The following is a 114,987-nucleotide window of genomic DNA, read 5'->3' on the forward strand; positions in this document are numbered from 1 at the left end:
AGTGGCCTTGCTCCTGCAATGCAATGGCCAGCGCCAGGTTGGATGGGCCGAAGCCGATGCCGATGAGATTATGGATGTGCATGATGTGTGTCCTGTTATTCCTGTTAATCGGTTTGGGGAACCGGCGTTGTACGGTCTTGCACCCATGACGATCCGCGCGCCAAAGTGTTTAGCATCCAGCGCGTTTTAAATAAACGCCGCACTGAAACGTCAGGTGGGTGAGCGAACTTCGAAAGGGCGGGACATGTTGAGGCGGTTGAAATTCGGGTTGATGGCGATGCTGGCGTGCGCCGCCGCCCAGGCGGGCAATATCGAAATCCGGCGCACGGCCGATGGCATCCCGCATATCAAGGCTGCCAGCTGGCGTGACCTGGGCCACGGCTATGGGTATGTGCAGGCAGAGGACGCACTGTGCACCATGAGCGAAGCCTTCACCACGTTCAAAGGCCGGCGCAGCCTGCACTGGGGCGCGGCCAACCGTCCAGCGCATGAGTCCATGATGGGCCGGTCCAGCAATCTGGAAATGGATATATTCTTTGCCGGCTTCCTGACGCCGGAGCTGATCCAGCAATACCGGCAGGAGCAGCCTGCGGATCTGCAAGCGCTGGTAGATGGTTTTGCATCGGGCTTTAACCGCTATGTCAAGCTGGCACGCAAGCAGGGTAAAGTCGCTTGCGCGCATGAACCCTGGGTGGTGGAGATCACCGCTGACGATATTTACCGCCGCATGTATGCAGCGACGCTCAGTGCTGGCTACGCGCGCTTTATTCCTGCCATTGTCAACGCGGCGCCACCGGGCGCGAACAAGCAGGCGGACAGCACGGAGCAGCCGTCCCTGCGCGAACTGCTGGCGCAAACCATTGGCAATCAGCCTGGCATCGGCAGCAATGCGATTGCGCTGGGTGGGGATGTCAGTGGCAAGACGGAGCCAGTCCTGTTTGGCAATCCGCACTGGTTCTGGCGTGGGCCAGACCGGTTTTACCAGGCGCACCTGACTATTCCTGGCAAGCTGAATGTGGCAGGTGTTTCCTTCCTTGGCGTGCCGGTTGTGATGCTCGGTTTTAATGACCATGTGGCGTGGAGCCATACAGTGTCGGAAGCACGGCGTTTTGGCTTGTTCGATCTGACCCTGTCCGGCGCTACCAGCTATCGCGTCGATCAGCAGGCGGTGGCGATGCAAACGCGTACAGTCACCATTCCTCTGCGGGCGGCGGACGGCAAGGGGAGCAGTGTCAATCGCACTCTGTATTTCAGCCAGTTCGGCCCCGTGGTTGACCTGGGTGCGCGCGCGCCGCAGCTGGCGTGGAGCGAACAGAAGGCCCTGGCGATGCGCGACATCAACGGAGAAAACTTCCGCGCCTTTCGCACCTTCTTCTACTGGAACCAGGCGCGCTCGCTGGATGAATTTGTGGCGATTCAAAAGCGCGAGGCCAGTATTCCATGGGTGAACACGATCGCCATTGGGCGTGACGATGCGCGCGTCTGGTATGGCGATATCGGCGCGGTGCCGAACGCCCCGGATGATCTTCGCGCCCGTTGCGCCACGCCGGTATCGACGGCATTTGCCGGCCTCGATGCCAGTACACCGGTGCTGGATGGCAGCCGGGGCGAATGTAATTGGCTGAACGACAGCAGCGCGGCCCAGGCGGGCGCCATGCCTGCTGCACGCCTGCCAGGCCTGTTCCGCAGCGACTATGTAGCGAATATGAACGACAGCTATTGGCTGACCAATCCAGCGCAGCCGCTGGAGGGCTATGAACGCCTGCTGGGCGGCGAGCGCGAAGAGCCTTCGCTGCGCAGCAAGGCCGGTCACCGCATCGCTGCCGGCTTGCTGGCGCGTGCGCCGTTGGCGCCGGCCGATGTGATGCATAGCCTGGGCGAGCAGGGACTGGACGCCCGCTCGCTGGCGGCGCAGCAGTACAAGCAGCCGTTGTTGCAGGCGATTTGCCAGCGTGGCGAAGTGGAGGTGACCCGCGATACTGAAACACGCAAGACCTTCGACACCGTTCGCAAGGTGCCGCTGGCTGAAGCGTGCGCGGTGTTGCGCGCCTGGCCGGATAGCGCCAACGCCCAGGACCGTGGTGCGCTGTTGTGGGAGCAGTTCTGGGCGCGCGTGGAGCGCATACCGGATGAGGAGCGCTTCAGCGTTCCTTTTGATCCCGCGCGTCCGCTCGAAACACCAGCGCAAATCCGCGCCGACGATGCGCGCATGGCACAGAGCCTGGGTGCAGCCGTCCTGGCCATGCAGGCAGCGGGACAGCCGCTCGACGCACCCCTTGGCCGGGACCTGTTTGCGGGTGAAGGCAAGGACCATGTGGCCTTGTACGGCGGCTGTCATCAGGGCGGCTACTTCACGGTGGCCTGCCGGCCATTGGGCAGCAAGGGGTTGACCGAGGATTTCATCGGCAACAGCTATTTGCAGCTGGTGCGCTTCAACGAGCGGGGCGCAGTCGCGGAAACCCTGCTGGCACATGGCCAGAGCGAAACCGGACTGGATAACGTGACGCGTAACACCGGCCTGCAGGACTATGCCGCCAAGCGTTGGCGCACCTTCCCCTTCCACGATGCGGAGGTGCGCGCCGCCACCGTCTCGCGTACCGTACTTACACCGTAACCAAGGATATATATGCTGCGTTTTTTGATTCAACAATCGCGGGGCCTGCTGCTGGCCGCCGCCGCCGGCAGTGTGGCGCACGGTATTTGCGGCGTTGCGTTGATCGCCCTGATCAGCGAAGCGCTGAGTGCCAGTCCCGAGGCGCGTTCCGGCATGGCGGGCACTTTCGCCTTGCTGGCCCTGGGCTTGATGCTGACCCATATCGTCGCCTCCGTGCTGTTTGAGCGTCTGAGCCAGCACGCGCATGCGGAGCTGCGGCGCTATGTGAGCGGGCGAGTGATCGCCGCCGACTACCGCAACCTGGAGTCGATCGGTTCAGCGCGGGTGCAATCGGCCCTGTCGGAGCATAGCGCCAATGTGGCGGCGTTTTTTGTGACCTTCCCGGCGATTCTGAGCAATGCCGTGGTGGTGCTGGGCTGCCTGGTGTATATGCTGCTGCTGTCGTGGAAAATCTTCCTGTTTGCGGTGGCGTTGATCGGCCTGGGCTCCTTCGGCTATCACCTCGCCAACCTGCGCGCGATTCGCCATCTTAACCGTGGTGCGGAAGAACAGGATCGCTTGTTCGGCCATTTCCGCTCCCTGACCGACGGCGCCAAGGAATTGCGCCTGCATTTCGGCAAGCGCAAGGTGTTCCGCGAGCAGGTGCTGGGTGCCTCGATCGAAACGGTGCGCAGCGAACGTGCGCTGGGCATGTCGATTTTTGTGATTTCGGCCAGCTGGGCGAACTTCCTGATTTATGCATTCATCGGCCTGGTGCTGTTTGTGCTGTTGGGGGACGCATCAAACCAGACCCGCATCATGACCGGCTTTGCACTGGTATTCGTGTACATGGTCACGCCGCTGGAGGTGCTGCTGCTGAATATACCGCGCGCCAATCTGGCCAAGGCCTCGGCCACGCGCATCGATGAAATTACGGCCGGCATGAGCGACTCGGAGCAGGCTGTCAGCAGCGCCCAGGCCCAGCCACTGCAGCAGCTCGTGCTCGATCACGTTGAGCATCGCTATTATCACGAGCAGAGTGATGATTTCTTCGCCCTGGGACCGGTCAGTTTTACTTTTAAACCGGGAGAGGTGGTGTTTCTGGTCGGCGGCAACGGCAGTGGCAAGACTACGCTGGCCAAGCTGCTGGTCGGTCTGTATCCGCCGGAACGCGGCCAGATAGTCCTGAATAACCAGGGTGTCGATGACGCCAGCCGCGATCAGTATCGCCAGTTATTCAGCACGGTATTTTCTGACTTCCACCTGTTTGATCGCCTGCTGCACGGTGGCGAGGCTGGCGCCGACCTGGATGCACGGGGCAATCGCCTGATCGAGCGTCTGCATCTGCAGCACAAGGTACAGGTGCGCAATGGCGCGTTCACCACACAGGCCTTGTCGCAAGGGCAGCGCAAGCGCCTGGCGCTGGTCGTGGCCTGTCTGGAGAATCGCCCATTCCTGGTGTTTGATGAATGGGCTGCGGACCAGGACCCGGTCTTCAAGAATGTGTTCTATCTTGAAGTGCTGGCGGAGCTGAAGGCGCAAGGCAAGACTATTCTGGTGATCTCGCATGATGACCGCTACTTCCACGTGGCAGACCGCCTGATACGCATGGAAAACGGTCAGCTCAGCGAGGACACCGTGCCGCAACGTCCAGCGCAGGCGGCATGACTTCAGCACCACTGACTTTGCTTTGCCTGCCGAATGCCGGCGGCAGCGCCGCCATGTATCACCGATGGAAACGCCTGCTGCCGGACTGGCTGACGGTGCTGCCGATGGAGCTGCCAGGGCGCGGCCATCTTGGCAGCCAGCCGCTCGTATCAGATTACGACGCCATGGTGACGCAGCTGGCTAGTGATTATCTCGCGCTGCCGCCCGGACGTTACGCACTGTTTGGTCATAGCATGGGCGGCCTGCTGGCGCATGGACTGGCACAGCGTCTCAGCCAATCGGTTGCGGGCAGGGCGCCTTGTGCGCTGCTGGTGTCTGCGTCGGCCGCGCCAACCTGCCGCAATCCGGTCATCGGTGATCTGCATGATGGTGCGCTGATTGCCGAAATGCGCAAACAGGGCGGCACACCGGAAGAAGCGTTTGCCAGCGAAGAGTTGATGCAGATGGTGTTGCCCGTGATGCGGGCGGACTATCAGGTCTGCGCCAGCTTCCAGCATGATGCGCGGCGCCAGCCGCTGGCGCTGCCGCTGCATGTGTTTGCAGGCCGGAGTGACCATAATACGCCGCAGCAGATGGCGGCCTGGCGCCATGAAACGCAGGCCAGTTTCAGCCTGCACTGGTTCGACGGCGGCCATTTTTATTTGCGGGACGCTCCGCAGGAGGCGCGGCTGATGCACGCCATTGAACGTCTACTGCATACGAACAGGATCGAGCGGACAAGCCCCGCAATAGCCCTGGCCGGGCAGGAGATGGTATAGGCAGCATTGGCTGTGCAGTGTAACCAGGCCGTCTGCAGCGGCCTGTTCGCCGGGCTTGGGTGAGGCGCGCTTGCGGCGCATATGCAGCGGATTTTCTTCGCCGCGCCATTGGGCATGATCCAGCAGTTGCGCGCGGTCGCTGTTTACGGCGCCAGCATGGGGGGCGTCGAAACGCAGCATCGCGTCGAACAGGAACGTCAGCCAACGCACCGTGTTCCCCCACATGATCTTCTGTGCCAGTCCGGACTGGCGGTTCAACTCAACGAATAGCGGGGTCAAATGGCCGCGCAATAGTGTATCGTAGCGCTGTACCGCGTTTGTGCCAGGCAGTGACTCGCCCAGCTCGCGAATGTGGAATCCTGCCACCTCGCCATGAGGCGCCAGGCTCACGGCCATTTCACTAGCGGGAAAGCGATGATGCAGCAACGTGGCCGCCGCAACAAGCGGCGGCAGCAAGGCGGCCAGATAGCGGTTACTCCAGGCCGAGGCGGCAGGGCGTAGGTCGTGTACGCCGAAATTGTCAGCGGCTGCGCTTAGCTGGGCTGTGAGCAAATCCGGCTCGGCCAGCAACTGCGCCAGCGGTATGGCGGTTGCTGGAAATGTGGGCGCGTGAGACAGCGACTCGCCGTAGCTGCGCATGTCACCCTGGAACAGGGGTTCAAGTAATGGGATCATGCCGGATAGACGAATGAGGCGGGCAGAAATTTGAAAACAGCATCAACCTTCGGCAGCGAGCATATGCAGCTACGCCTGCATTCCGCAGCCGGTGACTGCAATGTGCAGATGCTGCGCTATGACCTGGCTGCGTTTGATCCGTCGGTATTCGCTGATGCTGCTATTGTCATGCCGGTTTCGATCCAGCGCAGCGTAAAAAAGCGTCAGGCGGAATTCTTCTTTGGCCGGCTGGCTGCTGCGCTGGCGCTGCGGGAGCAGGGATATGCTGCCGTCGAAGTCGGGATAGGCGCCATGAGAGAGCCGATTTTCCCGGCCGCCGTGAGAGGGACGATTACTCATACAAATAGAGTTGCGGCGGCGGCGGTGTTGCCAGCGTATCGCTGCCGTGGCCTGGGAATCGATATCGAGCAGGCGATTGCGCCTGACACCATCCACAGCGTCGAGCAACTGGTGCTGCAACCTGCGGAGCATGCCGTGCTGGCTGCTGTGAATGAGCTGGCATATCCGCTGGTCCTGGCGCTGGTCTTTTCCGCCAAGGAGAGTTTCTACAAGGCGCTCGCGCAGACCGTTGGCCGGGTGTTTGATTTTTCGGCCTTGCGCTTGCTGTCCGTCGATCTTTCAGCGCAGCGCCTGCATTTTGTGACGGAAGAGATGCTCTGCGCTGACTGGCCTCGCGGCCGGCCATGTGAAATCGGCTTTCATCGGCTGGCTGCTGGTGAGGTGCTGACCATCTTTAGCTGGTAGACGGGATTTTGACGGCGGCCTTGCCCGCGCCCAGCCATACGGCGCCAAATGCCAGGCTGCTGCCCAATGTGATGTACACCATCGGTGCCGCACTGCCGTCGGACAGGCGGCTGGTGAGCAGGCTGCATATCGCCGTCAGCGCCATCTGTATGAAGAAGAACAGGCCGGACGCCGAACCGGTGATGCTGGCATAAGGCTGCAGCACGCGGAACTGGCATGCCGGAATGGCGACGCCTACCGACAGCATGATGACGATGAATGGCAGGACGATGGCGGTTATCGAATCCGGGAAGAGCGTCGTTGCGCTCATCAGCATGACGGCTCCCGCGATGTTCAGCAGGACGGCGCCGGAGATCAGGCGATCTGCCGGATGGCTGGCGGACAGGCGCCGGAAACCATGAGAGCCGCCGACGTATCCGGTGACAGTCAAGCCAAATACCAGGGCGTAACCGGTGGCCGACAGGTGCATGGTCCTTTGCAGGAGCATTGACGATTCGGCGACAAACGGGAAATAGGTGCAGTAGACAAAGCTGATCGCCAACGCATAGCGCAAAAAATAGCGATCGCTGAGCAAACGACGGTAGGTGCTCAGGATATTGGCCGAGTCTTGGACAGGGCGGGTTTCAGGCAGCAGTAACCCGGTCATGGCGAGCGACACGGTGGCCAGCAATCCCAGTCCGACGAAGACCCAGCGCCACCCGAGTGCGGCGTCGATCAGGCTACCGGCCAGCGGAGCGACAATGGGTGAAAGCGCCATGCCCATGGAGATTCTGCTCAGCATGGCGGCCTGCGTGCGCTGGTCAAACTGGTCGCGCACGATCACGCGTCCGGCCACAGTGCCGCTGCAGCCGCCCAGGGCCTGGAACATCCTGGCGATGATGATGGTCCCGGCACTGCAGGCCGTTGCGCAGACCAGTGTGGCAAACAGATATAACAGGGTGCCCCATAGGAGTACCGGCCTGCGGCCGATGCGGTCGCACAGCGGGCCGCAGACCAGCATGGAAACCGCGTAACCGGCCATGTACAAGGTCAGTGTGAGCTGTAGCTGTGCGTCGGATGCATGCAGTGCATCTGCCATGGCGGGAAGCGATGGCAGGTAGGCGTCAATGGTCAGGCGGGGAAGACAGACAACGAGCAGCAGGAGGATGGTCCAGGTTCGTGGATGAAGATTTTTTGCGGACATGCCGATGCGTGGAGGGTTGGGTATTTTGCAAGTCTAGTGTCGCTATGGTCTAATGCCCAGTACCGTTTGACAGATTAATCATTGGACCACTATGGCACGAGGAAAGGCGGAACTTGCGCTGGACTTGCCGCGACCTACGGCATTGCAGGCATGTTCTGAAGAGGAGGGCAGCAAGCAGGATATCGTCTACACGGCGTTGCGCGACGCTATTCTGGGCCGTTTGATTGCTGCCGGCGGCCGCCTGCCGTCCAGCCGGGCGCTGGCCGAGCGCTGGGGACTGTCGCGCGGGACGGTGGAAATTGTGTATGACAGGTTAAGCGCGGAAGCTTATGTGACGCGCATGCCTGGTTCCGGCACCCGTGTCAGCGCCGTTGTGCCGGACCGCTATATGATGCCGGCCGGCCTGGCGCCAGTTCCGCATTGCGCCGAGCAGGATGAGATCTATAAGACTGAGGAGGTGAGCGTGCGGGCGGGACGGGCGTTCGTGGCCCGGCTGGCCGATCCGGCGCTGTTCCCGATATCTTCATGGTCGCGGCATCTCGCCAGCGCTATCCATGGCGCACATGCTGACGTGCTGTCGGACGCCGATCCGCAGGGGCTGTTGACGTTGCGGACCCAGATCGCGGCTTACTTGCGCAGCTATCGGGGCATAGACTGCGATGCTGATGATATCGTCGTCCTGACCGGCATACGCCATGCGCTTGACCTGCTTGCACGTAGCGTGCTGCGCGCGGGAGACAAGGTCTGTGTCGAAGATCCTGGCTACGCTGCGGCGACGCAGATTTTTACCGAGGCTGGTGCGCAGGTGGTTCCCGTACCCGTAGATAGCGAGGGCCTGCAATGCGATCAACTGGACCATCACACCGATGCGCGGCTTGTGTATGTCACGCCTGCGCACCAGTCGCCAACCGGCGTCACGATGCCGGTCACACGCCGGCTGGCGTTGCTGGACTGGGCCGGCACCAGCGGCGCCTGGATTATCGAAGATGACTATGACAGTGAGTTTAACTATCTCACTGCGCCGTTGGCGGCGCTGAAGTCGCTCGATCATGGCGACCGGGTGGTCTACTGCGGCAGCTTTAACAAGACGCTGTTTGCGGGGCTGCGGGTCGGCTATGCGATCGTGCCCCGGCAGCTGAAACCACGTTTGCTGAAGCTGTGGCAAACCACGGGCCGTTCGGTTGGCGTGACGGAGCAACTGGCGCTGGCCGCCTGGCTCAAGGATGGCGGATTCATTCGCCACTTGCGGACATCCCGCCGCGCCTACCAGGAGCGCCGCGATGCGATTCTGGCGACGCTGGCGTCCCATGCGCCGGGACGCTACACGATAAGCGGGCAGCATGCAGGGTTCCACTTCGTTCTGTGGCTACCCGAGGGGACGGACGAAGCCGGATTTTGCGCGCGCGCCGCGGCTGCGGGCCTTAGCCTGCAAGGGCTGCGCAGCCTATGCCGGGATACCGTGTCCGCTCCCGCTGTCATCATCGGTTATGCCGCACTGACGATGGCCCAGGCCCGCTATGGCGCACGCCTACTGGCAGATTTGCTGACCGGCTGATTCCATACTCCTGGTTGTGACACAAATGCTTGAAGCACTATTTATGCGTCTTTTGAACAGGAATAGTATTCACGCATAGACCCCACGGGGGTGTCACGAAAGGAATGGTATGGCGAACATTGGCATTATTGGATCGGGCAATATCGGTGCGGCGTTGACCCGTTTATTTACCAGGGCAGGGCATCAGGTGGCGGTGGCCAATTCACGCGGGCCGGCGTCCTTGCAGGCGTTGGCAAGCGAGACTGGCGCACGCGCAGCGACGGTGGTGGACGCAGTGCGCGGTGCGGACGTTGTCGTCGTCACCGTGCCGATGGCGGCGGTCAGCACGCTGCCGAAAGACCTGTTGCAGAATGCGGCGGCGGATCTGGTGGTGATCGACACCAGCAATTACTACCCACAGCAGCGCGATGGCCTGATTGCTGGCGTCGAGGCGGGGATGACCGAGAGCGGCTGGGTTGAGAAGCAGCTGGGACGTCCGGTCATCAAGGTCTTCAACAGCATCATCGCGCAGCATTTGCTGGACAGGGCACGGCCACAGACGGATAGTGGCCGGGTCGCACTGGCGGTGGCCGGCGACAGCGCCCCAGCGAAAACGCTGGTGATGCAACTGGTGGACGACATCGGCTTTGATCCGGTGGATGCGGGCACGATGGATGAGTCATGGCGCCAGCAACCGGGCACACCGGGCTATCTCAAGGACTACGACATCGCCGGCGTGCGCCTTGCGCTGGCGGAAGCGACGCCGCAACGCAAGCCTGAATGGCGCGCTACGCCGAACAGCCCAGGCACATTCGAGTCCCCAGCCTGAGCACGTCGTTGATCTGCGCTTCGTCCATGCAGCGATCAAAAACGGCTATTCATGTGCCAGAACGATCCAGGCATGTGCGAGGAATGGGATGCGAACGAGGGCGGCAACAAGGTGATTGCCGTCGGCACCCAGTCTGTGCGGCTGATTGAGCCGCCGCCGGTTGGCGAGATGACCCGGCCGGTGCTGCATGGCGTCTCGCTGGTACAAGTCGATAGCGATGATTACGACGAAGCGCGCGATATCTGGCGTGACGCAAACGATGCGCCGGCCCGTCAGATACTTGGCCAGATCAGGCTTCGCTCCACTGCCGCAGCAGATTGTGGTAGTGGCCAGTGAGGCCGACGGTCTCCTCGCAATCGCCCAGGCGCGCACGCAGGGCCTGGATGTTGCGGTCCAAATCGAGCAGCATGCTGCGGCGGCCATCGTCACGCACCATGCTCTGCGTCCAGAAGAAGGAACACACGCGTGCACCACGCGTCACAGGTTCGACGCGGTGAATGCTGGTTGAGGGATAGACGATCAGGTCACCCGCAGGCAGTTTGACTTCATGCGTGCCGTAAGTGTCTTCGACGATCAGCTCACCGCCGTCATATTCGTCGGGATCGGTCAGGAACAGGGTAGAGGAGACGTCGGTGCGCAGCCACTGCCCACCCGGATACACCCGGCGCATGGAGCCATCGACGTGGTTGCCGTAATGTCCGCCATCGGCGTAGCTGTTGAACAGCGGCGGGCAGGTGCGCTGCGGTAGCGCTGCCGAAAAGAACAGCGGGCTGCGCGCCAGTGCATCCAGCACGGTCTGACCCAGCTCTTTCGCCAATGGCGAGTGTTCCGGCAACTGGCGGTTGCGCTTTACTTGCGCGCCCTGATCGCCGACGGACTCGCGGCCATCCACCCAGTTGGCGGCATTCAGCTGACTGCGCATGTTGGCCACTTGTTCGGGTGTCAGAAGACCTGGTATGTGTAACATCATTTTTGTATTTCTCCGTGTATGAATTTGTTGGCCAGCGAGGTAGCGCTTATTGGTTCGCTGAAGTAGTAGCCTTGTGCCAGATCGCAGCGCAGCTCACGCAGGAAATCGCGCTGCTGCACCGTCTCCACGCCTTCCGCCACCACCGTCAGGCCCATGCTGTGCGCCAGGGCGATGACTGCGCCGGCAATGGCCGCGTCGTCGGTGTCCGCCGGAATGTCGCAGACGAAAGAGCGGTCTATTTTCAGCGCGTGTATGGGGAAGCGCTTCAGATAGGAGAGGCTGGAATAGCCAGTGCCGAAATCGTCTATCGCCAACTGCACGCCCATGTCGCTCAGGCGCTGCAGGGTTTGCGCTGCACTGTCCGGCCGCTCCATCAGCACCGTCTCCGTGATCTCCAGCTCAAGATAGCTGGCGGGGCAACCGGTATCCGCGAGCACGCGTGCCACCATGGCGTCCAGTCCATGCTGGCGGAACTGGCGTGCCGACAGGTTGACGGCGACCCGCACATCCGCCAACCCCGCGCGATGCCAGGCCACCTGCTGCGCACAGGCGGTACGCAACACCCATTCGCCGATCGACACGATCAGCCCCGTTTCTTCGGCGATCGCAATAAAGGCATCGGGCATCACCAGCCGCTGGCCATTAGGTTGCCAGCGCAGCAGCGCTTCTGCGCCAATCACCTTGCCGCTGGCGAGGTCGATCTGTGGCTGATACATCAGTTGCAGCTCGCCCCGTTCTACCGCGTGCCGCAGGCCGCTCTCCAGCGTCAACCGGTCCAGCGTGCGGGCGTTCATCTCTTCGCAATAGAACTGGTAATTGCCGCGCCCCAGGGCTTTGGCCTGGTACATGGCGGCGTCGGCATTCTTGAGCAGGGTCTTGCCATCGGCGCCGTCGCGTGGATAGAGGCTGATGCCGATGCTGCATGCGGGCGCCAGTTCGTGGCCCTGTATCAGCATGGGTTCAAACAGCGCACACAGGATTTTCTGCGCCAGTGCAGCGGCCACCAGTTCGTGCGGAAGATCGGCCAATAGCACCACGAATTCATCACCACCCAGCCGGGCGACGGTATCGGCATCGCGGACCGACTGCTTGAGGCGGCGGCCGACTTCAATCACTACGCGGTCGCCGGCATCGTGGCCAAGGCTGTCGTTGATGGTCTTGAAGCGGTCCAGGTCGAGGAACAGCATGGCCACCAGGGCGCCGCTGCGCCGTGCCTGGGCGATGGCCTGCGAGACGCGGTCCAGCAGCAAGGTGCGGTTGGCTAGGCCGGTGAGCGCGTCATGGCGGGCCAGGTGCATCAGCTCTTCTTCGAACTGCTTACGTTGCGAGATGTCTTCGAGTACGGCGACCAGCGTGCCGGGCTGCATGGCCGTCACGGTGGCCTTGACCCACACCAGCCGTCCGTCCTTGCAGCGGTAGCGCTTTTCGCGCGCCGAGGTTTGCAGGTCGCCATTGGCCAGCGCTTGCAGCAGCGGCGCGTCTATCTGCCAGTCTTCCGGCGAGATCAGGTCGGGTACGCGCATGGCCAGCATTTCGTCCTCGTCGTAGCCGAGAATATCGAGCAGCTTGCGGTTGACGCGCAACCAGCGGCCGTCTGCTGTCACCTGCGCCAGACCCACGGCGGCTTGTCCAAAGGCCGCGCGGAAGCGTGCTTCGCTGGCCCGCAATTGCTGGCGGCCCGCCTGGATATAGGTGTCCAGCGCCAGGCCCATATCAAAGCTGACCACCTTCATCAAGGCATTGTAGGTAGAGAGGAACTGCGCAGGGCGGTCGCGCAGGATGTCGTGCAGCACCGGCGCCAGGTCGCCCAGATATTTGCGATAGGCGCCGATGTACCACACCGGTTCCAGGCCGATGCGCTGGTGCGCCAGCCCGACGCGCAGCCGGTGGCGCACGTAGTCGCTACCATACTCGCCGGCTGTCAGCGTCTGGAAGTAAGCGCCCTGCAGATGATGCAAGCGGTCCAGCACCACCGGATCGCTGAGTAAGGCCTGCAGTACCGGTATCTCCAGCAGGTGCCGGTAGAAGGCGGCGATGACGGCCGGCAGCCGTGGTTGCAGCAGCGGATGGATGTGGCGCAACAGGGCCACATCGTCCGCTGTCAACTCGAGATAATGCAATCGCTGCTGGATCTCGTCCTCGCCGGGCATCATGTCCGCGACGGTCTGGTCCACTTCGCGAGTGTCTCCCTGCATGCCTCGTATCCTGTAGTAAGGCCGGCGTGCGGGATGCGCGCCGTACGCCAACCACCAGTCTAGCGTGCATACAGCGGCAAAAAAATGCTCTAGATCAAGTCAAGTCGATGGCCAATTCAGTTCGAAGGCCGTACCGCCCAGCGGCGATGAGCGGCAGATGGCCATGCCGCCATGCGCCAGGGCGATGGCTTTGACCACGGCCAGACCGAGGCCGCTCCCGCCGGTTTCACTGCGCATGGACTGGTCGCCGCGCTGGAAGGCATCGAACACATTGCGCGCCAGTGCGGCATCGATGCCGGGACCCTGGTCCTCGACGCACAGCCGGCATACGTCGTCGGCCACCGAGACGCTGACCCGCAAGATGCCCGGTGTGGCATGCTTGCGCGCGTTCTCCAGCAATGCCAGCAACGCCTGGCGTATCCGCATCGGATCGCAGAACACGGGTTCACGGCACAGTTGCAGCTGGAGCTGAAATCCCGCCGCCTGCAGCAGCGGCTCGGCCAGTTGGACCACGCTGCTCACTTCCTCTGCCAGATCGGCGCTGAGCCGCTGGAGCGGCAGGTGGCCGCTTTCCGCCAGCGCGACAGTGCGCAAGTCTTCGATCAGCCGGCCCAGGCCCTCGACCTGGGTGAGCAGGCTTTGGAACTGGCTCTGCTCCGGAGCGAACACGCCCTCGGTAATACCTTGCAACCGGCCCCGCAGGATCGTGACGGGGGTGCGCAGTTCGTGGGCGATGGCGGCGTTCCAGAACGCGCGGTGCTGCGCCATGTCCTGCAGGCGCGCGGCCATCTGGTTGAAATCGTCCACCAGCTGTGCGGTTTCGCCCATCGCGTGTTCGTCGCTGGTGGCGCGTGCGGCCAGATTGCCCTGGGCGACCTGGCGCAGGCTCTCCGCCACCGAATTCAGTGGCGCCAGGATGCGCCGCGACAGTTTGCCGGCCGCCAGTACGGCGATCGCCAGCGACAGCAGTGTGGTGACGACCAGCCAGATGGTTTCTTCCTTGGTCGGCCAAATGTCCATCGGGTCGGACTGGAACTCGGGTGAATAGCGCAGCAGCCACGCGTACAGCGCGTAAGAACTGATCTGCACCAGCAAAATGATACCCAGCGCGACCAGCGCCATCGACATGGAGATTTGCCGGCTGATGCCCGCATTAAGCTTCATGCACCGCTCCCCAGGCGGTACCCGACGCCGCGTACCGCTTCCAGCAGGCCGCTGATGCCCGCTGCTTCGACTTTCTTGCGCAGTTTGCTGAGATGGCTGTCCACCGTGCGTTCCAGCGTTTCGCCTTCGGGCAGGCAGGCTGCCAGCAATTCGGCGCGGCTGAAGACGCGCTTGGGCGCGCGCGCCATGTGCGCCAGCAGGCGGAATTCGGTCAGCGTCAGTGCCAGTACCTGGCGCGGCGTATTGTCGATACAGACGGCGGCCTCGTAGTGATCGAGGTCGATTTCGATGCCCTCGACGCGCAGCAGCTTGTGCGCCGGCGTGCTGGCGCCGGCGGTGCGGCGCAGCACGGCCTGGGTGCGCGCCACCACCTCGGCGGGATTGAACGGCTTGACCACATAATCGTCGGCGCCGATGCGCAGGCCCATCAGCTTGTCGAGATCCTGGTCCATGGCGGTCAACATGATGACTGCGGTGTTGCCGCGCTGGCGGATCTGCGACAGCACGGACCAGCCGTCCAGCTGCGGCATCTGCACGTCCAGCAGCACCAGGTCCGGTTTCAGCATATCGTGCATTTCCAGCGCGCGGCGGCCGTCCGGCGCGTGCGCGACGCGCAGGCCCGCACGGGACAGGTAGGCCATCAGGATCTGGGCGATCTCCGATTCATCCTCTGCCACCAGCACCAGCGCCTGCAGGTCCGAGTCGCCGCTGGCGCCCGGCATTTCAGTATTCATGCTCATATCGTCATGATACTGCATCAGCTGACGCCCCCACCCAGCGCCTTGTAGAGGGCGATGGCGGACTTGAACTGGTCGCGGCGCAGGTCCAGCAGCGTGCTTTGGGCGCCGTAGGACTGGCGCTGTGCATCCAGCAGTTCCAGGCGGCTGTCCTGGCCGGCGCCGTAACGCAGCTTGGACAGGCGCTCGCGCAGCGCGGCGGCATCCACCACGCGCTGCTGGGCGACGATCTGGTGCTGGTAGGTTTCGTTGCTGGCCAGCGCATCGTTCACTTCGCGGAAGGCGGTCTGTATGGCTTTCTCATACTGCACCACTGCGATGGAATCGCGTACCTTGGCCAATTGCAGTTCGGCGCGCAGCTGGCCGCCATGGAAGATCGGCTGGCTGATTTGCGGCGCGAACGACCAGCTGCGGTTGCCGCTTCTGAACAGCCCACCCATTTCGGCGCTGCTGAAGCCCATGGTGGCGGTCAGCGAAATCCTTGGGAAGAAGGCCGCGCGTGCCGCGCCGATTTCGGCATTGGCCGCAACCAGGCCTTGCTCCGCCTGCATAATGTCCGGACGGCGCACCAGCAGATCGGATGGCAGGCCTGCGGGCAGGGCGGTCATTACCGGCTGCTGTGCCAGCGGTACGCCTTGCGGCAGGCTGGCTGGCATTGGCGCGCCGATCAACAGCTCCAGATTGTTGCGCGCGAGGCGCAGCGCGCGTTCGCGGGCATGCATGTCCGCTTCGGCAGTCGCCACCTGGCCGGCGGCTTGCGCCACGTCGATGCCGCCGCGCTGTTGCGCGCGGTGCAGTCGCTGGGTGATATCCAGCGCAACGCGCCAGTCTGCCAGCGTGCTCTGGGTCAGCAGCATCTGTTCTTCGGCAAGGCGCTGTTCGAGGTAGGCATCCGCGACTGCGGCGATGAGCGCCAGGCGCGCGGCGCGTTGTCCTTCCACCGACGCCAGATAGCGCGCCATGGCGGCATCCGACAGCGAGCGCAAACGGCCGAACAGATCCAGTTCAAAAGCGTTGATGGCCAGTCCGGCACTGCTTTGCTTCTGTATCGCACCTGCCGGCGCTTCCGGCGAGGAGGCACGCTGGCGCGTGCCGCCGGCGGTGGCATCCAGTGCCGGGTAGCGGCTGGCGTCCTGGATCTGGTACTGCGCCTGCACGGCGGCCACGTTCAGCGTGGCTTCGCGCAGGTCACGGTTGTTTTCCAGCGCCAGTTCCACCAGGTGCTGCAAGGCCGGATCGGTCAGCATCTGGCGCCAGCCCAGATCTGCAGCGTTGCCTGGCTGCGCTGCGCTGCTGGCGTAGCTGCTTGACACTGGCAGCGCAGGCTTGACCAGCGGGGGATTCATCGAACACGCCGACAGCAGCGCCAGCGTGACGGAAATACTCATTACTCGCATGGTGTGCATCGTTCTGCTCCTTTACCCAAACGCATACGGCCCAGGCGTTCCGCACCGCCGACGACGAGTACAAAGAACACCGGTACAAAGAAAATCGCAAATACGGTTGCCGCCACCATGCCGCCAAACACACCCGTGCCAATCGCGTGCTGGGTCTCGGCGCTGGCGCCGGTTGCTATCATCAGCGGCACCACACCCAGTGTGAAGGCGAGGGACGTCATCAGGATAGGGCGCAGTCGCAGGCGTGCTGCTTCAATCGCCGCTTCCACCAGGCCCTTGCCTTCGGCGTGCAGCTGTTTGGCGTATTCCACGATCAGGATGGCGTTCTTGGCTGACAGGCCGATAATCGTGATCATGCCGACCTTGAAGAACACGTCGTTCGGCATTTCACGCAGGATTACGGCTGCCAGCGCTCCGAACAGACCCAGAGGTACGACCAGCATCACCGACAGCGGAATCGACCAGCTTTCATACAGCGCCGCCAGTACCAGGAATACCACCAGCATCGACAAAGCCATCAGCATGGGCGCCTGTGCGGCCGAGGCTTTCTCCTGCAGCGACTGACCGGTCCAGGCGACGGCAAAGCCTTGCGGCAGCTGCTTGACCAGACGTTCCATCTCGTCCATGGCGGCGCCACTGGAGACGCCTTCCGCAGGGCCGCCGCTGATACGCGCGGCCAGATAACCGTCGTAACGCACCAGCTGCAGCGGGGTTTGTTCCCACACCGGACGCACGATCTCGCCCATGGCGACCATGCCGCCCGCGTTGTTGCGGATGCGCAGGGTGAGCACATCGTCCAGTTGCATGCGCGCGCTGGCATCGGCTTGCACGATCACCTGCTGCATACGGCCCGCGTTCGGGAAGTCGTTCACATAGGTCGAGCCGGTGGCGCTGGCCAGCATGTCGCTGACGGCGCTGAACGGTACGCCCAATGCTTCGGCCTTGCGGCGGTCGATCTCCAGCCGGATGCTGGAACCGGGCGGCAAACCTTCCGGGTACACGCCGGTCAGCAGTTTGCTCTTGGCGGCCAATGCCAGCAACTGATCCTGCGCTGCCTGCAGCGCAGCGATGCCTTTGTTGCCGCGGTCCTGCAGACGCAGGGAGAAGCCGGAGGAATTACCCAGTTCTTCAATCGCGGGCGGCATCACGCTCATAATCATGCCTTCGCGGGCGCTGGCCATGGCAGCTTGCGCCAGTTCGACTTCATGTGCGGCGGTGGCACCGTTGCGGTCTTTCCAGTCTTTCAGCATGGTGAAGGCCAGGCCGGCATTCGGGCCGGAGCCCGAGAAGCTGAAACCGATCAGCGACTGGTTGACGTCCACGCCCGGCCGGCTGGCGACGTGCTTTTCATACTGCCGGATGACGTCCAGCGTACGCTCCATGGTGGCATCCGACGGTAACTGGAACGACGTCATGAAATAACCCTGGTCTTCTTCCGGCAGGAAGGAAGAAGGCAGCAAGATAAAGCCCGCAACCACGCACGATACCAGCGCGGCGTACACCGCCATCACACGGCCGCCGCGTTTCAGCAGAGAGGTGGTGCGTGCCGTATAGCTGGCGGTCAGGCTGTCGAATTTGCGGTCGAACCAGGCGAAGAAGCCTTTCTTCTTGTGGTCTTCTTCACTGATAGGACGCAGCAGCGTGGCGCACAGGGCTGGTGTCAACGTCAGTGCCAGGAAGGCCGAGAACAGGATCGATACCGCCATGGCCACCGTGAACTGGCGATAGATCACGCCGACGGAGCCGGAGGCCAGCGCCATCGGAATGAACACGGCCGTCAGCACCACGGTAATGCCGATCACCGCGCCGCTGATCTCGCGCATGGCGCGGGAGGTGGCTTCGCGTGGCGACAGCTTCTCGGTCGCCATCAGGCGCTCCACCGCCTCGACCACCACGATGGCATCGTCAACGATGATACCGATGGCCAGCACCATGCCGAACATGGTCAGCACGTTGATCGAATATCCCGCCACCGCCATTACCGCAAAAGTGCCCAGCAGCGCGATAGGCGCCACAATCGCCGGAATCAGCGTGTAACGGACTTTTTGCAGGAACAGGTACATCACCAGGAACACCAGCACCATGGCTTCAACCAGCGTGCTGACCACTTTTTCAATCGACACCTTGACGAATGGCGCGGTATCGAACGGGATGGTGTACTCCATCCCCGTCGGCATGGCTTTTGCCAGTTCGTCCATGCGGGCACGGATGGCGGCGGCGGTCTTCACTGCGTTGGCGCCGGGCGACATCGCAATCGAGGCGCCGGAGGTGTTTTTGCCGTTTTCACGCGCCTTGAAGGTGTAGTCGCGCGCGCCCAGTTCGACGCGGGCGACATCGCCCAGCGTGACAGTGGAACCGTCGCGTTCCGCGCGCAGCACGACGGCTGCGAATTCCTGCGGTGTGCGCAGCTGGCCCTGCACCGTCAGTGGTGTCGTGACCATCTGGCCCGAAACGGAAGGCGTATCGCCCACGCGACCCGGGGCGATCTGCACGTTCTGCTGGGCGATGGCGTTGGTCACGTCGCCCATGGAGATGTTGTGGGCGACCAGCTTGGCCGGATCGACCCACACCCGCATGGCGCGTTCGGCGCCAAACAGCTGTACACGGCCGACACCGGGCACGCGGCGCAGTTCTTCCACCACATTGCGGGCCAGATAGTCGCCCAGTTCCTCTTCGTTGTGACCGCGTGTGGAGTTCAGGCTGATAATCATCAGGAAGCTCGAGGAGGCCGATTCCACGCTCAAGCCATTCTGGCGCACCGCCTGCGGCAGGCGCGGTTCGATGGCTTTCAGGCGGTTCTGCACATCGACCTGCGCCATTTCGGGATTGGTGCCAGGCTTGAAGGTGGCGCTGACCGAAGCTGAACCCGAAGTATCGGTGGACGACTCGAAGTAAAGCAGATTCTTCACGCCGGACAGTTCGCGTTCGATCAGGCCGACCACCGCATCATTCATGGTCTGCGGCGAGGCGCCCGGATACACCGCGCTGATGGAAACGCTAGGCGGCGCCACCGACGGGTAACGTGCGATTGGCAGATTGGGCAGGGCAATCAGGCCAAACAGCACAATGAATATCGCCACGACCCACGCGAAGATGGGGCGGCGGATGAAAAACTGTGACATGGTGTTTCCTTATTGTTGGGCTGCGGCGCCCGGCGCTGCGGACAGCTGGGCCGGAGCCTTCCACGCTTTTGGTGCGGTGGCGATGCCGGGTTGCAGGCGCTCGTGGCCTTCCACTACCAGCATGTCGCCGCGCTTCAGTCCTTCGCGCACCACATATTGATGGCTGATGACTTCACCGACGATGATCTGGCGCTGGGCTGCCTTGTTGGATTTGTCCAGCACCCAGGCGACGGCATGGCCATCCGGCGCGCGTTGCACGGCCTGCTGCGGCACCAGGATTTCATCCGATGCCGTGCTGCGGGCGATGCGCGCGCGCACAAACATCCCGGGCAGCAGCGTGCGGTCGGCGTTGTCCACCTGGATGCGGATGGTGGCGTCGCCCGTGCCGGCATCCACGTTCAGGTCCGAGAACAGCACGCGGGCCTCGGCGCTGTATGCCTGGCCGTCGGCGCTGAGGATGGTGGCATGCTGGCCAGCGGGCGCGCGCGCCTTGAGGGAGGCCAGCATGGATGCCGGTTGGCGGACGTCCACGTACACCTTGTCGATTTGCAGAATCCGCGCCATCGGGTTGGCGTCGGACTGGCCAACCAAGGCGCCTTCGGAGACCAGTTCGGGTCCGATGCGGCCGGAGATTGGCGCCTGTACCGTGGCGAAAGCCAGGTCCAGGCGACGGCGTTCCAGCGTCGCGCGTGCCTGCGCGACGTTGGCGGCAGCCAGGTCGCGGTCGGAGACGGCGTCGTCGTAGGCCTGCTGGCTGATGGCGTCCGCATCGATCAGTGGGCGCAGGCGTTCGGCCTGGCGTTTGGTGCGGGCCAGCGTGGCTTCGGCGTGCTGCAAGGCAGCGGCTGCGGTGTCGAATTCCGCCTTCAGCGGCGCGGGATTCAACTGGAACAGCGGCTGGCCGGCCTTGACTTCGGCGCCTTGCTCAAACAGGCGGCGCAGCACAATGCCGCCCACCTGCGGACGAATATCGGCGGTACGGAAGGCCGCCACACGGCCTGGCAGGTCGTCGCTGAGCGTCACTTCCGCCGCTTTGATTGACAACACGGTGACCGCTGGCGGCGGCGTTTCTTCGGCTTTATGCGGCTCACCGTTGCAGGCGGCCAGGGTCAGTACGGCCGCAAGCAGAGGCCAGGTCTTGAAATTCATAGTCGTTCCCACGAGCTTACAAAACCTGAAGCTTACTTAGTACTCTTGCAGGTTTTGTGTGGGAAGTGTGGAGATTTTATGGAGAAGGCGGAATTACAGCGCCTTGCTGCACATCTGGAACTCAGGATCGTCCTCGTAAGGACGGATCTCGAACTCCAGGCTGGCCATGAGCTTCAGCATGCCACGATTCTTGCGCAGCACGAGGCCGACGATTTCCGTCAGGCCGCGGTCGCGGGCGACGTTCATAATCTCCAGCATCAGACGCGTACCCAGGCCCTGGCCCGAGAACCTGTCGTCAACCAGCAGCGAGAATTCGCAGCTGCTGCGGTCAGGGTTGGCGATGTAGCGCGATACGCCGATGATGCTTTCGGTTTCCGTGAAGCTGCCGTCATCATCGGCAGTGCGGGTGGTCAGCACGGCGACCAGCGCCATTTCGCGGTCATAATCGATGAGCGAGTAACGCGCCAGCATCTGCGCCGACAGCTCGCGCAGCGAGGATGCAAAGCGGTTGTAGCGCGACTGCTCCGACAGGCCGCGTACCAGCGCTTGCAGCATTTCGGCATCGGTGGGCTGCACCGGACGCAGCGTGTATTCGCCACCGCCGCGCATGGGCCATATGCTGGCGTAGCTGGCCGGGTAAGGCATGATGGCCAGCTGGTCGTAGCGCTGGGCGGAAGGCGGCGCCGCGCCGACCACCACGCGTGCGTCCACCGCCAGCACGCCGCGCTGGTCGACGATCAGGGGATTGATGTCCAGCTCGCGCAGTTGCGGCAGTTCGCACACCATTTCCGAGACGCGCAGCAGGATGTGCTCAATCGCCTGCACATCCACCGCCGGCGCGCCGCGCCATTCGTCCAGCGTGGTGGCGACGCGGGCGCGTGAGATCAGGCGCTGGGCCAGGAACTGGTTCAGCGGCGGCAGTTCCACTGCGCGGTCGTTGAGCAGTTCCACCATGGTGCCGCCGGCGCCAAAGCCGATCACGGGGCCGAACAGCGGATCGCTGGCGACGCCGATATACAGCTCGCGGCCATCGCGCTTGCCTGCCATGCGTTGCACCGTCACGCCGTTGATGCGGGCGGCCGGCTGCAGGCGATGGACGTTGGCCAGCATGTCGTGATAGGCGGCGCCCAATGCGGCGGCATCCGCCAGGTCGAGCACCACGCCTTGTACTTCGGACTTGTGGCTGATGTCGGGCGAATCGATTTTCAGCGCAACCGGGTAGCCCAGTTGGGCGGCGATCAGTTGCGCCTCAGCGGCGCTACGGGCCGGCATGGTGGGCGTGATCGGGATATGGAAGGCGGCCAGCAATGCCTTGGATTCCATCTCGGTCAGCACGCTGCGGCGTTCGGCCAGTACACTTTCCACCAGGCGGCGCGCACCGTCCAGGTCTGGCTTGGCCAGTTGCGACAGGGGCGGCGGGGTTTGCTGCAAGAGCTGCTGATTCTGATAGAACGCGGCGATATTGCCGAAACCATCGACCGCCGCTTCCGGCGTGCGGAAGCTGGCCAGGCCGGACTGCGCGATCAGCTGGCGCGCGGGCGTGACGAGTTCATCTCCCATCCAGCAGGTCAGTAGCGGCTTGTTCAAGCCACGGCCTGCTTCGGCCACGCCGCGTGCGACGGCCAGCGGGTCGCCATCCAGCTTGGGCGAATAGATGACCAGCAGGCCGTCGATGTTCGCATTCTGGGCGCACGAGCGGATTGCGGCCGCGTAGTGCTGCGCTCCCGCTTCCTCCGACAGGTCCAGCAGGTCGGTCAGGGTAGCGTAGGGCGGCAGTTCCGGCGCCAGCGCTGCGGCGGCTTCTTCGCCGGGCTCGCCCAACTGCAGTCCCAGTTGATGCAGCCAGTCGGCCGCCAGCACGCCGGGGCCGCCGCCGTTGCTGATAACAGCCAGGCGCGGGCCGACCGGGCGATAGCGCGAAGCCAGGCATTTGGCGGCGGAGAACAGCTGCACGAAGGTGTTCACGCGCACCGCGCCAGTGCGGCGCAGCGCCGCATCAAATACTTCATCGCTGCCGATCATCATGCCGGAGTGGGTGGCGGCGGCGCGCGACGCGGCTGCGGCATTGCCGGACTTGATGATGACCACTGGCTTGGTGTTGGCCGTGCTGCGCAGCGCCGACAGGAAGCGGCGTGCGTCGGTAATGCCTTCCATGTAGATGACGATGCTTTCGGTGGCCGGGTCGGTGGCCAGGAAATCCAGTGTCTGCGCCAGATCGACCGCCGTGTTGGGGCCGAGCGATACGACTGCCGACAGGCCGACAGCGTTGGTGCCGGCCCAGTCCAGGATCGCCGACGTCAGCGCGCCGGATTGCGAGATCAGCGCCAGGCTGCCGCTTTGCGCCAGCTTGCCCGCGACGCCCGCATTCAGGTGCAGGCGCGGACGCTGGAAGCCGAGGCTATTCGGCCCAAGCAAATACATATCGTGCTTGCGGGCGATGGCATGCAGCTCGGCCGCCTGCGCCGTCGGTACACCCGACGAAATAATCAGCGCCGATTTGCACTGGATGCGGCCAGCCACTTCCAGGGCAAAAGCCAGTTCCTCATGCGGCAGCGCGATGAGCGCCAGGTCGGCGCGCGACTGTACCAGGTCTGCTAGCGTGCCGGTCATGCTGACATCCAGGAAGGTGATGACGCCTTGATAACCGCTGTCGCGCAACTGGGCGCAAACGCTGCGGCCGTAAACGTTCTGGCGCTCCGGCTGATCCGGCGGGCCGGCAAATACCACGATGGATTTCGGTGAAAACAGTGGGGTCAGATAGTGCAGATCCATGACGTTCTTCTGGGCAGTGACTGGCAAACCACACTATACGCCATGCGTCGAAAATCTGCGATGCCTTGACCTGGATCATAGATTTGCGCTGGGCCGATTGGCATAGTGGAAGTAGCTAACAGGATAACAGGAGGAATCATGGAAACGACCGCTTTGAGCCCCGACATGGTGCTTGGTATCCCGCTCTTTGACGAAGCGCATGCGGCGCTGGGGGAGCAGATCCAGACGCTGCTGCATGGTCCCGACGAGGAGTTCGAAATGCATCTGGCGGCGCTGGTGGAGTGCCTGGAAGTGGACTTCCGCGTGGAAGAGCAACTCATGGACGCGATTGACTATCCCGCCGCGCGCAGCCATCGCGAGCAGCATGCGCGCGTGCTGGCCACCTTGCATGGACTGCCGCCCGGCGATATCGATGCCGGCCGCAAGGTGGCAATGCTGATACTGCCATGGTTCCAGATGCATCTGGCGACGGCGGATACGGCGCTGGCCATCGCCTTGCAGATGGCCGGCCGCGCCGACAGCGGATCGGCAGAAAAAGGCGTGCCTGCCGCGAGCATCGCCCGCCGCCGCCGTGATGGCGCCACGGCAGTGAACTAATCGTCCAGCATTAGCGGCGTACCCGCCGCTACTTTCTCGACCTGGAGCCGGCCCGGCAAGTGATAGGCGCGCTGGCCCATCGTCAGCCAGCCGCGCCGCCGCATAGCGCTCAGACAGCGGCTCACCGTGGAAGAGGTCAGGCCCAGGTAGTCCGCGATGTCCTGGCGCGACATCGGCAGCGAGGCCTGTTCCAGCCGTTGCAGCAGAAACTGCGCGACCCGCTGCACCGCCGAGGTGCTGCGCAACATGGCCGCATGCTGCTGGTGACGTGCGATGGTGCCGCTCAACATTTGGCCAAACGCCTCGGCGCTGCGCGGCTGGCGGTCCAGCAAAGACAGCACCTGCGCGTAGGGCACGATAGTCACTTCGCAATCGGTCAGCGCTACCGCGCCTGCGTGGCGGTGCTGCTGGTTGAGCGATTCCAGACCTACCCACGCGCCGCTGCCCAGGAATTCGATGATGTGCTGGCCGCCATCGCGGCCATGCTGATACAGCTTGATGTCGCCGCTGCGGATCACGTGCAGCTGCTGGTCCACTTCATCGGAAACGCGGAACAGGTGTTCGCCGCTGTGCAGGTGCACGCAACGCTGCTCCAGGCAGGTGTGCGGCACGGCGGCGGCGGGCGGCGCATCATCCCGGCACAGGCCGGACAGCGGGCAGCCATAACACCGGCTGACGCGGTCATTGGATACCACCAGTTTCAGTTTGCTCGCCATGATCAGCCCTCCGTGCCAGCGGCAGTGCGCTCCAGCGCTGCCGGATCAAGTAAGGTCAGGTCGCGCCGGTGCACCTGCATTACGCCCTGACGACGGAACTGGTCTATCAGCCGGCTCACACACTCGGCGCTGACGCCGATGTAGCTGGCGATATCGCAGCGTGACATCGGCAGCCGGAAGCGCGATGCCGAATAACCGTTGTTGCGGTAGACCTGCGACAGGTGCAGCACCAGGTCGGCCATGCGCTGACGCGAATGGGTGTGGTGCAGCAGTAGCGCGTCTTGCTGCGCGCGGCGGATTTCCGCCGCCAGCAAGGCATGCAGACCGGCGCGCTGCATGGGCTGGCTGCGGCCACGAAAGGCCTGGCGGTCCCAATCGATGCAACAAACTTCGCTGTCCTCGAGGGCGATGGCGCTGGTGCTATGGCCAGCGGCGCCCAGTGTATTCAAACCCAGAAATTCCGGCGCCATGGCGAAGCCGATGACCTGTTCGTCATGGCCGGGGCGTTCCAGCACCAATTTAAAACTTCCCGAGCGTATGCAATAAATGCGGTTGCCGGGAGCGTCGCCCGCGCGGTATAGCGCGTCGTGGCGACGGACCCGCATGCGGTGGCCAGCGATCTGGTCGTCCGCCGCGGTGTCCCGGCAAAGATGCAAATGGATGCAGCGCTCGCAGTTGCTACGGTAATTATCGACGCGCATGCAACCCCGCTTAGTGCGCCATCAGGACTGGCAGCGTCATCGACTGCAGCACGCGGCGGGTAACGCCGCCAAGGACGATTTCGCGCCAGCGTTGATGGCCGTAAGCGCCCATGACCAGCAGGTCCGCCCCCAGATCGGCCGACAACGACAGCAGCGCATTGCCGATATCCAGGCCGGCGGGCGTGTGCTGCTGCGTGACTTCCACCCGCACGCCATGGCGGGCCAGGTACAGGGCGATGTCGGCGCCAGGCTGTTCGCCGTGCACGCCGTACTGTGTCTGCGCGTTGAACACGGCCAGCGTAACGTGCTGGCTGCGGCGCAGTAGCGGCAGGGCGTCGGTCACGGCGCGCGTGGCGGCGCGGCTGCCATCCCAGGCGACCAGCGCGTGACGGTCGATATGGGTATAACGGCCGGCGTATGGCACCAGCAGGACCGGGCGGCCACTGTGCAGCGTCAGGTGTTCCGGCAGCTTGCGCAGCCAGTCCGGCCCGGTCAGTTCGGGATCGCTCTGGCTCAGCACCAGCAGATCGGCGTAGCGCGACTGCAGTACCAGGCCGGTTTCGGAATCGTCGTCGCTGATGCGGCGCTCGAAACTGACGCCTGCGGCCTTGGCCTGGACCACAAAGCGGTCCAGCGCCTGTGCGCTGTTGCCGGTGACGGCGTCGATGTCGGTCGGGGCCAGCATGCCACCGTAACCGAAAGCGGCGTTACGGTAGCATTCCATGGTCAGGCCGGTGAACGCGGCGCCGACCAGATGCGCTTCGTGACTGAGTGCGACCTGGCAGGCCAGCTCGTAGCGGGACGCAGCGTGAGGCGACAGGTCGGCGTGAAGCAGGATATTTTTGTATGTCATGATGAGCTCCTTGTGATTGCCAATGTCAGGCTATCAAAGCGCATCGATAATTTTTATGATCTGGATCAAATTTCCCCGGATAAATCGTAGTAGGCCTTATTTCGCCGGACGCCGGGACAGGATCAGCGCCGCGATGCCCAGCAAGGCGGCGATCCACAGCGGCAGCCGCGCCAGCGCCGTTTGCCAGCCCGAGACTGTGGAGATGGCCGCGGAAGGCGTAAATACGGGCACCTGATCGAAGTCGCGGAAGCCGTAGCCACCGAGGCAGGTCGCCGGACATGGCTGGCGTTCATCGCCCAATGCGGACAGCTGGATCACGCGCTGGAAGTAGTCGCGCAGCCTGCGTTGATGCTGCTCGACCTCCGCCAGAAAATGCTGGTGACGCTCATGGCCGTTCCCGGCCAGCGCCGACAGGGACTGATATGCCATGGTGACAGGGCTGAATCCCTGCAGGCGTTCAAACAGTCGCTGACGGTTTTCGCCAGCCTGCGCGAAACGGCGATCCACTTCCGCCATCACGCGTTCCAGCTCCTGCGCCCTTTGAAGCCGGGAGACGCTGGAGGATACCTTGTCCAGCGAAGCCGCCGGTTTCCACTCAGGGTGGCTGTCGTAGAAGCGCGCCAGACTGGCCAGTTTATTCGATGCCACCGCGTCGCCAGCATCGCGCAGCGCCTGCACGTAGCGTTCGCGCTGTGGTACGGGCGCCGCTGCCTGCACCGCAGCCGTCAGGGCGCCAGGCAGCAGGATGGCAAGGACCAGCCAGGCGCCGAAGCCGGCGAAAGCCGCCGTCATGCGGTTGCCGCAGGTCGCGCAGACCACCACTGCCACGGCAGCCCAGAACAGCGAATACAAGGTCACGATACCGCACCACCGCGCCAGCGCCGTGTAACCGTCAGGGTTGGCGGGAACCGCGCCCGACGCCAGCGCAAGCGCGCAACACGTCAGCATCAGGAGCGCGCTTGCCGCGAGTGTGCGTGCGGCCGTCTGCGCGACCAGCATGCGCCCGATACGTACGCCCTGCAACTGCAAGGCGCGCAGCCGCAGGCTTTCCCGGTCTTGCGTCAGTACCGATGTGGTCAAGGACAGTAGTATCAGCGGCCAGAGATAGACGACAAAGAACATCAGATCGAAACGCCCCACGGCAAGCAAGGCGGGATGTTCGATTTCCAGTGCGGTGCGCGCGGACTCCATCGATTCCGCCCGTACACGCACGTAGGCCGGAAGCAGGTCAGCCTGGCCGACCGCCAGCGCCGCACCCGCCATCTGCGGCTTGGCGGCAAAGCCTACGTGCTCGCGGAAGACGTAGCCACGGATATCGACAGGGGTGCGGAACCATTGCAGGCCGCTGAACTCTGTAGCATCGGGATGCGCAAAATAGCGTTGCGCCAATGACTTGGCGTCATTCCGGGCCTGCGATTCCTGTATCGCGGCGGCATTCACGGCACTGCGGTTCTGTCGCTCAAAACGATTGCCTTCGTATAGGCCAAACATGGCCAGCAGCAGCGCTGCCAATAACAGCATCAACGTGCCGCGTTCGCGCAGCTGGCTGCGCAGATCGTAGACGATCAGTGTAAACAGTTGTTTCATCGTAGATTTCCATAACGAAGACGACGCAGACCGGCCGCGCACAGCAGCAAGCTGCCAGCAAACAGGACGACCAGCGGCAGCAAATGGCGTTGCAGCAGGGCGGCGAGGTCCAAGGGCTGATAGGTAAAGCGGAACGGCGGCACTCGATCCCATAGCGCCTGGTCGCCGTCGTAGCGGGCGCCGTTTTGCTCAGGGTGTGCGGTAATCGCCTCATTCAGTACCAGCTGTATGGTGCGGCGCTGCTGTTCCGCGCCGTTGACGAACTGGATATGGTGCTGCGTATCGCTACCGGCCGCCATGCCAGACAAGCCGGCTACCGCAGCGGACGGCGATATCCAGCCGGCCAGCGATGCGGCCTCGCTCTGGCGCCGCATGGCGTCAAACAGCTGGCCATAGTGCTGGTCAAAAATGCCGTCGCCATGCTCCTCGCCGCGTTGCAGGCTGATGCCGGCCCAATTCAACGGCAAGTCCCTGGCGTCTTTCACGCCATATTCACGCAGCAGCTGCAGCTTGTCGCGGCGTGCCTGCTCCGGATCGTCCGGCATGCCCAATGCATTGTCCAGCGATGCACGGAATGCCTGCATGGAGGGCAGCGGCGCCGCCAGCTGCGCCAGTTCTGCGGCGGCGCGCGGCACCACCAGCGTGGTGACGGCCCACAGCGCTATCAAGACAGCCAGCGCAGAACGCAAGGTGCGCGACCAGGCGGAGACACCAGCAATCAGCGCCGCCCACGTTGCCAGGTAAAGCAGGTAGCCCAATGCGAACAGCAATGCACGCAATGGCCCGTCACTGAATGGGCTGCGGCCATGCATCTGCCACTCCACGGTGCCGACGGCAACGCTGGCAGGAATCACCAGCGCCATGGCCATGCAGAACAGCACAGAGCCGCGTGCCATGGCGATGGCGCCGAGCGGCGCGGCATTGATGCGCAAGGCCGCTAGCGTGCCCCGTTCACGTTCCCCGGCAAACATGCCAAAGCCGAGGAAAATCATCGCCATGGGCGCCAGCACTTGCAGCACCAGGGCCGGGTTCAGGCGAAACTGGCGATTGATACCCGGTTCATCGTTGGCGGGACGGTACACCAGCTCATTCTGCTTGTGCGCCTCCAGCCAGACGCTGGAGCCCACATAGTGTTCTATGCCCGGGTCCAATGCGGACAATGCCGACAGGGGCTTGAATACGTAGACGCCGTAGTGCGCCGCAGCGTGCGGGTATTTTTTGCCTTGCTGGGACCAGCGCTGCTGTTCCGCTGCCTGTGCACTGCTGCGCGCATCGAGCGCAGACTGCAATTCCAGCGAGGACAGCGCGGCCGCGCCCGCCGCCAGCGCCAGGCCTATGCCGATCACCAGCCACACGCGCCAGTCACGCCGCCGTTCGCGCCAGTCCGCAAGCCAGGCGCCGCCAAAGGCCAGCAGCCAGTGCGCCATGCCGTGGCGGCGGTCAGGCGCGGCGGGCGAGGATGTCAAGGTAGTTGTGTTCAAGTTCGCCTGCATTCAAGTCTCCCAGTTTCCATTCCCCAGCCAGTTGGCCACCTACCAGCATGCCGCAGCGATCGGCCAGCTCCTGCGCGCGGAACAGATCGTGGGTTGCCATCAGAACCGCCGCGCCATCGTCGGCCAGCGTGCGTACCAGTTCACCAAAGGCCACGCTGGCCTCGGGGTCCAGCCCGGAGGTTGGCTCGTCCAGCACCAGTACCCTGGCGCCTTTGGCCAGCGCCATCACGATGCCGACTTTCTGCCGCATGCCTTTGGAATAGCCTTGTGCCATGCGGTGCCACGCATGTTCGGGCAGGCCGGCCCGCTCCAGCAACGCCTCGATCTCCGCACGGCGCGGCGTGCGCCCCAGCAGGCGCATGAAGAACTCGACGTTCTCGACGCCAGTCAGGCGTTCATACAGCGCGACGTTTTCGGCGATGTAGGCCGCGTGTTCGACTGCTGCCTGTGCCGGTGGCAGGCCGGAGCCAGCCAGCTGTATGACGCCGTCGTCAGCCTGGACGAAACCCAGCAGGCAGCCGATGGTGGTCGACTTGCCGGCGCCATTCGGTCCAAGCAGGGCATAGACCTCTCCGCCGTGGACGTGCAGATCCAGCCCATGCAGCACGGTGCGGTTGTCGTAGCGCTTCACCAGTTTTTGTATGCGTATCATGCGGGCTCCTTAAAAGGCGTAACGCACTTCGGCAAATAGCGTACGGCCCGGATAGGGGTGCAGCTGATATGCCTTGTTGTTATTCAGGTTATCGACGCCCAGCGACACTTCGGTGCCCTTGACAGGTTTGAGCAGCAGGCGCACATCCAGCTGACTCACACGCGAGACGCCGCCATAGACATCGGTGTTGTAGTCGGTATTGTTGATTTCGTTGAATTGCGGCCCCGAATAACGGTAGCTGGCCGCCAGGCTCCAACGGTCGGATGGTGCGTATATCAGGGTGCTGGCGGAGCGCACCCGTGGCACGCGCGACCAGTTCTTGCCGACAGATGGCAGGTAGTTGGCGTTTTCAAGGATGGTGGATTTGCTGAAGGCGATATTCGCTTCCGCGCTCAGGCCAGGAATACCCAGGCGATCGATCTGGCCCACCAGCTCCAGTCCACGCGTACGCACGCGCCCGACGTTCTGCACATTGGTCACATTGGGGAAGACGTTCAGATTGAGCTGGCTCCAGATGGTATCGCGTATGTCGTCCTGGAACAGCGAGGCGCGCAGGCTGCCCAATGTGTAGCGCTGCTCGGCACTTAGCTCCAGCGCGGTTGACCGTTCCGGTTTCAGGTTGGGATCGTTGACGGTGATGCTGCTGCCTGCCGCCGTTCCCTGGAACAGTTCCGCCACCGTTGCAAAGCGCGTGCCGCGTCCGGCTGACATGCGCAGCGTGGTTTGCGCGTCCATATCCCAGGCCAGTGACAGCTTTGGCGACCACGCATGGTCGTTGCGGCGTGGGTAGTCCACGCTGGCGCCTGGAACTACGCGCTGCGTGCCGCTGCTGGCTTGCCAGGATTCCGCCCGCAGGCCCATGACCAGGTGCCATTGCGGCGTGAAATGCCACGCATCCTGTCCGTACAGCGCCAGGATGCGCGTTTCTCCGCCCACGTACTGCGTCTCTGTGCCATTGGCGTTGCGCCAGTCGGCTGTGGCACGCGTCGACTGTTTGAGTTTATAGGTATCTGCGTGCAGGCCAAAGGTCAGTGCGTGATCGCCTGCGGCATTGCTGGTGCTGGCGTCCAGCGACTGGAAGCCGCTGCCATCGCGTACCACAGCACTGCCTGCGCCACCGCTGGCCGCGAGCGGATCGGCCACCGTGGCATTGCGCTGTACATCGTCAAGGATGCGGTAGGCGCTGATGGTGACGCTGGCGTTCCATCCCGCCTTGTTACGCGTCTTTGCGCTGAAGCCCAGCAGGGCGTGGCGCTCTTCGCGCGTGTATGGTGCAAATGCCGAAGTGGGAATGTTGAACACATTGATGCCATCGGTAACGCGGCCAGACCAGACGGCGTTGCCGGCGGCATCGCGCAGGAAGGTTTGATTGCGTGTGGTGCTGTCGTTGCTCCACCATGCCAGCATGGCTTCGGTGCTGATGGTGGGGCTGAAATCGTAGCCGAGCGTGACTTTGGCCGTGTTCTGGATCGTGTGATCGATGGCGCCAGTATTCGCGCCCATGATGGCGCGGCGTGTTCCGAATGGCCCGGTGTCGTAAACGATGCCGGTGACCGGCGTCGCTGCACCGCCGGCGGTGACCGGCGTGGCGGCGTAGTAGCCCATCGGCTGGCTGGTGGCGTCCTGGTGATTCACCATCAGCTTGTACCAGAGTCCCGATGGCAGTTTATCCGCCAGCAGCGCGGAAGCCTGGTAATTGCGGAAGTGGTCGGCGACGCCGTACTGGTCGTAGCTCTGGTCCTGGCCGGCAATGCGAACCGCGCCGGAAAACGCGGTCGGGCGGCTGGTGGTGACGGCAATGGTGGTGCCGATGGCGTTGCCGGGATAAAGCGCGGAGTAGGGACCATACAGCACCTCGACGCGTGTCATTTCTTCCGGCGCGATCATGTTCCAGCGGGGCGCATCAAAGCGGCCCAGGAAGTTGGACAGCAGGTAGCCATCCATGTACACCAGCGCGCGCGGCGCCTGGGTGGTCGAGAAGCTGCGGCCGCCGACCAGCGCATTGCGGTCGCCGCTGTAGCGCTTGCGGATCGTCATGCTGGGCAGATTGCGCAGCGCATCCTCGGGGTTGAAGATATTCTGCTGCTGGCGCAGCTCTTCCTGTGTTTTTGTGATGCTGGTGCTGGGCAGGTCCGGATCGAGCGTGCTGCGGGTGCTGTTGATGGTAATTGTCTGTAGTGCGGCGTCGTCTTCCGCCTGCGCGTAGTGAATCGTCAGGGCGAGCGGGATCGCCACGGCCAATGGCCGCATTATGGTTTTCATGGTCTGGAGTGAAGTGGTGTTAATGCAAGAGACTTGCATAATAGACCGGCTTGATTGTTAACGCAACATGGTTGCATTAAATTTTCAATCGGCCAGGGTTTTCCAGATCAGGACCAGATTCAGGCTGACGATGAGGCTCATCATGCTCCACGCAAGCCAAGCCACGGGACGCGGCGTGGCAAAGCGGCCCATGATGGCGTGAGAGCTGGTGTAGCGTATCAGTGGCCACATGGCGAAGGGCAACTGCAGGCTGAGTACCACCTGGCTGAAAATCAGCAGGCTGGTGACGCCGCGGTCGCCATACACGCTGGTGACCAGCAGCGCAGGCACAATGGCGACCGCACGCGTTAGCAGACGTCGTGCCCATGGCGCCAGCTTTAGCTGCACGAAACCTTCCATCACGATCTGGCCAGCCAGGGTTGCGGTGACTGAAGAACTCAGGCCAGCCGACAGCAGGGCTACCGCAAACAGCACGCTGGCCAGGGCCGCGCCAGTCAACGGGCCAAGCAGCAGATAGGCTTGTTCCAGATCGGCGACGCCTGTGTGTCCGGTGGTATGGAATACCGCTGCAGATGTAATCAGGATGGCGGCATTGACCAGAAACGCCAGGCACAGCGCCACCACGATGTCCACCGAAGCGAAGGAAATTGCTTTGCGCGTGCCGTCTTCGCTGGTATTGAAGCGCCGTGTTTGCACTGTTGAGGAATGCAGGTAGAGGTTATGCGGCATGACGGTGGCGCCGATTATGCCGATCGCCAGATACAGCATGCCGGGGTCGGTAACTGTCTGTGCCGACGGGATAAAGCCCGCCGCCACGGCATGCCACTTCGGCTGCGCCAGCAGCAGGTTGACAGCAAAGCACAGGAAGACGATGCCCAGCAATGCCATCACGAACGCCTCCAGATAACGGAAGCCGCGCTGTTGCAGCCACAGGATGACCAGCACATCGAGTGCGGTCAATACCACGCCATAGCTTAGCGGGATGTCGAACAGCAGCTTGAGCGCAATGGCGGTGCCGATGACTTCCGCCAGATCGCAAGCGCAGATCGCGACCTCGCACAGCAGCCATTGTGCCAGGGCGGAGCGGCGGGACGAGTGGCGGCGGCACAGCTGCGCCAGGTCGGCTTGCGCCACAATGCCCAGGCGCGCGGACAGGATTTGCAGCAGCATCGCCATGCAGCTGGACAGGCAGATAATCCACAGCAGCGTATAACCGTAAGCGGCGCCGCCGCCAAGGTCCGTGGCCCAGTTGCCCGGGTCCATATAGCCGACTGCGACGAGGTAGCCGGGGCCGATGAAGCCAAGGAAACGCCGCCACCACGGACCGTGACCGGCGACTGCCACACTGCGCTGGCCATTGGCGCCTGCTGGTTCGGCGGTGATTACGGGCGGCGTCATACATACTCCTGTTTCAAAAGGAAGAAATGCGTGGCGCCGGCGGGTTGGCTACGTCCTGGCTGCTATGGTACGACATTTCTCCGGCTTTTTGCGCACTGCCGCGGCAGTGCGGTCAGGCGGTTGCCGCGCGTGCGGTTGCTGCATAACGTATCAGGGTATCGCCAAAGCCGCCGCGCGCCTTGGCATCGCGGCGCGCACTGGTGTTGACGCGCGGCGCAGCGCTCCAGGCGAATTGGGCGCCGCTGCGCTGTAGCGCTTCCACCAGTGCCACGTCTTCGCTGCAGGCCAGCGGTTCGAAGCCGCCCGCACGCAGGTAGGCGGCAGCTGAGACGCCGAGATTGGCGCCGTGGATGTGGCGGTGGCCATCGGCGTCGGTGTAGCTGTTGCGGAAGTGATTGCGCAGCAGTTCAGCGTCGTCATGATGCGGCGACCAGTCGTCCACCGCGACGGTGCCGCAGACCACGTCCACGTTCAGGCGTAGCTGCTGCACCAGCCAGTCCGGCGAAACCTGTGTATCGGCGTCGGTAAAGGCCAGCCAGCGTGCGCCGAATTGCAGCAGATGGCGGGCGCCGGCCGCACGCGCGATGCCGACGTTATGTGCGTCTACGCAGATGCCGTCGATGCCTTGTTCCTGCGCGGCGTGCTGCGCGACGATGGCGAGCGAGCCGTCCGTGCAGCTGTCCAGCGCGACGGTGATGCGTACCGGTTCGCCGCACAACGCGGAATGCCCGGCCGCGATGCGGGCGGCGTGCAGGCAGGCGTCGAGGTAGCGTTCTTCGTTATGGGCGGGGATGATAATGCCTATCATGGCGAGATTCCTTCATGTTGGGCCACGGAGTGCGGGTTGGTCGACCACACATCCAGCAGGAAATCGGCTTCCTGGTGGTTGACGATGCGATGCAAGGCCGGGCTGGCGTTGAATGCCGCGTGGATGGCGTCTGTGTCCAGCAGGCGGTCGGCAAAGGGACGACGCCAGTGACACAACACGACCGCACCGCCGGGCGCCAGGGTGCGCAGGCAGCGTTCCAGCAATAGCGGCAGGTCGGCGGGCGGAAGGTAGTACGCCATCTCGCTGATGACGATGAGATCAAACTGCTCACTGGGCCACTCGCCCGGCAGATGCTGGCATTGCACCTCGACGGTGGCTACCTGCCTGGCGTTGACCGTGGTGATCCGCCGCCGTGTGAGCGCGACTGCTGCCGGCGATACGTCGCTGGCTGTGATACGGTCGGCACGTTCGGACAATGCTGCCGTCAGTTCTCCATTGCCGCAGGCGGGTTCAAATATGTGGCGGTAGCGCGGCGCGGGCAGGCTGGCAAGCAGCAGGCTGCGTTTGCGCTGCTCGTACCAGCGTTGACGGACCTGCCACGGATCGTCAGCCTGTTCATACAGTTTCTGGAAATGGGCTGTGCTCATGTGAAGTAGACCTCATATGAACGCAGCAGCCTTGCCAGCACATGCGGTGGCAGGACGGCTTCGTGACCGGTTTCCGGTTCGGCATGGAGCTGTGTGGTGAAACAGGCGGCAGCCCGGCGCTTGCCTTCCAGCTGCTCCGCGGTGAGCGACAGCCGTTTTGCCCGATGCCACGGCACCCGGCGGTCGCCAGGCGCTGCCCAGTGCCATGTCCAGACGGGTGTCTCGACGAGGGTGGCGCCACAGGCGCGCGCGGCCAGCGCAGTCGCCAGGCCACAGGCTTCGTGATCGGGATGCCCGTCCTGGCGCCAGGTAACGAAGACGACATCGCCCGGGCGCAGCAGTTGCAGCAGCAGGTTGTGTAGCTGGTCCATGCTGGCGTTGACGCGACCGTCCGCCAGGTGGGCGCGTACGCTGCGGATGGCGGTGCTGTCGCTGAGGCCCAGCGCCTGCAGTGCGGCCTCGGTTTCCCGTGGCCGTAGCCGCGCCAGATCACCGGTGGAAAACCGGCGCGAGCCGGGATGGCTGGCCTCACCATCGGTGACCGCCAACAGTACGATATGGCTGCCTTGCGCATGCAGTTGCTGCAGCAGGCCGCCGCAAGCCAGCACTTCATCGTCCGGATGCGGCGCGACGATCACCGCGCGGCTGTTGGGCGGCACCAGTTGCGCAGCGATGGTGACGGGGAGATCGGCCAGCCGGCTCCATGCCTGCCATGCCGATTCGGGTGTGCCATGGCCCGTGATGAGGGGCTGCTCTGCAATCACGGCGCCCATGGCGAGGCCTCCTGGCGCGCCAGCATGCTGCCCAGCGATGCCAGATCGCGTTCGGCATGACTCTGGCGCAGGAATACGGGCAGGTCTGCCGCCATGCGGGCAAAATGCGCGTTGCGGCACAGCGGTCCGGCGCCTAATGCCCTGGTCACGTGGTGCAGCACAGTGTTGACCGCAGCTTCCACTGCGAGACGCAGGCGCAGCGCGGGCAGTGCCGCATCGGCTTGTGGTGCGGCGTCGATCGCTGCTGCGGTCTGGCGCAGGAGCGCGGCTGCTGCGCTCATGGCGATGTCCACTGCGCCGAGATGGGCGAGGCGATGAGGGTCGGCATCCGGCCCGCCGGTGTGCAGCTGATCGGCCAGCGATTGCGCCGCGCCGTACCAGCAGGCTGCGATACCGGCGCCGCCATGCCAGAATCCCGGCCGCGCCAGATAGGCGCCTGGTGCACCGACGGGTGTCGCCAGCGCGTCGTCAAACAGCACATCCACGCTGGCAGTAGCTGCCATGCCAACCGCATGCCAGCCTTCATCCGTGATCGTCACGCCAGGGCCGCGCAAGGCGACAGCCGCCAGCCGGCGCTCGCCGTTGGCATCGAGGCAGCTGACCAGGGCGTGACTGAGTGCGGCGGCGCCGGAGCACCATTGTTTGCGTCCGGCCAGCACGTACTGGGCGTCGCCAGTCTGGCGCAGCGTCACTGCGGCGTTGGGTGGCTCGGCACACCATACGCCCCACGATGCGCCAGGATGTTCCGGTCCGCGCAGCTCGGCCAGTATCGCCAGTACGTCGGTATGGCCTTCATACAGCTTGAGCAAAGCCAGATCATAGCCAGCCACGAGCGCCAGGCATTGCCAGCGCTGTAGCGTGGCGCCATGGCCGGGCAAAGGCAGCTGGTCAAAGCCTTGAGCGATCAATTGTTTCAACTGCTCGCCGGGCGTCTGCTGAGCATCCAGCGCGGCCAGCGCGAGTGCCAGCGCGTGCCGCTGTGTGGCAGGCTGACGATGAAATTGGGAGTGCGGATCAGGCATGCGCTATTCCTGTAATGCGTTGAGGCTGTCTGCATGATGGAGCGTGGCACCACCGTACGCCGTGCGTTGACGCACATACTGGCAGCGCGTGATAGGCGATCCTCAACTGGCGCACAATCAAAAGGAAGAAATCTATGGATGCCTGGCTGGACCTGTTGCAATGGCCGGCGATGGTGGTCACCGTGCTGGCGGGGCTGCTGGTCGCTTCCAGATCGCTACCCCGCCGCAAGATCGGCTTCTATGCCTTCTTGCTGAGTAACGCCATGTGGATTGCGTGGGGCTGGTCCGATGGCGCGTATGCGCTGATTGTGCTGCAGCTGTGCCTTGCGGTGACCAATGTGCGCGGTGTGCTGAAGTCCGACCAGGACTAGCTGTAGCACTTTTGTGCGACAGACAAGCGCCTGATTCATCAATATCATTCCGCCATCATTCCTGTGGACGGAGAGTTGCATGAAAAAGATGATGTGGATACTGGCGACTGCGCTGATGCTGCTGGCGGGCGCCGCGCACGCTGACCGCTATGATGCGGAACTGAATATCAATAAATACGGCAAGGTGGGCGCCAGCAATGGGCATGTGTCGTTTGTGCTGCAATCCGACGGCACGGTAAAGGGGACGCTGGTGTCGTTATCCGGCCAGCCGTTCCAGTTTGGTTTCGACTCCAGGGAGCACCTGCTGACCAGGGACTATGTCCTCTCTACGGGCGACATCAAGGATATTGGCGCGCTGGCCTCCAGTCCTGACGATATTTTTTCGATCGGCACCCTGCTGGGCAATTTCGAATCCGGCTTCACGTGTTACTACTGCGCGAAAGAGATCAGCTGGACTATCGTCGGCAAAAACGGCCTGGCCCTCACCTCGGTCAAGCAGGTACTGGGTGGCGATGCGGATGCCGACTTCGCGCTGATCTCTTATTTCGGGCCTGGCACCAAGAACGTGCTGTACGCCGGGAATGGCATCTACAATCCCGTGCCGGAACCATCCACGTGGGGCATGATGCTGTTTGGGCTTTTGCTGATGGCGAGCTGCCGCTCCAGGAACTCCACGCAGACGCGCACCTTTGCCGACCCGGCCAGCCTTTGAGGATAGACCGCCCACACATTGGCGCTCTGCGTGTAATGCGGCAGGATCTGCACCAGTTCACCACGGTCGATGTGTGGCTGCGCGTCCCAGCGGGAGCGCAGCACGATGCCGGCGCCTTCCACAGCCCATTGCAGCGCGATCTCGCCATGGTTGGACGATAGCGTACCGGTGACTTTGACGCTTTCCTCGGCAGCGCCGCCACTCCCGCTACCACTGCTGGAACGCAGCGCCCACACGCCAAACGGCAAATCACGCTCCTTGATCGCCAGGCAGTTGTGGCCTGCGAGTTCTTGCAGCCTGCGCGGCGTGCCGTGCTGCTTCAGATACGCAGGTGACGCGCATAAAATGCGGTGATTGGACATCAGCTTGCGCGCGATGAGATGCGGCGCGATATCGTCGCCGACGCGGATGTCCAGGTCAAAGCCTTCGCCAACAATATCAACCAGCCGGTCGAACACTTCAAAGCGCACCTGCAGCGACGGATGCGCCGCAACCAGGCGCGCCACCACCGGCGCCACCACATTGCGACCGAAGCCAAAGCTGCTACAGATGCGCAGCAGGCCGCGCGGCACATCACGCCGTTCGGCGACTTCGTGCAGCAGGCTGTCGAGGTTCTCGAGGATGGTCATGGCATGCGCGTACACGCGTTCGCCGTCCTCGCTGACGACGACACGGCGCGTGGTGCGGTGGAACAGCCGCACGCCCAGCATCTGTTCCAGTATGCCGATACGCTTGCTGATATAAGCGGGCGACATGCCCAGTTCCTCGGCGGCCGCCGCAAAGCTGGCCTTGCGTGCTGCTGCGGTAAAGACGCGCAGATCCTCGTTGTCGATACGATTGTTCACGATATGTGTTTTATTGAATCACAATATGGTGCATTGTAAACGATGGAAAAAGCACTATGCTGCTACTTTCGATGAAGGGAGCTGTCATGAAAGTACACAAAATCGCGGTGCTGGCGGGCGACGGCATCGGCAAGGAAGTCATGCCGGAAGGGATACGCGCCGTGGAAGCCGCTGCGCGCCGCTTTAACATCGGCATCGAATGGACCACGTTTGAATGGCCGAGCTGTGACTACTATCTCCAGCATGGCAAGATGATGCCGGACGACTGGATGGATCAGCTCAAGGGCTTTGATGCGCTGTTCTTTGGCGCCGTGGGCTGGCCGGAGACGGTGCCGGACCACGTGTCGCTGTGGGGATCGCTGTTGAAGTTCCGCCGCCAGTTTGACCAGTACATCAATCTGCGGCCGGTGCGTCTGCTGCCCGGCGTGCCTTGTCCCCTGGCGAACAAACAGCCGGGCGATATCGATTTCTACATCGTGCGCGAGAATACTGAAGGCGAATACTCCAGCGTCGGCGGCCGCATGTTCGAAGGCACCGACCGCGAGTTCGTTCTACAGGAATCCATCTTCACGCGCACCGGCGTGGACCGCGTGCTGAAGTTTGCTTTTGAACTGGCGCAGCAGCGGCCGAAGAAGCACCTGACTTCCGCCACCAAGTCCAACGGCATTTCGATCAGCATGCCGTATTGGGATGAGCGCGTGGATGCGATGGGGCTGAGCTATCCGGAAGTCCGGCATGACAAATACCATATCGATATCCTGGCGGCGCGGTTTGTGCTGTCGCCGGAGCGTTTTGATGTGGTGGTAGCATCCAACCTGTTTGGCGATATCCTGTCCGATCTGGGGCCGGCATGCGCGGGCACCATCGGCATCGCGCCGTCGGCCAATCTGAACCCCGACCGTATCTTTCCGTCGCTATTTGAGCCGGTGCACGGCTCGGCGCCGGATATTTATGGCCGCAATATCGCCAATCCCATCGCCATGGTCTGGTGCGGCGCGATGATGCTGGACTTCCTGGGCCACAAGGAGGCGCATGATGCGATCGTCGCTGCGGTGGAGCGCTGCCTGGTCGATGGTCCGCGCACGCCGGACATGGGCGGCACCGCCACGACCACGGAGGTCGGCAAGGCGATCGCCGCCATCATCTGACGGTCAGCGGCGCCAGATGGTTTGCATCAGCGGCTTGACGCTGAAGCCATGCACCAGTATGGACAGCATGATGACGCCCAGCGAAATGCCGGTCAGCTGGTTGGCCAGATCATCAGGCAGGCCGGCTTCTATCGCAAACACCAGGTAGAACAGGGAACCGATGCCGCGCACGCCGAACCAGCCGGTCATGGCGCGCATACGCATGCTGGTGGCGCTGCCGATCAGGCCAAGGTACACGGACAGCGGCCGCGCCACCACGAACAGGAACAGCGCTACGCCTATCGTTTCGTAAGGCAGGCGCTGGAGCGTAATCATGCCGCCTAACAGCAGCACCAGCGTGAGTTCCGACAGGCGCTCCAGGTGCTCCTTGAACACCAGCGATTCGGTGCTCACGGTGAGTGGCGGGGAGTTTGTCTCACTGGTTCTGGCGACTTCGGATTTGGCGACGTCTGGCTCCAGCAGGCCATGGCGGTCGCGCGGTGCACCGGCCAGCACCAGCTCCGTGCGACGCAAGGCGACGGCAGCAAAGAACACCGCCAGGAAGCCGGATGCCTTGATGAGGTTCGCCACGGCGAACACCACGGCGATCAAACCCAGTCCCACCAAATCGTCCATGATGTCGTGGCGTGGCTCGATAATGCGCAGCCGCCAGCTCAGGCGCGCCAGCCCCGCACCGAACAGCGCCCCGACGGCCACCGCGCCCGCAGTGCCCCAGATGACGTCCACCAGCAGCCAGCGCAAGTGATGCTCGCCGGTGTCGCCGATGCCCAGCATGCCCAGGCCCAGGAGCACAAACGGGAAAGCGCTGCCGTCGTTCATGCCGGCTTCGCAGGTCAGTGTGAAGCGCAGCTGGTCTTTGTCGCCGGCATGGCGCACCTGCACGTCGGTGGCCAGCACCGGATCGGTAGGGGCCAGTATTCCGCCCAGTAGCACGGCAGCGCCGGCGGGCAGGCGCAACACGAAGTAGCCAAACAGTGCGACCAGTCCGACCGTGAGCGACATCGATATCCACGCCAGCCGCATCGAGGCGTCCCAGCGTGCGAGCTTGAACGGCACCGGCATCTTGATCCCGGCGGAGAACAGGGAAATCAGCAGTGTGACCTGGGTCAGCATCTTGAGCAGTGCGGATTCCTCGGCCGGGTCGAAATTGAAGATGTTGAGGAAGCTGGGGCCGAGCAGTATCCCCACGCCCAGATAGACGATGGCGGAGGTGAAGGGTGAACGCGAAATGGTGGTCACGGCAAGACCACGCGCCAGCATTAACAAGCCCACCAGTAAGAACCATTGATTGGTGTTCATTCTTGCAGACTAAAAGCATTTATTCCGGCTGTCTGTGGGGCAGGGCACCCAAGCGCGGTTATACTGGTCATATGATGACTAAAATGTTGATTTCGTTTGTCGCGATGCTGCCCGTGCTGGCTGCGGCCGCGCCGTGCCTGCCCGTTCCCGCCCTGATCGAGCGCGATACGCAGTACGAAGAAGCGCTGCGCGTGGGCGATGCCGCTTTCCTGAAAACGCTGCTGGCCGAGGATTACGTCTGGGTCCACACACTGGGTTCGCAGATCGAATCGCGCGACAGCCTGCTGGCGCGGCTGGCCAAACCGGTGGTCTACAAAGCGCGCTTCACCAGCGATGTGCATGCCCATACGCAGGGCGACACGGTGGTGCTGCGCGGCGTGAGCACCACGGAACAATGGAATGCGGATGGCACGACCTGGCGCACTAACCGTTACCAGTTCATGCGTACTTACGTGAACGTGGCAGGTCAGTGTAAGCTGCTGTCGGTACAAACCATGAATCTGAAGTGATGGAAGAATCGAGTATCAACGCCGTCGTCGGCGTGGCGCTGTCGCGCGCCGAACTGGAAGCGCAGCTGGAACTGGGCGTGCGCCGTTTTGAAAGCTGCGGCTTTGACGGGGAAGACCTGTCTCGCCTTGAGTTGCAAGGCTGTGTCTTTGACCGCTGTACTTTTACCGACACCATCCTGTTTGCCTGCAAGCTGGCGGGCACGCACTGGTTGCGCTGCCGCGCCGGCGGCGCCGATCTGGAGTCGGTGGATGCAGTGGACGCGCGCTTTGACGCCTGCGATCTCAATAACAGCAAATGGCGCCGCGCCAAGCTGGCATCGGCCGCCTACCATGGCTGCAAACTCACCGGAGCCTCATTTGAGGAGGCGGCGCACCTGGGCATCCATTTTGAGGAATGCCTGCTGGTGGGCGCGGACCTGCGCGGCTTTTCGTTCCGCAAAGCGATCCTCAAGGAGCTGGATTTCAGCGACGCCTATCTGGCCGGTTGCGATTTCCGCGAAGCCTTGTTTGAAGGCGGCAGTCTGCGCAGCGCCACGCTCAAGCTGGCCAAGTTTCAGGGCGCGGACCTGCGCGGCGCCAATATGGAAGGGTTGAAGCTGACCGAACCTGGTCTGTTCAAGGGCGCCACAATCTCGCTGGCGCAAGCCGCAGGCTTCCTGCAGGAGATGGGGCTGGCTGTCAGGTAGCGCCGGCTTCTTCGTCGCGCAGCTGCATACTCATGCCGTCGCAGCTGTCCGACCATTGCGACAGCCATAGTGGCAGCGGCGGCGACTGATCCGGCACGCCAAGATCGCGCACGATGTCGGCCGGTTTCACCGTGCCTTTGGACGAGCGGAACACGCCGCGCATCACCACCACGCCGGCGACACGGCCATCCTTGACGAAGCGGTGTTCGAGGAAACTCCACTTGTCGTCCCAGCCCAGCATGCGGGTGTGGATTTCAAACGACTCGAATACCTTGAGTTCGCGGCGGAATTTGCCCCAGGCGTCGCCCACGATGGGCACGGCCTTGTGGCGCAGCGCGGTGCGGAACGCGCCCGTGCGCAGCACGTAGTCCATGCGGCCCAGGTCCGCGAGCGTGAAATAGCGGCCGTTGGTGACGTGGCGGTTGAGATCCAGGTCCAGCGGCCACACGCGCATCCGCACCACGGTAGTGGAAAAAGGATCGGCGGGCTTGCGCCATGGACGGCGCAGCAGCATCATAATCAGTCGAAACCAGAGATTCATCGTATCAGCAGGGAGTAGAGCACGGCCACCACTATATGCGAGGCGAATCTGATAAGGTAGGTGCAGAAATGACTTTTTTCATGCGAAATCTGCAAACCTCCCGCCATGCACCTGACCTTACTCCTGACTGACCAATGTTCGGCCGCCAGCGCCACCACTGCGCTGGAACTGCTCACCGCCGCCAATATGTTCGCCGAAGCGCCGGTGTTCGATGTGGTGACCGCTTCTCTGGACGGCAAGCCGGTGGACACGCTGCGCGGCCAGACTTTGCAGGCGGATGCCGCGCTGGCTGACATTCCGCACACCGATCTGGTGCTGATCCCCGGTTTTCTGTTCACGCTGCGCGAAGCCTTGCCGGGCTTTGGACGTTATGGCGACTGGCTGCGCAAGCAGCATGCACAAGGCGCGGTACTGGCCAGCATGTGCACGGCAACCTTCATGCTGGCGGAAGCGGGCTTGCTGTCCGGCGCCCGCGCGACGACACACTGGGCCTTTGCGGATTTGTTCCGGCGCCGCTATCCGGATGTCCGCATGGATGAACGCGAGAACCTGTGCGAAGACAATCGCCTCATCACCAGTGGCGGTGCGACAGCGGCGATGGATTTGCTGCTGCACCTGATGCGCCGTTACGGCTCGCTGGAGCTGGCGCAGAAATGCAGCCGCTATCTGCTGATCGACCATGCGCGCAGCGAGCAGTCCGTGTACGTGATGTGGTCTATGCCCAAGAGCCATGGTGATGCCGACATCCTGCGCGTGCAGAACTGGCTGGATGAGCATTACGACCAGCCTTTGCTGATCGATGCGCTGGCGCCGCGCTTCGGCTTTGGCGTGCGCAATTTCATGCGCCGCTTCAAGGAGGCGACCGGCTACACGCCGCTGGCCTACCTGCAAACGCTGCGGCTTGAGAAAGCCAAGCACCTGCTGGAATCCACGCGTATGAGCCTGGACAGCATTACCTTGAAAGTAGGGTATGAGGACAGTAATTCGTTCCGCCGCCTGTTCCAGCAGCGGGTGGGACTGCTGCCCGCGTCGTACCGGAAGAAGTTCCAGCCGCGGGCAGCATAGGGAGGGCTTACTTGTTCAGCAGCGAGTGCTTGCGGGCGTAGCCGAAGTAGATCACCAGGCCGATTGCCAGCCAGATCATGAACGCGACCCAGGTGAACCAGCTCAGATAGCACATCAGCGTCACGCAGAAGATCACCGCCAGTGCAGGAATCACCGGCACGCCAGGGCAGCGGAAGGCGCGCTTGAGGTCAGGGCGGGTCTTGCGCAGGATGACGATGGCGATGGAGACCAGGCTGAAGGCCGCCAGGGTACCGATGTTCACCAGTTCATTGAGTACGTTGAGCGGCACCAGCGCGGCCAGGACACCGAACACGATGCCGACCAGCCAGGTGCAGAAGAACGGGGTCTGGTAGCGCGGATGGATTTTCGACAGCTTCGCCGGCAGCAGGCCGTCGCGCGACATGGCGTAGATGATGCGGGTCTGGCCGAATGCCATCACCAGGATCACGGTGGTCATGCCCAGGATCGCGCCCAGGTCGACGAAGCCGGCAAACCAGTTTTCACCGGCTTTTTGCAGGGCCAGCGTGACCGGGTGGTCGATGCCCAGGAACTCCTTGAACGGCACGATGCCGGTCATGATGGCCGAGACGATCACGTACAGCACGGTGCATACGGCCAGCGAGCCGATAATGCCGATCGGCAGATCGCGCTCCGGACGTTTGACTTCTTCCGCCGCCGAGGTCACGGCGTCAAAACCGATGAAGGCGAAGAACACCAGCGCCGAAGCGCTCAGCATGCCGTTGACACCGTAGGGCATGAATGGCTGCCAGTTGGCCGGCGTGACGTGGCGTGCGCCAACCAGGATAAACAGCAGCACCACGCCGATCTTGATGACTACCATGATGTTGTTCATGCGCGCCGATTCGCGCACGCCGAGACTCAGCATCCCGGTCAGCAGCATCATGATGCACAGTGCTGGCAGGTTGATGAAGGTGGTCACGCCGGGAAGGGCGCCCGGTGCGGCGGTCAGTTCAATCGGCAGCTTCCAGCCAAAGCCAGACAGCAGCGACTGGAAGTAGCCCGACCAGCCGACCGACACGGCCGACGTCGCGAGACCATATTCCAGCAGCAGGTCCCAGCCGATCATCCAGGCCGCCAGTTCACCCAGCGTGGCGTAGGAATAGGTGTAGATGGAGCCAGCCACCGGTACGGTGGAGGCGAATTCTGCGTAACACAGCGCGGCAAAGCCGCAGGCGATGGCGGCCACCACGAAAGACAGCGTCAATGCGGGACCAGCGGTAACAGCACCCGTGCCGGTCAACACGAAAATGCCCGTGCCGACGATAGCGCCGATGCCCATCAAAATCAGGTCCATAGGACCGAGTACTTTTGCCAGACCGCCCGGTTTACGGGCGACGGCAATCATGTCGTCAAGATTCTTCGTTCTAAAAAGGCTCAAAATAGCTCCAGTGCTTTATTTTTTAATTTCCATCGTGTCTCCCGGCGACGGCCTCGTGAGCCAAATCGGGCAAGCGCAGATCATACATCAATGCTATACGCTATACCGAAGCTGTTGTATTTTGTGTATCACTAGCTTCCTGGACTGGACAAGAGTACTGAAATATAGAGTAAAAATCTATCTTCCAACCGAGTTAAATTCAGTCCGGTGATCTCGCCGACGCGGCGCAAGCGGTAATCCAGGGTGTTGCGGTGGATGTGCAGCGCCTCCGCCGTGGCGGCCGGATGGCCGTCGTGGGCAAACCAGCAGGTCAGGGTGCGCTGCAGCATTTCCCGGTTTTTGCCGAGCTTTTCCATGGGCGCGCGCAGCTGGGCGGCCTGCCATCCACTGTTCAGGCCAGACAGCAGTACAGGCAGGACGTGGTCGTAGTAACTGTACTGGTGCCGGCGCGGATGGCGCGCGCGGCCCAGCCGGGCGGCGGTCTTGGCGCTCTGATACGAGGTTGCCACGCCCTCCATGTCCTGCATGGCAATGCCCATGGTCAGCTTGTGCGGCTGCGGACAGAGTTCGCGCAGCAGGGCGGCAAGCGCAAGCAATTGCTTGTCGGGACCGGGACCCGGCGCGTCGTAGAAATCGAGCAGCACCAGCTCATGCGGACCGGCGGCTGCGGTCAGCAAGGCGGTGGCGCGCGCCTGCAGGCGCAGTTGCAGTGCCTGCAGATCGGTGGCGGCGGCGTTGCTGTCGTCCAGTTCCAGCAGATAGACCACGTGCGGTCGCTCGAACTGCACGTCCAGCCGTCGCGCCCATGCCGCCAGGTCGGCCGGATTGGCATGTTCACCGTTGATGAGATTCAGGACCAGGGCTTCGCGGTAGCGCGCATTCCGTTGCAGCTCGCCCGCCAACTGGGCCTGTTCCAGGATCATCTCGGCGGTCAGGCGTACCAGCTCGCCGAACTGGCGCACCTCGTCCGGCGCGCCGCTCAGACCGACCGCGCCGCACAACTGACCGTGGACCGTCAGCGGCAAATTGATGCCGGGCTGGGCGCCATGCATATTCCGGGCGCTGGCATCGTCAATTTCCACCGTGAGCTTCTTGGCCAGCGCCAGCAGGGTGCCCGCATGCAGTTCGCCGATGCGCGCCGGATTGCCGCTGGCGATGATGCTGCCATTGGCGTCCATGACGTTGACGTTGTAGGGGATGATACGCATGGTGCGGGTGACGATGTCCTGCGCCAGCTCTGTGCTCAGTATATTCATACCGATGATTTTAGGGTATATGCACAAATTATGGTGCCATCCAGCGCCCATATTTGGGCGGTTGGCTAGTGCTTTTTTGTGATCGATTCCAGATAATCGGCGTATTATTAAAACACCGGAGACCTGCATGAGCACTTCCACCACCACCGTACAGGCGTGGCCGGCGGCGTCCGTTCTGGATGGCGCATATAAAAAAGCCAGCTGGCACCTGATTCCGTTTATCTTCGTCTGCTACCTGTTCAATTACCTGGACCGCGTCAACGTCGGCTTTGCAAAGCTGGAGATGCTGGATGCGCTCAAATTGAGCAATACGGTCTACGGCCTGGGCGCCGGGATCTTCTTCATTGGCTATGTGCTGAGCGGTGTGCCAAGTAATCTGATCCTGCATAAGATTGGCGCGCGCCGCTGGATTTCGGTGATGATGGTGGCGTGGGGCGCCCTGTCTGCCGCCATGCTGTTCGTGGCTACCCCAACCTCCTTCTACGTGTTGCGCTTCTTTACCGGCGTGGCGGAGGCAGGCTTCTTCCCGGGCATGGTGCTGTACTTCACGCACTGGTTCCCGACCCAGAAACGCGGCCAGGTAATGGCCTTGTTCATGTCGGCGATTCCGATTTCCGGCCTGATTGGCGGCCCGCTGTCGGGCTGGATGCTGTCGCATTTCTCGTCCGGCCAGGGTGGCATGGCGGGCTGGCAGTGGCTGTTCCTGCTGCAAGGCTTGCCGACCGTGGTGCTAGGCGTATGCGTGTACTTTTACCTCAACGACGGTATCGCCCAGGCCAGGTGGCTGAGCGGCGAAGAGAAGAACGCCATGCAGGCCGCGCTGGCTGCCGACGAACAGCAACGCGCCGCCACCAGCAACGTGGGCCAGTCGTTTGGCGCAGTGCTGCGCAACGGCAGTGTGTGGATGCTGGGCGTGATCTACTTCTGCATCCAGATGGGCGTGTATGCGATTAACTTCTGGCTGCCATCGATCATCAAATCGCTGGGCTTCGAAAGCGCGGTGACGGTGGGCTGGCTCAGCGCCATTCCCTACCTGGCGGCTGCCGTGTTCATGGTCTGGGCAGGCCGTTCGGCCGACAAGCGCCGCGAGCGTCGCTTCCACGTATCGCTGCCCATGGTCATGGGCCTGATCGGGCTGATGATGGCGGCGAACTTCTCCAGCAATGCGCTGATCGTGATGATCGGCTTGAGCATGGCGACCATGGGTGCACTGGCGGCACTGGCGCAATTCTGGTCGCTGCCTGCGGCCTTCCTGGGCAGCGCTGCAGCGGCGGGCGGGCTGGCGCTGATTAACTCGCTGGGCCAGATCGCCGGTTTCGTCAGCCCGTTCCTGGTGGGCTGGATCAAGGACGCGACCAACAGCACCGACGTGGCGCTGTATATTTTGTCCAGCGTGCTGCTGCTTGGTGCGATACTGGTGTTGCGTATTCCCGCCAAACTCGTTAATCGCTAAGAGCACCTGATGAAAATTGTAATCGCGCCCGATTCCTTTAAGGAGAGCCTGACCGCGCTGGCTGTGGCCAACGAGATCGAGGCAGGCTTTCGGGAAGTCTTTCCGGATGCGGAGTACGTAAAGCTGCCGGTCGCCGATGGTGGAGAAGGTACTGTGCAGGCGATGATCGATGCCAGCGGCGGCAAACGTGTCGCCTTGCAGGTGACCGGGCCACTGGGTACGCAGGTATCCGCCTTCTACGGTTTGATGGGGGACGGCCAGACCGCCGTGATCGAGATGGCGGCGGCCAGCGGCCTTGAGCTGGTACTGCCATCGCAGCGCAATCCACTGCGCACCACCAGCTTTGGCACGGGCCAGCTGATACTGAATGCGTTGAACGCCGGCGCACGCCGTTTCGTGCTCGGTATCGGCGGCAGCGCCACCAATGACGGCGGCGCGGGCATGCTGCAAGCGCTGGGCGGCCGCCTGCTCGATGCGGCGGGCGCCAACCTGGAGCCGGGCGGCGGTGCACTGAACCTGCTGGACCGCATCGATTTGTCGGAGCTGGACCCGCGCATCCAGGACTGCACGTTTGATGTGGCTTGCGATGTCAGCAACCCGCTGGTCGGGCCGCAAGGGGCGTCCGCCATCTTCGGACCGCAAAAAGGCGCGACGCCTGAGATGGTGGCAACGCTGGACGATAACCTGCGCCACTATGCCAGCATTATCGCCCGCGACCTGGGGCGGCAGGTGGCCGACGTGCCGGGTGCCGGCGCGGGCGGCGGCATCGGCGCGGCCATGATGGTGTTCCTGGGCGGACAGCTGCGGCCCGGCAGTGAAATCGTCACCGCCGCTGTCGGGCTGGATGCAGCGGTGGCCGCTGCGGATCTGGTCATCACCGGCGAAGGCCGCATCGACGGCCAGACCATCCATGGCAAGACGCCGATCGGCGTTGCCCGTGTCGCCCAGCGTCATGGCAAACCGGTTATTGCGATTGCCGGTTCCTTGTCCACTGGCGCGGCGGCTGTGCATGAGCATGGGATTCAGGCGGTATTCGGTGCGGTCAGCCGCCCGTGTACCGTGGATGAAGCACTGGCTGCGGCGGCCGTCAATGTGCGTAGCGCGGCACGCAACATCGCCGCCACGCTACGGTTGGGGGCGGGGCTGGGCTTGTGATAGAGTAGTTTCCCATAGAGGTCATGGGGGCACACTTTTATGGCGCGAGGCGAACGGCCGTCGATTAAGGTGCGGATCTACAGCCTGGTCTGGGCCTGTGCCTTGCCGGCCATCGTCGGCTTTTCGCTGCTGACTGCGCACTTCATCGCGCGTGAAAGAGACCAAATCAGGCGGGATACGCTGATTACGGCGCGCGCACTGATCCACGCGGTGGACCGCGACCTCAATACCGGCATTTCGGTAGCGCTGGCGCTCGCGCAGTCCCCCAGCCTGGATAAAGGTGATTTCGCCACGTTCCACGCCGAAGCCACGCGCGCGCTGCGTCCTGAATTCCCCGGCCTGAATTTTGTTCTCCATGACCGCAATTCGGTGCAGCTGCTGAACACTGTGCGTCCTTACGGTGGGCTGCTACCTGACCCCGGCAGTGCGGCGCGCATACGCAAGGTATTCGACACCGGCAAACCAGTCATTTCCGATGTATTCATTGGCGGCGCGCTGAAACGGCCGCTGGTCGCCATTCACGCGCCGGTGCTGCGCGATGGTAAGGTGGTCTACTGCATTTCGGTGGCCTTTGTGCCGGAGCGTCTGGGGCAGGTGCTGAAAGAGCAGCGGCTGTCGCCAGATCGCGTGGTTGGTATCTTCGATTCTCAGGGTGTGATTGTGGCGCGCTCCCGCGACCCGGAAAAGTTCGTCGGCAAAAAAGGCTCGGCAACGCTGCTGGCGCAGATGCCGCTCAAACCGGAAGCGGCCATCGAGTCTATTACGCTGGAAGGTGTTCCGGTCTATTCCATGTATAGCCGCTCGGTGACCAGCGGCTGGACCGTGGTGATTGGTGTGCCGCGCAGCGTGGTGATATCCGAGATGCTGGCGTCGATCAAGTGGATCAGCTGTGTGGTGGCGCTGCTGCTGTTGGCCGGCTTTGGCGTGGCCTGGGTATTTGCCCGCAATATCGGGCGAGCCGTGGCGACGCTGTCGGCGGCGGCGTTGGCGCTCGGAGGGCGCGGCAAGGTCGAGTTGAGCGAGCGCCCGATGTTCCGTGAGGCCGACGATGCCATCCACACGTTGCAGCAGGTGGAGCAGGAACTTGAAGCGCACCGCAATCATCTGGAGAACCTAATTGAAGAGCGTACGCAGCAACTGCAAGCGGCGAACGCCGCCAAGGATGCCTTTGTCGCCAATATGAGCCACGAGTTGCGAACGCCGATGAACGCGGTATTGGGTATGGCGCATTTGCTTGGAACGACGCCGCTATCGCAGGAGCAGAGCCGCTACCTGGAAATGATACGCGCCTCCGGCCAGTCACTGATGGGCATACTCAATGACATACTGGACTTCTCCAAAATGCAGGCGGGGAAGGTGGAACTGCATCCGGTGCGCTTCAAGCTGGACGACGTCATGCACTCATTGGCCACCATCATGAGCGTCAGCGCTGGCGAAAAGGAGCTGGAACTGTGCATCGGCGTGGACCCGGACGTGCCGCGCGTGCTGTTTGGCGATGCGCTGCGCCTGCAGCAGGTCCTGGTCAACCTGGCGGGGAATGCCATCAAGTTTACCGAGAAAGGCGAAGTGGCCGTATCCGTGCAGCGCGCTGGCGATGCATCGGCGCTGAGGTTCACGGTGCGCGACACTGGCATCGGCATGAGCGATGAACAGCTGTCCCGATTGTTCTCTCCTTTCATGCAAGGCGACCTGTCGTTTACACGGCGTTTTGGCGGCACCGGCCTCGGACTCACGATTTCCAAGGGACTGGTCGATCTGCTGGGCGGAACCATGCAAGTCCGCAGTGAGCCGGGCATCGGTAGCGAATTCCAGTTCACGCTGGCGTTTGCAGCGGCCGAGGATACCGAACCACGCCCGCAGTGCAAGCTGCACGCACTGATCGTGGACGACAACCAGACCAGCCGTACATTCATCAGCAAAACCATACAAGCCTGGAACTGGAGCAGCGACAGCGCGGCAACCGGCGAAGAAGCCTTGTTCCGTTTGCGCAGCGACACCCATTACGATGTGGTCCTGATCGATAGCCTGTTGCCTGGCATGGGAGACATGGCGCTCATTCGGGCGATCCAGGAGCTGGCGCCGATTCCCGTGATCTGCATGGTCAACGCTTACACGCGCGGGAAGTTGATGCAGGAGATGGCAGAGGCCAGGGCGGCAGCGTTTCTGACCAAACCCGTTACCGCCTCCAGCCTGTTTGATGCCGTACAAACGGCCCTGGCGCCGACGCCTGATGCAGTCCGGCTGCCGCAGGAACACACCTTGCCTGACCTGCATGGCGTACGTGTGCTGCTGGTGGAGGACAACCCGATTAACCAGAACGTCGCCAAAGGGATACTGGAGCAGTCAGGCGCCTCGGTGACTGTCGCGGAGAATGGGCAGCAGGCGGTCGATCTGCTGGGTGATATCGGCTATGACCTGGTATTGATGGATGTGCAGATGCCGGTGATGGACGGATTTACCGCGACGCGCAAAATCCGCGATGAACTGGGTTTGAGCTTGCCCGTCATCGCCATGACGGCCGGTGTGATGGAGTCGGAGCGCGAGCAGTGCACCAGCGCCGGCATGAACGATTTCATTCCCAAGCCGATCGACGTGGAGCACATGTTCGCGACGTTGGTCCGCTATCTTCCCGCCGGACGGCGCTAGCCGGGCTTGCGCCACTCCACGCGGTTGCGGCCAGCCTTCTTGGCCTGGTAGAGCAGCGTATCCGCAACGGAGAACAGTTCTGCGCTGTTTTCCGGCGCGGCGCAGTTCAGCGTGGCGCCGCCTGCACTCACGGTCAACATCGGCGCGACCGACGAGGCTTCGTGCGGGATCTGCAGATCGACAATCGCCGCACAGATGGCGTTGACAACCTGCTGCGCCTGCGCAGCTTCCGTATCCGGCAAAAGCAGCACGATCTCCTCGCCGCCGTAGCGTGCGGCCAGGTCGGCCGGGCGGCGCAGGCCCGCCGCTGCCGTGCGGGCGACTGCACGCAAGGCGCGGTCGCCGGCTGGATGGCCGTAGAAATCGTTGTACTGCTTGAAGGCGTCGATATCCAGCAGGGCCAACGACAGCGGACGGCCGCTGCGGCGGCTGCGCTGGCACTCTGCCTCGTACACCTCGTCAAAGCGGCGACGGTTGGCCAGTTCGGTCAGGCCATCGACGTGGGCCAGATGTTCCAGCATGCGGCGCTGGCGTACCATCTGCAAGTGCATGGCCACGCGCGCCATCACCACCGTTTCGTTGAACGGCTTGGAGATGTAATCGGCGGCGCCCATCTTCAAGCCATTGGCTTCGTCTTCAGGGCGGCCCAGGCCGGAAATGAAGATCACCGTGATATGCGCAGTCTGGGCGTCTGCGCGCAGGCGGCGCAACACTTCGTAGCCGTCCATGTCCGGCATCACGACGTCGAGCAGGATCAGGTCCGGCAGGTGGCGGGCCGCGCGTTCCAGCGTTTGTTCGCCGTTCTTTGCCAGCAGTACTGTGTGCTCGGGCTTGAACAGTTCCGCCAATACCTGGCGATTGACGACGTCGTCATCGGCTACCAGCACTTTTTGGGTTCCTGCGAAGTTCATGCGCTTTCTTCCAGTTCGTTGTGCAGCATGCGCGACAAGGCGCCCAATGGCGCCAGGGCGGCCTGATATTCAATGTCGTCCACCGCCTGCCTGATGGCGGCAATCTGTTCGGGGTAGCGCGCCATCACCGGCAGTGCGCGCAGTTCGGCCAGTACATCTTCGGCGCGGGCGTCGTCGCTGCGCAGATAGGCTTCCAGGCGCGAGATGAGCAGGGCTGCGTCGTCATCGCGGTAGCGCGTTGGTGCTGGCGGTTCGCCCAGCTGCGCCAGGCCGCCGACGACCAGGTCCAGGCCATCCGCCAGTTCCGCTGCGAGCATGGGAAATCGATCCTTGCGGTCGGTGCGCAAAGCTTGTTCGAAGGCCTGCGCCTGCGACGCAAGATGGAAGGCGCCAATGTAGGCAGCGGTGGACTTCAGATTATGCGCCAGGCTGAAAAGTATGTCGTGGTGGCCGCCAGCCATGGCTTCCCGCACCGTCTGGGCGGCGGGTTGGTATTCCTGCAGGAAGCCCCGGATGCGTTTGTCCAGGCGGCCGCGCTGGCGGTCGACACTGTCCAGCGCCAGTTGCCAGTCAACGCCGGGAATGGCAGGCAGCGGCGCGGTGGCGCCCACGTAGTCGATTGGCGGTGGCGCCATTTGCATGGTGGCGCTGGCCTGCGCGCGGCGGGCGGACAGGCGCGAAGGCGGTATCCATTTGATCAGTGTGCGGAACAGCTGTTCCGGCACAATCGGTTTGGTGACGTGGTCGTTCATGCCCGCGGCGATACTCCTGTCGCGGTCCCCGGCCATCGCGTAAGCTGTCATGGCCACGATGGGCAGATGCTCGAAGCGCCGCATGGCGCGGATGCGGCGGGACGCGGTGAGGCCATCCACCTCACGCATTTGCACATCCATCAGCACCAGGTCGTAGTCTCCTTGTTCCACCATGCTGACCGCTTCGCCGCCATGTTCGGCAACGTCGATCTGCATGCGCGCGGCGGCCAGGAAGTCCAGCGCCACCTCGCGGTTGTTGGCGTTGTCTTCGACCAGCAGAATGCGCGCACCGTCCAGCGAGGAGAGGTCGCGCAGCGCCAGGCCGGCGCTGTCCGAGCGGCGCAGCGGCCGCGCAGGCTGTTGCGGCGCCAGCGGCCAGTCCACCGGTGCGACGGTTTGATCGGCGATGCCAAGACGGACGATGAAGCTGAAACGGCTGCCTATGCCTGGCGTGCTGCTGACCTGAATGTCGCCGCCCATCAGCTCCACCAGCTGGCGCGAAATGCTCAGGCCCAGGCCTGTGCCGCCATATTTGCGTGTGGTGCTGACGCCGGCCTGGTTAAACGACTGGAACAGGCCCGCCACTTGGGAAGGGCGCATGCCGATGCCGGTATCGCTGACTGAAAAGCGCAACGCGACGGTGTCTGCGGTCTTGTCCATCAAATCGACAGCAACGATGATTTCGCCGCGTTCGGTGAATTTAACGGCGTTGCTGGTGAGGTTAATCAGGATCTGGCTAAGGCGCAGCGGGTCGCCCACCAGGCGTGGCGGCACGTTGCTGTCCACACGCAGTTTCAGCTCAACGCGGGCGGCATCGGATTTGATGACGGTCAGGCTGGCAAGGTGGTCCAGCATCTCCTGCACTTCAAACGGCACGGATTCCAGCCCCAGTTTTCCTGCCTCGATCTTGGAGAAGTCCAGGATGTCGTTGATGACGGCCAGCAGATGCTCGCCTGCACCCAGGATTTTGCCGAGGTAGTTCTGCAGCTTGGCATTCGGTTCTGTCATCAGGGCCAGGCGGCTCATGCCGATGATGGCATTCATGGGCGTGCGGATCTCGTGGCTCATGTGGGCCAGGAATTCAGACTTGGTCCGCGTCGCTTCTTCGGCACGCAGCATGGCGGTCTGCATGGCTTTGGTGCGCAGGCCGAGGATGCGGGTGAAGACCAGCATGTCGAACAAATTCCCGAACTGCAGTGCGTGCATGCTCCAGAAACCGGCATCGACTTTGCCGCTGACGACCTGGCTCAGTACTGCCGACGAGGCGAAGCTGACGCCCCAGCCGAGCAGGAAGTAGACGCCGACCGCATCGCCACGGCGCGCGCGGAAGTAGGCGCCCGGAAGGCCCAGCAGCATGGGCATGACGCCCAGCGTGCTGACGATGACCACCAGCGTTTCCACGCTCATGATGTCGGTCATGTAGGCCAGCGCGCTGACAGCGCAGAGCGCGGCGCCAGTCTTCATCAGGCGGCTGAAAATCAGGTCCTTGCCGGGGCGTGCGAGGGCCTGCTCGACGAAGAGATAGGCGCCGCAGGAGGCGCTCAGTGCGAACAGGCCGCCCGCATGAATGCTCATCCAGGCACTGTCTGGCCACAGGTATTGATTGCCAAGGCCGAAGAACTCGACCGAGAACAGGGTGGTGCCGGCTACCAGCAGCGCAAACTTGGCGAACAGCGGCTCGCGCAGCGTCGCCCATTGTGTAAGACTGTACAGCAGCAGGCACAGACTCAGGCCGGTCAGCACGCCTTGCAGCATCTGTTCGTTGAGCGCGCCGACATGGAAGCTGGCCGGGCGTGAAAGCGATATCGGCAGGATCATGGCGCCGACGTTGTGCACGCGCAGCAGCAGTACGTGTTCGCTGCCCGGCGTGAGGTGCAGCAGGGCGGCTGGCGTGCGGCCGCGTGGCGCGCCCGGGGTATCAGGCTGCAGGTTGCCGATGACCTGGTGTTCCCTGATCTGGCCATCGGTGGCGACGTAGATGTCCACCCGGTTCAACACCGCATAGTCGATATTGAGTATCCACTCGCCGTCGCTGTGCGCAGGCAGGGCGACGGGAATGCGTAGCCACATGACGTCCTTGTGTACGCCCAGCGTGGCGTAGGCGGAGTTGGGTACCGCATAGTGCTCGATGCTGGCCAGCGCCTGTTGCGGCGTCAGCTTGCCCTCGGCATCGGACATGACTTTCACTGCCGGCCATGCTTCGACGTGGTCGCGCGCGTTATCCAGCAATAACGGTGCAGAACCGGCAAAGGCTGCGCCGGACATCAGCGTCAGCGCGAGGATCAGCAGCAGGCGGGCCAGAGTTTTCAGCATGGGATCAGAAGCGGTAGTCCAGTCGGAGGTCAACGGTGCGTGGATCGCTTGGCGTCAGCATGCCGAAGCTGTCGATGTTGATGGGGTGGACCTTGTTCTCGAGATTTTTCACCCGCGCCGTCACCGTCCAGGCGCCGCGCTGTGGGCGGTAGCGCAGCGTGGCGTCGCTTTCGGTGTACGAAGGCACGCGGTATTGCAGCAGCTGGGCCGGCACCGCGATGAGGTAGGAAGCGCTGCGGCGCGCATTCACGCCAGCCGCCATTTCACCGTTCGCCACCGGGAAGCTGTGTTCATAACCCAGCGTCAGCGTGTTGGACGGCGCGTGATCGAGCTTGTTGCCGGCCCAGTTGTGTACCCCGTCCGGGGTGTAGCGCACGTAATGCGCGTCCAGCAGCGACAGCGCGTAGTTGAAGCGGTCACGCGCCGTGACCAACAACTGGCCTTCGGCTTCCAGTCCCTTGACGCTGGCTTCACCGGCGTTACTGGTGACAAAGCGCGGCGCGCCGGAGACGATGGCGACGCTCGACAGCTGCAGATTCTTGTAGTCGTATTTGAACACCGACAGGTTCAGGCTGGCCTTGTTGTCCCAGAATCGGGTCTTCACGCCGGCCTCGTAGGAACGCACGGTTTCCGGCTGATAGACCAGTGCTTGCGCAGGTACGGCAAGTGCGGCAGGGCAGCTCAGTCCCAGCTGGTTGGCGCCAGCCAGGCAGCCGTCGTTAAAGCCGCCAGCCTTGTAGCCGGTGGCCACCGAGCCATACAGCAGCGTGCTTGGCGCCAGGTCGTAGTCGACACCCAGGCGCCAGGTGTTCTGGTGCGTGGCCAGGCTGGCGTCGTTGAGCAGCTTGAAGTCGGTGGCCGGATTGAATGCCGCCGCCTGCTGGAAGTTGGTCGAGCCGATGCGCGATTTGTCGTCATGCGTCGAGCGGATGCCCGCCGTGGCGCGCAGCTTGTCGGTGACGCGGTAGGTGGCTTGGCCGAAGATCGCCTTGCTGGTCGCAACGGTCGGACCGTGATCGAAGATGTAGTACGGCGGCAGGCCGATCACGTCCAGGTCATGGAAGGTGTACAGCTGCGACGACTGTTCGCGGAAGTAGTACAGGCCTGCCTGTGCGTTGAATGACCCTTCGCTATTGGTGGCCACGCGCAGTTCGTGCGAGTTCTGCGTGTAGTCGCCCAAGAAGCTCTCGCGCACGTTGAGCGCCAGCGCCGGCTGCACGCGGTAGTAGAAGTTGGCCAGCTGGTCGTGATCGAAGCTGCGATGCGAACCAAGATAGTAGAGCGTGGCCGGCCCCAGGTCCCAGGTCAGGTCGGCGCTGATGCCGGACGTGTTCTTGTAGCTGTGCGCCTGGGCCGGCGGCGCAATCGCCGCATTCGGTGCGATGAAGTTATAGGTCAGCTGCGTACGCGTGCCGCTGCCATACGGGACCGGCTTGCCGTCAGCCACACCTTTGTAGAAATTGGTGTCCGGGACGTAGCTGTCGTTGTTGTCGTCGACCTTGCTATGGTCGTAGCGCAGCACCAGCGTGGCGTCGCGCGTGATTTTCAGCTTGGCCGACAGGCGCGCGGACAAATCGTCGCGGTCCTTGCCCAGCTTGCGGCCGGTGTTCAAGCCGTTGGTGAGATAGCTGTCATGCTTGTTGTAGGCCATGGCGGCACGCAGTGACAGCATGTCGTTGACGGGCAGGTTGACCATGGCGCTGAGTTTGCGGCTGTTGTAGTTGCCGATCTCGGTCGCCACCCACGCTTCGAAGCGGTTGATGGGGGCCTTGGAAATCACGCTGACCACACCGGCCGTGGTGTTACGGCCGTACAGCGTGCCCTGTGGACCGCGCAGCACTTCCACGCGTTCCAGATCGTAGAAGCTCAGGTTCTGGATTTGCGGGCGTGCTATGTAAATTCCGTCCAGCAGGAAGGCGGCGGAGGGATCGCCTTTTTCCGTGGTGTCGGCGTTGGAGACGCCGCGCATGGTGATGCGCAAGCCATCCGGCGCATAGTCCATTTCCACGTTGGGCACGCGCGCGGCGATGGCGCCTGGCGTATCAATACCGGCGGCGTTCATCTGCTCGGCGGTGAGCGTGGTCATGGATACCGGTGTTTTCGATTCCAGCGATGGCGAACGCTGGGCCGTGACCGTGACTTCCTGAATCTGGGCGCGCGCCGCTTGCGCGAACATGAGCGACAGTAAAAGGAACAGCAGTTTTGGGGTAGCGGAGGCCGGTGCTTTCATCATTGTTATTTTCTAAACGACAGTTGCGTTTAAGATGCAAAACCCAAGAGCATATCATGTTGGCTTGCAAAAACGTAGTTGATAAAGCAACTATCTGGATAGAAAGATCACATTTACAGCATCGTCGGATTCCGTTGCCAGACGGCGTAGCAGAGGCACGTCGCAAAGCTCGCCCAGCAGATGTAGGGAACTAACAACAGTCCGGCCCAACGGTCGCGGCGCCAGAACGCGTGGATGGTGGCGGCGATCAGCAGCCACAGTAAAACAATGTCGCCAAACGCTGCCGCTCCCTCGTGCCAGGCGAAGAACAGCCAGGTCCACAGCGCGTTGACAGCCAGCTGGATCGTGTACAGCGCCAGTTCGGCGCGCGCAGTGCCCGGTGCGCTGACACGCTGCACACGCCACGCGGCGATGGCCATGAGCGCGTACAGCGCAGTCCATACGGGAGCAAACAGCCATGGCGGCGGCGCCCAGTCCGGCCGTTCCAGATGCTGATAGAAGTCCTGTGCCTGCGCCGACGCGTAGGCGCCGATGGCTGCAAAGATAAATGTCAATACCAGCCAGCCGGCGAGGGCAGGCAGCTGTAACGGTCGATGCGGGTCGTGGATCTGGGCTGGCATAGGGCTTCCTCCGGGTTGACGGTGGCATCATGGTCGCGGCCAGTCGACGCGCGGTCTGTGCGGCATATCACGGATCTTCAATCTGGCGTTGAAGGTCATTCAAGGTCCAGGCCAATTATCGACGCAATCGTCCAGGCGCAGAATGTGTTGGTCAACTTTATAACGGAGCACATCATGAAGAATCAGACGGTGGTGGTGATAGGCGGCCTGTCCGGCATCGGCAAGGCGGTAGCGGAGCAGGCGGCAGCGGCGGGCGCGCGCGTGATTGCGGCAGGTCGCCGCTCTTCGCCGCAGGTGGACATTGCGGATGACGCGTCGGTGCAGCGCTTCTTTGCCGAGGTGGGGGAGTTCGATCACCTGGTGGTGACTTCCGGCCCGGTCATCGCGTCGGTCCGCCTGGCCGATTTGAACGTGGCGGATGCCATGGCCGCGTTCAACGTCAAATTCTTTGGCCAGCTGCGCGCCGTGAAGTTCGCTGCGCCGTTCCTGCGCGCCGGCGGTTCGGTGACGCTGACCTCTGGCCTGCTGGCGCGCAAGGCAGTGGCCGGCGCGTTGGTGAAGGCGACCATGAATGCGGCTGTCGAATCGATGGCGAAAACGCTTGCGCGTGAACTGGCTCCGCTGCGTGTCAATGTCATCAGTCCGGGCATGGTGGAAACCGGCATGTGGGGTGACATGACCGATGCCGAGCGTGCCGCCATGGCGCAGCGCGCCGGCAGTGGCTTGCCTGTCGGACGCGTAGGCCAGCCTTCGGAATTGGCGCAGGCTTACCTGATGGTGATGCAGAACGGCTTCATGACAGGCGCTTTGGTGGATGTCGATGGCGGAGGTGTGCTGTGAAGCGCCGTCAGTTTTTGTCTGGCGCGGCCGGCAGTGTGGCCCTGGCGGCGAGCGGCATCATGACCGCCGATGCGCAGGCCGGCGATGCACCAGCCGCTGGCAGCGCTGGTGGTTTCTGGCCGGGTGACACGCGGCTGGTCATTTCCATCTCAATGCAGTTCGAGGCAGGCGGCCAGCCCGCCAAGGGCGCGGACTCGCCGTTCCCGAAAGTCGACTTTCCACCCAGCGTGAAAGCCGATGCCGTCACCAATACCTGGTTTGCCTACGGCTACCGCGAAGGCATCCCGCGCATGCTGGATCTGTGGGACAAGCATGGCGTCAAGGTGACCTCGCACATGATCGGCGAAGCGGTGCAGCGCCACCCTGAGCTGGCGCGGGACATCGTCCGGCGTGGCCACGAGGCTGCGGGCCATGGTCCGCGCTGGAGTTCGCAGTTTGCGATGAGCCGCGCCGATGAACGCGCTTTCCTGGTAGCTGGCCGGGATATGGTGCAGCAGGTGACGGGCGAACGCACCGTTGGCTATAACTGCAACTGGCTGCGCCGTGGGCCGAATACGCTGTCGCTGCTGCAGGAACTGGGCTTTGTCTATCATATCGATGACCTTAGCCGTGATGAGCCGTTCATTGAAAAGGTCGACGGCAAGGATTTCGTGGTGGTGCCATACACGCTGCGGAATAACGACATCCTGCTGATCGAGGGCCGCAATTATTCGCCGCAGCAGTTCCTTGACCAGATCAAGGGCGAGTTCGATCAGCTGTATGAGGAAGCGGGAAAACGCCGCCGCATGATGTCGATTAGCGCGCATGACCGCATCAGCGGTACGCCGCAGATGGTGCGGGTATGGGACGAATTCCTCACTTACGCCCGCAGCAAGGCTGGCGTGGCCTTTATGCGCAAGGACGACATCGCCCGTTATGCGCTGGCCAGCCCACTAACGCTGCGTGAAACGGAAACGATCTAGGCCTCGGCGCGGCGTGTCCAGATAGGCTGCGCGGGCCGGCACGGTCAGTGTCACGCGCAGGCCGCCGCCTGGATTGGCAACCAGCTCCAGCGTGCCGCCAGCGCGGGCGGCGCGTTCGCGCATGCCGACCAGGCCGTAATGCTTTTGCTTGCCCGCCGCATCCGCTGCGATGCCAACGCCGTCATCGCTGATCTGAAGTTTGAATACGTCCTTCTCGTAGATGACACGCGCTTCCACATGGCGCGCATTGGCGTGCTGGAAGGCGTTGCGCAATGCCTCGCGCGCAATTTCGCAAGCTTCTTCGGCGACCGTGTCCTGCAGCTTGCGGCGCGGCCCGGCCATGGCGCTGCCAAACGCGGTGGCTGGATGCTCCTGCTGCAAGAACTGGCCCGCTTCCTCGATGGCTGTCTCTACATCGTCCACACGGCCGGTACGCAGTTCGTACACCTGGTCGCGGCCTTCAACAATGGTGTCGTTGGCCTGGTCCAGTATCGGCATCAGCTTTTGACGTGCTTCTTCCGGCAGGCTGTGCGACACGATATCCAGACGCAGTATCAGCGCCTGTACGCTTTGCAGGAAGGTGTCGTGCAGCGTGCGGGCGATGCGTTCGCGCTCCGCCATGCGTACTGTGAGCTGGTCGGCTACACGCCTGGTCGCCACCCGCATGCGGTATTGATACAGCAGGTAGAGCAGCGCCGCAGCGGCGATTGCGCACAGCGCCTTGAACCAGATGGTTTGCACAAACCTGGGTTCGATCGTGAACTCCAGCACGGCATCGTTCACGCCAGGCACGCCGTCTTCGTTGATTGCCCGGACCCGGAAGGTATAGCTGCCAGGCGCCACGTTGGTGTAGTAGGCGGTGCGGCGTGAGCCAGCTTCCTGCCATTCTTCATTGATGCCGGATAGCTGATACTGGAAGCGCATGGCTTCCGGCTTGCCCAGGCCCGGCGCAGTGAACTGGATGCTGAAGTTTTGTGCGCCCGGCGGCAGGCGCTGCCCCTGCACCGCTGCGTAGCTGGTGCCGCCTGCATCCAGCTGCATTACCTGCGGCACGGGCGCGATGGCGTTGCGGCGAATCTGGCCGGGCGACAGACGCACCACGCCGGCGCTGGTAAGAAACCAGATCTGACCGTCGCGGCCCATGTAGACGCTGGGCAGGCGGGTTTCCAGCATGGCTTGTCCGATGTAGCCGTCCAGTGCCCCGAGCAGTTCGTACTGGAGCGCGACATCGGGATTGGCCACTGCCGCGCGCCAGTCGTCGCGGCGCACATGCACCACACCGTGGCCGCCATTGAACCAGCGGTCGCCATCGGCGCTGACCGCCATGCCGGAGATGTTGGTCAGGTCTTCGGGCCTGGCGGCCTTGATCTTGCGGAAGCCATGGCCGTTGAAGATGGCCAGACCAAGGTCGCCGTCGATCAGGACATCGTCGTTGACAGCGACCATGGTGGCCAGGCCAATGTCTTTTGCATCGTAAGTGGTCAGCTTGCCGTTGTCGTTCAAGACCACGGTGGCATCGCCGGTTGCCTGCCAGCGTACGCCGGGTTTGCGGCCTGCGCCCGCAATAAAGATACGCGGCGGCAGACTGAAGGCGCTGCGCGGTTGCCAGCGGCCGTCGATATAGCCCATCAATCCGGTTTGCTGGGAAGTGGTCCACAGCACTTTGCCGTCATCCTGCAAGCCCGCGACGTCCAGGTCCATCACTTTGCCATCGCGCGCTGGCGGCAGCGGAATGTAAGTGACTTGCCCATGGAAGCGGCGCTCGATATCACGGGTTCTGACCATCAGCAACGCGCCGTCGCGGTCATTGGTCATGGCCTGATAAAAAGTGCTGGAACGTTGAGGTTCGCCGCCGGCGGACAGGCGCCAGGTCATCTGATTGACCATGTCGGACAGCCAGACGCCGCCCTCGGTATCGCCGGCCATGCTGAAATGGCCGCTGACCGGCGGCAGGCGAACGGGGACCAGCCGGTTTTCACGAAAGCGATCCAGGCCGCCCTGGGTGGCGATCCATACGTTGCCCTCCTGGTCTTCCAGTACTGCATTGGCGGATGGCGAGGACAGCGTCAGTTGCGGGCTGCGCTTGTCACTGGCTTCACGCGACGGGAAATACGCGCCGCCCTGGCGTTCGCCCGCGCGCGCGACGATGCACAGACCTTCGGGGCAGGACCGTGTCCATAAATTGCCATCGCGGTCAAACTGGGCAAGGTAGCGTGACTCAGCGGAGTTAAAACGTGCGGGGCGTGGCAGCGTTGTCCTGGCGCCGGCAGGCTGGGTCTTGTCAACTGCAACCGGATAGACCTGCTCGGCATCGGCGATCCAGATACGGCCGTCGGGCGACTGTATCAGGCTACCCTGATTGTGCTGGGCCAGCACCAGCCTGAATTTTCCGCTGGCCTGGTCGCGCAGATAGACGCCATCGGCAAACAAGGACCATAACTGGCCGTACTGGTCGATCAGGACACCACGCGCGGTGTCCTGCGGCAGCCCCTGTTCTGGTCCGATCTTGCGCAACTGCTGATGGGCATAGTGATACAGGCCGTTGGCAGTGGCGATCCACGCGCTGCCGTCATCCACGATAGCGAAGGTCATGATAGGGCCGATCGGACTATCCAGCGGCACAATATCGTCTATCCGGCCATCCTTGTGCAGCACCGATACGCCGCCCACGGAATAGCTGATCCACAGATCGCCATTGCCATGCGCGCGCATATTGGCGATGCGGCGTTTGGCCACTTCTCCGCGGATGGGGAACTCATAGCGCTCGAAACGCACGCCGTCAAAGCGGAATAATCCGGTGGAGGTGCCCAGCCACAGCCAGCCATCCGGCGTCTGCGCCATGACCTTGACTTCGGCTGGCGCACCATCGCGCGTGGTCCAGCTGGCGTGGTTATAGTCGGGGAGCCTCAGGTCAGGGTTGATGGCGTGGGCGGCGCCAAAGGTCGCAAGTGCAAACGGGAGCGCGGCCAGCACAGCCCTGAATGAGCGGTGCCGGCCGATTTTTGATACGGGCATTCTGATTATCCAAACAGGCGGCGCCACCAGGATTTGCGGTGGTCCGCATAGGCGCGTGGCGCGGAGAGCGTCATTGTAACGCTGCTGCCGGCACCTTGTGTACTGTCGATTTGGAGTGCCGCACCGATGCGCGCTGCCCGCTCGCGCATGCCGACCAGTCCCCAGTGGCCGCTGGCTGGCGTTGGCGGCATGCCTTTGCCGTCATCGCGCACGCTGAACCTGAAGTGCTGTGCGCCGTAGTCCAGTTGCACCACGATGCGCTCGGCTTCGGCGTGCTGGAAGGCGTTGCGCACCGCCTCGCGGGCGATTTCGCAAATGTCCTCGACCACGTCGGCACGCAGCGTGGCGCGCTTGCCGCTGACTGCCAGCTCAAACGCGCTACCGGGATAGCTGGCCGATAGCAGGGCAGCGATGTCGCGCAAGCCGCTTTCCAGCTCATCGAGCTGCGATGCGCGCAGCTCATGCACCTGCGCACGGCCTTCCGTGATGCTGGCGCGGGCGCTGTCCAGTATCGGCGCCAGCGATTTGCGGGTGGCGCTATCGCCGGGCAGTCCATCGACCGCAGCGTCCAGCCGCAGTACCAGGCCTTGCACGCTTTGCAGGAAGGTGTCGTGCAAGGCACGTGCGATGCGTTCACGTTCCGCCAGGCGGACTTCCATACGTTCTTCCAGCCGTGCCGTGACGATGCGCAGGCGGTAGAGGTACAGCAGATACAGGGCAATCGCAATCGCCAGCCCACAGGCGGCACGGAACCACCAGGTTTGCACCACGGTTGGTTCGATTTCGAAGTCGACGCTGGCCGGCTGCGTACTCCACACGTCATCTTCATTGGCGGCACGGACCTGGAAGCGGTACGCACCTGGCGGCACATTGGTGTAATAGGCGGTGCGGCGCGGGCCGGCGTCCTGCCAATCGCGGTCCGCACCCTCCATCCGGTACTGGAAATGCACACCTTCGGGCTGGCGCAGGCTGGCCGCCGAATAGTTGATATTGAAGCTGTGGGCGCCGGCGGGCAGCTTCAGGTCAGGCTGGACGGCATAGCTGGCCGCAGCCGTGTGCAGGCCTTGCACGCTGACGACCGGGGCGACGTCGTTGCGGCTGATGTTGCGCGTGTCGAAGCGCAGCAGGCCGCCCGTGCTGTTCAGCCAAAGCTGGCCGTCTTTGTCCAGCTTTGCGCTTGGATGGCGATTTTCCAGCATCGCCTTGCCGACATAGCCGTCGTCGGCGCCGAATAGCCTGTAGCGCATGGGCTGCTCCGGGTGCAGCAGGGCCGCCTTCCAGTCCTCGCCGCGTATGTGCACCAGGCCTTTGCCACCATTGAGCCAACGGTCGCCATCCGGGGTCACGACCAGGCCGGAAATGTTTTGCAGAACCTCGGGATCGGCAGCCGTCAGTTGCCGGAACCGGTCGCCGACCATGGCGGCCAGGCCTTTGTCACCGCCGACAACGATACCGCCATCGGTGAAGATGCCGGTCGCCAGGCCGGCCATCGGCGCGGGATAGATGGTTTGCCTGTCATTTTCGTCGAACAGCACAACCGTGCCGTCAGCGCAGGCAAGCCAGGTGTGGCCAGGCTTGGCGCCGGGTGTCCCCATGACTATTTTTGGCGGCAGCTTGTATTTTGAGCGCGGCAGCCACGGGCCGTCACCGTCCTTGAGGAATAAGCCGGCTTGCACTGTCATCAGCCAAAGACGTTTGCCGTCGTCGGTGAGCCCAAGCACCATCAGGTCCTGTGGCCGGCCATCTTTGTCGGGAACCTCGGGCATCGCGATCTTGTCGATTTTTCCGCGGTAGCGGTGTTCGATATCGCGCTTCCACGGCAGCAGGAGGCCGCCGTCACGGCTCTTTGCGGTGACGCTGGCTGGCGTCGGGTCCCGTTCCGGTTCGGCGCCAACCTTGAGTTTCCAGACTGCGTTGTTATAGGGATCGGCCGCCCAGAACTGGCCATTTTCATCGACCGTCGTCATGTAGACAGCGCGGCTGCTCGACAAGCGGAAACGCTGCATGCGGTTGTCACGGTAGCGGTCCAGGCCTTCCATGGTGGCGACCCAGATATTGTGCTCGCGGTCTTCAAGGATGGCATTTCCCGCCAGGGCAGTCGCTCCCGGCGCCATTTTGAGTCCGTCCGCCGCTTTTGGCGCAGCCGCGATGGCATCGGTTTTTGCTGCCACGTGGGCTGGCGTCACGCACAAATCGTTGGGGCATTTCAGCTGCCACAGATTGCCGTCGCGGTCAAAGCGAGCGACCCAGTCGGTGCCGAAACCGGGCAGGCTGCCTGGCTTGGCTTGCGGCGCCATTCTGGCACCGGGATCGGCAGGCGCCGGCAGGGCTTCGATCTTGTCGCTATTGGCGGTCCAGATGCGGCCATCGGGCGACTCAATCAGGCCGGACCTCACCGGCAGTGCGCGCACCTGCTGGAAGCGGTCGGTCGTGCGATCGTACAGATACACCGCATTGAATCCCGCAGCCCAGAAGCGGTTATAGCGGTCAACGCGGATATCGGCAATCGCATTGGGCAGGCCCTGTTCGGCGCCGTAGCGCCTGACCTGGCCCTGGCGTATGCGGAACAGGCCGTGCGCAGACCCAGTCCAGACATCGCCGTTATCGTCGAAGGCCATTTGCGAGGAAGGCGGAATCTTATCGATGGTGACCACTTCCTCCTGCTTGCCGTCTGGGTGCAGCACCGACAGCCCGCCCGCACCGGCATAGCTGAACCACAGGTCGCCGTTGGGATGGGCGCGTACCATGAAGACCGGGAAGTTGGCGCCATGGGGCAGCTTGTACTGCGTGAAGCGCACGCCGTCGAAATAATATAGGCCGAACGGACTCGCCATCCACAGGCGGCCGTCGCCGGTCTGCGCCATGCTGGCGATTTCCGCGGGTGCGCCGTCCTTGCTGGTCCAGGCGGTGTGGTGGTAATCCGGCAGTGCGGTGGCGGGGTTGAGCGCCTGTGCCGCGCAGGCCAGTGTGAGGAGGAAGAATCCCGCGAGGAGACGGGGCACTGCGGAGAGACGCGATGTCATGGATGATCCTGGAAGCCGGCACGCGCCGGAGCATCCAGGATTCTAGCTTGAAACCGATGCCAGGTAATTAAGCTTTTTTAACTCCCAGCTTGTACCCCAGAGCCAGCACCGCCAGCCATACCGGGATCAGATAGACCGACAGACGCAGGTCTGGCGTCAGATACATCACCACCATGATCGCCGCCAGGAAGGCCAGGCACAGATAGTTGGTGAGCGGGTAGCCCAGGCTCTGGAACTGCGTGCTTTTGCCTTCGGCTTTCTTGTGCGCGCGGAAGCGCAGGTGTATCCAGCTGATTAGCCCCCAGTTGATCAGCAGCGCCGACACCACAAGACCCATCAGGAAACCGAACGCCTTGCCGGGCATGAAGTAGTTCACCACCACGCAGATGCCGGTCGCCACCGCCGACACAGCCAGCGCCGTAAGCGGCACGCCGCGCGCGTTCACCGTCAGCAGCGACTTCGGTGCATTGCCTTGTTTGGCCAGGCCGTACAGCATGCGGGTATTGGAATACACGCCGCTGTTGTACACGGACAGCGCCGCCGTCAGCACCACCACGTTGAGTGCATGGGCCACCAGATTGCTGTTCAATGCGTGGAAGATCAGCACGAACGGACTGCCGCTGGTGACGACTTTCTCCCATGGATACAGCGACAGCAGGATGCCCAGCGCGCCGATGTAGAAAATCAGGATGCGGTAGATGGCCTGGTTGGTCGCCTTCGGAATGGTGTGCGACGGGTTGTCCGCCTCGGCGGCGGTAATGCCGATCAGCTCCAGGCCACCAAACGAGAACATGATGACGGCCATCGCCATCACCAGGCCACTGACGCCGTGCGGGAAGAAGCCGCCATGCTGCCACAGGTTGGCGACGGTGGCTTGCGGGCCGGCGTCGCCGGAAATCAGCAGGTACGCACCAAAAACGATCATGCCGACGATGGCCAGCACTTTGATGATCGCAAACCAGAACTCCATTTCGCCAAACGCTTTCACGTTGAACAGGCTGATGGCGTTGATGATGGCGAAGAAGGCCAGCGCCGAGACCCAGGTCGGCACGGCCGGCCACCAGTACTGGATGTAGATGCCAACCGCCGACAGTTCGGCCATGCTGACCAGTACATACAGCACCCAGTAATTCCAGCCCGCCATGAAGCCGGCCCAGTGGCCGCAGTATTTGTCGGCGAAGTAGCTGAAGGAGCCGGCGACCGGCTCGTCCACCACCATTTCACCCAGCTGACGCATGATGAAGAAGGCGATCAGGCCCGCGACGCCATAACCGAGCAGCACGGAGGGGCCAGCCATCTGGATGGTCTGGGCGATCCCAAGAAACAGGCCTGTGCCTATGGCGCCGCCTAGCGCGATCAACTGAATGTGCCGGCTTTTCAGGCCGCGCTTAAGTTCACTCATCGAGTCCTCTGTGCGAGATTAAACATTGATTCTCGCATAACTCAGTCGTCATGCACAGGCAGTGGGGTGAACTTGTAGTCGCTGCGCGCGAACTCGTGCCCGCGCTTCACCGTCATGACGACAGCGCGGATGTTGGCGATGTCCTGCAGGGGATCGCGCTGGAGGAAGAGCATATTGGCGTATTTGCCCGCCTCCAGTGTGCCGAACTCTGTTTGCTTGCCCAAGGCCTGCGCGGCATTGGCGGTGGCGGCAATGATGGCCTGCTGTGGTGTGAAGCCAGCGTAGCGCACCAGCTTTTCCAGTTCGCCGTCAACCGCCGGGTAGGGATCTTCGCCGGTGTTGTCGGTATCGGTACCGGCAATAATCCTGACGCCGGCTGCATGCATGGCGCGTGTGATGTCGCCAGCCAGCGTCAGATGGCAGTGCGGGCCGTCGTTTTTGTACACGCTCAGCGTGGCGTCCATGATGGTGCCGGATCTGGCCAGTGCGGCAATGTATTTTTTGATGCCCGGATCTTCCGCGGTCAGACCTTCGTACGATGGTTCGCCGCCATGACCGTAGGCGGCTTTTCCCGTTTCACGCACATGGCGGGCGATCATGCAGGCGTGGGAAACGGCGGTTGCGCCCAGCGAATCGTAGGGCGTGGCAGGATAGACCTGCATGTGCGTCCATACCGGGAAGTGCTGCGCTTTTGATTCCGCGATCAGTTTGCGTACCAGCGTGCCAGGCAGATTGGCATAGATTTTCATGCCGGTGGCGCCGGTGCCGCGCGCCTGTGCGACGGCCAGCGGCAGGCTGGTTTGATCGTCAACCGCATACAGCCATGGGACGGCGCCAGGCTGTGCGCCCAGCGCCGCGACCACGGTACGCGGGTCTTTGAAGAAGCTGGGGCCTGCGACCAGCGACGCATAGAAGATGTCCGGCGACGGAATGCGGTTCAACAGCGCGTCACGTGACAGTCCGGCCAGTTCGCGTGCATCACCGGCCATATCGCGCACGCCGGTCACGCCGCCGTAGATGCTGCGTTTCAGCTCCGCTTCGGCGTAAGGCCTATCTGGATTGGTGGCGTAGTGAACGTGGGAGTCGATCAGGCCAGGCAGCACGTATTGGCCGCTCACATCGACCATGCGGGCGCCGCCGGTCAGCTGCGGGCTTAGCTGGCTACTGGGGATGATGGCCTCGATACGGTCGTCCTTGACGATCACCGCCATGTCGGCGCGCGGCGCGGATGGCGTGCCATCGATCAGCGTGGCGCCGCGATAGATGACCCGGCCCAGTGCTTTGCCATTCAGCTTGTCGAGGCGATCCTGCTGGGTGTTGGCGGTGCCGGCGTGTGCGGCCAGCGTGGCGATGCTCAATGCCAGTGCGGCGTACTTCAACGTCATCTCAGCTCCATATGCCATCGGCCACGCGCAGGAAGTTCGTTCCCAGGATTTTTTCGATGCGGCTGCTGCTGTGGCCACGTTTTGCCAGCAGGTCGGCCAGCTTCCTGAATTTGTCCCTGCCCGTCAGGTCAGGCAGGAAGGGCACAATGTCCGGACGTTCGCCCGGGGCGCTGATGCCGGCGGCGCGGCGTTGGCGGACCTCGTCTTCCAGGCCTTTCAGATAGATCTTCATGTCATCGATCGGCGTGACGGTGCCGTCGGTGCCGATGCCGACATGGTCTTCGCCGCAGATATGGATGGCGTGCTCGATGTGGGCGACCAGGTCGGCGGCCAGCGGCTGCCGGCCCATCGCCAGGAAAGGCATGAAGTAAATGCCGACAAAGCCGCCTTTCTCCGCTACCAGGCGCAGTTCCTTGTCGGTCTTGTTGCGTGGCAGATCAGCGATGGCGCGGCAGCCTGTATGGCTGATGATGATTGGTGATGTAGATGCGCCGATTGCATCAAGACAGATCTGCTCACCACTGTGGCTCAGGTCTACCAGCATATGGTTGCGGTTCAGCTCCGCCACTACTTCGCGGCCAAACGGCGACAGGCCTTTATTGGCCGGGACCATGGCGCCATCGCCCAGCTGGTTCGGGCCGTTGTACGTCAGCTGGACAACACGCACGCCACCCTTGGCAAATACTTCCACCCGGCGCGCATCCTTGCCCATCATGCTGGCGTTCTGGAATCCGAGAATCACGCCGATGCGGTTCTCTTTCTGGGCACGCCGGATGTCGGCAACGCTGCGCACCAGCAGCAGATCCGCTGAGCGGCGCTGTATGAGGGCGTTCCAGGATTTGATGTCCGCCAGCGTTTTTTCGTAGGGGTCGGCATCGCCGAACACGTAGCCGATGGTCATATTAAAGGCGTTCAGGCCCGAGGCCTTGGCGTCGGCGAGGGAGCGCGCGTCGATGCCAAAATCGGCCGCAGGATCGTCGCGGCGCACCGACGGCAGGTTCATATTGTCGATGCCGCCCAGCGCATCGATGATGAGCGGATGCTTGTCGCGCGACGCCGGTGTCGCGGCAAACGAAGGGTGTACGGAGGCCAGGCTGGCGGCAGCGGCGCCATGCAGGAAGGTGCGGCGGGTGGTCATGCGGTTTCCCCTATTTCTTCAATGGCGCATAGGCCATGCATTCAACTTCCACTTCGCCGCCCAGGGCCAGGCCGTTGGCGCCCAGTGCACTGCGCGCGGGCAGACGGTCCGGCTTGAAGTAGCTGACGTAGACCTTGTTGAAGTCTGCCCATTTCTGCATGTCGGCGATCATGATGGTGCATTTGATGACGTTGTCCATGCCCAGGCCCATGCCTTTGAGGATGGCGGCGACATTCTCCATCGCCTTGCGCGACTGCGCTTCAAAGCCGCCCGGCACCAGGCCCTTGTCGTCCGTACCGAGTTGGCCGGACAGGTAGACCACATCTCCGGCGCGCACCGCCAGTGAAAATGGGCGGCCGGGCGGATTGCCCTGATTGTAGAACTCCGCGTCGGCAGCCGACGCAATCCCCGTGCAAGCCAGCAGGGACAGGATGATGGTGAGGCGTTTGAGCGTCATTTCGGTCTCCTTTGCGTTTATGGTATCAACAATTTGTTTAAATGGTGAGAAAATATAAGAACAAATCAACAAACTGTTTTGACTTCATGAAACCAGTTGCATTGGCTGCCGAGCGCGCAGCCGTTATCAACGCCTTGCGGCCCATCGTCCCCATGCTGGCGGCGATGGCCGGGTCGCATCTGGAGGTAGTGCTGCACGATGTGAGCAAGCCGGAAAATTCGGTCATCGCCATCGCCAACGGCCATATTTCCGGCCGCAGCGTAGGCAGCTCGGTGCTGGAGGGGCCGCAGAACGATAAGGGCTTTGCGGCCGCCACGCGGATTAAATCGCAGGACGGCGCCGTGCATAGCCTGGTCGAGGACTATGTGACGGTGACTGCGGATGGCCGCGAATTGCGCTCCGCCTCTGCCATCTTCCGTGATGCAAGCGGCGAACCGTTTGCGACGCTATGCCTGAATGCCGATATGTCGGGCTTTCAGGCAGCGCATGGCTGGCTGTCGCAGATGCTCAAGCCCGTGGTGCAGCAGGCCCCTGTGGCCGCGCCGCCGGCTGAATCGCAGATGGATACGCTGATGCAGGAAATTATCAGTGAGGCTGTCGGACCGGGAGGCAGCGCGGCAGCCCTGACGCGCGAGGGAAAGATACAGGCGGTGGGTGCGATGCAGCGGCGTGGCCTGTTCATTGTGAAGGGCGGCGTCGAGCGCGCGGCTACGGCGCTGCATGTGTCACGCTTCACCATTTATAATTACATGGAACAGTTGCGCCGGCGCGAATAGTTCGCGGCCCGGTGTCGCCTTACTCAACAGGGAATATCGCATGACGATTTTTGTGAAAACGATACGCTTGCTGTGCGTGTCGCTGGTGGCGCTGAGTGTACAGATTTCCTACGCGGCTGAGGCGCCGCCGCAAGGCAACCTGCTGATCGCGGGTGGCGCGATACGTGCCGATAACACGGTTGTATGGCAAAAACTGGTGGAACTGGCCGGCGGGCAGGGCGCGCGCATCGCCGTCATGCCCAGTGCTGCGGGCAATCCGGAGCGTTCCGGTAAAAATCTGGCGGCGACGCTGAACAAGTATGGCGCATCGGCGTTTGTGGTGCCGGTGGCGGTGCGCTTCAAGGACCGCAACTACCAGCGCGACGCGGAAGACGAAACGCTGGCGCGCTCGATCCGCGAAGCGGGCGGCGTCTATTTTGCCGGTGGCGACCAGGGTTATATCACCAAGGCGCTGGTGCGTCCTGACGGCAGCCGTACCGCCGTGCTGCAGGCGATCTGGGACGTGTACAACAAGGGCGGCGTGATCGGCGGTACCAGCGCTGGCGCGGCGATCATGAGCAGCACCATGTATTACGAAGCAAAGACGGTCCTGGGCACGCTGGCCGCTGGCGTCAACGATGGGCGCGAACTGGCGCCGGGCCTGGGCTTTGTCGGCACCGACGTGTTTGTGGACCAGCACCTGCTGGCGCGCGGCCGCTTTGCCCGCATGCTGCCGGCCATGCTGAAGAAGAACTACAAGCTGGGACTGGGCATTGATGAAAACACCGCTATGGTCATCAATTCAAAACGGGAAGTTGAAATCATCGGCTATCAGGGCGCATTGCTGCTGGACCTGACCCAGGCCACCACCAATGGCGACATCAAGGAATTCAACCTGACCAACGCCCGTATCAGCTATCTGGATCATGGTGACCGCTATAACCTGGCGACCGGCCAGTACACGCCATCGGCCGACAAGATCGACGGCAAGCTGGATGCCAGCAAGCCGTATCTGAACGAGCAGGTATATTCGGCCGATATCCTGGGCCACAACACGGTGCTGGTGATGATGGAAAAGCTGATAACCAACGCGCGTACCGAGGCGATAGGCGTGGCGACCGCCATGCCGGGCGAGCCGCAGGATGATCTGGGTTTTGAATTCAAGCTGACGCGCGATGCCCGCAGTGCGGGCTACGAGTCAGCCACGGCGGACGCTTACAGCATCCTCAATCTGCGCATGGATGTGCGCCCGGTGCATATTACGCGGCCTTGGTATCGTTGACTTTCTCGCGCAGCTTCTGCTTGCGCAGTTCTTCCTGCTGAATGTTGGCGATCTGCTGCTCCTGCATCTCGATCAGGCGCTGCAGATCCATGATCTGCTTCATCAGCATCTTCTGTTCATTGGGATCGGTGGCTTTTTCCAGTTGCTTGCGCAGCGCCGTGAGCTGCTTGCGCAAGCCCCTGATCTGCGAGAGCAGCATACTGATCTGGTTCTGCACGGCGGGGCCGCCTGCGCGCGCGCTGCTTTCGATTGATAAGGCCATGATGTACTCCATAGTGTCGTTGTTTAGGTAAGGCGGCCACTTACGGGTAAATACTAAGTTCACAGTTGCCTGAAATGTACGTATGCTTGCACCTTTTTAAAAATCGAGTGCGGCATGACTTCAGGTAAATCAGTTCCGGCGGACGTCGCGTTTGTGCAATCGGCGCTGGGCAAGGTGCTGGCCACGGTGCGCGCCCAGGGATCTGCCTCCCATCGCAGCATCGCCGACTACCTGATGCGCAATCCCATGCGCGGCACCGCGCTCAAGATCGAGGAGATGGCGGACGGCTGCCAGGTTTCCACCGCCACCATCAGCCGTTTTGCGCGCGACATCGGTTTTGCCAGCTACGGCGCGATGCGCAGTGCGCTGGCCGAAACGCTGCACACGGCCATGCAGCCCGTGGAAAAGCTGCGCACCTCCATTGCGCGGCGCAAGGAAGCGCTGTCGCCGGGCGAGACCAGCATGGAGTATGCGCGCGTCAATCTGGCCGCCGCGCAGGATGCCAACAGCCAGCAGGTGCTGGACATGGTGGCCCGCCAGATCAGCGGCGCGCGCACGGTGTATGTGCTGGGGATGGGGATGTCGTCCAGTTTGGCCGCGATGCTGGCGCTGCACTTGCAGCCGTTTTGCCAGCATGTGGTGGAGATGGCGGGGCCGGGCGGCGCCGAGGTGGCGGCCGGCCATCTGGTGCACATCGGCCGCGGCGACGTGCTGGTGGCGCTGTCGTTCCCGCGCTATTCCGCCGATACCATGCGGTTTGCCCAATTCGCCCGCGATCACAAGGCCCGGGTTGTCGCGATTACCGACGTGCCGTCCGCACCGATGGTGGCGTTGGCCGACCAGGTGCTGTACGCAAGCAGCGCACACGGCGTGCTGCCCAGCAGCGGCGTCGCCACCGTGGCGGTGATCGAGGCACTGGTGGTGTCGCTGATGGTTTCCAGCAAGGCCAACGTTAAAAAGGCGGCACGCCTGACGGAAGTGATTGGCGAATATTTGGTAAACGTTTAATTTATAAAATAAGGCTTAAACATTGACGTGTTGCGTAAACCACGCGCACGATAGAAAAACGTTTACCTTCATTTTGAGCTTGAGTATGCTGACCCTGCATTAAAAACAACTTTACAGGGGACACACCATGCTGAAAATATCTGCTGTCGCTTTGCTTGCCGGCGCGATGCTGGCGTCGTTGCCGGTCCTGGCGCAGACCAGGCTGACAATACCGAACGCCAATGTCTCGGCCAGTTCCAGCGATTCCAACCTGCCGGTGAATGCGAACGACGGTTCGCTGGCCACGCGCTGGTCGGCCGACGCCACCAATGGCGCGCAGTGGCTGCAATACAATCTGGGCGGCTGCTACAAAATCTCGTATGCCAATCTGGCCTGGTACAGCGGCGACTCGCGCAAGTACAACCTGTCGCTCAAGATCTCCAACGACGGCAATACCTGGACTGAGGTCTTCAACGGCACCAATAGCGGCACCACGGCGCAGCTCAAGCCTTACAGCTTTGCCGACCGCTCCGCGCGTTATGTGCGCCTGCAGGCGACCGGCAGCAACGTCAATAACTGGGTCAGCTTGTCGGAGATGGAAATCTGGACCAATGGCGCCGGCAGCTGTTCCGGCCTGAATCCGAACCAGCCGCCGGGCGGCAATTTCGACCTGTCGATCTGGCAGCTGCAATTGCCGGTCGGTTCACCAGGTTCGCCGGAGACCAAGACGCCTTCGCAACTGGAGGGCGGCTACACCAGCGCTTACTTCTACACCGATACGGATGGCGCGATGACGTTCTGGTGCCCGGAAACCGGCGTGACCACGCCCAACTCCGACCATCCGCGCTCCGAACTGCGCGAGATGAATGCGAACGGCAGCGCCGCCAACTGGGATATCGCCGGTACCCACATCATGAATGCGACGGTGAAGGTGGTCAAAGTCCCGAGCAGCACGGCCATCGGGCAGATCCACATTGGCACGGCGCTGCAATCCGGGCTGCCGTCATCGACCAAACCGCTGCTTGAGCTGTACTACCGCAGCAGCGGCGACATCGTGCTGGGTATCGAAAACAGCCCGGCCGGCGGCCAGACGCCACATACGCTGACCAATATCCCGCTGAATACGACCTTCACTTATCAGATCAAGGCCACCAGCAGCACGATTACGGTGTCGATCAATGGCACGCCGTATTCCTTCCCGCTGCCGCAGAGCTTTATTGGGTATGGCGAGTATTTCAAGGCGGGGAACTACATCCAGTCGAATGGCACCGATCCAAACAACGGCGCGCTGGTGAAGTTCTATGCCTTGAACGTGTCGCATAACTGAGCATGAAAGGCAGTCAGCGCGGCGTGGCCGTGGTGACGGCCTTGCTGCTGACGGCGCTGTCGGTCACGCTGGTCACTGGCATCTTCTGGCAACAGCAGATTCTGGTGCGCGGCATGGAGGGGCAGCGCCAACGCCTGCAAGCCCAGTGGCTGGCGCGGGCGGCGCTGGATGCGGCACGCCTGTCGCTGCTCGACGATACGGCGCACAGCAGCGTCACCGCACTGGATGGGGCCTGGAGCACGCCGCTGCTGGAGGAGACGGAACAGGGCGGCCGCCTTGCACAGCAGGTCGCGGATGCGCAGGGCTTGTTCAATCTGCGTAATCTGGCTGGTGCTGGCGGTATCGACCTGTTTCAGGTGACGGCATTTGCCAGGCTGCTGTCGGCACTGAGGCTGGAGGCGGCGCTGGCGTACAGCATTGCCGAGGCGCTGGCGGCCGATCAGAAAGGACCGGTAATCCAGCAGCTGGATGATTTGCGCGGCGTGCGCGGCCTGAATGATGAAGTGCTGGAGCGTTTGCGTGGCTTTGTCGTGATCCTGCCTGCGCAGACGGCAATCAACGTCAACACCGCACCGCCCGAGGTACTGACCTCGGTGGTGAATTTCTCGCTGAACGATGCGCGTCTGCTGGCCGAGCGCAGAAGGCAGGCGCACTTCAAGGGACCGAGCGACTTTGCCTTCCGCCTCAATGACAAGGAGACGCTGGAAGGCATTAACTACGGCGTCACCAGCGACTACTTTCTGGTGCATAGCATGTTGACGCAAGGCGCCGCCAAGCTGCAAACGGAGGCGCTGATCCGCCGCAGCGGCGGCGCCGCGCTGGTGTGGATGCGCTACGATTAGCTGGCTGTGTTTAGTGAACTCACTAAACAATCACACTCCCGGGGACGGGCGATTGACCGTGGCTTGGGCAAGCGCTATAAAGTTGCATCGTCTTGATAGCGAGTGCTGAATGAACGTGATTAAACTCTTCCCGGCTGGCGCACTGGCGCTGGCACTGGCATTTCCTGCGCTGGCCTGCGCCCAGACCACCCCTGCGGCGGCGGTCGATGTCTTTATCGGCACTGGTGGCGATGGCCACACCTTCCCCGGCGCCACGCGGCCGTTCGGCATGGTGCAGCTTAGCCCGGACACACAGGTGCGGCCGTTCCGGCAGAGCTATCCATGGGCGTCCGGCTACCGCTACGATGACGATTCGATCCTCGGTTTTTCGCATACCCATTTTTCAGGCAGCGGCCACTCCGACCTGGGCGACGTGCTGCTGATGCCCTATAGCGGCGAAACCAAATGGGAGCCGGGCTACCCGGAACGGCCTTTCAGCGGCTACCGTTCGCGCTTCAGCCACAAGGATGAACGCGCCGAGCCGGGTTACTACTCGGTCAAGCTGTCGGACAACGAAGTGGATGTCGAGCTGACGGCGAGCGAGCGTGTGGGCTTGCATCGCTATCGCTACGCCAAGGGCGCGCAGGCCAAGGTCATGCTGGACCTGCGCAGCAGCATTTACGATTACGCCGCCAAGAACCTGTGGTCGCGTTTGCGCGTGCGTGACAACACGCTGATTACCGGCATGCGCGAGACGCGCGGCTGGGCGCCAGGGCGCCAGTTGTATTTTGCGATCCAGTTTTCGCATCCCCTCACTGCGCGCTCGCTGCGCAATTTTGAGCGTGACGTCGAATACAAGGGCTTCGCCGGTCCGGGCAGCGGTCCTGGCGACAAGGTGGTCGTTGAAGGCAAGGCGCTGGCCGGCTCGCTGGAATTCGGCGTTCCTGAGGATGGCCAGTTGCAGGTCAAGGTGGCGATATCGGGCGTGAGCGAAGAGGGCGCGGTTGCCAATCTGGCCGAGATGCCGGGCTGGGATTTTGACGCCGAACGCAGCAAGGCAACGGCGGCATGGAACGAGGCGCTGGGCGCTGTCGCCATCGAGGCCGAGCCGGAGATGCGCAAGATGGCTTACACGGCGCTGTATCACAGCATGCTGGCGCCTAGCCTGTTCATGGACCGCGACGGCCGTTATCGCGGCCCGGACAACGAAGTCCATCAGGCCAAGGGCTTCCGCTACCATTCGACCTTCTCTCTGTGGGATACCTACCGCGCGCTGCATCCCTTGCTGACGCTGATACAGCCGGAACAGCGCAATGTGGACTTCGTGCGCTCGCTGGTGGAATCTCAGAAGGCCAGCCCTTACGGCATTTTGCCCGTGTGGCAGTTCCACGGCCAGGAAACCTGGTGCATGATCGGCTATCATGCCGTGCCGGTGATCGCCGACGCCTACATGAAAGGCCTGAAAGGCTTCGATGCCGAGGAGGCGCTGAAAGCCATGACCAGCAGCGCGGAATATGGTCCGTACGGCGGCCTGCAGCACTACATGAAGCTGGGCTATGTGCCGATCGATCTGGAACCGGAAGCCGCATCCAAGACGGTGGAATACGCGTTTGACGACTGGACCATCGCCCGCATGGCGGAGAAGATGGGCAAGAAGGATATCGCCGCGAAGTACTTCCAGCGCGCGCAGAATTATCGTAACTCGTTTGACGTCAAAACCGGCTTCCTGCGTGCGAAGAAGTCGGACGGCCAGTTCCGTGAGCCGTTCGATCCGGTGCTGTCCAACTTCGGCAGCGACTATACCGAAGGCAGCGCATGGCAGTATTCCTGGTATATGCCGCACGATAACGCGGGCCTGATCAAGATGCTGGGCGGCGACACCGCTTTGCAAAACAAGATCGACATGGTGTTCGATGCCAAGGTGGACGAGAACGTGTACGCGCATATGGAGGATATCTCCGGCCTGATCGGCCACTACGCCCACGGCAACGAGCCTTCCCACCATGTCGCCTACCTGTACAACTATGCGGGTGCGCCGTGGAAGACGCAGAAGCGTCTGACCCAGGTGGTGGCGTCGCAGTACAACACGACGCCGGCCGGCCTGTCGGGCAACGATGATCTTGGCCAGATGTCGGCGTGGCTGGCCTTCACTGCGCTGGGCTTCTATCCGGTGGCGCCGGGCAGTAACGAGTATGTGATTGGCCGCCCATTCCTGGACAAGGCGGTGATGAATCTGCCGAATGGCAAACGCTTCACCATCCGCGCGGCTGGACTGAGCAAGGAGAATATCTACGTGGCAGGCGTCACGCTGAATGGCAAGCCGCTGGCGCAGACTTTCCTGCGTCATGAGCAGATCACTGCCGGCGGCGAGCTGGTGTTCACCATGTCGAGCCAGCCGAATACGGCGTGGGGCAAGGCCACCACTGCGCGCCCTTACACGCAGACGTCTTACTGATGACGTTCGCTCCTCTGTTCAGGCATACTGTGGCCTGAACAGAGGAGGAGTGCAATGAACAACTGGTTATGCCTGGCGATTGCGATTGTCGCTGAAACGATCGCCACATCTGCGATGAAGGCCAGCGATGGATTCACCAAAGCGGGACCGTCCACCATTGTCATCGCCGGTTATGCAATCGCCTTCTACTTTCTTTCCCTGACCTTGCGTACGATACCGGTTGGCGTGGCCTATGCCATCTGGTCCGGCGCCGGCATCATCCTGATCGCGGCGGCGGGCTGGCTGCTTTACGGCCAGAAGCTTGATCTGCCAGCCGTCATCGGCATGGGCCTCATCATCGCCGGCGTCGTCATCATGAATGTGTTTTCCAAGGTCGGACACTGAGAAAATCCCTGGAAAAAAAAGCGCATCAGAATTCGGATAAATTTTTTTTATTTTTTTAAAACCTTTTCATCGTTGTCAGGAATATACGGTTGGTGCGCCCAGGCGCGCTTCCCACAACCCTATACGGACAACTGACATGAAAAAATTCCTACTGAAGACGCTTGCTGTTGCCGGCATCGCCGCTGCCGCGAATGCCCATGCTGTTACTGATCCTGCCAATGACTTCCTGTCGGTCTACACCGGTAGCAAGGATGCTGCGTTTGATGTGCTGTCTGCGGATGTCGGCTACAACGCGGCCACCAATGAGTTTGTGTTCCGCACCACGGCTGCCGGCCCGATCGCCGATGTGGCTGGCGCTGCTTATGTATTCGGTCTCGACGTGGGCGGTTCGAACAATGCGCCGTTTGCTTCCGTCGGCCTGCCTGGCGTGACTTTCAACTCGACGGTGACTTTGCGCGCCAACGGTACTGGCAGTGTGGGCGCCAATACGGTTGCAACGCACATCGTTGGCAACCAGATTTTTGCGACCGTCGCCGCCTCGCTGCTGCCATCGAAAGGCCTGCTGCCGCAGGATTACACATGGACGGTCTGGTCGATCGACAGCCGCGTTTCGGGCCTGGGTCGCCTGGCCGATTTCGCGCCGGATGCCAACATCAAGGTGAGCGCGGTACCGGAACCGGGCACGTACGCGATGCTGGGCGCCGGCCTTGGCCTGCTGGGCTTTGTCGCCCGCCGCCGTTCGCGCAGCCAGCCGCAATAAAAAGTGGCCCACTCCATCGCTGAAGTGGGCCACGCTATTACTCAGGGCTTACAGGCAGCAGGCCAGCATCTTGATGCAGCAGATCACATCACCGCAGCAGCCGGCATTGGCTGCCAGTGCGAAAGCGGAGGTGGTCAGCAAGCCTGCTGCGACTGCGAGTTTGGCGATTTTCGATTTCATGTTAAGTCCTATCGGTATGGTTGAAAGAAGTGTGTCCGGGCCTGAGTGCGTTCAATCAGGCGGGGTCCAGACTTCTTCATAGCGATCGGGCTGATACGCCGGAACGTGGGCGATGTAATCCCTGAACGTTGGCGTGGTTGATTCGATTGCCGTCGCGCCCACGGCGGCTGGTTGCATCGGGGCCGGTGCACAGCCCATATCAAGGCATTGCGCCACGCTGCATTGTTTGACGGGACAGCAGGTATGCACGCGCGCCATCGCATAGGCGGAGGAGCCTAGCAGGAAAAACAACGCCAGCAGCAGAATGCGGATTTTGTGCATGCCGTATTGTATGCCCAATTCGCTGGTTCAGGGCTCCCGTTCCATCAGCTGGTATTTCTTCACCACGCCAGCCTTGTCGAACAGGATGGACAGTTCTTTTCGATTGTCCGCGCTGCTGACCAGAAGGTTCATATACGGGATGGAGTCTACCGTCTTTGAGTAGCCTACCTGGTACAGCCAGATCTCGTAACCATTGGGGAAGGTACTGATCGAGGCGGCGCCGAAGGTGCGGATGATGTCGGCCTTGGTCGATTTGCCGATGACGATGCTCTGTGCCGCGTTTTTTTGCGTCAGTGTTTTCACTGCGCCGTTGCCGGTCGATGCGCAGCCCATGAGCGATGCGGTGACAATGAGGGCGGCGGCTAGTTTTAGTGTGTTCATTCGGTGGCTTTGTCGTCGTCCATGTAGTCGAATTGCAGCAGGGTGTCGTCGGACCAGCCCTTTTCATACAGGGCCTTGAACTTCACCATGTAGACGCGCTCGCGCAGGAAGGTCCAGTCCTGCTGGCCCGCCATGACGGGGTATTCCGGCCCATGCAGCATGGTGGCCGGCATGGCGCTGCGGCGGTTGCCGTCGACCAGGGTTACGCTGAACAGCGCGCGGTCGGCGAAATTGAACATATTGATCGGCATGGAACGGCAGGGATCATCCATCTTGGTGATCATGATGTTGATGGGGTGATGGATGTAGGCCACCAGATCGCCCGCCATCGCCACTTTGCATTCGAGCAGCAGGTCACCCAGGCGCTTGGCGTTGGGCGGCACGTTGGGGCTGCGGATGTCCGCGCGCCAGGTCAGGCTCTTGTCCTTGCGATTGGATCTGACCGTGGCATTGTCGTTGGCGGCATCGGCGTTGCGCGGCAGGGAGAAGGTCTGGTCCGACGCCAGCGGCAGCGCGATTTTTGTATTGGCGCCGCTGAGTTCCAGCGCCAGGCCTTCCATGGCAACGCCGGCCTGGCGCGGGAGCAGCTTGAAACGCAGCTCGGCGCCGGGCGCCAGATTGCGGTTTCTTTCGAAGATGTCCACGCCCGCCAGCATGCTGCGATAGGATTTTTCGTCACGGTCCTGTGCGGCGCCAGGGACCTCCACGGTGGGGCTGGGTGGTGTGTTTGCCTTGCCGGTATCGGCGGCGGCCGGTGCGAGGTAGCACAGGGCCAGCCACAGTGGCATTATAGTTAGCGTTCTCATTCCCCAACTCTAACTGCCGCCGCCGCGAGGCCGGCGGGAATCTTCAGAGTATTGCGAGGCAGTCCGCCTGGTACTCGCCTACGATGCTTCTGATGGCTGCGGTTTATTCCTCACGCGGCAGTTCGCGGATTTCGACGGTGCCGCCGGCTTCATAGGTCGGGTTACCGGCCAGGAAGTGGCGCGCGGCCTCCAGGCTGTCGGCGCGGATGCGGATGTAGCCGGTGAGTGGCGTCAGCGCGCCGGCCTGGCCTTGCTTGAACGCCGCGCCGTGGCCGATGGAACTGCCGCCGTCGAACTGTCCCGAGGCGTGCAGTTGGCGGATGTAGTCGCCCCACAAACTGTTGTCGCTGGCTTTGGCGGCATCCTGCACGTCGTCGTGCATCAACAGGATATATTCGTTCATGCGGAGATCTCCGGGTCGCGGTTGTAAAAGGTCAGGCGGTTGCCCGCCGGGTCCTGGATCGACATTTCGCGGCCGCCCCATGGCGCTTCTGTTACGCCGGGACGCGCGTGCTTGTATTCCTTGGCCAGCAGTTCGGCCTGGTAGGCATCGACATCGGTAGTGGTAATGCGGATGGCAGCGCCGGGGCAGCAATCGCCGAAGTGGCCGGACAGCTGCAGCAGGCAGCCGTCCCTGGACACCTGCATGTACAGCGGGAAGTTGCCTTCAAAGCGATGCTCCCAGTCGACCTGGAAGCCGAGAAAATCAACATAGAATTCGCGCGTCATGTTTTCGTCGAACAGGCGCAGGATGGGGGTGACAGTGCCCAGGCTCATGGCGCCTCCCTACAGATGCTGGTCGAACAGAACGGGATTGCCGTCCGGGTCCAGCACGATGAAACTGGCCGGGCCGGTGGTGGTTTCGTCGGCCTCGGCCTGGAATGTGACGCCTTGCGATTTGAGCTGGCGCTGGATTTCACGCACGTCGGTGAAGCCGTCCAGCGCCTGTGCGTTCTGGTCCCAGCCGGGATTGAAGGTCAGCATATTGTTGGGGAACACGCCCTGGAACAGACCGATGACGTGGTCGCCGTTCTTCATGATGAGCCAGTTTTGCGCCGGGTTGCCGCCAAACGGGGTGAAGCCCAGCTTTTCGTAAAACGCCCGCGAGGCTGCCAGGTCCTTGACTGCAAGACTGAGGGAAAACGCACCAAGCTGCATCATCTTTCTCCTTATCTGAATAGACCCATTACATAGCCAAGCCCGCCCATGAACAACAGATAGAACAGGACCGGCATTATCAGGAACCAGAACCTCGCCTTGTTTTTGTGGACCGTAAACGCCGTGGTCGCCGCGCAGTAGCTAGTCCAGCATGACCACAGCAAAAACACCAGCAACAGCATGCCGCCCGCGTCAGCGGCCTGCCAGGCTTGCGCATAATTGGGGTAGCTGACTGTCTGTATCAGCGTCCACAGCATCACCGGCAAGACATAGACCAGGTCCTGCAAGGCGCTGATCGAGCGTGCGCGTACTGGCGCGACGTCGCTGGCGCCCGACCACTCCAGGCGCTTACGATACCACCAGCCGGCGATATACCACGACAGGATTGCGCTGACCATCCCGCCGCAGACCGCCAGCAGCCAGTAATGGCTCCAGGACCCAGTCATCCAGCTGTTCGTGACATCGAGATGCTCAACGTCACGGTGCTGCATGCTGGTCTTGAGCAGATTCTGGTCGATGCGGCCCATCACATTGGTCATGCCGATGATGGCGGCGGCGATGAGGATGCCGCGGCGGTCCGATAGCAGGTCTGGCTGGGCGAAGTAGGCGCGCGGGGTAAGCAGCAGCGACACCAGGCGGTGCGGGCTGAAGACGGATGTGGAAGAGCCCGCGCCAGGCATGGCGCGGAGGCTATCGTCGCTGCTCATAAGTGCTGAATCCTGTGTTTATGTTGACAGGCTTAGCACTTTAGCAGCGATGCGGGAATTAATACACCTCGGGGACGATAATTTCCGGCGGCACCGGACGGCGCACGTAATCGTCGTGGTACTCGCGCTGCGGCAGCAGGATGGCCGGATGTTCCACCTCCACGTAAGGCATCTGGCCCAGCAGGTGATGGATGCAGTTCAGGCGCGCCTTCTTCTTGTCCACGCCTTGCACCACCCACCATGGCGCCTCGGGAATATGGGTGCGCTCCAGCATGATCTCCTTGGCCCGGGTGTATTCCTCCCAGCGGCGGCGCGATTCCAGGTCCATCGGGCTCAGCTTCCACTGCTTCAGCGGATCGTGAATGCGGCCGAGGAAGCGGGCATTCTGCTCTTCGTCGGAAATCGAGAACCAGTACTTGATGACCTGGATGCCGGAACGCGCCAGCATGCGCTCGAATTCCGGCACGGTCTGGAAGAACTCCTCGTACTGGTCGTCGGTGCAGAAGCCCATCACGCGTTCAACGCCAGCGCGGTTGTACCAGCTGCGGTCGAACAGCACGATTTCGCCGGCCGCCGGCAAATGCGACACATAGCGCTGGAAGTACCACTGGGTGCGCTCGCGGTTGTTGGGCGCCGGCAGCGCGGCGACACGGCACACGCGCGGATTCAGGCGCTGGACGATGCGCTTGATGACGCCGCCCTTGCCGGCAGCGTCGCGGCCCTCGAAGATAATGACGACCTTGTGGCCGGTATGGACCACCCAGTCCTGCAGCTTGACCAGTTCCGCCTGCAGGCGGAACAGCTCGCGGAAGTAGATGCGGCGCTCTTCCTTGGCTTCGGCAGTGCGTTCGCGTTCGACGACCTGGCGCGTGGCTGGATCGATCTCGCGGTCTTCCAGTTCCATCTCCAGCTCTTCGTCGTAACTGTCGGTCAGCTCGCGCTGGACGCGGTCCAGCAGGTCGTGCTCGTTCAGGTTCACGCAATGCTCCTCATTTTGCAATGGGGAGCAGCTTACGCCGGCTTTATGACGCGGTGATGACCATGCCTGGCAGCGCCGGTTCGCTGACCGGCTGCGGGGCTTCGACGTCCTGCGTGGCCAGTTCCAGTTCCTCAAACGCGTCGTAGGTCAGCTGCATCAGGCGGTCCGGGTCGGGCACCAGGTCGGTGTCCACGAACAGCGCCAGTTGAATCTGGCCCGCATACGAGATGAAGGCCAGGCCCACACCGAGCTTGCCTGCCTGCGGCACCCAGCAGATCAGGTCTGTCAGGCGCGAGCCGGCCAGGTAGCGGCGGCTGGACGGGCCTTCGATATTGGTCAGCACCACGGAACCCTTGGATGTGAACAGGTTCAGCGCGAAGTGCTGCAGGGCGGTCGGCAGGCAGCCGGCGATCGACAGAAACGCCATGGTGGCGCGCGGCTGGTGCGAGCGTTTGATGGCCGTCATGCGGCTGCTGGACAGGCGCAGGCGCTCGCACGGGGCTTCCTCATTGGTCGGCAGGTCGACGGCGACCAGGCCAAACTCATTCCCGAGCTGGAAGGCATTGCCTTTCTCGCGCAGGTTGAAGGTGACAGCGGCGCGCAGGGCGCGGCCATCGGGCTTCTGCCCACGCTCGCCCAGATAGGCGCGCAGCGCGCCGGAGACGGCGGCCACCCAGACGTCATTGAGCGTGACGCCCATGCGCTTGGACATGGCGCGTACGCGGTCCATTTCCAGCGGTGGCAGCCAGACCAGCTGCTTTGCGCCCGTCATCGGCGTCTTGAACTGGGTCTGGGCATCGGGCCACAGCACCGACAGGCGCGCCACGTGAGCGGCGACCTTGAGCGCCGACACCGCGCGCACCACGGCCGAGCAGACCGGATTGTGCGCGACAGCGCGGTGCGGATGGCCGACCGGCGATGGCGTCCTGCCATGCAGGCCGTTGTCGTCGGTGAGGTGGTTGAGCACATGCACCAGGCCCAGGCCATCGGTAATGCAGTGGTGGACGCGGAACACGATGGCGTGGCCGCCGTTGACGCGGTCCAGCACCGTCATATGCCACATGGGCCGGTTACGCTCCAGCGGCAGGTGGGCCAGGCGGGTCAGGTGATTTTGCAGCTCGTCGCGCGGCACATCGCGCTCCATGCGCTCCAGTTTGATGTGCTGCGTGATGTCGAACTGGTCGTCCTCCACCCAGTGCGGGCGGCCGCGCAGGCGGATGACCTTCTGCGTGAAGCGGGGATAGTTGGGCAGACGGTGGCCAATGGTGGAGACCAGCCGTTCCATGTCCACCGGGCCTTCAAACAGCAGGATGCTGTTGATGACCATCAGGTTCTTTTCGGTGTCCATGCGGTGCCAGGCATAGTCGCGGCGGGTCATTGCCGCTGGTGCTGCAGGGGCTTTGCTCATTCTTGCTGTCTCCGGTGCTCGCTTTATATTTTTATAGGTGCTGCTTTTGCTTCTGTCTCTTCTGTTACGGGTACATCTGCTGCCGCCGCTGCCGCTTCCACCGACTTGGGCGACCGTGGCCGCAAGGCGTAGCGGTTCAGGCCCGTCATGTGGATGCGGCACAGGTATTCGCGCCAGTCGATGGTGCCGGCGTCGACGTTGTAGCGGGCCTGGTCTTCGCTGCTGAAGCGCTGCGCCAGCGCCTGCAGGCGGTCGTTGTGGAATACATAGCGCGGCGCCGTGTAGAACGAGAACGTCAGGGCCAGCAGCTGGGTAGTGCGCAGGGCTTCGAGCCGGGGCGATTCGCTCGCGCCCAGCAGCTTGCGCACGCCGCTCCAGCCGCTTGCGCCCAGGCGCATGGCGCGCAGCATGAGCAGGAAGACGGGGCGGCTGACGACGCGGAAATCGTGTTTCGGCTCGTGGTAGAACAGGCGCTCGTACTGGCGCCAGTTGCGCTGCGACTCGCCCTGAATCAGGCCGATGACGCTGCCGACGGTAATCGGGTTGCTGGAGCCGGTGCAGGCCTGATAGATGCGGGTGGCTGGTTTGGTGCTCAGCGCTTCCGCGGAGGCCAGTACGATGCTGTTGGCGACGAGATCGGCCGGGACGATGTCCACCACCTCATTCGGCCGGGCCGGGAAGAAACTGGTTTTGCCGCGTGCGTAGGCAAGGATGATGGCGTCCGCCACCTTCACACCTTCGATCCACCCCGGCGCTGGCTCCTGCAGGGTGCTCTCGATGATGGAAGGCCGGACAATGGTCAGCGCGCGGCCGCGCATGGCCGCCATGGCCAGTTGTTCACCCATCCACTTGGTAAAGGTATAGGTGTCGTTCCAGCCGTGGTAATTGGCCTCGGCGATGCCCAGCTCCGTCAGGCGGCGGGCCAGTTCGTCGGGATCGCGCACCTCCGCACGCACCATGGCGATGCGGTGTTTCAGGTGCTGGAGTAAACCGTATAAATCGTAATGGCCCTCGGCTAGCTGCGGGATGGCGGCGCGCGCCGGCGCCACGTTTTCCTCGTACATGGGGCCGCGGTTGTAGCCGTTGACGTAGCAGGTCGATACCTGGATCAGCGGTGCATTGCCGGCGCGTGCCAGCTCGGTGATGTTCTGTACGCTGATGGCATTGATGGCCAGCGCCTCATCCAGCGCTTCGCGGAAATTGACGCTGGCGGCGGCATTGATAATCAGATCGACGCGGCGGGCCAGCGCATTGAAGGCGCTGATCGGCATGCCGAAGCCGGGTTCCGTCACTTCGCCCGTGATGCATTCGATTTTCTCGGCAAAGAAGCCGGCCAGGAAGGCCGGACGCTCGCTGCGCAGGCGGTCGAAGATGGACGAGGTGGCGATGTCCCGTTCAAAGCGCGCACGGGCGTCGGCGCCATTGGCGCTGCCGCGTATCAGCAGCACGATGCAGCCGATGTCCGGCACGCTGCGGATCAGTTTTTCCAGCACCACTTTGGCCAGAAAGCCGGTGCTGCCGGTGATCAGCACGCGCTTGCCTGAGAGTGCCGCTTGCACATTCAATGCTGGTGTCATAGGTTGCTCAAGAAACGGTGTCAGAACTGCAATGAGCCGATCTTAGAGCGAAACCACTTTGTTAATAGTTACTTTGCACTGGCTTGGGAAGCCAAACGCATGGCGTGGGGAGTCAGCAACGGTGGCGCCATAGTGTGGCAACTGAGGCATTTGTACAACGATCAGCTGTGTTTCCTTCCGGGAAATATGCCGTCCCAGACTTCCTTGATGGTGGAGGTGACTACGCCCAGCGCTTCCTGGTCGCCGCGCAGCAGGGCGCGCAAGTAGTGGGCTGCCTGTTTGCCGGACACGTGCGGCGGCAGCGGCGGCACATCGGGATCGGTGACCATTTCCAGCAGCGTCGGCACCGGCGAGCTCAGGGCTTCCTCCCAGGCCGCCGCCACCTGCCCGGGCTCATTCACGCGGATGCCGCGCAGGCCCAGCAGCTCGGCATAGGCGGCGTAGGGGAAGGGCGGCAGGTCTTGCGAGGCAGGCAGCTTGGCGTCGCCTTCGGTGATACGCTGCTCCCAGGTGACCATATTCAGGTCGCCGTTGTTGAGGACCATGATGACCAGGCGCGGGTCGGCCCACTGGCGCCACATCTGCGCCAGTGTGATGAGCGCGTTCACGCCCAGCATCTGCATGGCGCCATCGCCGAGCATGGCGATCACGGGGCGGTCGGAGTGGACGCACTTGGCGGCCAGCGCGTACGGCAGCGCGCAGCCCATGGTCGCCAGGCCGCCGGACAGCGAGGCGCTCATGCCGGGGCGGATTTTGAGATCGCGCGCATACCAGCTGGCGCAGGAGCCGGAATCGCAGGTCAGGATGACATTGTCCGGCAGGCGTGGCGACAGTTCCCAGAACACGCGCTGCGGATTAATGGGGTGGGCGTCGTTCATGGCGCGCGCTTCGAGCACCTGCCACCAGTCGGCGACATTGCCTTCGATGCGCTGGCGCCAGCTGCGGTCGGCCTGATGGTCAAGCAGCGGCAGCAGGGCTTCCAGTGTGGCGGCACTGTCGCCGGCGAGGCAGACTTCCATCGGATAGCGGATATTGAGCATGCGCGCGTCGATATCGATTTGCACGCCGCGCGCCTTGCCTTCCTTCGGCAGGAATTCGGCATAGGGAAAGGAGGAGCCGACCATGAGCAGCGTATCGCATTCGTTCATCATGTCCCAGCTGGCCTTGGTGCCCAGCAGACCGATGGCGCCTGTCACATAGGGCAGCGTGTCCGGCACGGCAGCTTTGCCCAGCAGGGCTTTGGCGATGCCGGCGCCGAGGCGTTCGGCGACAGCGATCACCGCGTCGGTGGCGTGCAGTGCGCCGGCGCCCACCAGGATGGCGACCTTCTTGCCGGCGTTCAGCACGGCGGCGGCGCGTTGCAGGTCTTCGTGACGTGGCGCCAGCGCGTGGCCGGTGTAGCCGATGCCGCTGTGGACAGTGCCGTGTTCGTGCGGCGGCGTCTCGACCGCTTTCATGTCCTGCAAGTCGTTGGGCAGGATCACGCAGGTGACGGTGCGGCGTTCGATGGCAATACGCATGGCGCGGTCGATCAGGTGGCGCACCTGTTCGGGCGTGGTGGCCATGTGCACGAAGTCGTGGGCGACGTCCTTGAACAGCGACACCAGATCCACTTCCTGCTGATAGTCGCCGCCGAGCGACATGCGGCTTTGCTGGCCGACGATGGCGACCACCGGCTGGTGGTCCATCTTGGCGTCGTACAGGCCGTTGAGCAGATGGATGGCGCCGGGGCCGGAGGTGGCAAGGCAGACGCCGACTTCGCCGCTGAATTTGGCGTGCGCGCAGGCCATGAAGGCGGCCAGCTCCTCATGCCGAGTCTGCACGAATTCGATGCCGGTATCCTTGTGGCCAAAGGCGCCGATCACGCCGTTGATGCCGTCGCCCGGATAGCCGTAGATGCGGCGCACGCCCCATGCGGCCAGTCGTTTGAGTACAAAGTCGCCTACGGTTGACGCCATCTCGCACCTCGCTGTGATCAGGTTGTTGGGCCGATTCTAGCGAGGATGTCAGGTATTGCGCAGCGATAACGTGCGCGGCTTACTCCGGGTAGAGCTTGTGTACGCGGCCGAACAGACGCGTCAGGCCGAGCAGGGCATCGATATTCGGTGTCGCCACCTGCAGGCGCTGGCCGATCTCGCGCACGGCCGCAACCAGCGCGTCCAGTTCCAGCTGACGGCCCGCTTCGGCGTCCTGCAGCATGGAGCTTTTGAAGGCGCCCAGCTTGCGCGTGACCAGGTGGCGCTGCTCCGGCGTTTCGCTGATCGTGCAGCCGATACGCTGGCCGATGGCGCCCGCTTCGCGCATGGCGGCGCGGCAGAATTCGGCGACCAGATGATCGTCGAGGATGCGGTCGGCGGTGGCGCCGGTAATCGCCGAAACGGGATTCAGCGTCATATTGCCCCACAGCTTGTACCAGATGTCATAGCGCACGTTGGCCGACACGGTGACGTCAAAGCGGCCCAGGCGCAGCAAGGCGGCCAGCTGCTGTGCGCGTGCCGAGTCGCCGCCCTGAGGTTCGCCGATAATCAGGCCGTTGCCCATCTTGTGCGCCACCAGCCCGGGCTCCGGCGTGGACGTGCTGGCGTGGACCACGCAGCCCAGCACCTGGGCGTAGGGCAGGGCGGCGGCAATCACGCCACCAGGATCGACGCTGTCCAGCGGTGCATCGCCGATCGCCGCCACGCCCTGGCCAAACCACCAAGGCACGCCATTCATGGCAGGCAGGATCAGCGTGTCCGGCCCGGCCAGCGGCGCAATCTGCTGCGCGACGGCGGCCAGCGCCGGACCTTTGACGGCAATGATGACCACATCCTGCAAACCCAGTTCGGCCGCGTTATCGCTGGCGTGTGCGGGGGCGGTGTGCAGCACGCCGTTCTCCTGCAGACGCCAACCCTGCTCGCGCAACGCCGCCAGCGTCGCGCCGCGCGCAAAAGCGCTCAATTCGCAAGCCTGAGCCGCAGCCAGGCGCGCACCAATAAAACCGCCGATGGCGCCGGCGCCAACAATACAAACTTTCATGAGTAACCTATGTTTAAAGGATCACCCTTGAATATCAAGGGCAGCGATCTATTGTTTTATGGGATGCCACGCGACGCAGCGTTGCCACTTCCCCGTCAATTTCCAGAGAGATTTTATAGGAATGATTTGAAAAAACGTCAATCGTGTAGATCTTGGGGTTTTTGAACCCACCGAGCGGATGTGAAGCCTATTGCCTTGAATAGCGCGTCAGCGCTGGTGAAGGTTTCGGGCATCGTTGTATCGGCTTCCGAAAGATGCTCACCGAGTAGCCAGGATAGGGAGCTGAGATTGTTATGGAACTGGGCAACTTGCTGTATCAGGGTGTCGTACGCGTCGACAATGCCATCTTCGTCGGTTAGCCGTTTGTCCTCAATGGCGGACTGCCGATTGATAATCTGGTTTTGGTGATAAGAGGCAACAATTTCGATGGAACGTGCAAACATAAGCTGCAGCTCTGCCAGTCCGCTTACGTCAGGGATGGCGGCTTTTTGCAAGACCTCGATGAAGTGATCCGTCATCAATGCCAGTGACTGAAATTTCACAACCTCGTCGGCGACTGCCTCAATGGTTTCGTCAATTTGCGCGAGTAGCGAAATGTCCCTGGTTGAAGACAGTGCGTTGCTGACTTGTCGGCCAAAGGCGTCAAGTTTCAATCGTTCCACGGTAGACATGTTGACCTCCATGATTTTCAGTATATGACATCGGTTGTGCCACGTAGCGCTAGGGATGTAGCAAACGAGGCGAATTGATCTGACTCAAATGCAATTGACGTAGGTTTACCGTGCAGTGCAGCATGGGGTTTTGCTGCTCGTTGTGATCTTGCAACAGTTTAACGCAGGAAGGGAGGGGGAGGAGGGGAAACGCCCGGCCAGCGGTGTGGCCGGGCGTGTGGAGCTACTTAGTTATCGCGGATGGTCCAGGCGCGGTTGATGCTCAGCGCGGCCAGCGAACTGACGGCGCCGGACAGCAGATACAGGCCCGCATACGCCAGACCGAAGTGCGAGGACACGCCGAGCGCCACCAGCGGTGCGAAACCGGCGCCGACCAGCCAGGCCAGATCGGACGTCAGCGCCGCGCCGGTATAGCGGTACTGCTGCGGGAAGTTGGCAGTCACGGCGCCGGCAGCCTGGCCGTACGACAGACCCAGCAGCGAGAAACCAAGCAGGACGAAGGCATCCTGGCCTGCCTCGCCGGCACCGATCAGGTAAGGCACGCTAAAGCTGAAGATGGCGATGCAGGTGGCCAGCGTGCCCAGCGTGCGACGGCGGCCAACGCGGTCGGCAATAAGGCCAGAGATGATGATGCCGATTGCCATGAGCACCACGCCCACCATCTGCACTTGGAGGAAGCCTGCCAGTGAACGTTGCGAGGTCAGCGTGATCCACGACAGCGGGAACACCGTCACCAGGTGGAACAGCGCGTAGCTGGCCAGCGCTGCCAGCGCGCCGATGACGACGTTGCGGCCTTGCGAGCGCATCAGGTCACCGACCGGTACCGGATCCAGCTGGTGCTCGTCCAGCAGGTGGGTGTACTCGTGGGTGGTGACCAGGCGCAGGCGGGCAAACAGTGCGACCACGTTGATCGCAAACGCGACGTAGAACGGATAGCGCCAGCCCCAGTCGAGGAAGTCCAGCGAGCTCAGATTGGACAGCATGTACGAGAACAAGCCGGCTGCGATCAGGAAGCCGATCGGTGCGCCGAGCTGGCCCAGCATCGCGTACCATCCGCGCTTGTGCTCCGGCGCATTCAGCGCCAGCAGCGACGGCAGGCCATCCCAGGAGCCACCCTGGGCGATACCTTGTCCGACTCGCAATACTGACAGAATGACCAGGGACGTGGTACCCAGGCTGGCGTAATCCGGCAGGAAAGCGATACCGGCCGTGGACACCCCCATGATGAGCAGGGCCAGCGTGAGTTTGGCTTCTCGTGTGAAATGATGCTGAACTGCCATAAATGCGACAGTTCCCAGCGGCCGCGCAATAAAGGCGAGCGCAAAAATGGCAAAAGCGTATAGTGTGCCGTCAAGCCTGCTCTCGTACGGGAAGAACACGGACGGGAACACCAAGGCTGAGGCGATGGCGTAGACAAAGAAGTCGAAGTACTCGGAAGCGCGCCCGATGACCACGCCGATTGCTATTTCCCCGGGAGAGATATGCCCATCCCTGGCGTTGATGTTGCGCGCACCAGGGCTCGTTTGATGATGTTCGTGGACGCCAGCTTGGCTACCACTGATGGAAGTCGTATTAGCCATAATCTCTTTGTCTCTTGTTAAGTAATTGTTATCACAAGGGCTGCCCGGACGGGTAGGACAAAGTGTCCAATGGCAAGAACAGTCCTTAGTGAGTACAGTAGCATGTTCCCAATATTCTGTAACGTACATTACCGCATGATTCCTCCTATCGTTCGTCGTGGATTGCTCCTCGCACCGTTATTGTGGCTCGCTGGCTGCGATACGGTCGTGCTCAATCCGTCCGGGGATATCGCAGCGCAGCAGGCCCACCTCGTTGTGGTGTCGACCTTGCTGATGCTGTTGATTATCGTACCTGTCATGTTCCTCATCTGTCTGTTCGCTTGGCGCTATAGAAAGTCAAATACCGCCGCCGAATACAAACCAGACTGGGACCACTCGACCAAGCTCGAACTGCTGATCTGGGGCGCTCCGCTGCTGATCATCATCGTGCTGGGCCTGATCACCTGGATCTACACCCACTTGCTGGACCCTTACCGTCCGCTGAGCCGCCTGGATGAAAACCGTCCGATCGCTGCCGGCGTCAAGCCGCTGGAAGTGCAGGTCGTGGCCATGGACTGGAAGTGGATGTTCATCTATCCGGAGCAGGGCATCGCCACCGTGAATGAACTGGTGACGCCGATCGACGTGCCGGTACGTTTCCACATGACCGCCAGCACCGTCATGAACGCGTTCTACATTCCTGCGCTGGCCGGTATGGTCTACACCATGCCAGGCATGGAAACGCAGCTGAATGCAGTGATGAACAAGGTAGGCGTGTATGACGGCTTCTCCGCCAACTACAGCGGCGCCGGCTTCTCCGACATGAAGTTCAAATACCACGGTGTATCGCAGGCGGACTTCGACGCCTGGGTGGCCAAGACCAAAGCCGGCACCAGCGCGCTGACCCGCGCCGAGTTCGTGGCACTGGACAAGCCGACCATCAAGCATCCGATCATGCACTTCGGTACCGTCAACCAGGGCATCTATGACCTGATCCTGAACCGTTGCGTGGCTGAAGGCAGCACCTGCATCAACACCCAGATGCACCAGGATGCAACGCGCATGAAGGCAGCGGCAGCGATCAAGAACCTGCCAAAAGACGTATGTGAACCGAACGTCGCCGCCACTGCTCAACCTACCCGTAAAGAATGACCATGTCTGATCTGAATCTCACCAATCTGATCTTCGGACGGCTGTCGCTGGAAGCAATTCCATACCACGAGCCTATCCTGATCGGCACTTTCGCCATGGTGGCGATCGGCGGCCTCGCGCTGCTGGCTGCCATGTTTAAATTCCGTCTGTGGGGCCCGCTGTGGCGCGACTGGATCACCTCCATCGACCACAAGAAAATCGGCATCATGTACATGGTGCTGGGTATCATCATGCTGCTGCGCGGCTTTGCCGACGCGCTCATGATGCGCGCGCAGCAGGCCATGGCCTTCGGCGACAATCCCGGCTTCCTGCCGCCGCACCACTTCGACCAGGTGTTCACCGCCCACGGCACGATCATGATTTTCTTCGTCGCCATGCCGCTGGTCACGGGTCTGATGAACTACGTGGTGCCGCTGCAAATCGGCGCGCGCGACGTTTCGTTCCCGTTCCTGAATAACTTCTCGTTCTGGATGACCACCTTCGGCGCCATGCTGACCATGGTCTCGCTGTTCGTTGGTGAATTCGGTAAAACCGGCTGGCTGGCATTCCCGCCGCTGTCGGGCATCGCCGCCTCGCCGGACGTCGGGGTGGACTACTACATCTGGTCCCTGCAGGTTGCGGGTGTCGGTACCACGCTATCTGGCGTCAACCTGCTGGCCACCATCATCAAGATGCGCGCCCCAGGCATGAGCATGATGAAAATGCCGGTCTTCACCTGGACCGCACTGTGCACCAACGCGCTGATCGTTGCGACCTTCCCGATCCTGACCATCACCCTGGCCATGCTGTCGCTGGACCGCGTTGCCGGCTTCAACTTCTTCACCAACGAATTGGGTGGTAACCCAATGCTGTACGTGAACCTGATCTGGATCTGGGGCCACCCTGAGGTGTACATCCTGATTCTGCCGGTCTTTGGCGTGTTCTCGGAAATCGTCTCGACCTTCTCGGGCAAGCGTCTGTTCGGCTACACCTCGATGGTGTATGCAACCGTCGTGATTACCGTGCTGTCCTACCTGGTATGGCTGCACCACTTCTTCACCATGGGTTCCGGCGCGAGTGTCAACTCGTTCTTCGGCATCACCACCATGATTATCTCGATCCCGACGGGCGCGAAGATCTTCAACTGGCTGTTCACCATGTACAAGGGCCGCATCCGCTTCACCGTGCCTATGATGTGGACCGTGGGCTTCATGCTGACCTTCGTCATCGGCGGTATGACCGGCGTGATGCTGGCCGTGCCACCTGCCGACTTCGTGCTGCACAATTCGCTGTTCCTGATCGCTCACTTCCACAACGTGATTATCGGTGGTGTGGTGTTCGGCCTGTTCGCCGGTATCAACTACTGGTTCCCGAAAGCCTTCGGCTACAAGCTCAATGAGTTCTGGGGCAAGGTCTCGTTCTGGTGCTGGCTGGTCGGCTTCTGGGTTGCATTCACCCCGCTGTACATCATGGGCTTCATGGGCGTTACCCGCCGCATGAACCACTTCGATGATCCATCGCTGCAGATCTACTTCATCATCGCTGCACTGGGTGCCGTGATCATTGCTGCTGGTATCGGCGCCTTCCTGCTGCAGATCTTCCTGAGCTGGAAAGACCGCGCCAAGCTGCGCGACGTCACCGGCGACCCATGGGAAGGCCGTACGCTGGAGTGGGCAACTTCGTCGCCACCGCCAGACTACAACTTCGCGTTCACCCCGGTGGTGCACGACAGCGACAGCTGGGCTGACATGAAAGCCAACAACTACAAGCGTCCGTTGACCGGCTTCGTGGACATCCACATGCCGAAGAACACCGGCGCCGGCTTCATCATCTCGGCACTGGCCTTCGCCTTCGGCTTCGCCATGGTCTGGTCGATGTGGATTCCTGCAGTCGCGTCCTTCGTGGCGATGGTTGCTGCCATCATCATCCACACCTTTAACTACAACCGCGACTTCTACATCAAAGCCGATGAAGTAGTTCGTACCGAAGAAGCGCATACCCGTTTGCTGGAAAGCCATGTCTGAAATTAACGCTAATGGCGCCCTGAGCGCAGATCCAAGCGCGCGTTACTACGTGCGTGACCACCATCCTGAGAACAGCACGCTGCTGGGCTTCTGGATCTACCTGATGAGCGACTGCCTGCTGTTCGCAGGCCTGTTCGCCGCTTACGCAGTCCTGGGCCGCAACTATGCGGGCGGCCCGTCGGGCGCGGAACTGTTCGACCTGCCGCTGGTGGCCCTGAATACGGGCTTCCTGCTGCTGTCGTCGATCACCTACGGCTTCGCGATGATCGCGTCGCAGCGCAAGAACCTGAAAGCCACCATCATCTGGCTGCTGGTGACCGGCGCCTTCGGCCTGTGCTTCCTGTACCTCGAGGTGTATGAGTTCCTGCACCTGATCCATGAAGGTGCTGGTCCGCAGCGCAGCGCGTTCCTGACCTCGTTCTTCGCACTGGTCGGCACCCACGGTCTGCACGTGACCTTCGGTTCGATCTGGCTGCTCACCCTGGTGTTCCAGCTGGCGAAACATGGCCTGACCCATGAAAACAACCGTCGCCTGATGTGCCTGTCGATGTTCTGGCACTTCCTGGACGTGATCTGGATCGGCGTCTTTACCTTTGTCTACCTGATGGGAGTCCTGCCATGAGCGCACCACATAATCACTCTGAGCACGGCCACCATGACGACCATGGCCACGGCCATGAAGGCGACGGCCACCACGGCAGCCTGAAGGACTACGCGATTGGTTTCATCCTGTCGGTGATCCTGACCGCGATTCCATTCTGGCTGGTGATGGCCAAGGTGTTTGACAAGTCGAGCACCACCGCAGTGGTGATCCTGGGCTTTGCGGCGATCCAGGTGGTGGTCCACATGATCTACTTCCTGCACATGAACGGCAAGGCAGAAGGCGGCTGGTCCTTGCTGGCCACCGTGTTCACGCTGGTACTGCTGGTGATCGTACTGGCTGGCTCGATCTGGGTCATGTACCACATGAACATCAACATGATGCCTTCGATGGGTAACGACGCTCACAACATGCAAGACATGCAATGATGACAGGCGCAATCAAGCGCCAACGTCCCCGCGCCCTGCGCGTCATCCTGGCCCTCGTGGCCGGGGTGATGTTTGCAGGGTTTTTTGCTTTGGGGACTTGGCAGATATTCAGGCTTCAATGGAAACTGGCGCTGATCGAGCGCGTCGACCAGCGCGTGCATGCGGCGCCGGTCGCCGCGCCATCAATGGCGCAATGGCCGCAGCTGAACGCCGAGGCGGACGAATACCGCCGCGTGCAGCTCAGTGGCGTGCTGCTCGATGGTTCGACCACGCAGGTGCTGGCATCGCTGGACCGCGGCATCGGCTACTGGGTGCTGACGCCGCTGTGCACGGCGGACGGCGGCATCGTCATGATTAACCGTGGCTTTGTGCCGGCCGGTATCGGTGGCTGGAAGCCGCAGGCGGTGCCCGCGATGGCGGCGGCCGATGCCTGCAGGAAGGCGCAAGGCGCGACGGTGCCATTCAGCGGCCTGCTGCGGCTCAATGAGCTGGCCGGGCGTCTGCGCCAGAACGAACCGGCGCGCAATTACTGGTACACGCGTGACCTGCAGGCGATTGCGCAGGCGCGCGGCCTGCCGGCGGTGGCGCCGTACTTTGTCGATGCAGACGCGCCTTCCGCGCAGGCAGCGGGACCGGTCGCAGGTGAGCAGCCGATGGGCGGCTTGACGGTTATTTCCTTCGTCAACAACCATCTGGTTTATGCTATCACCTGGTACGCACTGGCCCTGATGGTGGCTGCTGCGACGGTATGGGTCATCCGAGATGCGCGCAAACAAACAACCTAATCCTTACGACAGAGGCCGGCCAGGCATGCCGGTGGTGGAGCCACTTGCCTCGGTGAATGCGTCGGCCAACACCATCACCCACGCGGCCGGCCACAAGAACATGCAGCAGCTGATCCAGCTGCGCTGGATCGCGGTGATCGGCCAGATCACCACGATCGCCACGGCCTCCATCCTGCTCGGCGTGCGGCTGCCGATGCCGGCCATGCTGAACGTGCTGGCCTGCCTGATCGCGTTCAACATCGCCAGCATCCTGCGCTGGCAGGAAAACCAGGTGGTGTCCAACAGCGAACTGCTGCTGGCGCTGACGGTGGACGTGGCCAGCCTCACGGCGCAGCTCTACCTGAGCGGCGGCGCCACCAATCCCTTCGTGTTCCTGTACCTGCTGCACGTGATTCTGGGCGCAGTGCTGCTGGAGACATGGTCAACCTGGACCATCGTGATCGTCACCGGCGCCTGTATTGTCGGGCTGGCGCTGTTCTCCGAGCCGCTGCCGCTGCCGCAGGACCATGCGCTGGGCATCTTCAGCCTGTACGTGCAGGGCATGCTGATCTGCTTCATCCTGGACGCGGCGCTGCTGGTGATCTTCATTACCCGCATCACGCAGAACATGCGCAGCAGCGCGGCCAAGCTGGCGAACTTGCGCCAGCGCGCGGCCGAGGAAGAGCACATCGTGCGTATGGGCCTGCTGGCGTCGGGCGCCGCACATGAACTGGGGACGCCGCTGGCAACGCTGGCCGTGATCCTGGGCGACTGGAAGCACATGCCCGAGTTCAAAGGCAATCCGGTGCTGCTGGAAGAAATCGCCGAAATGCAGACGCAGCTCAAGCGCTGCAAGTCCATCGTCAGCGGCATCCTGCTGTCGGCGGGCGAAACGCGCGGCGAATCGTCGGCCGCGACCACCATCAACACCTTCCTGGATGAAGTGGTGGCGGAGTGGCGCATCGGCCGTCCCGTGGTGGATTTCGAGTTTGACAACCGCATCACGCCGGACCATCCGGTGGTGTCCGATTCCACGCTCAAGCAAATGATCTGCAATGTGCTGGATAATGCGCTGGAAGCGTCGCCCGCATGGCTGCGCATGCAGACCAGCGTCGAAGGCGACACGCTGGTGCTGCAAGTGACAGACAAGGGCGCCGGCTTCGATCCGTCTATACTGGCGCAGTTTGGCAAGCCATACAACTCCAGCAAAGGACGTCCGGGCGGTGGCCTGGGGCTGTTCCTGGTGGTGAATGTGGCGCGCACGCTGGGCGGAGAAGTCACTGCGACCAACCTGCCGCAGGGCGGAGCGATGGTGCGTTTGACGCTGCCGTTGTCCGCCATCGAGATCAAATCGGAACAACAAACGACATGACAATAGAAGAACGAGTACTGCTGCTGGTCGAAGACGATGCGGCCTTTGCCCGGACCTTGGGGCGTTCTTTCGAGCGTCGCGGCTACAAAGTGCTGCTGGCGGAAAATGTGGACGAAGCCAGCGCGCTGCTGGTCGATCATTCGCCCGGCTATGCAGTGGTGGACCTGAAGTTGAAAGGCAACTCGTCCGGCCTGGCGTGCGTGCAGATGCTGCACGAGCATGATGAAGAAATGCTCATCGTGGTGCTGACCGGCTTCGCCAGCATCAACACCGCAGTGGAAGCGATCAAACTCGGCGCGTGTCAGTACCTGGCCAAGCCATCCAACACCGACGACATCGAAGCCGCGTTCGAGCACGTGGCTGGCGCGGCGGACCTGGAGTTGACCACGCGCGCGACATCGGTCAAGACGCTGGAGTGGGAGCACATCCATGCGGTGCTGGCCGAGACCGATTTCAACATCTCCGAAGCCGCGCGACGACTGGGCATGCACCGCCGCACGCTGGCGCGCAAACTGGAAAAGCAGCGAGTCAAATAAATGTCAGAACAAGCCTCCCTGTTCGATTTCGAACCGCCACCGAAGAACACCGACCGGCTGTTCTTTGCCGTGATGCCGGACCAGAATGCCATCACCGCCATCCGCGCATTGGCTGCGGAACTCAAGACGCAGCATGGCATGACGGGGCGGCCGATCAACGACCTCAAACTGCACGCCACCTTGTGCGTGCTGGGCGACTTCCCCGGCATGCCCGACGCGCTGATCAAAAGCGCATCAAAAGCCGCAGCGCTGGTGGCCGACAGCACGTTACCGTTTAAAGTCAGCTTCGACACCGCGCAAACCTTCATCACCGGTCCGCGCCACCGCCCGCTGGTGCTGACTGGCACCGAAGGCATCGTCGGCCTCAGTGGCTTCTACAACAACCTGGCCACCGCGCTGTTGAAAACCAGCGGCGTGCGCAGTCAGGCGAGCTACACGCCGCACGTGACGATGCTCTACGACGACGTCACCGCCGCACCGCAAAGCGTAGCGCCGGTCGAATGGACCGTGCGCGAACTGGTGCTCCTCCACAGCCACATCGACCAAGGCCGCCCCTATACCATCCTCAAGCGCTGGCCTTTCTAACGGCCAATCCGGGGTCAGGTCCGTCATTTCTACACGGCCTGGTCTGTAGCGTCCGTTACTGTTGGGTTCGTGTAGAAATGACGGACCTCGTATATTGAGCATACCGCCTCTTCCCCTGATAATAGGGAAGTAGCTGCGGCCAGGCAGAGTGATGCTGAACAGACCTAGTGCCGATGAGCACGTGGGTCAGATAAGTGCCTCTGCCTGTTTCATTTTATTAGTCCGAACGGTATCTTGGGCCATCGCCGCCGTGCGTAAGCCCGTATACGAGGAAGGTCAGAAATGGATACGGTATGCGCAACGGTAGGAATCGACGTCAGCAAGCAAAAGCTCGATATTGCCTTGCTGGTCGATGGCAAGATCAAGACCAAGGTGGTGGAAAATTCGGCTCCCGGACATCAGGCCTCGTATATTGAGCATACCGCCTCTTCCCCTGATAATAGGGAAGTAGCTGCGGCCAGGCAGAGTGATGCTGAACAGACCTAGTGCCGATGAGCACGTGGGTCAGATAAGTGCCTCTGCCTGTTTCATTTTATTAGTCCGAACGGTATCTTGGGCCATCGCCGCCGTGCGTAAGCCCGTATACGAGGAAGGTCAGAAATGGATACGGTATGCGCAACGGTAGGAATCGACGTCAGCAAGCAAAAGCTCGATATTGCCTTGCTGGTCGATGGCAAGATCAAGACCAAGGTGGTGGAAAATTCGGCTCCCGGACATCAGGCCTTGCTTGAATGGCTGGGTAAATCGAAATTGCCGCTGTCAGCACTGCATGTTTGCCTGGAAGCGACAGGAGTTTATTCCGAGCCTGTGGCACTCGTTCTGCATCAGGCCGGTATGCTTGTCAGCTTGGTGAATCCGGCCTGTATCAAGGGTTTCGGTCAAAGTGAAAATATTCGCAATAAGAACGATATCGTGGATGCAAAGCTGATCGCGCGTTATTGCGCCGCCATGAAGCCTCAGCTATGGACGCCACCGCCGCTGGAGCAGCGTCAACTGCGGGCGTGGTCGCAGCGCATTCACACCTTGAAAGACATCCGTCAGCAAGAGGAAAATCGTTTGGAAGCGCTGACCATTAGCGGCATGAACGACGTCGCCGAGCATGTGAAGCAATCCATCGCCTGGCTGAACGCCGCAATCGAGAAGTTGGAAAGCGATATCAATGACCACATTGATCGCCATCCCGGCCTCAAGCACGACGCCGAGCTGTTGAGTAGCATTCCGGGCGTGGGAATGACAACCGTGGCCAAAATACTGGGCCAACTGGGCGATATCCGGCGCTTTGCCAGTGCCAAGGCGTTCGCAGCTTTTATAGGTGTAACGCCGCGCCAGCGCAGTTCTGGCAGCTCACTGAGAAGCAGGACGGTCATCAGCCGAACAGGAAACACTGCCCTGCGGGCTGCCTTGTACATGCCTAGCATGGTCGCGCGCCGGCACAACCCGATACTGCGCCAGTTTGCTGAGCGACTGGCCAACAACGGTATGGCAAAAAAGGCTGTGATCGCTGCCGTCATGCACAAGCTGGTGCATTTGATTTATGGCGTGATTCATAACGACAAGCCCTTTGATCCGAATTACCAGATCAAAGGGCTTGCTATTCAAGACGGTATCTGACCCCGGAATTATGGTAGCTTTGGGGTGTCGATTTCTGTCGGGGGCATCATGCAAATCAGGCGTTGTGCTGTGCTGTTTGTGGAACCGCGCGAGGATCTGGATGTCGATTGGGCTTCGCTGTTTGCCGGGCAGGGGGCGATCGCTGCGACTATTCAATGGATAGCCCTGGCGCCGCATTTGGGGGATGAGGTTTCGGTCGATGCCGCGCAACTCGCGGCGCTGGGGGCGATCAGTCTTACGCTGTGGCAGGATCGCGTTGCTTGCGAAGCGCAATTCGGTGCTGCGACGATTACCCGCTTGCTGGACCTGGGCCTGCTGCTCAGTGATGCGCCCGAAGGCGCGGCCTTGCGCGAGCGTGATGAGGTGCTGCGCTCGCAGCACTGGCGGCCTTTGTCAGCCACGATTCATATGTTTAGCCGCTGGGCCGATATGCGGGTCGATAAGGGCATGCAGTTCCCCAGCTTTGAGGAGCTGGTGGAGAATTACGGCACACCGCCCGGTCCGGCCATTGACCGCCGCAGCGATGGTCAGTCGATCGCGCTGCCGCAACCGGAGCGTGCGCGTCTCGATGACACGCTGTTCCAGCGCTATACGGGCCGCAATTTCGATCCGCAGGCGGTGCTGCCGTTGGCGACGGCATCGCGGCTCTTGCAGCGCGCCTTCGGCTCGCAGGGCGAACGCGAGATGGCGCCGGATGCCTTTGTGCTCAAGAAGCTGAGCCCTTCGGCCGGCGGCCTGCATCCAACGGAAGTCTATGTACTGGCGCAGCGCGTGGCGGGGCTGGAACCCGGCCTGTATCACTACCAGCCCGTCAGGCATGCATTGGAGCCGCTCACCGGCATGACGACGGCGCAGACGGAGGAGCTGGCGCTGCGCATGGTGGCGGATCAGGACTGGTTCCAGCCGGCGCCGATGATGGTGGTGCTGGTTTCGCGCGTCGAACGCAATTTCTGGAAGTACCGCAATCACGCCAAGGCTTACCGTGCCTTGCTGCTGGATGCGGGCCATCTGTCGCAGACTTTTTATCTGCTGGCCACGGAGGCGGGGATGCCGGCCTTTGTCACTGCGGCGGTCAATGAAATCGATATCGAACGCGCGCTGGGCCTTGATCCGCTCAAGGATATGGTGATCGCGGTATGCGGCTGCGGTCCCGCTTCCGGTGCGCAGAATACGGTGGAGATGCGCTACGAGCCATGAAAAAAAGCCCGGCCCTTTTCAGGGGCGGGCCATACTGCCGGGGAGGAGCGCTCAACGCTGGCCGGACAGGAAGAAAGGGATGGCGCCGGCGGCGTTTTCCAGTTTGCCCTTGATGGCGTGACGGCTGGCGGCGATCAGCTCTTTCGATGGCAGGCTGCGTGCCGCTGGAATGCTGCTGGCGTCCAGCTTGATACCGAGGCCGCCCAGCGCCAGTTGCGGATCGCTCAGGAAGCTCTGACGGAAGCTGTCGTCACCCGACAGTTTGGACAGCAGGAGGTCGAGATCTTGTGGGGAATGCGTGGCCATGTCTTGCCCTTTCATGTTGAGGAGGAGAACGATGCGTGTGGGGAACGCAACTTCATCGTAAGACATGCACGATACGATCTCAAGGCATTTTCAACCTACCATTTCGCTAGGGAGTGGGCGCGGTTTCGTCTTCCCGCGCGCTGGTTTCACTTTGCGCGCCATGCATGACAACATCAAATGACTGTACAAATGCGCGCAGTAAATCCGGCAGCGCCAGCGGTTCCGCTCTGAGACGGTCTTCGAGCGCGGTTGACGTTTTAAAAAGTTCGTTTGCAGAAAGATTACCCGCCGCGCCGCGGATTTTGTGGACCAGATCGGCCGCGCGTAACAATTCGCCCGAGTGAATTGCATCTTGAATCTGTTGCAAACTGGTTTCAAAATCGTGCGCGAACAGGCTCAGTAGCTGAGATAGCAAGGCGTCGTGGCCACCCAGGCGTTCCATTGCGGCGGTGATGTCGATGCCAGGGCGCGGCGTCGCTGGCTTGCCTGAGGGCGATACGCGCTGCTGCAGCGGCTCGGCGTCCGCTGCGCGCGCCAGGTCCGGCGTGACCCAGGTGGCCAGCACGGCGTACAGCGTGTCAGGATCGATCGGCTTGGTGACGTAATCGTTCATGTCCATTTCCAGGCAGCGCTCGCGGTAGCCGGCTACGGCGTGCGCGGTCATGGCGATGATGGGCAGGTCGGCCTGGCGTTCGTCCTTGCGGATCAGGGCGGTGGCCTGGTAGCCATCCATGTCGGGCATCTGAATGTCCATCAGCACGGCGTCGTAGTGGCCGGTGCTGACCATGTTGGCCGCTTCTTCGCCGCTGCCGGCGACGTCGGCGCGCACGCCGGCACGTTGCAGTATCTCGCTGGCGACTTGCTGATTGATGGAGTTGTCGTCCACCACCAGTACGTGGGCGCCACGGATGCGCTGCACGGCGACGGAAGGCGGCGCGGTCATCGCGACCACGGGCTGGCTGGCCTCCAGTCCCAGCGCGGCAAGGATGGCGTTGCGCAGCAGCTGGGGATTGGCGGGCTTGTCGAGGAAGGGCATGATGCGGGTTTGCTCGATGGTTTCCTTGTTGTGCTCACGCGCATAGGCTGTGACCATGAGCACCGCCGGCACGGCTGCCAGTTCAGGATCTTCGGCGATGCGGTGCAGGGTGTCGATGCCGTCCAGCTCCGGCATGTCGGCGTCGATCAGCAGCACGTCGTAGGGATCGAGCTGCATGGCGGCGACGGCTGCCGTGCCGCTGGCGACAGCGCGTGTTCTCAGCCCCAGGCTGGTCAGCTGGATCTTGAGCATGTGGCGCGTGGCTTCGGAATCGTCCACCACCAGTACGCGCTTGCCCTGCGCGGCGGCGGGCACCAGTTGCAGGCGCGGCGTCTGGTCGTTGGCGGCTTGCAGGTGGACGGTGAAACTGAAGCTGCTGCCGACGCCAGGTTCGCTGTCTACCTTGATTTCGCCGCCCATCTTGCGCACCAGCTGCTGCGAAATGGCCAGGCCCAGACCGGTGCCGCCGTACAGGCGCGTGGTGCTGGCGTCGGCCTGCGCGAAAGCCTGGAACAGGCGCGCCTGCTGCTCCTGGCTGATGCCGAGACCACTGTCTTCCACGGTGAAGCGCAGGATCAGCGGGCCGCCGGGCGTGACGGCCGGGCTGGCGTTATCCAGTTCAACGCGCAGTTCGATGTGGCCGCGCGCCGTGAACTTCAGCGCATTGCCGGCCAGGTTGACCAGAATCTGGCCCAGCCGCAGCGGGTCGCCCAGCAGGTTGGACGGCACATCGGGCGCGGCCCACACCACCAGTTCCAGGCCACGCTCGGCGGCGCGCCACGAGAACAGGTCGGCGATCTGGTTCAGCGTATCGGGCAGGTCGAAGGGCAGGGCTTCCAGTTCCAGCTTGCCGGATTCGATCTTGGAGAAGTCCAGCACGTCGTTGATGATCTGCAGCAGGCTTTGGCCGGCGCGGCTGATCTTGCGGAAGTAGTCGAGCGGCTGCGCCGGCAGGTCCATATGCGTGCCCAGGCCGGCGAAGCCGAGGATGGCGTTCATGGGAGTGCGGATCTCGTGGCTGATATTGGCCAGGAAGTCGCTCTTGGCGCGCGTGGCCGCTTCCGCGTTGGCGCGCGCCTGTTCGACCATCCGCATCGAGCGCGCCTTCTGATAGGCGGAGACGAAGGGCTCTTTCAGTGCCTTGAGCAAATCCAGGTCGGTGGGTTCGAACACGGCCTGGTACTGGTAGTTTTCGAAAATCAGATAGCCTTCGACCTGGCCGTCGATCACCACGCGCACCGACAGCAGCGCGCACACGTCGCCGGGCAGCGAGTGCTGGTGGTGGACTTCAAAAATATCCGGCGCGATCATGCCGTCGGGCGGCGCATAGCGCAGCTCCGCCTGGCGCAGGTCGATGCGGTAAGCGTCAGCCGTGGCGTCGATGCGGCCCCAGGCCGCGCGCAGGCTCAGTGTTTCGGTACCGTCTTCACGCACCAGCGCCAGCGCCGAATCGATGCCCTTGATAATGGTCGATTCGTGCAGGATGGTGTGCAGCAGGGCGTCGAAGTCGATCTGTTCGTTGATGGATTTGACGATGGCGTTCAGCTTTTCCAGGTGCTGGGTGCGCGAGTAGACCAGCGCCTGCAAGGCTTCGCCCTTGCGGTGCAGATGCATCAGGCGCCAGCGTACCAGCGCCCACGCCAGCGCGCAGGTGGCGAGGAAGTAGCACAGCCATGCCCACCAGGTCTGGTGCCATGCTGGCAGCACCACCACGCGCAGCGATACTTCGTCGGCATTCCACAGGCCTTCACGGTTACTGCCGCGCATGCGCAGCACGTAGGAGCCGGGCGGCACGTGGCCGTAGGTGACGATGCGGCGGCTGGCATCCACCTCGGTCCAGCGCTGGTCGAAGCCTTCCAGCAGGTAGGAGTAGCGGTTGCGTTGCGGCGCCGAGTAGTCCAGTGCGGCCAGCTCGACTTCGAAGCTTTGGTGGGACGGTTTCAGCACCAGTGTCGGTCCTTCCTTGGCGGCCAGTTCGGACGGTGTGAGCGCGCGCTGGTCCAGCCGTACGGCGCTGATGACCAGCGGTGCGCGGTACGTCCAGTCGTTCAGGCGGCCCGGGTAGACGATGGCCATGCCGGAGGTGGCGCCGAACAGCAGGTCGCGCTCCTGGGTTTCAGTGCTGGCGCCGATGAAGAAGGTACGGAACGCCAGGCCATCGGCGCGTGACAGCGCGCGCGCGTGCAAGGTGCTGGAATCAATCACGGCAATGCTGTCTGCGGTCGCCGCCCAGATGCGGCCCACCGGGTCGGACTGCAGCGCCATGATGGTGCCGCTGGACAGGCCGGAGGCGATGCCGATGCGTTCGAACACCGGCTCGCCGAGCGGGTCGCGGCCGGTCATGACGCAGATGCCGCCGCCATAGGTGCCGACCCACAGGCGGCCGCGCCGGTCGATGGCCAGGGAGCTGATGATGGCTTCCGACAGCGCATCCGGCTTGGTGGCGTTGGCCTTGATCTGTTCCACCTTGCCGCTTTCCGGGTCCAGCCGGTTCATGCCGTTGCGGGTGCCAACCCATAGCGAGCCGTCGGCGTCCGGCGCCACGGCGTGGATGCGGTTATCGGTCAGACCGCCGCTTTCCTGCAAGCCCTGGGCATACTGCACCAGCGTGTTGGTGGCCGGGTTGTAGCGCAACAGGCCCTCAAACGTGCCCAGCCACAGTTCACCCTTGCGGACCAGGATGGTGCCGATGCGCGGATAGGCATTCTCCTGCGGCAGCGTGACGCGTTTGACCACGGCGCCATTCTGGCTGGTGTGGTACAGGCCCAGTTGCGTGCCGATCCATGCTTCACCGGGTTCCGCTTCCGCCAGCGACAGGATCACGCGGTTGGGCAGCGCGGTGTCGGGCTTGTGCGGGTCCGGGCGCAGGGCGGCGCGGCGGGCGCCGTTGCGGGGCACGATGTCGATGCCCTGGTCGGCCAGGCCGATCCACACCTGGCCGCGGCTGTCGGTCATCAACGCCGTGACGGCAGCTTCCTGCGTGCCTTCGGCGCCAAAGACGGAATCGATGGCTTCATTGTGCGGATCGTAGATGTCAACCCCGCGCTCGGTGGTGACCCAGATCATGCCGCTACGGTCGCGCAGCAGGGCGGCCGTGCGGTCGTTGCTGAGGCTGAAGGAGACGGCGGGCTGGTGCAGGATGCGAACGCTGGTGTTGCTGTCCGTGCGGTATTCGATGACGCCGCCGCCGTAGGTGCTGGCCCACCAGGTGCCTGCCACTGTTTCCGTCACGGCCAGCACCATATTGGCCTGGGTGTCCTTCACGCCGCGCAGGTTGACGATGCGGCCTGCACCGTTTTGCGGATCGACGATGCCGAGCCCACTCTTCAAGGTGCCGAAGGCGATCTGCCCCCGGCTGTTTTCTCCCAGCGCCAGCACGGCATCCGACCACGCCGTGTGGCTATCATTACTGACGGCGACGGTCACGATGGTGCCGCCCGGCCGCATGCGCGACAGGCCGGTGGCGCTGCCGATCCACAGGTTGCCGGAGCGGTCCATCAGCAGAGAGCGGATCTGGTTGTCAGGCAAGCCGGGCGTGTCTTCGTGCGTGTAGCGGCGCAGGGTTTTCTGGACCGTGTCGTAGTATTTGAGGCCAGTCGGTGTGCCGATCCACAGATTGCCTTTGGCATCGCTGGTCAGTGCGCTGATGAGGCCGTGGCTAAGTTCATCGGTCAGGCGCACGAAGTGGTCGGTCTGTTTGTCGTACATGGCGAGGCCGGCGGCGGCCGTGCCCACCCACAGCCGTCCGGCCACATCCACGTGCAGGGTCTGGATAAAGTCGCCGGGCAGGCTGGAGGGATCGGCGGCGTCGGCATGGTAGCTACGCACGCGGTAGCCGTCCCAGCGTGCCAGGCCGCTCTGGGTGCCGACCCAGATAAAGCCGTCGCCATCCTGCGCCAGCGCCATGCCGACCGGGTGCGGCAAGCCCTGTTCCAGGCCCAGATGCTCGAACAGCGGCGTGGCCAGCGGGTCCCAGCGTTCCGGGCTGGCGTTGCTGATACCGCAAATCGTCAGGCAGGCCGCCAGCGCACACAGGGCGGCGCGCAGCCCGCGCAGGACGGCGGCTAGGGCGGAGTGATGGGGGGCGTGGTCTTTCAAATCAGGGCGCGCTCCTCTCTGGGGTAAGTCAAGCATACGGAAATGCTGACTGAAAGTCCATGACTCCCAACGGGAAATCGCCCGCGCTTGTACAATCGCCACAATGCTAACGACAGTAGGTACCTATATGAAACCTGAAGTATTGGTCATGGCCGCCAGCCCGTCCGCCGATGTCATGGCGCAGCTGGAGCAGCAGTTTGATTGCCACCATCTGTGGCAGCAGCCGCGCGAGACACAGGCGGCGTGGCTGCAAAACGTGGCGCCCGGCGTGCGTGGCGTGCTGACGACAGGTGCCATCGGTATCAACGCCGCGCTGCTGGCGCAGTTGCCAAAAATAGAAATCGTGGCGGTCAACGGCATCGGCACCGACGCGGTGGATCTGGCTGCAACGCGGGCGCGCGGCATCGCCGTGACCAATACCCCGGGCGTGCTGACCGACGACGTGGCCGACCTGGCGCTGACGCTGCTGCTGTCGGCGGCGCGCCGTCTGCCGGCGCTGGATTTTTATGTGCGGACCGGCGCCTGGGAAGCCGGCAAGCCGGTAGCGCCCACGCGTGCGCTGCGCGGCAAGGTGTGCGGGGTGTTTGGCTTTGGCCGCATCGGCCGGGCCATCGCCGCCCGGGCCCAGGCGTTTGGCATGCAGGTTCAGTATTTCCAGCCGCGCGCGATCGACGGCGTCACGGTACCGCGTGCCGCGTCGCTGCTGGCGCTGGCGCAGGCCAGTGACTATCTGGTGGTTGCCGCTCCCGGCGGCGCGGCGACGCAGCATGCGGTGAATGCGGAAGTGCTGGCGGCATTGGGTGCGCAGGGGACGCTGGTGAATATCGCGCGCGGCTCGCTGGTGGATGAGGAGGCGCTCATCACTGCGCTGCGCGGGCGCACGCTGGGCATGGCGGCGCTGGATGTCTTCGCCGACGAGCCGCGCGTGCCGGTGGCGTTGCGTGAGCTGGACAATGTGGTGCTGACGCCGCATATCGGCAGCCTGACGGTGGAAACCCGCCACGCCATGGGACAGCTGGTGGTGGACAATCTGTCGGCGCACTTCAGCGGCAAGCCGCTGCTGACGCCCGTCGCCTAGGCTTCGGTGCTCAGGCTGACGCTGGCGGGGACGTGGGCGGTGACGGGCAGCGGCAGTTGTGAATAGACTTTCACGCAGTTGCGGCCCGCGCGCTTGGCGGCGTACAGTGCTTCGTCGGCGCGGCTGTAGGCCAGCTCGAAGCCGGTGCCTGCCGTATTCCAGCTGACGCCCACGCTGGCCGTGATCTGGCGGTCGATCGGCGTGCCGAAGACCTGGTCGGCGATGGCCTCGCAGATGTGCAGCGCCACCTCGCGCGCTTCCTCGACGTCGGAGGTCGGCCAGATCACCGAGAACTCTTCGCCGCCGACGCGGCCGACTGCCACTTCCGGTCCGAGCAGGCGGCGCAGGCACACCACCACGGTCTTGATGACGGTATCGCCGGCCGGGTGGCCGAAATCGTCGTTAATCCACTTGAAGTGGTCGATGTCCAGCACGATCAGCGCCATATCGCTGTGTTGCAGGCAGGCGCTGGCGGTGTCGATGACGGCGGCGCGGTTCAGGGCGCCGCTGAGCGGATCGTGGGTGGCGCGGTATTCGAGTTGCTGCGCCAGTTCGTGCAGCTGGCGGTTCATCTGGTTCATGTCGAGCTCCGCGCGGTCGCTGCGGCGGATCAGGCGCCGGCTCTCGCGCATCAGGCGCTCGTAATGGACAATCATCTCGGCCAGCGCTGCGCGGGCGTCGGCGCGTGGGTCGGCATGTGCCGCCTTGGCGTTGGCCAAGGCGGCGCTCTCCAGCGCAAACAGGTCGGCGTCGGCCATGGGTTTCATCAGTTGCTCACTGCATGGTCGTGGAAGTCGAGGGCGCCGAAATCGTCCTGCAATTCCTGGCCGAATTCGAGGATGGTGTCGTCGTCCTCGTCGTGGTACCAGTTCAGGCGTACCTGGTTACCGGCGATGGCGGCATTGTTGAGCGCTTCAAAAAAGGTGAACAGCATCTTGGTGCTGGAGCTGTTGAAGTAGGCCAGCGAGACGTTGACGGTAATCTCTGCATCCTTGTAGCTGTCCAGATAGGCCTGCACGCGCGCGATCACCGGGCCGTAGAAGGCGGCGGCGTTCTCTGGATAGGATTCGCCCTTGATCGACAGCGTGTGCTGGTCGAAGCGGAAGTCGACTTCCGGCGAGGTGGGCGAGGCGGCGATAAAAAGTGGTTCCATTGTCGTTGTTCTCAGTATTTGGTTCAGATAATCGCTTTGATGCAGAAGACCGTGGCTTCGGGGTTGTGTTCATCCTGCACAAATTCGAATTCCAGCGGCTCGCTGGCGTCGCGCGCCATGGTCAGGAAGCCCAGGCCCGCGCCCTTGCTGTCGGCCGGGGTTTCTTCACGCAGCGCTTTTTTATAGGCGGACTTGATCTCTTCCATGGTCATGCTGTGCAGCGGCTCCAGGCGGCTGCGGATGCGTTCCACATTCTCGCTGTCCACCGGATTGGCGCACAGCAGGAAGAAGCTGTCGCCTTTCATGCCGATGCAGAACGAGCCGCGGCGCATCTGGTTCTCGGTCTCGGTATCCGGCGTCAGCGTGTCCGACGAGTAGTGCATGATGTTTTGCGACATTTCGACAAACGAGGAGAAGATGCGGCGCCGCGTTGGGCCTGCCGCACCGGCCGTATCGAGCCGCGCCTTGATGGTCTCTGAAATGGCGGCGACCACGTGCTGCGAGAAATAGCCCACGTAGAAAAAGATGATGTGGCGCTTACGGGCCACTTCATAGAAATCGCTGAATTCTTTGTACAACAAATCGTGCTCCTCTTAGGGGCGGAAACAGAAAAAGGTGAGGTCGTCGCGGCGCGGCTGTTCGCCCTGCCACGTCTGGTAGTCGTCCAGCATGGCTTGGGCCACATGGCGCGCGCACTCGGTACGCGTGGCCAGCAGCACGTCGCGCATGCGGCGCTTGCCGTAGGCGATGTCCTTGGCGCCGCCGATCTGGTCGATCAGGCCATCGGTGGTCAGGAACAGCAGGCTGCCTTCCGGAATCGGGATGACTTTATTGGTCCACTGGTAGTCCAGCGGCGAATCGACATAGCCGACGCCCATGCGTTCGCCGTCCACGGTCTGCACCGCCTGCTGGTCCGGGTCGAGCTGGAACAGCGACAGCTTGGCGCCGGCGAAGTGCAGCTGGCGCGTGGCATTGTCGAACCACAGGAAGGCGGCATCCATGCCATCGTTGGACTCCGCCGTGCCATGGCCTTCGACTTGGCCCAGCATGCCTTTGACGCCGCGGCTGACTTCGGCAATCAGGCGGGCCGGATCGCGCGGCCCCAGTTGCTGCAAGGCCTGGGTTAACGTCGACGAAGAAATCAGGGTCATGAAGGCGCCCGGGACGCCGTGGCCGGTGCAGTCGGCAATCGCGGCGAACCAGCCATCCTCGTAGCGGGCAAAGTGGTAGAAGTCGCCACCGACCACATCGCGCGGCTGCCACTCCAGGTGGGCGTCGTCCAGCGCTTCGGACAGGGCCAGGTTGGAGGGGCGCAGCAGCGAACGCTGAATCACGCTGGCGTAGTCGATGCTGTGCATGATCTGGCGGTTTTTCTCGGCCTGCATATTGGCCACCACGTTCATGAGCTGCAAGCCGAAGCCGACGCCGGCCAGTACGCCGTCACGCGTTACGATAAATCCGTCGGCCAGGGCTTTTTCGCCTGACTCCACGGCGCGGAAGGTCAGCGCTTCAATGCTCATGTTGGCATCGACGATCAGCGGTTCCTTGTCCATGAAGGCGATGCAGCTCTTCTTGCCATACAGCTCGTGATAGAAGGGCTTGGACATCTGCGACATGAAGATGTTGCGGCTGATGAGGCCGATGGGGCGGCCGGCCTCGATCACGGGCAGGCTCATCAGGTCACGGCGCTCGGTGAACAGTTCCAGGACGGCGAAATTGCTGGTATCCGACAGGACCGAAATCGTCTCGACGCACAAATCGGCGGCCACAGACAGACGAAAACGAGGCAGGTGCAAACGAGAGGCATTGAACTCCACGGCCGGAAACCCTTTATCAACACTGAGCCTTACATGCTACTGGGAAATTGTTACATCCTCATTACATCTTAACCAGAAGAAAATAGTATTGCTTAAATTGCCTTGCGGTAACATCGACGTCATATTCGGTGTGTAAATTGGTGAGTATTCGTGCAGTAGGCACTTTTCCTTAGATGAATGGCTATGAAATTCCCCCAATTGAATACGGGTATGCGTGTGGTGGCATCGTTCGCGGTGCTGTTGTTTGTGATGGCGTGCATGTCGGGCGTGTCGCTGTGGCGGCTGCAGTCGGCCAACGATACGGCGTCCAACCTGGTGCACGAGAAGCTGGCGCGGCAGCAGCTGACGTCCGAGTTGCTCGGCGTGACTGAGCTGAACGGTTTACGGGCGATGTCGATTGGCCGCAGCGACAGCCTGGAAGTGTCGGACATCTTCCAGGCGCAGCTGACCGCCGGCGAAAAAGTGGCGGCCGAGATGGAGCGCAAGCTGGCGGCCATGCCGGCTGCGGGCCAGGAAGTCGAACTGCTGCGTGCGGTGGCGGCCAGGAAAGCAGCTTTCCTGGCCATGCGCGGCGAGATGTTCAAGTTCAAGGACAGTGGCCGGGTGCAGGAAGTGGGCGAGGTGCTGGATAACCAGTGGCCCGGCGTCTTCAAGGCCTACACCGGTGCGCTGGATAAACTGCTGGCGTATCAGACGCAGCAGGCCAAGGCGCTGGCGGAACAGTCGGCCAGCCAGTTCGCGGGCAGCCGTGCTTTGCTGATCGGCCTGGGCGGCGCGACGCTGGTACTGGGGGCGGTGCTGGCATGGCAGCTGACCCGCAGCATTGTGCGTCCGCTGACCAGGGCGGTGGAACTGGCGGAGCAGGTGGCCGGCGGTGAACTGCATGTGGCGATTGCCCATGGCCGCAGCGACGAGATCGGCCAGCTGTTCGATGCGCTGAGCCACATGACGGGCCGCCTGGCCGACACCGTGGGCCGCGTGCGCGATGGCGCGGTAGCGATCGACTCGGCTTCGCGTGAAATCGCCACGGGCAATATGGACTTGTCGCGCCGTACCGAGCACCAGGCTGGCGCGCTGGAAGAGACGGCGTCGGCGATGGAGGAATTGACCGCCGCCGTGCGCCAGAACAGCGGCAACGCGCGCCAGGCGAATCAGCTGGCGGTGTCGGCGTCCGAGGTGGCGGGCAAGGGTGGCGCCGTGGTATCGCAAGTGGTGCGGACCATGGCCAGCATCAATGATTACGCGCACAAAATCGTGGACATCACCAGCGTCATCGACGGCATCGCGTTCCAGACCAATATTCTGGCCTTGAACGCGGCGGTGGAAGCTGCGCGCGCCGGCGAGCAAGGCCGTGGCTTTGCCGTGGTGGCGGGCGAAGTGCGTTCGCTGGCGCAGCGTTCTGCGGATGCCGCGAAGGAAATCAAAAAGCTCATCAATGATTCGGCGGAGCGGGTTGCCAGCGGCAGCGAGCTGGCTGAGACGGCGGGCGCGACGATGGTCGAGATCGTTGCCAGCGTGCAGAAGGTAACGACGATTATTGGCGCCATCAGCGCTGCCAGTGAAGAGCAGGAACACGGCATCGAGCAAGTGAATGCGGCCATCAGCGACATGGACGATGTCACCCAGCAGAACGCGGCGCTGGTGGAGGAAGCCGCCGCTGCGGCCGGCGCCATGCAGGCGCAGGCGCGCGAACTGGCGCAACTGGTCGGATCCTTCAAAATCGACGCAGCGCGGATTCAGCAGCTGCCGGTGCGGGTGGCCTTGCCGCCAGCGGAGTTGCGCAAGGCGGCGTGAGCAGGTCGAGGCTTGGTCATAAATAGTTCGCCAAATGGAAAACTATCGTGATATAGTTCGCCACATGGGAAACTATTCTGCATCGTTAGACGACATGTTCCACGCACTGGCTGACCCGACTCGACGGTCGGTGATTGCGCGGCTGGGTTTGGGGTCGGCTTCCATCAAGGAGCTGGCGGAGCCATTCGGCCTCGGACTGCCGTCCTTCCTGAAGCACATCAAGGTTCTTGAAAGCTGCGGTCTGATTGCATCCGAGAAGACAGGTCGGGTACGAACCTGCAAACTTAACCGTGAGAACCTGGCAGCAGCAGAACAGTGGTTCGAACAGCAGCGCGTGACCTGGCAAAGCCGATATGACAACCTCGATAACCTACTCATTACCCTGAAAGGCGAACAAGATGAAAGCTGATTTGCAATTTGACTTCGTGGTCGATAAAGAAAAGAGCACCATCACCGTCCAGCGCGAGTTTGCCGCCGGGCGACAGCTGGTGTGGGATTGCTATACGAAGAGCGAGCTGCTGGACCGCTGGTTCGCACCGAAACCGCTGACCACGAAAACCAAGTC

General features: G+C 62.5%; 101 protein-coding genes and 1 pseudogene (2 of these 102 only partly in view). 42 read left to right on the forward strand and 60 right to left on the reverse strand.

Features of this window, described 5'->3' with window-relative positions; genetic code table 11:
* Positions 1–82 carry the beginning of a lysine N(6)-hydroxylase/L-ornithine N(5)-oxygenase family protein gene (locus tag GTP58_RS06865; protein WP_161076781.1) on the reverse strand. Its footprint begins 1,154 nt before the window's first position, so only the first 82 of its 1,236 coding nucleotides appear in the window; it begins with the start codon at positions 80–82; its stop codon lies beyond the left edge, outside the window.
* A 162-nt stretch (positions 83–244) separates the two neighbouring features.
* Between GTP58_RS06865 and GTP58_RS06870 the strand changes: the two genes are divergently transcribed.
* Genes GTP58_RS06870 through GTP58_RS06880 form a run of 3 tightly spaced genes read left to right on the forward strand, consistent with a single transcriptional unit; the run spans position 245 to position 5,019 of the window.
* Positions 245–2,614 carry a penicillin acylase family protein gene (locus GTP58_RS06870; protein ID WP_229215443.1) on the forward strand — a complete coding sequence of 790 codons (2,370 nt, stop codon included), beginning with the start codon at positions 245–247 and terminating at the stop codon, positions 2,612–2,614.
* Between the two features lie 12 nt (positions 2,615–2,626).
* A complete protein-coding gene (locus tag GTP58_RS06875; protein ID WP_161076782.1) occupies positions 2,627–4,261 on the forward strand; it encodes a cyclic peptide export ABC transporter in 1,635 nt (544 codons plus the stop codon).
* Positions 4,258–5,019, forward strand: a complete 762-nt coding sequence (locus GTP58_RS06880; protein WP_229215444.1) for a thioesterase II family protein — start codon at positions 4,258–4,260, stop codon at positions 5,017–5,019. Before GTP58_RS06875 ends, GTP58_RS06880 begins: the two co-directional genes overlap by 4 nt.
* Here GTP58_RS06880 and fhuF read toward each other — a convergent pair.
* Positions 4,951–5,694 (reverse strand): siderophore-iron reductase FhuF, encoded by a 744-nt coding sequence (gene fhuF / locus GTP58_RS06885; protein WP_161076783.1) that lies wholly within the window; start codon positions 5,692–5,694, stop codon positions 4,951–4,953. The genes GTP58_RS06880 and fhuF overlap by 69 nt on opposite strands.
* Positions 5,695–5,757: 63 nt before the next feature.
* Between fhuF and GTP58_RS06890 the strand changes: the two genes are divergently transcribed.
* Positions 5,758–6,438: a 4'-phosphopantetheinyl transferase gene (locus tag GTP58_RS06890; protein ID WP_161076784.1), complete on the forward strand. Its 681-nt coding sequence runs from the start codon at positions 5,758–5,760 to the stop codon at positions 6,436–6,438.
* Here GTP58_RS06890 and GTP58_RS06895 read toward each other — a convergent pair.
* The gene (locus tag GTP58_RS06895) at positions 6,428–7,621 is read right to left on the reverse strand and encodes a multidrug effflux MFS transporter (RefSeq protein WP_161076785.1); all 1,194 of its coding nucleotides are present in this window, start codon (positions 7,619–7,621) and stop codon (positions 6,428–6,430) included. The genes GTP58_RS06890 and GTP58_RS06895 overlap by 11 nt on opposite strands.
* A gap of 91 nt (positions 7,622–7,712) precedes the next feature.
* Between GTP58_RS06895 and GTP58_RS06900 the strand changes: the two genes are divergently transcribed.
* From GTP58_RS06900 to GTP58_RS06910, 3 genes are all read left to right on the forward strand, one after another.
* Positions 7,713–9,176 carry a PLP-dependent aminotransferase family protein gene (locus GTP58_RS06900; protein ID WP_161076786.1) on the forward strand — a complete coding sequence of 488 codons (1,464 nt, stop codon included), beginning with the start codon at positions 7,713–7,715 and terminating at the stop codon, positions 9,174–9,176.
* A 109-nt stretch (positions 9,177–9,285) separates the two neighbouring features.
* On the forward strand, positions 9,286–9,984 hold the full coding sequence (locus GTP58_RS06905) for an NAD(P)-binding domain-containing protein (protein WP_161076787.1): 699 nt from the start codon (positions 9,286–9,288) through the stop codon (positions 9,982–9,984).
* A gap of 51 nt (positions 9,985–10,035) precedes the next feature.
* Positions 10,036–10,320 carry a hypothetical protein gene (locus GTP58_RS06910; RefSeq protein ID WP_161076788.1) on the forward strand — a complete coding sequence of 95 codons (285 nt, stop codon included), beginning with the start codon at positions 10,036–10,038 and terminating at the stop codon, positions 10,318–10,320.
* Here GTP58_RS06910 and GTP58_RS06915 read toward each other — a convergent pair.
* The 8 genes from GTP58_RS06915 to GTP58_RS06950 form a co-directional block, all read right to left on the reverse strand.
* Positions 10,274–10,954, reverse strand: a complete 681-nt coding sequence (locus GTP58_RS06915; protein WP_161076789.1) for a Fe2+-dependent dioxygenase — start codon at positions 10,952–10,954, stop codon at positions 10,274–10,276. The genes GTP58_RS06910 and GTP58_RS06915 overlap by 47 nt on opposite strands.
* Positions 10,951–13,149 carry a bifunctional diguanylate cyclase/phosphodiesterase gene (locus tag GTP58_RS06920; RefSeq protein ID WP_161076790.1) on the reverse strand — a complete coding sequence of 733 codons (2,199 nt, stop codon included), beginning with the start codon at positions 13,147–13,149 and terminating at the stop codon, positions 10,951–10,953. Before GTP58_RS06920 ends, GTP58_RS06915 begins: the two co-directional genes overlap by 4 nt.
* A gap of 99 nt (positions 13,150–13,248) precedes the next feature.
* A complete protein-coding gene (locus tag GTP58_RS06925; protein ID WP_161076791.1) occupies positions 13,249–14,313 on the reverse strand; it encodes an ATP-binding protein in 1,065 nt (354 codons plus the stop codon).
* On the reverse strand, positions 14,310–15,047 hold the full coding sequence (locus GTP58_RS06930) for a response regulator (RefSeq protein ID WP_229215445.1): 738 nt from the start codon (positions 15,045–15,047) through the stop codon (positions 14,310–14,312). Before GTP58_RS06930 ends, GTP58_RS06925 begins: the two co-directional genes overlap by 4 nt.
* A gap of 23 nt (positions 15,048–15,070) precedes the next feature.
* Positions 15,071–16,447 carry an efflux transporter outer membrane subunit gene (locus tag GTP58_RS06935; RefSeq protein ID WP_161077294.1) on the reverse strand — a complete coding sequence of 459 codons (1,377 nt, stop codon included), beginning with the start codon at positions 16,445–16,447 and terminating at the stop codon, positions 15,071–15,073.
* Positions 16,438–19,569 carry an efflux RND transporter permease subunit gene (locus GTP58_RS06940; RefSeq protein ID WP_161076792.1) on the reverse strand — a complete coding sequence of 1,044 codons (3,132 nt, stop codon included), beginning with the start codon at positions 19,567–19,569 and terminating at the stop codon, positions 16,438–16,440. The genes GTP58_RS06935 and GTP58_RS06940 overlap by 10 nt, the downstream gene beginning before the upstream one ends.
* Before the next feature lie 9 nt (positions 19,570–19,578).
* Positions 19,579–20,718: an efflux RND transporter periplasmic adaptor subunit gene (locus tag GTP58_RS06945; protein WP_161076793.1), complete on the reverse strand. Its 1,140-nt coding sequence runs from the start codon at positions 20,716–20,718 to the stop codon at positions 19,579–19,581.
* Between the two features lie 93 nt (positions 20,719–20,811).
* On the reverse strand, positions 20,812–23,490 hold the full coding sequence (locus tag GTP58_RS06950; RefSeq protein ID WP_161076794.1) for a bifunctional acetate--CoA ligase family protein/GNAT family N-acetyltransferase: 2,679 nt from the start codon (positions 23,488–23,490) through the stop codon (positions 20,812–20,814).
* A gap of 138 nt (positions 23,491–23,628) precedes the next feature.
* Here GTP58_RS06950 and GTP58_RS06955 point away from each other — a divergent pair, with 138 nt between their 5' ends.
* Positions 23,629–24,087, forward strand: a complete 459-nt coding sequence (locus GTP58_RS06955) for a bacteriohemerythrin (RefSeq protein ID WP_161076795.1) — start codon at positions 23,629–23,631, stop codon at positions 24,085–24,087.
* On the opposite strand, the gene GTP58_RS06960 is transcribed toward GTP58_RS06955, so the two are convergent.
* The 12 genes from GTP58_RS06960 to GTP58_RS07015 all read right to left on the reverse strand — a co-directional run bounded on the left by GTP58_RS06960 (position 24,084) and on the right by GTP58_RS07015 (position 36,960).
* The gene (locus tag GTP58_RS06960) at positions 24,084–24,803 is read right to left on the reverse strand and encodes a Crp/Fnr family transcriptional regulator (RefSeq protein WP_161076796.1); all 720 of its coding nucleotides are present in this window, start codon (positions 24,801–24,803) and stop codon (positions 24,084–24,086) included. The genes GTP58_RS06955 and GTP58_RS06960 overlap by 4 nt on opposite strands.
* 2 nt (positions 24,804–24,805) lie before the next feature.
* Positions 24,806–25,504 (reverse strand): Crp/Fnr family transcriptional regulator, encoded by a 699-nt coding sequence (locus tag GTP58_RS06965; RefSeq protein ID WP_161076797.1) that lies wholly within the window; start codon positions 25,502–25,504, stop codon positions 24,806–24,808.
* A gap of 10 nt (positions 25,505–25,514) precedes the next feature.
* The gene (locus GTP58_RS06970) at positions 25,515–26,357 is read right to left on the reverse strand and encodes a universal stress protein (RefSeq protein WP_072782397.1); all 843 of its coding nucleotides are present in this window, start codon (positions 26,355–26,357) and stop codon (positions 25,515–25,517) included.
* A 96-nt stretch (positions 26,358–26,453) separates the two neighbouring features.
* Positions 26,454–27,944, reverse strand: a complete 1,491-nt coding sequence (locus tag GTP58_RS06975; protein WP_161076798.1) for a DUF3526 domain-containing protein — start codon at positions 27,942–27,944, stop codon at positions 26,454–26,456.
* Positions 27,941–29,425: a DUF3526 domain-containing protein gene (locus GTP58_RS06980; protein ID WP_161076799.1), complete on the reverse strand. Its 1,485-nt coding sequence runs from the start codon at positions 29,423–29,425 to the stop codon at positions 27,941–27,943. The genes GTP58_RS06975 and GTP58_RS06980 overlap by 4 nt, the downstream gene beginning before the upstream one ends.
* Positions 29,385–30,089: an ABC transporter ATP-binding protein gene (locus tag GTP58_RS06985; protein WP_161076800.1), complete on the reverse strand. Its 705-nt coding sequence runs from the start codon at positions 30,087–30,089 to the stop codon at positions 29,385–29,387. Before GTP58_RS06985 ends, GTP58_RS06980 begins: the two co-directional genes overlap by 41 nt.
* A 9-nt stretch (positions 30,090–30,098) precedes the next feature.
* Positions 30,099–32,351 (reverse strand): TonB-dependent receptor, encoded by a 2,253-nt coding sequence (locus tag GTP58_RS06990; RefSeq protein WP_161076801.1) that lies wholly within the window; start codon positions 32,349–32,351, stop codon positions 30,099–30,101.
* An 84-nt stretch (positions 32,352–32,435) separates the two neighbouring features.
* Positions 32,436–33,749 (reverse strand): Nramp family divalent metal transporter, encoded by a 1,314-nt coding sequence (locus GTP58_RS06995; RefSeq protein WP_161076802.1) that lies wholly within the window; start codon positions 33,747–33,749, stop codon positions 32,436–32,438.
* Positions 33,750–33,861: 112 nt separating this feature from the next.
* The gene (locus tag GTP58_RS07000; RefSeq protein ID WP_161076803.1) at positions 33,862–34,557 is read right to left on the reverse strand and encodes a glycosyltransferase family 2 protein; all 696 of its coding nucleotides are present in this window, start codon (positions 34,555–34,557) and stop codon (positions 33,862–33,864) included.
* Positions 34,554–35,165, reverse strand: coding sequence for a class I SAM-dependent methyltransferase (locus GTP58_RS07005; protein WP_161076804.1), 612 nt, complete (start codon positions 35,163–35,165; stop codon positions 34,554–34,556). Before GTP58_RS07005 ends, GTP58_RS07000 begins: the two co-directional genes overlap by 4 nt.
* Entirely contained in the window at positions 35,162–35,938 is a 777-nt protein-coding gene (locus tag GTP58_RS07010; protein WP_202413491.1) for a PIG-L deacetylase family protein, read from the reverse strand. The genes GTP58_RS07005 and GTP58_RS07010 overlap by 4 nt, the downstream gene beginning before the upstream one ends.
* Positions 35,926–36,960, reverse strand: coding sequence for an acyl-CoA dehydrogenase (locus GTP58_RS07015; protein WP_202413493.1), 1,035 nt, complete (start codon positions 36,958–36,960; stop codon positions 35,926–35,928). Before GTP58_RS07015 ends, GTP58_RS07010 begins: the two co-directional genes overlap by 13 nt.
* Positions 36,961–37,094: 134 nt before the next feature.
* Here GTP58_RS07015 and GTP58_RS07020 point away from each other — a divergent pair, with 134 nt between their 5' ends.
* Both GTP58_RS07020 and GTP58_RS31795 read left to right on the forward strand, forming a co-directional pair.
* On the forward strand, positions 37,095–37,331 hold the full coding sequence (locus GTP58_RS07020) for a hypothetical protein (protein WP_072782369.1): 237 nt from the start codon (positions 37,095–37,097) through the stop codon (positions 37,329–37,331).
* A 115-nt stretch (positions 37,332–37,446) separates the two neighbouring features.
* A pseudogene (locus tag GTP58_RS31795) lies at positions 37,447–37,968 on the forward strand (hypothetical protein); the annotation flags it as partial.
* Here GTP58_RS31795 and GTP58_RS07030 read toward each other — a convergent pair.
* The gene (locus tag GTP58_RS07030) at positions 37,920–38,888 is read right to left on the reverse strand and encodes a LysR substrate-binding domain-containing protein (protein ID WP_373924704.1); all 969 of its coding nucleotides are present in this window, start codon (positions 38,886–38,888) and stop codon (positions 37,920–37,922) included. The pseudogene GTP58_RS31795 and the gene GTP58_RS07030 sit on opposite strands and share 49 nt — an antisense overlap.
* Positions 38,889–38,974: 86 nt before the next feature.
* On the opposite strand from GTP58_RS07030, the gene GTP58_RS07035 reads away from it, so the two are divergent.
* On the forward strand, positions 38,975–40,036 hold the full coding sequence (locus tag GTP58_RS07035; RefSeq protein ID WP_072782611.1) for a tartrate dehydrogenase: 1,062 nt from the start codon (positions 38,975–38,977) through the stop codon (positions 40,034–40,036).
* Positions 40,037–40,039: 3 nt separating this feature from the next.
* Here GTP58_RS07035 and GTP58_RS07040 read toward each other — a convergent pair whose 3' ends face one another.
* Positions 40,040–41,335: a sodium:proton antiporter gene (locus GTP58_RS07040; protein ID WP_161076806.1), complete on the reverse strand. Its 1,296-nt coding sequence runs from the start codon at positions 41,333–41,335 to the stop codon at positions 40,040–40,042.
* Positions 41,336–41,418: 83 nt separating this feature from the next.
* On the opposite strand from GTP58_RS07040, the gene GTP58_RS07045 reads away from it, so the two are divergent.
* On the forward strand, positions 41,419–41,844 hold the full coding sequence (locus tag GTP58_RS07045; protein ID WP_202413495.1) for a nuclear transport factor 2 family protein: 426 nt from the start codon (positions 41,419–41,421) through the stop codon (positions 41,842–41,844).
* On the forward strand, positions 41,844–42,530 hold the full coding sequence (locus GTP58_RS07050) for a pentapeptide repeat-containing protein (protein ID WP_161076807.1): 687 nt from the start codon (positions 41,844–41,846) through the stop codon (positions 42,528–42,530). Before GTP58_RS07045 ends, GTP58_RS07050 begins: the two co-directional genes overlap by 1 nt.
* Here GTP58_RS07050 and GTP58_RS07055 read toward each other — a convergent pair.
* Positions 42,523–43,071: a thioesterase family protein gene (locus tag GTP58_RS07055; protein WP_161076808.1), complete on the reverse strand. Its 549-nt coding sequence runs from the start codon at positions 43,069–43,071 to the stop codon at positions 42,523–42,525. The two genes, GTP58_RS07050 and GTP58_RS07055, sit on opposite strands and share 8 nt — an antisense overlap.
* A 105-nt stretch (positions 43,072–43,176) precedes the next feature.
* Here GTP58_RS07055 and GTP58_RS07060 point away from each other — a divergent pair, with 105 nt between their 5' ends.
* On the forward strand, positions 43,177–44,136 hold the full coding sequence (locus tag GTP58_RS07060; RefSeq protein ID WP_161076809.1) for a GlxA family transcriptional regulator: 960 nt from the start codon (positions 43,177–43,179) through the stop codon (positions 44,134–44,136).
* A 7-nt stretch (positions 44,137–44,143) separates the two neighbouring features.
* Here the strand turns inward: GTP58_RS07060 and GTP58_RS07065 are convergent, their stop codons facing one another.
* Together GTP58_RS07065 and GTP58_RS07070 are read right to left on the reverse strand one after the other, a co-directional pair.
* The gene (locus GTP58_RS07065) at positions 44,144–45,535 is read right to left on the reverse strand and encodes an amino acid permease (RefSeq protein WP_304506173.1); all 1,392 of its coding nucleotides are present in this window, start codon (positions 45,533–45,535) and stop codon (positions 44,144–44,146) included.
* 131 nt (positions 45,536–45,666) lie between these two features.
* Positions 45,667–46,791 (reverse strand): sugar diacid recognition domain-containing protein, encoded by a 1,125-nt coding sequence (locus GTP58_RS07070; RefSeq protein ID WP_161076810.1) that lies wholly within the window; start codon positions 46,789–46,791, stop codon positions 45,667–45,669.
* 127 nt (positions 46,792–46,918) lie between these two features.
* On the opposite strand from GTP58_RS07070, the gene GTP58_RS07075 reads away from it, so the two are divergent.
* Genes GTP58_RS07075 through GTP58_RS07085 form a run of 3 tightly spaced genes read left to right on the forward strand, consistent with a single transcriptional unit; the run spans position 46,919 to position 52,045 of the window.
* Positions 46,919–48,244: an MFS transporter gene (locus GTP58_RS07075; RefSeq protein WP_161076811.1), complete on the forward strand. Its 1,326-nt coding sequence runs from the start codon at positions 46,919–46,921 to the stop codon at positions 48,242–48,244.
* 9 nt (positions 48,245–48,253) lie between these two features.
* The gene (locus GTP58_RS07080) at positions 48,254–49,399 is read left to right on the forward strand and encodes a glycerate kinase (protein ID WP_161076812.1); all 1,146 of its coding nucleotides are present in this window, start codon (positions 48,254–48,256) and stop codon (positions 49,397–49,399) included.
* A gap of 39 nt (positions 49,400–49,438) precedes the next feature.
* Entirely contained in the window at positions 49,439–52,045 is a 2,607-nt protein-coding gene (locus GTP58_RS07085; protein ID WP_161076813.1) for a hybrid sensor histidine kinase/response regulator, read from the forward strand.
* On the opposite strand, the gene GTP58_RS07090 is transcribed toward GTP58_RS07085, so the two are convergent.
* The 4 genes from GTP58_RS07090 to GTP58_RS07105 all read right to left on the reverse strand — a co-directional run bounded on the left by GTP58_RS07090 (position 52,042) and on the right by GTP58_RS07105 (position 58,871).
* Entirely contained in the window at positions 52,042–52,956 is a 915-nt protein-coding gene (locus GTP58_RS07090) for a diguanylate cyclase (protein WP_072782334.1), read from the reverse strand. The genes GTP58_RS07085 and GTP58_RS07090 overlap by 4 nt on opposite strands.
* The gene (locus GTP58_RS07095) at positions 52,953–56,021 is read right to left on the reverse strand and encodes a hybrid sensor histidine kinase/response regulator (protein WP_161076814.1); all 3,069 of its coding nucleotides are present in this window, start codon (positions 56,019–56,021) and stop codon (positions 52,953–52,955) included. Before GTP58_RS07095 ends, GTP58_RS07090 begins: the two co-directional genes overlap by 4 nt.
* A gap of 4 nt (positions 56,022–56,025) precedes the next feature.
* Positions 56,026–58,254, reverse strand: coding sequence for a TonB-dependent receptor (locus GTP58_RS07100; protein ID WP_229215446.1), 2,229 nt, complete (start codon positions 58,252–58,254; stop codon positions 56,026–56,028).
* A 110-nt stretch (positions 58,255–58,364) separates the two neighbouring features.
* Entirely contained in the window at positions 58,365–58,871 is a 507-nt protein-coding gene (locus tag GTP58_RS07105) for a TspO/MBR family protein (RefSeq protein WP_161076815.1), read from the reverse strand.
* A gap of 174 nt (positions 58,872–59,045) precedes the next feature.
* Between GTP58_RS07105 and GTP58_RS07110 the strand changes: the two genes are divergently transcribed.
* Both GTP58_RS07110 and GTP58_RS07115 read left to right on the forward strand, forming a co-directional pair.
* A complete protein-coding gene (locus GTP58_RS07110) occupies positions 59,046–59,711 on the forward strand; it encodes an SDR family oxidoreductase (protein ID WP_161076816.1) in 666 nt (221 codons plus the stop codon).
* A gap of 59 nt (positions 59,712–59,770) precedes the next feature.
* The gene (locus tag GTP58_RS07115; protein WP_161077300.1) at positions 59,771–60,673 is read left to right on the forward strand and encodes a polysaccharide deacetylase family protein; all 903 of its coding nucleotides are present in this window, start codon (positions 59,771–59,773) and stop codon (positions 60,671–60,673) included.
* On the opposite strand, the gene GTP58_RS07120 is transcribed toward GTP58_RS07115, so the two are convergent.
* From GTP58_RS07120 to GTP58_RS07145, 6 genes are all read right to left on the reverse strand, one after another.
* A complete protein-coding gene (locus tag GTP58_RS07120) occupies positions 60,644–63,688 on the reverse strand; it encodes a sensor histidine kinase (protein WP_161076817.1) in 3,045 nt (1,014 codons plus the stop codon). The two genes, GTP58_RS07115 and GTP58_RS07120, sit on opposite strands and share 30 nt — an antisense overlap.
* A 5-nt stretch (positions 63,689–63,693) precedes the next feature.
* On the reverse strand, positions 63,694–66,711 hold the full coding sequence (locus GTP58_RS07125) for a sensor histidine kinase (RefSeq protein ID WP_161076818.1): 3,018 nt from the start codon (positions 66,709–66,711) through the stop codon (positions 63,694–63,696).
* Between the two features lie 67 nt (positions 66,712–66,778).
* Positions 66,779–68,113 (reverse strand): amino acid permease, encoded by a 1,335-nt coding sequence (locus GTP58_RS07130; RefSeq protein ID WP_161076819.1) that lies wholly within the window; start codon positions 68,111–68,113, stop codon positions 66,779–66,781.
* A 41-nt stretch (positions 68,114–68,154) separates the two neighbouring features.
* Complete coding sequence (locus tag GTP58_RS07135) at positions 68,155–69,498, reverse strand: amidohydrolase family protein (RefSeq protein ID WP_161076820.1); 1,344 nt, start codon at positions 69,496–69,498, stop codon at positions 68,155–68,157.
* Position 69,499: 1 nt separating this feature from the next.
* Positions 69,500–70,636 carry a dipeptidase gene (locus tag GTP58_RS07140; protein ID WP_161076821.1) on the reverse strand — a complete coding sequence of 379 codons (1,137 nt, stop codon included), beginning with the start codon at positions 70,634–70,636 and terminating at the stop codon, positions 69,500–69,502.
* A gap of 10 nt (positions 70,637–70,646) precedes the next feature.
* Positions 70,647–71,093: a RidA family protein gene (locus tag GTP58_RS07145; RefSeq protein ID WP_161076822.1), complete on the reverse strand. Its 447-nt coding sequence runs from the start codon at positions 71,091–71,093 to the stop codon at positions 70,647–70,649.
* An 86-nt stretch (positions 71,094–71,179) separates the two neighbouring features.
* On the opposite strand from GTP58_RS07145, the gene GTP58_RS07150 reads away from it, so the two are divergent.
* On the forward strand, positions 71,180–71,869 hold the full coding sequence (locus tag GTP58_RS07150) for a transcriptional regulator (protein WP_161076823.1): 690 nt from the start codon (positions 71,180–71,182) through the stop codon (positions 71,867–71,869).
* A gap of 40 nt (positions 71,870–71,909) precedes the next feature.
* Positions 71,910–73,130, forward strand: a complete 1,221-nt coding sequence (locus GTP58_RS07155) for a cyanophycinase (protein WP_161076824.1) — start codon at positions 71,910–71,912, stop codon at positions 73,128–73,130.
* On the opposite strand, the gene GTP58_RS07160 is transcribed toward GTP58_RS07155, so the two are convergent.
* The gene (locus tag GTP58_RS07160; RefSeq protein WP_072782295.1) at positions 73,108–73,392 is read right to left on the reverse strand and encodes a FlxA-like family protein; all 285 of its coding nucleotides are present in this window, start codon (positions 73,390–73,392) and stop codon (positions 73,108–73,110) included. The genes GTP58_RS07155 and GTP58_RS07160 overlap by 23 nt on opposite strands.
* A gap of 114 nt (positions 73,393–73,506) precedes the next feature.
* Here GTP58_RS07160 and GTP58_RS07165 point away from each other — a divergent pair, with 114 nt between their 5' ends.
* The 6 genes from GTP58_RS07165 to GTP58_RS07190 all read left to right on the forward strand — a co-directional run bounded on the left by GTP58_RS07165 (position 73,507) and on the right by GTP58_RS07190 (position 80,126).
* Entirely contained in the window at positions 73,507–74,400 is an 894-nt protein-coding gene (locus tag GTP58_RS07165; protein WP_161076825.1) for a MurR/RpiR family transcriptional regulator, read from the forward strand.
* A 127-nt stretch (positions 74,401–74,527) separates the two neighbouring features.
* Positions 74,528–75,706, forward strand: a complete 1,179-nt coding sequence (locus GTP58_RS07170; RefSeq protein ID WP_161076826.1) for a polysaccharide lyase family 7 protein — start codon at positions 74,528–74,530, stop codon at positions 75,704–75,706.
* 2 nt (positions 75,707–75,708) lie between these two features.
* Positions 75,709–76,548, forward strand: coding sequence for a type II secretion system minor pseudopilin GspK (gene gspK / locus GTP58_RS07175; RefSeq protein WP_161076827.1), 840 nt, complete (start codon positions 75,709–75,711; stop codon positions 76,546–76,548).
* A 109-nt stretch (positions 76,549–76,657) separates the two neighbouring features.
* Entirely contained in the window at positions 76,658–78,982 is a 2,325-nt protein-coding gene (locus tag GTP58_RS07180; protein WP_161076828.1) for a GH92 family glycosyl hydrolase, read from the forward strand.
* A 54-nt stretch (positions 78,983–79,036) separates the two neighbouring features.
* Positions 79,037–79,366 carry a multidrug efflux SMR transporter gene (locus GTP58_RS07185; RefSeq protein WP_161076829.1) on the forward strand — a complete coding sequence of 110 codons (330 nt, stop codon included), beginning with the start codon at positions 79,037–79,039 and terminating at the stop codon, positions 79,364–79,366.
* 136 nt (positions 79,367–79,502) lie between these two features.
* Positions 79,503–80,126 carry a PEP-CTERM sorting domain-containing protein gene (locus GTP58_RS07190; RefSeq protein WP_161076830.1) on the forward strand — a complete coding sequence of 208 codons (624 nt, stop codon included), beginning with the start codon at positions 79,503–79,505 and terminating at the stop codon, positions 80,124–80,126.
* 48 nt (positions 80,127–80,174) lie between these two features.
* Here the strand turns inward: GTP58_RS07190 and GTP58_RS31590 are convergent, their stop codons facing one another.
* The 15 genes from GTP58_RS31590 to GTP58_RS07260 form a co-directional block, all read right to left on the reverse strand.
* Positions 80,175–80,306: a hypothetical protein gene (locus tag GTP58_RS31590; protein WP_255490671.1), complete on the reverse strand. Its 132-nt coding sequence runs from the start codon at positions 80,304–80,306 to the stop codon at positions 80,175–80,177.
* A 51-nt stretch (positions 80,307–80,357) separates the two neighbouring features.
* Positions 80,358–80,627, reverse strand: coding sequence for a hypothetical protein (locus GTP58_RS07195; protein ID WP_161076831.1), 270 nt, complete (start codon positions 80,625–80,627; stop codon positions 80,358–80,360).
* Between the two features lie 27 nt (positions 80,628–80,654).
* Positions 80,655–81,008: a hypothetical protein gene (locus GTP58_RS07200; RefSeq protein WP_161076832.1), complete on the reverse strand. Its 354-nt coding sequence runs from the start codon at positions 81,006–81,008 to the stop codon at positions 80,655–80,657.
* Complete coding sequence (locus tag GTP58_RS07205; RefSeq protein WP_161076833.1) at positions 81,005–81,796, reverse strand: hypothetical protein; 792 nt, start codon at positions 81,794–81,796, stop codon at positions 81,005–81,007. Before GTP58_RS07205 ends, GTP58_RS07200 begins: the two co-directional genes overlap by 4 nt.
* 121 nt (positions 81,797–81,917) lie before the next feature.
* Entirely contained in the window at positions 81,918–82,217 is a 300-nt protein-coding gene (locus GTP58_RS07210) for a YciI family protein (RefSeq protein ID WP_072782271.1), read from the reverse strand.
* Positions 82,214–82,591 (reverse strand): glyoxalase superfamily protein, encoded by a 378-nt coding sequence (locus tag GTP58_RS07215; RefSeq protein WP_161076834.1) that lies wholly within the window; start codon positions 82,589–82,591, stop codon positions 82,214–82,216. The genes GTP58_RS07210 and GTP58_RS07215 overlap by 4 nt, the downstream gene beginning before the upstream one ends.
* A 9-nt stretch (positions 82,592–82,600) precedes the next feature.
* Positions 82,601–82,975 (reverse strand): VOC family protein, encoded by a 375-nt coding sequence (locus GTP58_RS07220; protein WP_229215447.1) that lies wholly within the window; start codon positions 82,973–82,975, stop codon positions 82,601–82,603.
* An 8-nt stretch (positions 82,976–82,983) separates the two neighbouring features.
* A complete protein-coding gene (locus tag GTP58_RS07225) occupies positions 82,984–83,679 on the reverse strand; it encodes a hypothetical protein (RefSeq protein ID WP_161076835.1) in 696 nt (231 codons plus the stop codon).
* 58 nt (positions 83,680–83,737) lie between these two features.
* Positions 83,738–84,583 (reverse strand): polyphosphate kinase 2, encoded by an 846-nt coding sequence (gene ppk2, locus GTP58_RS07230; RefSeq protein WP_373924725.1) that lies wholly within the window; start codon positions 84,581–84,583, stop codon positions 83,738–83,740.
* 118 nt (positions 84,584–84,701) lie between these two features.
* A complete protein-coding gene (locus GTP58_RS07235) occupies positions 84,702–86,066 on the reverse strand; it encodes a wax ester/triacylglycerol synthase family O-acyltransferase (protein WP_161076836.1) in 1,365 nt (454 codons plus the stop codon).
* A gap of 23 nt (positions 86,067–86,089) precedes the next feature.
* Entirely contained in the window at positions 86,090–87,643 is a 1,554-nt protein-coding gene (locus GTP58_RS07240) for a fatty acyl-CoA reductase (RefSeq protein WP_161076837.1), read from the reverse strand.
* A gap of 161 nt (positions 87,644–87,804) precedes the next feature.
* Positions 87,805–89,601, reverse strand: a complete 1,797-nt coding sequence (locus GTP58_RS07245; protein ID WP_161076838.1) for a thiamine pyrophosphate-requiring protein — start codon at positions 89,599–89,601, stop codon at positions 87,805–87,807.
* Between the two features lie 79 nt (positions 89,602–89,680).
* Complete coding sequence (locus tag GTP58_RS07250; RefSeq protein WP_161076839.1) at positions 89,681–90,661, reverse strand: 2-dehydropantoate 2-reductase; 981 nt, start codon at positions 90,659–90,661, stop codon at positions 89,681–89,683.
* Between the two features lie 137 nt (positions 90,662–90,798).
* Positions 90,799–91,332, reverse strand: a complete 534-nt coding sequence (locus tag GTP58_RS07255; protein ID WP_161076840.1) for a hypothetical protein — start codon at positions 91,330–91,332, stop codon at positions 90,799–90,801.
* A gap of 227 nt (positions 91,333–91,559) precedes the next feature.
* Positions 91,560–92,912 carry an MFS transporter gene (locus GTP58_RS07260; protein ID WP_161076841.1) on the reverse strand — a complete coding sequence of 451 codons (1,353 nt, stop codon included), beginning with the start codon at positions 92,910–92,912 and terminating at the stop codon, positions 91,560–91,562.
* A 135-nt stretch (positions 92,913–93,047) separates the two neighbouring features.
* Here GTP58_RS07260 and cyoA point away from each other — a divergent pair, with 135 nt between their 5' ends.
* The 11 genes from cyoA to GTP58_RS07315 all read left to right on the forward strand — a co-directional run bounded on the left by cyoA (position 93,048) and on the right by GTP58_RS07315 (position 103,140).
* Complete coding sequence (gene cyoA, locus GTP58_RS07265; RefSeq protein WP_161076842.1) at positions 93,048–94,043, forward strand: ubiquinol oxidase subunit II; 996 nt, start codon at positions 93,048–93,050, stop codon at positions 94,041–94,043.
* Between the two features lie 2 nt (positions 94,044–94,045).
* Positions 94,046–96,046, forward strand: coding sequence for a cytochrome o ubiquinol oxidase subunit I (gene cyoB, locus GTP58_RS07270; protein WP_161076843.1), 2,001 nt, complete (start codon positions 94,046–94,048; stop codon positions 96,044–96,046).
* Complete coding sequence (gene cyoC / locus GTP58_RS07275) at positions 96,039–96,668, forward strand: cytochrome o ubiquinol oxidase subunit III (RefSeq protein WP_072782246.1); 630 nt, start codon at positions 96,039–96,041, stop codon at positions 96,666–96,668. Before cyoB ends, cyoC begins: the two co-directional genes overlap by 8 nt.
* Positions 96,665–97,075 (forward strand): cytochrome o ubiquinol oxidase subunit IV, encoded by a 411-nt coding sequence (gene cyoD, locus GTP58_RS07280; RefSeq protein WP_072782244.1) that lies wholly within the window; start codon positions 96,665–96,667, stop codon positions 97,073–97,075. Before cyoC ends, cyoD begins: the two co-directional genes overlap by 4 nt.
* On the forward strand, positions 97,072–97,860 hold the full coding sequence (locus GTP58_RS07285) for an SURF1 family protein (RefSeq protein WP_161076844.1): 789 nt from the start codon (positions 97,072–97,074) through the stop codon (positions 97,858–97,860). Before cyoD ends, GTP58_RS07285 begins: the two co-directional genes overlap by 4 nt.
* A 25-nt stretch (positions 97,861–97,885) precedes the next feature.
* Positions 97,886–99,211: an ATP-binding protein gene (locus GTP58_RS07290; RefSeq protein ID WP_161077303.1), complete on the forward strand. Its 1,326-nt coding sequence runs from the start codon at positions 97,886–97,888 to the stop codon at positions 99,209–99,211.
* Complete coding sequence (locus tag GTP58_RS07295) at positions 99,208–99,747, forward strand: response regulator transcription factor (RefSeq protein ID WP_161076845.1); 540 nt, start codon at positions 99,208–99,210, stop codon at positions 99,745–99,747. Before GTP58_RS07290 ends, GTP58_RS07295 begins: the two co-directional genes overlap by 4 nt.
* Positions 99,748–100,332 (forward strand): 2'-5' RNA ligase family protein, encoded by a 585-nt coding sequence (locus GTP58_RS07300; RefSeq protein WP_161076846.1) that lies wholly within the window; start codon positions 99,748–99,750, stop codon positions 100,330–100,332.
* A gap of 282 nt (positions 100,333–100,614) precedes the next feature.
* Entirely contained in the window at positions 100,615–100,818 is a 204-nt protein-coding gene (locus tag GTP58_RS31275) for a hypothetical protein (protein WP_229215448.1), read from the forward strand.
* Between the two features lie 114 nt (positions 100,819–100,932).
* Positions 100,933–101,943 carry an IS110 family transposase gene (locus GTP58_RS07310; RefSeq protein WP_161076847.1) on the forward strand — a complete coding sequence of 337 codons (1,011 nt, stop codon included), beginning with the start codon at positions 100,933–100,935 and terminating at the stop codon, positions 101,941–101,943.
* A 48-nt stretch (positions 101,944–101,991) separates the two neighbouring features.
* The gene (locus tag GTP58_RS07315) at positions 101,992–103,140 is read left to right on the forward strand and encodes a putative peptide maturation dehydrogenase (RefSeq protein WP_161076848.1); all 1,149 of its coding nucleotides are present in this window, start codon (positions 101,992–101,994) and stop codon (positions 103,138–103,140) included.
* 51 nt (positions 103,141–103,191) lie between these two features.
* Here GTP58_RS07315 and GTP58_RS07320 read toward each other — a convergent pair whose 3' ends face one another.
* Complete coding sequence (locus tag GTP58_RS07320) at positions 103,192–103,446, reverse strand: NHLP-related RiPP peptide (protein WP_072782232.1); 255 nt, start codon at positions 103,444–103,446, stop codon at positions 103,192–103,194.
* A 106-nt stretch (positions 103,447–103,552) separates the two neighbouring features.
* The gene (locus GTP58_RS07325; RefSeq protein ID WP_229215449.1) at positions 103,553–108,580 is read right to left on the reverse strand and encodes a response regulator; all 5,028 of its coding nucleotides are present in this window, start codon (positions 108,578–108,580) and stop codon (positions 103,553–103,555) included.
* Positions 108,581–108,707: 127 nt separating this feature from the next.
* Between GTP58_RS07325 and GTP58_RS07330 the strand changes: the two genes are divergently transcribed.
* Entirely contained in the window at positions 108,708–109,658 is a 951-nt protein-coding gene (locus GTP58_RS07330; protein ID WP_161076850.1) for a 2-hydroxyacid dehydrogenase, read from the forward strand.
* Here the strand turns inward: GTP58_RS07330 and GTP58_RS07335 are convergent.
* Genes GTP58_RS07335 through GTP58_RS07350 form a run of 4 tightly spaced genes read right to left on the reverse strand, consistent with a single transcriptional unit; the run spans position 109,655 to position 112,607 of the window.
* Positions 109,655–110,416: a GGDEF domain-containing protein gene (locus tag GTP58_RS07335; RefSeq protein WP_084560034.1), complete on the reverse strand. Its 762-nt coding sequence runs from the start codon at positions 110,414–110,416 to the stop codon at positions 109,655–109,657. The two genes, GTP58_RS07330 and GTP58_RS07335, sit on opposite strands and share 4 nt — an antisense overlap.
* Positions 110,417–110,424: 8 nt before the next feature.
* Positions 110,425–110,811 (reverse strand): DUF1987 domain-containing protein, encoded by a 387-nt coding sequence (locus GTP58_RS07340; protein ID WP_072782224.1) that lies wholly within the window; start codon positions 110,809–110,811, stop codon positions 110,425–110,427.
* 23 nt (positions 110,812–110,834) lie between these two features.
* Positions 110,835–111,392, reverse strand: coding sequence for a SiaB family protein kinase (locus tag GTP58_RS07345; RefSeq protein WP_161076851.1), 558 nt, complete (start codon positions 111,390–111,392; stop codon positions 110,835–110,837).
* A gap of 12 nt (positions 111,393–111,404) precedes the next feature.
* A complete protein-coding gene (locus tag GTP58_RS07350; protein WP_072782220.1) occupies positions 111,405–112,607 on the reverse strand; it encodes a SpoIIE family protein phosphatase in 1,203 nt (400 codons plus the stop codon).
* A 204-nt stretch (positions 112,608–112,811) separates the two neighbouring features.
* On the opposite strand from GTP58_RS07350, the gene GTP58_RS07355 reads away from it, so the two are divergent.
* The 3 genes in view from GTP58_RS07355 to GTP58_RS07365 are tightly spaced (at most 34 nt apart) and all read left to right on the forward strand, a layout consistent with a single transcriptional unit that may run on beyond the window.
* Entirely contained in the window at positions 112,812–114,422 is a 1,611-nt protein-coding gene (locus GTP58_RS07355) for a methyl-accepting chemotaxis protein (protein WP_161076852.1), read from the forward strand.
* A gap of 34 nt (positions 114,423–114,456) precedes the next feature.
* Complete coding sequence (locus GTP58_RS07360; RefSeq protein ID WP_161076853.1) at positions 114,457–114,831, forward strand: helix-turn-helix transcriptional regulator; 375 nt, start codon at positions 114,457–114,459, stop codon at positions 114,829–114,831.
* A protein-coding gene (locus tag GTP58_RS07365; protein ID WP_161076854.1) for an SRPBCC domain-containing protein crosses the window boundary here: on the forward strand, positions 114,821–114,987 show its start. The gene runs 334 nt beyond the window's last position; the window shows 167 of its 501 coding nt (coding positions 1–167); it begins with the start codon at positions 114,821–114,823; its stop codon lies off the right edge, out of view. The genes GTP58_RS07360 and GTP58_RS07365 overlap by 11 nt, the downstream gene beginning before the upstream one ends.

Origin of the sequence: Duganella sp. CY15W, assembly GCF_009857555.1 — a bacterium.
GTDB lineage: Bacteria > Pseudomonadota > Gammaproteobacteria > Burkholderiales > Burkholderiaceae_D > Rugamonas > Rugamonas sacchari.

Bases quoted from the DNA above. Each gene is read 5' to 3' on its own strand.
- GTP58_RS06870 (WP_229215443.1), top strand. From the start codon at position 245: ATGTTGAGGCGGTTGAAATTCGGGTTGATGGCGATGCTGGCGTGCGCC.
- GTP58_RS06875 (WP_161076782.1), top strand. From the start codon at position 2,627: ATGCTGCGTTTTTTGATTCAACAATCGCGGGGCCTGCTGCTGGCCGCC.
- GTP58_RS06880 (WP_229215444.1), top strand. From the start codon at position 4,258: ATGACTTCAGCACCACTGACTTTGCTTTGCCTGCCGAATGCCGGCGGC.
- fhuF (WP_161076783.1), bottom strand. From the start codon at position 5,694: ATGATCCCATTACTTGAACCCCTGTTCCAGGGTGACATGCGCAGCTAC.
- GTP58_RS06890 (WP_161076784.1), top strand. From the start codon at position 5,758: ATGCAGCTACGCCTGCATTCCGCAGCCGGTGACTGCAATGTGCAGATG.
- GTP58_RS06895 (WP_161076785.1), bottom strand. From the start codon at position 7,621: ATGTCCGCAAAAAATCTTCATCCACGAACCTGGACCATCCTCCTGCTG.
- GTP58_RS06900 (WP_161076786.1), top strand. From the start codon at position 7,713: ATGGCACGAGGAAAGGCGGAACTTGCGCTGGACTTGCCGCGACCTACG.
- GTP58_RS06905 (WP_161076787.1), top strand. From the start codon at position 9,286: ATGGCGAACATTGGCATTATTGGATCGGGCAATATCGGTGCGGCGTTG.
- GTP58_RS06910 (WP_161076788.1), top strand. From the start codon at position 10,036: ATGTGCCAGAACGATCCAGGCATGTGCGAGGAATGGGATGCGAACGAG.
- GTP58_RS06915 (WP_161076789.1), bottom strand. From the start codon at position 10,954: ATGATGTTACACATACCAGGTCTTCTGACACCCGAACAAGTGGCCAAC.
- GTP58_RS06920 (WP_161076790.1), bottom strand. From the start codon at position 13,149: ATGCAGGGAGACACTCGCGAAGTGGACCAGACCGTCGCGGACATGATG.
- GTP58_RS06925 (WP_161076791.1), bottom strand. From the start codon at position 14,313: ATGAAGCTTAATGCGGGCATCAGCCGGCAAATCTCCATGTCGATGGCG.
- GTP58_RS06930 (WP_229215445.1), bottom strand. From the start codon at position 15,047: ATGAATACTGAAATGCCGGGCGCCAGCGGCGACTCGGACCTGCAGGCG.
- GTP58_RS06935 (WP_161077294.1), bottom strand. From the start codon at position 16,447: ATGCGAGTAATGAGTATTTCCGTCACGCTGGCGCTGCTGTCGGCGTGT.
- GTP58_RS06940 (WP_161076792.1), bottom strand. From the start codon at position 19,569: ATGTCACAGTTTTTCATCCGCCGCCCCATCTTCGCGTGGGTCGTGGCG.
- GTP58_RS06945 (WP_161076793.1), bottom strand. From the start codon at position 20,718: ATGAATTTCAAGACCTGGCCTCTGCTTGCGGCCGTACTGACCCTGGCC.
- GTP58_RS06950 (WP_161076794.1), bottom strand. From the start codon at position 23,490: ATGGATCTGCACTATCTGACCCCACTGTTTTCACCGAAATCCATCGTG.
- GTP58_RS06955 (WP_161076795.1), top strand. From the start codon at position 23,629: ATGGAAACGACCGCTTTGAGCCCCGACATGGTGCTTGGTATCCCGCTC.
- GTP58_RS06960 (WP_161076796.1), bottom strand. From the start codon at position 24,803: ATGGCGAGCAAACTGAAACTGGTGGTATCCAATGACCGCGTCAGCCGG.
- GTP58_RS06965 (WP_161076797.1), bottom strand. From the start codon at position 25,504: ATGCGCGTCGATAATTACCGTAGCAACTGCGAGCGCTGCATCCATTTG.
- GTP58_RS06970 (WP_072782397.1), bottom strand. From the start codon at position 26,357: ATGACATACAAAAATATCCTGCTTCACGCCGACCTGTCGCCTCACGCT.
- GTP58_RS06975 (WP_161076798.1), bottom strand. From the start codon at position 27,944: ATGAAACAACTGTTTACACTGATCGTCTACGATCTGCGCAGCCAGCTG.
- GTP58_RS06985 (WP_161076800.1), bottom strand. From the start codon at position 30,089: ATGATACGCATACAAAAACTGGTGAAGCGCTACGACAACCGCACCGTG.
- GTP58_RS06990 (WP_161076801.1), bottom strand. From the start codon at position 32,351: ATGAAAACCATAATGCGGCCATTGGCCGTGGCGATCCCGCTCGCCCTG.
- GTP58_RS06995 (WP_161076802.1), bottom strand. From the start codon at position 33,749: ATGACGCCGCCCGTAATCACCGCCGAACCAGCAGGCGCCAATGGCCAG.
- GTP58_RS07000 (WP_161076803.1), bottom strand. From the start codon at position 34,557: ATGATAGGCATTATCATCCCCGCCCATAACGAAGAACGCTACCTCGAC.
- GTP58_RS07005 (WP_161076804.1), bottom strand. From the start codon at position 35,165: ATGAGCACAGCCCATTTCCAGAAACTGTATGAACAGGCTGACGATCCG.
- GTP58_RS07010 (WP_202413491.1), bottom strand. From the start codon at position 35,938: ATGGGCGCCGTGATTGCAGAGCAGCCCCTCATCACGGGCCATGGCACA.
- GTP58_RS07015 (WP_202413493.1), bottom strand. From the start codon at position 36,960: ATGCCTGATCCGCACTCCCAATTTCATCGTCAGCCTGCCACACAGCGG.
- GTP58_RS07020 (WP_072782369.1), top strand. From the start codon at position 37,095: ATGGATGCCTGGCTGGACCTGTTGCAATGGCCGGCGATGGTGGTCACC.
- GTP58_RS07035 (WP_072782611.1), top strand. From the start codon at position 38,975: ATGAAAGTACACAAAATCGCGGTGCTGGCGGGCGACGGCATCGGCAAG.
- GTP58_RS07040 (WP_161076806.1), bottom strand. From the start codon at position 41,335: ATGAACACCAATCAATGGTTCTTACTGGTGGGCTTGTTAATGCTGGCG.
- GTP58_RS07045 (WP_202413495.1), top strand. From the start codon at position 41,419: ATGTTGATTTCGTTTGTCGCGATGCTGCCCGTGCTGGCTGCGGCCGCG.
- GTP58_RS07050 (WP_161076807.1), top strand. From the start codon at position 41,844: ATGGAAGAATCGAGTATCAACGCCGTCGTCGGCGTGGCGCTGTCGCGC.
- GTP58_RS07055 (WP_161076808.1), bottom strand. From the start codon at position 43,071: ATGAATCTCTGGTTTCGACTGATTATGATGCTGCTGCGCCGTCCATGG.
- GTP58_RS07060 (WP_161076809.1), top strand. From the start codon at position 43,177: ATGCACCTGACCTTACTCCTGACTGACCAATGTTCGGCCGCCAGCGCC.
- GTP58_RS07070 (WP_161076810.1), bottom strand. From the start codon at position 46,791: ATGAATATACTGAGCACAGAGCTGGCGCAGGACATCGTCACCCGCACC.
- GTP58_RS07075 (WP_161076811.1), top strand. From the start codon at position 46,919: ATGAGCACTTCCACCACCACCGTACAGGCGTGGCCGGCGGCGTCCGTT.
- GTP58_RS07080 (WP_161076812.1), top strand. From the start codon at position 48,254: ATGAAAATTGTAATCGCGCCCGATTCCTTTAAGGAGAGCCTGACCGCG.
- GTP58_RS07085 (WP_161076813.1), top strand. From the start codon at position 49,439: ATGGCGCGAGGCGAACGGCCGTCGATTAAGGTGCGGATCTACAGCCTG.
- GTP58_RS07090 (WP_072782334.1), bottom strand. From the start codon at position 52,956: ATGAACTTCGCAGGAACCCAAAAAGTGCTGGTAGCCGATGACGACGTC.
- GTP58_RS07095 (WP_161076814.1), bottom strand. From the start codon at position 56,021: ATGCTGAAAACTCTGGCCCGCCTGCTGCTGATCCTCGCGCTGACGCTG.
- GTP58_RS07100 (WP_229215446.1), bottom strand. From the start codon at position 58,254: ATGATGAAAGCACCGGCCTCCGCTACCCCAAAACTGCTGTTCCTTTTA.
- GTP58_RS07105 (WP_161076815.1), bottom strand. From the start codon at position 58,871: ATGCCAGCCCAGATCCACGACCCGCATCGACCGTTACAGCTGCCTGCC.
- GTP58_RS07110 (WP_161076816.1), top strand. From the start codon at position 59,046: ATGAAGAATCAGACGGTGGTGGTGATAGGCGGCCTGTCCGGCATCGGC.
- GTP58_RS07115 (WP_161077300.1), top strand. From the start codon at position 59,771: ATGACCGCCGATGCGCAGGCCGGCGATGCACCAGCCGCTGGCAGCGCT.
- GTP58_RS07120 (WP_161076817.1), bottom strand. From the start codon at position 63,688: ATGCCCGTATCAAAAATCGGCCGGCACCGCTCATTCAGGGCTGTGCTG.
- GTP58_RS07125 (WP_161076818.1), bottom strand. From the start codon at position 66,711: ATGACATCGCGTCTCTCCGCAGTGCCCCGTCTCCTCGCGGGATTCTTC.
- GTP58_RS07130 (WP_161076819.1), bottom strand. From the start codon at position 68,113: ATGAGTGAACTTAAGCGCGGCCTGAAAAGCCGGCACATTCAGTTGATC.
- GTP58_RS07135 (WP_161076820.1), bottom strand. From the start codon at position 69,498: ATGACGTTGAAGTACGCCGCACTGGCATTGAGCATCGCCACGCTGGCC.
- GTP58_RS07140 (WP_161076821.1), bottom strand. From the start codon at position 70,636: ATGACCACCCGCCGCACCTTCCTGCATGGCGCCGCTGCCGCCAGCCTG.
- GTP58_RS07145 (WP_161076822.1), bottom strand. From the start codon at position 71,093: ATGACGCTCAAACGCCTCACCATCATCCTGTCCCTGCTGGCTTGCACG.
- GTP58_RS07150 (WP_161076823.1), top strand. From the start codon at position 71,180: ATGAAACCAGTTGCATTGGCTGCCGAGCGCGCAGCCGTTATCAACGCC.
- GTP58_RS07155 (WP_161076824.1), top strand. From the start codon at position 71,910: ATGACGATTTTTGTGAAAACGATACGCTTGCTGTGCGTGTCGCTGGTG.
- GTP58_RS07160 (WP_072782295.1), bottom strand. From the start codon at position 73,392: ATGGCCTTATCAATCGAAAGCAGCGCGCGCGCAGGCGGCCCCGCCGTG.
- GTP58_RS07165 (WP_161076825.1), top strand. From the start codon at position 73,507: ATGACTTCAGGTAAATCAGTTCCGGCGGACGTCGCGTTTGTGCAATCG.
- GTP58_RS07170 (WP_161076826.1), top strand. From the start codon at position 74,528: ATGCTGAAAATATCTGCTGTCGCTTTGCTTGCCGGCGCGATGCTGGCG.
- gspK (WP_161076827.1), top strand. From the start codon at position 75,709: ATGAAAGGCAGTCAGCGCGGCGTGGCCGTGGTGACGGCCTTGCTGCTG.
- GTP58_RS07180 (WP_161076828.1), top strand. From the start codon at position 76,658: ATGAACGTGATTAAACTCTTCCCGGCTGGCGCACTGGCGCTGGCACTG.
- GTP58_RS07185 (WP_161076829.1), top strand. From the start codon at position 79,037: ATGAACAACTGGTTATGCCTGGCGATTGCGATTGTCGCTGAAACGATC.
- GTP58_RS07190 (WP_161076830.1), top strand. From the start codon at position 79,503: ATGAAAAAATTCCTACTGAAGACGCTTGCTGTTGCCGGCATCGCCGCT.
- GTP58_RS31590 (WP_255490671.1), bottom strand. From the start codon at position 80,306: ATGAAATCGAAAATCGCCAAACTCGCAGTCGCAGCAGGCTTGCTGACC.
- GTP58_RS07195 (WP_161076831.1), bottom strand. From the start codon at position 80,627: ATGCACAAAATCCGCATTCTGCTGCTGGCGTTGTTTTTCCTGCTAGGC.
- GTP58_RS07200 (WP_161076832.1), bottom strand. From the start codon at position 81,008: ATGAACACACTAAAACTAGCCGCCGCCCTCATTGTCACCGCATCGCTC.
- GTP58_RS07205 (WP_161076833.1), bottom strand. From the start codon at position 81,796: ATGCCACTGTGGCTGGCCCTGTGCTACCTCGCACCGGCCGCCGCCGAT.
- GTP58_RS07210 (WP_072782271.1), bottom strand. From the start codon at position 82,217: ATGAACGAATATATCCTGTTGATGCACGACGACGTGCAGGATGCCGCC.
- GTP58_RS07215 (WP_161076834.1), bottom strand. From the start codon at position 82,591: ATGAGCCTGGGCACTGTCACCCCCATCCTGCGCCTGTTCGACGAAAAC.
- GTP58_RS07220 (WP_229215447.1), bottom strand. From the start codon at position 82,975: ATGATGCAGCTTGGTGCGTTTTCCCTCAGTCTTGCAGTCAAGGACCTG.
- GTP58_RS07225 (WP_161076835.1), bottom strand. From the start codon at position 83,679: ATGAGCAGCGACGATAGCCTCCGCGCCATGCCTGGCGCGGGCTCTTCC.
- ppk2 (WP_373924725.1), bottom strand. From the start codon at position 84,583: ATGGAACTGGAAGACCGCGAGATCGATCCAGCCACGCGCCAGGTCGTC.
- GTP58_RS07235 (WP_161076836.1), bottom strand. From the start codon at position 86,066: ATGAGCAAAGCCCCTGCAGCACCAGCGGCAATGACCCGCCGCGACTAT.
- GTP58_RS07240 (WP_161076837.1), bottom strand. From the start codon at position 87,643: ATGACACCAGCATTGAATGTGCAAGCGGCACTCTCAGGCAAGCGCGTG.
- GTP58_RS07245 (WP_161076838.1), bottom strand. From the start codon at position 89,601: ATGGCGTCAACCGTAGGCGACTTTGTACTCAAACGACTGGCCGCATGG.
- GTP58_RS07250 (WP_161076839.1), bottom strand. From the start codon at position 90,661: ATGAAAGTTTGTATTGTTGGCGCCGGCGCCATCGGCGGTTTTATTGGT.
- GTP58_RS07255 (WP_161076840.1), bottom strand. From the start codon at position 91,332: ATGTCTACCGTGGAACGATTGAAACTTGACGCCTTTGGCCGACAAGTC.
- GTP58_RS07260 (WP_161076841.1), bottom strand. From the start codon at position 92,912: ATGGCTAATACGACTTCCATCAGTGGTAGCCAAGCTGGCGTCCACGAA.
- cyoA (WP_161076842.1), top strand. From the start codon at position 93,048: ATGATTCCTCCTATCGTTCGTCGTGGATTGCTCCTCGCACCGTTATTG.
- cyoB (WP_161076843.1), top strand. From the start codon at position 94,046: ATGTCTGATCTGAATCTCACCAATCTGATCTTCGGACGGCTGTCGCTG.
- cyoC (WP_072782246.1), top strand. From the start codon at position 96,039: ATGTCTGAAATTAACGCTAATGGCGCCCTGAGCGCAGATCCAAGCGCG.
- cyoD (WP_072782244.1), top strand. From the start codon at position 96,665: ATGAGCGCACCACATAATCACTCTGAGCACGGCCACCATGACGACCAT.
- GTP58_RS07285 (WP_161076844.1), top strand. From the start codon at position 97,072: ATGATGACAGGCGCAATCAAGCGCCAACGTCCCCGCGCCCTGCGCGTC.
- GTP58_RS07290 (WP_161077303.1), top strand. From the start codon at position 97,886: ATGCCGGTGGTGGAGCCACTTGCCTCGGTGAATGCGTCGGCCAACACC.
- GTP58_RS07295 (WP_161076845.1), top strand. From the start codon at position 99,208: ATGACAATAGAAGAACGAGTACTGCTGCTGGTCGAAGACGATGCGGCC.
- GTP58_RS07300 (WP_161076846.1), top strand. From the start codon at position 99,748: ATGTCAGAACAAGCCTCCCTGTTCGATTTCGAACCGCCACCGAAGAAC.
- GTP58_RS31275 (WP_229215448.1), top strand. From the start codon at position 100,615: ATGGATACGGTATGCGCAACGGTAGGAATCGACGTCAGCAAGCAAAAG.
- GTP58_RS07310 (WP_161076847.1), top strand. From the start codon at position 100,933: ATGGATACGGTATGCGCAACGGTAGGAATCGACGTCAGCAAGCAAAAG.
- GTP58_RS07315 (WP_161076848.1), top strand. From the start codon at position 101,992: ATGCAAATCAGGCGTTGTGCTGTGCTGTTTGTGGAACCGCGCGAGGAT.
- GTP58_RS07320 (WP_072782232.1), bottom strand. From the start codon at position 103,446: ATGGCCACGCATTCCCCACAAGATCTCGACCTCCTGCTGTCCAAACTG.
- GTP58_RS07330 (WP_161076850.1), top strand. From the start codon at position 108,708: ATGAAACCTGAAGTATTGGTCATGGCCGCCAGCCCGTCCGCCGATGTC.
- GTP58_RS07335 (WP_084560034.1), bottom strand. From the start codon at position 110,416: ATGGCCGACGCCGACCTGTTTGCGCTGGAGAGCGCCGCCTTGGCCAAC.
- GTP58_RS07340 (WP_072782224.1), bottom strand. From the start codon at position 110,811: ATGGAACCACTTTTTATCGCCGCCTCGCCCACCTCGCCGGAAGTCGAC.
- GTP58_RS07355 (WP_161076852.1), top strand. From the start codon at position 112,812: ATGAAATTCCCCCAATTGAATACGGGTATGCGTGTGGTGGCATCGTTC.
- GTP58_RS07360 (WP_161076853.1), top strand. From the start codon at position 114,457: ATGGAAAACTATCGTGATATAGTTCGCCACATGGGAAACTATTCTGCA.